The sequence below is a fragment of the Streptomyces kaniharaensis genome, assembly GCF_009569385.1.
Taxonomy (GTDB): domain Bacteria; phylum Actinomycetota; class Actinomycetes; order Streptomycetales; family Streptomycetaceae; genus Kitasatospora; species Kitasatospora kaniharaensis.
Genome location: NZ_WBOF01000004.1, coordinates 164533 through 272972, shown reverse-complemented (window position 1 = coordinate 272972; position 108440 = coordinate 164533). Strand labels below are relative to the sequence as shown.

The 108440-nt window shown below is 72.0% G+C and carries 108 protein-coding genes, 1 tRNA gene and 1 pseudogene (1 of these 110 running past the window's edge); 47 read left to right on the top strand and 63 right to left on the bottom strand.

Features of this window, described 5'->3' with window-relative positions; genetic code table 11:
- The first annotated feature begins 180 nt into the window (after nt 1-180).
- Nucleotides 181-666 carry a hypothetical protein gene (locus tag F7Q99_RS36125; RefSeq protein ID WP_153469679.1) on the top strand — a complete coding sequence of 162 codons (486 nt, stop codon included), beginning with the start codon at nt 181-183 and terminating at the stop codon, nt 664-666.
- Nucleotides 667-724: 58 nt separating this feature from the next.
- Here F7Q99_RS36125 and F7Q99_RS36120 read toward each other — a convergent pair whose 3' ends face one another.
- From F7Q99_RS36120 to F7Q99_RS36110, 3 genes are all read right to left on the bottom strand, one after another.
- Entirely contained in the window at nt 725-1345 is a 621-nt protein-coding gene (locus tag F7Q99_RS36120) for a hypothetical protein (protein WP_153470341.1), read from the bottom strand.
- On the bottom strand, nt 1345-6858 hold the full coding sequence (locus F7Q99_RS42885; protein ID WP_153470338.1) for a DnaB-like helicase C-terminal domain-containing protein: 5514 nt from the start codon (nt 6856-6858) through the stop codon (nt 1345-1347). Before F7Q99_RS42885 ends, F7Q99_RS36120 begins: the two co-directional genes overlap by 1 nt.
- Before the next feature lie 1307 nt (nt 6859-8165).
- Nucleotides 8166-8387: a hypothetical protein gene (locus F7Q99_RS36110; protein ID WP_153470335.1), complete on the bottom strand. Its 222-nt coding sequence runs from the start codon at nt 8385-8387 to the stop codon at nt 8166-8168.
- Between the two features lie 241 nt (nt 8388-8628).
- Here F7Q99_RS36110 and F7Q99_RS36105 point away from each other — a divergent pair, with 241 nt between their 5' ends.
- Nucleotides 8629-9183 (top strand): hypothetical protein, encoded by a 555-nt coding sequence (locus F7Q99_RS36105; RefSeq protein WP_153470332.1) that lies wholly within the window; start codon nt 8629-8631, stop codon nt 9181-9183.
- A gap of 75 nt (nt 9184-9258) precedes the next feature.
- Complete coding sequence (locus F7Q99_RS36100) at nt 9259-9810, top strand: hypothetical protein (protein WP_326847516.1); 552 nt, start codon at nt 9259-9261, stop codon at nt 9808-9810.
- 82 nt (nt 9811-9892) lie between these two features.
- On the opposite strand, the gene F7Q99_RS36095 is transcribed toward F7Q99_RS36100, so the two are convergent.
- The 8 genes from F7Q99_RS36095 to F7Q99_RS36060 form a co-directional block, all read right to left on the bottom strand.
- Entirely contained in the window at nt 9893-10069 is a 177-nt protein-coding gene (locus F7Q99_RS36095; RefSeq protein ID WP_153470329.1) for a hypothetical protein, read from the bottom strand.
- A gap of 73 nt (nt 10070-10142) precedes the next feature.
- Entirely contained in the window at nt 10143-10886 is a 744-nt protein-coding gene (locus tag F7Q99_RS42185) for a ComF family protein (protein WP_326847515.1), read from the bottom strand.
- Nucleotides 10883-11851 carry a DNA-processing protein DprA gene (locus tag F7Q99_RS36085; protein WP_153470326.1) on the bottom strand — a complete coding sequence of 323 codons (969 nt, stop codon included), beginning with the start codon at nt 11849-11851 and terminating at the stop codon, nt 10883-10885. Before F7Q99_RS36085 ends, F7Q99_RS42185 begins: the two co-directional genes overlap by 4 nt.
- 177 nt (nt 11852-12028) lie before the next feature.
- Nucleotides 12029-13261, bottom strand: coding sequence for a hypothetical protein (locus F7Q99_RS36080; protein WP_153470323.1), 1233 nt, complete (start codon nt 13259-13261; stop codon nt 12029-12031).
- Nucleotides 13262-13509: 248 nt separating this feature from the next.
- Nucleotides 13510-14640, bottom strand: coding sequence for a hypothetical protein (locus F7Q99_RS36075; RefSeq protein ID WP_153470320.1), 1131 nt, complete (start codon nt 14638-14640; stop codon nt 13510-13512).
- A complete protein-coding gene (locus tag F7Q99_RS36070; RefSeq protein WP_153470317.1) occupies nt 14637-15089 on the bottom strand; it encodes a hypothetical protein in 453 nt (150 codons plus the stop codon). The genes F7Q99_RS36075 and F7Q99_RS36070 overlap by 4 nt, the downstream gene beginning before the upstream one ends.
- Before the next feature lie 79 nt (nt 15090-15168).
- Nucleotides 15169-15804, bottom strand: a complete 636-nt coding sequence (locus F7Q99_RS36065) for a hypothetical protein (protein WP_153470315.1) — start codon at nt 15802-15804, stop codon at nt 15169-15171.
- 375 nt (nt 15805-16179) lie between these two features.
- Entirely contained in the window at nt 16180-17556 is a 1377-nt protein-coding gene (locus F7Q99_RS36060; protein WP_153470312.1) for an IS110 family RNA-guided transposase, read from the bottom strand.
- Nucleotides 17557-17681: 125 nt separating this feature from the next.
- Here F7Q99_RS36060 and F7Q99_RS36055 point away from each other — a divergent pair, with 125 nt between their 5' ends.
- Entirely contained in the window at nt 17682-18014 is a 333-nt protein-coding gene (locus tag F7Q99_RS36055; protein WP_153470309.1) for an XRE family transcriptional regulator, read from the top strand.
- Between the two features lie 219 nt (nt 18015-18233).
- On the top strand, nt 18234-18587 hold the full coding sequence (locus F7Q99_RS36050) for a hypothetical protein (RefSeq protein WP_153470306.1): 354 nt from the start codon (nt 18234-18236) through the stop codon (nt 18585-18587).
- Nucleotides 18588-18812: 225 nt separating this feature from the next.
- Here the strand turns inward: F7Q99_RS36050 and F7Q99_RS36045 are convergent, their stop codons facing one another.
- On the bottom strand, nt 18813-19064 hold the full coding sequence (locus F7Q99_RS36045; RefSeq protein WP_153470305.1) for a hypothetical protein: 252 nt from the start codon (nt 19062-19064) through the stop codon (nt 18813-18815).
- A 278-nt stretch (nt 19065-19342) separates the two neighbouring features.
- Between F7Q99_RS36045 and F7Q99_RS36040 the strand changes: the two genes are divergently transcribed.
- From F7Q99_RS36040 to F7Q99_RS35980, 14 genes are all read left to right on the top strand, one after another.
- Entirely contained in the window at nt 19343-19807 is a 465-nt protein-coding gene (locus F7Q99_RS36040) for a DUF4262 domain-containing protein (protein WP_153470303.1), read from the top strand.
- Nucleotides 19808-19906: 99 nt separating this feature from the next.
- The gene (locus F7Q99_RS36035; RefSeq protein WP_153470301.1) at nt 19907-20338 is read left to right on the top strand and encodes a hypothetical protein; all 432 of its coding nucleotides are present in this window, start codon (nt 19907-19909) and stop codon (nt 20336-20338) included.
- A gap of 70 nt (nt 20339-20408) precedes the next feature.
- Nucleotides 20409-20579, top strand: a complete 171-nt coding sequence (locus F7Q99_RS40650) for a hypothetical protein (protein ID WP_195911399.1) — start codon at nt 20409-20411, stop codon at nt 20577-20579.
- Nucleotides 20580-20659: 80 nt separating this feature from the next.
- Nucleotides 20660-20842, top strand: a complete 183-nt coding sequence (locus tag F7Q99_RS36030; protein ID WP_153470299.1) for a hypothetical protein — start codon at nt 20660-20662, stop codon at nt 20840-20842.
- 89 nt (nt 20843-20931) lie between these two features.
- Entirely contained in the window at nt 20932-21516 is a 585-nt protein-coding gene (locus F7Q99_RS36025; protein ID WP_153470297.1) for a hypothetical protein, read from the top strand.
- Between the two features lie 127 nt (nt 21517-21643).
- Nucleotides 21644-23716, top strand: coding sequence for a type I restriction-modification system subunit M (locus tag F7Q99_RS36020; RefSeq protein ID WP_153470295.1), 2073 nt, complete (start codon nt 21644-21646; stop codon nt 23714-23716).
- A gap of 85 nt (nt 23717-23801) precedes the next feature.
- On the top strand, nt 23802-24689 hold the full coding sequence (locus F7Q99_RS36015; protein ID WP_153470293.1) for a hypothetical protein: 888 nt from the start codon (nt 23802-23804) through the stop codon (nt 24687-24689).
- Between the two features lie 110 nt (nt 24690-24799).
- Entirely contained in the window at nt 24800-25300 is a 501-nt protein-coding gene (locus F7Q99_RS36010) for a hypothetical protein (protein ID WP_153470291.1), read from the top strand.
- 364 nt (nt 25301-25664) lie between these two features.
- Entirely contained in the window at nt 25665-26003 is a 339-nt protein-coding gene (locus F7Q99_RS36005) for a hypothetical protein (protein WP_153470289.1), read from the top strand.
- A 63-nt stretch (nt 26004-26066) separates the two neighbouring features.
- Entirely contained in the window at nt 26067-26429 is a 363-nt protein-coding gene (locus F7Q99_RS36000; RefSeq protein WP_153470287.1) for a hypothetical protein, read from the top strand.
- A gap of 45 nt (nt 26430-26474) precedes the next feature.
- Nucleotides 26475-27062, top strand: coding sequence for a hypothetical protein (locus F7Q99_RS35995; RefSeq protein ID WP_153470279.1), 588 nt, complete (start codon nt 26475-26477; stop codon nt 27060-27062).
- Between the two features lie 93 nt (nt 27063-27155).
- A complete protein-coding gene (locus tag F7Q99_RS35990; RefSeq protein ID WP_153470276.1) occupies nt 27156-27782 on the top strand; it encodes a hypothetical protein in 627 nt (208 codons plus the stop codon).
- A gap of 141 nt (nt 27783-27923) precedes the next feature.
- Nucleotides 27924-28304 carry a hypothetical protein gene (locus F7Q99_RS35985; RefSeq protein ID WP_153470273.1) on the top strand — a complete coding sequence of 127 codons (381 nt, stop codon included), beginning with the start codon at nt 27924-27926 and terminating at the stop codon, nt 28302-28304.
- Nucleotides 28305-28415: 111 nt separating this feature from the next.
- On the top strand, nt 28416-30260 hold the full coding sequence (locus tag F7Q99_RS35980) for a DNA cytosine methyltransferase (RefSeq protein ID WP_153470270.1): 1845 nt from the start codon (nt 28416-28418) through the stop codon (nt 30258-30260).
- Between the two features lie 152 nt (nt 30261-30412).
- Here F7Q99_RS35980 and F7Q99_RS35975 read toward each other — a convergent pair whose 3' ends face one another.
- The 6 genes from F7Q99_RS35975 to F7Q99_RS35950 form a co-directional block, all read right to left on the bottom strand.
- Nucleotides 30413-30808, bottom strand: coding sequence for a hypothetical protein (locus F7Q99_RS35975; protein ID WP_153470267.1), 396 nt, complete (start codon nt 30806-30808; stop codon nt 30413-30415).
- A gap of 186 nt (nt 30809-30994) precedes the next feature.
- A complete protein-coding gene (locus F7Q99_RS35970; RefSeq protein WP_153470264.1) occupies nt 30995-31759 on the bottom strand; it encodes a hypothetical protein in 765 nt (254 codons plus the stop codon).
- Between the two features lie 197 nt (nt 31760-31956).
- On the bottom strand, nt 31957-32577 hold the full coding sequence (locus F7Q99_RS35965) for a tetratricopeptide repeat protein (protein WP_153470261.1): 621 nt from the start codon (nt 32575-32577) through the stop codon (nt 31957-31959).
- Nucleotides 32574-33419, bottom strand: coding sequence for a GNAT family N-acetyltransferase (locus tag F7Q99_RS35960; RefSeq protein ID WP_153470258.1), 846 nt, complete (start codon nt 33417-33419; stop codon nt 32574-32576). Before F7Q99_RS35960 ends, F7Q99_RS35965 begins: the two co-directional genes overlap by 4 nt.
- A 186-nt stretch (nt 33420-33605) precedes the next feature.
- Nucleotides 33606-35270 (bottom strand): hypothetical protein, encoded by a 1665-nt coding sequence (locus F7Q99_RS35955; protein ID WP_153470255.1) that lies wholly within the window; start codon nt 35268-35270, stop codon nt 33606-33608.
- A gap of 334 nt (nt 35271-35604) precedes the next feature.
- A complete protein-coding gene (locus F7Q99_RS35950; protein ID WP_326847514.1) occupies nt 35605-35910 on the bottom strand; it encodes a WhiB family transcriptional regulator in 306 nt (101 codons plus the stop codon).
- Between the two features lie 206 nt (nt 35911-36116).
- Between F7Q99_RS35950 and F7Q99_RS35945 the strand changes: the two genes are divergently transcribed.
- Nucleotides 36117-36377: a hypothetical protein gene (locus tag F7Q99_RS35945; protein ID WP_153470249.1), complete on the top strand. Its 261-nt coding sequence runs from the start codon at nt 36117-36119 to the stop codon at nt 36375-36377.
- A gap of 216 nt (nt 36378-36593) precedes the next feature.
- Entirely contained in the window at nt 36594-37487 is an 894-nt protein-coding gene (locus F7Q99_RS35940; protein ID WP_153470246.1) for a carbon-nitrogen hydrolase family protein, read from the top strand.
- 76 nt (nt 37488-37563) lie between these two features.
- Here the strand turns inward: F7Q99_RS35940 and hemC are convergent, their stop codons facing one another.
- Nucleotides 37564-38505, bottom strand: coding sequence for a hydroxymethylbilane synthase (gene hemC / locus F7Q99_RS35935; RefSeq protein ID WP_326847513.1), 942 nt, complete (start codon nt 38503-38505; stop codon nt 37564-37566).
- Nucleotides 38506-38720: 215 nt separating this feature from the next.
- Between hemC and F7Q99_RS35930 the strand changes: the two genes are divergently transcribed.
- A complete protein-coding gene (locus F7Q99_RS35930) occupies nt 38721-39026 on the top strand; it encodes a DUF6087 family protein (protein WP_153470240.1) in 306 nt (101 codons plus the stop codon).
- A gap of 117 nt (nt 39027-39143) precedes the next feature.
- On the opposite strand, the gene F7Q99_RS35925 is transcribed toward F7Q99_RS35930, so the two are convergent.
- From F7Q99_RS35925 to F7Q99_RS35915, 3 genes are all read right to left on the bottom strand, one after another.
- Complete coding sequence (locus F7Q99_RS35925; RefSeq protein ID WP_153470237.1) at nt 39144-39950, bottom strand: SGNH/GDSL hydrolase family protein; 807 nt, start codon at nt 39948-39950, stop codon at nt 39144-39146.
- 147 nt (nt 39951-40097) lie between these two features.
- The gene (locus F7Q99_RS35920) at nt 40098-41177 is read right to left on the bottom strand and encodes a hypothetical protein (protein WP_153470234.1); all 1080 of its coding nucleotides are present in this window, start codon (nt 41175-41177) and stop codon (nt 40098-40100) included.
- A 119-nt stretch (nt 41178-41296) separates the two neighbouring features.
- Nucleotides 41297-42328, bottom strand: a complete 1032-nt coding sequence (locus F7Q99_RS35915; RefSeq protein ID WP_153470231.1) for a hypothetical protein — start codon at nt 42326-42328, stop codon at nt 41297-41299.
- A gap of 337 nt (nt 42329-42665) precedes the next feature.
- Between F7Q99_RS35915 and F7Q99_RS35910 the strand changes: the two genes are divergently transcribed.
- The 3 genes from F7Q99_RS35910 (at nt 42666) to F7Q99_RS35900 (ending at nt 45201) form a co-directional block, all read left to right on the top strand.
- Entirely contained in the window at nt 42666-43364 is a 699-nt protein-coding gene (locus F7Q99_RS35910) for a hypothetical protein (RefSeq protein WP_326847512.1), read from the top strand.
- A 126-nt stretch (nt 43365-43490) separates the two neighbouring features.
- On the top strand, nt 43491-45011 hold the full coding sequence (locus F7Q99_RS35905) for a serine/threonine-protein kinase (protein ID WP_153470228.1): 1521 nt from the start codon (nt 43491-43493) through the stop codon (nt 45009-45011).
- 43 nt (nt 45012-45054) lie between these two features.
- A complete protein-coding gene (locus tag F7Q99_RS35900; RefSeq protein WP_153470225.1) occupies nt 45055-45201 on the top strand; it encodes a hypothetical protein in 147 nt (48 codons plus the stop codon).
- Between the two features lie 129 nt (nt 45202-45330).
- Here F7Q99_RS35900 and F7Q99_RS35895 read toward each other — a convergent pair whose 3' ends face one another.
- Nucleotides 45331-45855: a hypothetical protein gene (locus tag F7Q99_RS35895; RefSeq protein ID WP_153470223.1), complete on the bottom strand. Its 525-nt coding sequence runs from the start codon at nt 45853-45855 to the stop codon at nt 45331-45333.
- A 412-nt stretch (nt 45856-46267) separates the two neighbouring features.
- Here F7Q99_RS35895 and F7Q99_RS35890 point away from each other — a divergent pair, with 412 nt between their 5' ends.
- On the top strand, nt 46268-46660 hold the full coding sequence (locus F7Q99_RS35890; protein ID WP_153470220.1) for a DUF3307 domain-containing protein: 393 nt from the start codon (nt 46268-46270) through the stop codon (nt 46658-46660).
- Nucleotides 46661-46718: 58 nt separating this feature from the next.
- Here F7Q99_RS35890 and F7Q99_RS35885 read toward each other — a convergent pair whose 3' ends face one another.
- Together F7Q99_RS35885 and F7Q99_RS35880 are read right to left on the bottom strand one after the other, a co-directional pair.
- On the bottom strand, nt 46719-47576 hold the full coding sequence (locus F7Q99_RS35885; RefSeq protein WP_153470217.1) for a hypothetical protein: 858 nt from the start codon (nt 47574-47576) through the stop codon (nt 46719-46721).
- 136 nt (nt 47577-47712) lie between these two features.
- Nucleotides 47713-47786: transfer RNA gene (locus tag F7Q99_RS35880), tRNA-Met, on the bottom strand.
- 180 nt (nt 47787-47966) lie between these two features.
- Between F7Q99_RS35880 and F7Q99_RS35875 the strand changes: the two genes are divergently transcribed.
- Nucleotides 47967-48122, top strand: coding sequence for a hypothetical protein (locus F7Q99_RS35875; protein ID WP_153470214.1), 156 nt, complete (start codon nt 47967-47969; stop codon nt 48120-48122).
- 128 nt (nt 48123-48250) lie between these two features.
- Nucleotides 48251-49408: a hypothetical protein gene (locus tag F7Q99_RS35870; protein ID WP_153470211.1), complete on the top strand. Its 1158-nt coding sequence runs from the start codon at nt 48251-48253 to the stop codon at nt 49406-49408.
- A 54-nt stretch (nt 49409-49462) separates the two neighbouring features.
- On the opposite strand, the gene F7Q99_RS35865 is transcribed toward F7Q99_RS35870, so the two are convergent.
- Nucleotides 49463-50413 carry a hypothetical protein gene (locus tag F7Q99_RS35865; protein ID WP_153470208.1) on the bottom strand — a complete coding sequence of 317 codons (951 nt, stop codon included), beginning with the start codon at nt 50411-50413 and terminating at the stop codon, nt 49463-49465.
- 237 nt (nt 50414-50650) lie between these two features.
- Nucleotides 50651-52342 carry a DUF2637 domain-containing protein gene (locus F7Q99_RS35860; protein ID WP_153470205.1) on the bottom strand — a complete coding sequence of 564 codons (1692 nt, stop codon included), beginning with the start codon at nt 52340-52342 and terminating at the stop codon, nt 50651-50653.
- 310 nt (nt 52343-52652) lie between these two features.
- On the opposite strand from F7Q99_RS35860, the gene F7Q99_RS35855 reads away from it, so the two are divergent.
- From F7Q99_RS35855 to F7Q99_RS35830, 6 genes are all read left to right on the top strand, one after another.
- The gene (locus F7Q99_RS35855; RefSeq protein ID WP_230211245.1) at nt 52653-53381 is read left to right on the top strand and encodes a prepilin peptidase; all 729 of its coding nucleotides are present in this window, start codon (nt 52653-52655) and stop codon (nt 53379-53381) included.
- 199 nt (nt 53382-53580) lie between these two features.
- On the top strand, nt 53581-53841 hold the full coding sequence (locus F7Q99_RS35850; RefSeq protein WP_030230236.1) for a toxin-antitoxin system HicB family antitoxin: 261 nt from the start codon (nt 53581-53583) through the stop codon (nt 53839-53841).
- Entirely contained in the window at nt 53838-54209 is a 372-nt protein-coding gene (locus F7Q99_RS35845) for a hypothetical protein (RefSeq protein WP_037898563.1), read from the top strand. The genes F7Q99_RS35850 and F7Q99_RS35845 overlap by 4 nt, the downstream gene beginning before the upstream one ends.
- Nucleotides 54210-54395: 186 nt before the next feature.
- Nucleotides 54396-55178 (top strand): ParA family protein, encoded by a 783-nt coding sequence (locus F7Q99_RS35840; RefSeq protein ID WP_153470202.1) that lies wholly within the window; start codon nt 54396-54398, stop codon nt 55176-55178.
- Nucleotides 55179-55800: 622 nt separating this feature from the next.
- The gene (locus F7Q99_RS35835) at nt 55801-56241 is read left to right on the top strand and encodes a hypothetical protein (protein WP_153470199.1); all 441 of its coding nucleotides are present in this window, start codon (nt 55801-55803) and stop codon (nt 56239-56241) included.
- 140 nt (nt 56242-56381) lie between these two features.
- A complete protein-coding gene (locus tag F7Q99_RS35830) occupies nt 56382-56711 on the top strand; it encodes a hypothetical protein (protein ID WP_078891035.1) in 330 nt (109 codons plus the stop codon).
- A 938-nt stretch (nt 56712-57649) separates the two neighbouring features.
- Here F7Q99_RS35830 and F7Q99_RS42180 read toward each other — a convergent pair.
- Together F7Q99_RS42180 and F7Q99_RS43845 are read right to left on the bottom strand one after the other, a co-directional pair.
- A complete protein-coding gene (locus F7Q99_RS42180) occupies nt 57650-58189 on the bottom strand; it encodes a Fic family protein (protein WP_230211244.1) in 540 nt (179 codons plus the stop codon).
- A 30-nt stretch (nt 58190-58219) separates the two neighbouring features.
- A pseudogene (locus F7Q99_RS43845) lies at nt 58220-58798 on the bottom strand (Fic family protein); the annotation flags it as partial.
- 2052 nt (nt 58799-60850) lie between these two features.
- On the opposite strand from F7Q99_RS43845, the gene F7Q99_RS35820 reads away from it, so the two are divergent.
- From F7Q99_RS35820 to F7Q99_RS35800, 5 genes are all read left to right on the top strand, one after another.
- Nucleotides 60851-62188: a hypothetical protein gene (locus F7Q99_RS35820; RefSeq protein WP_153470193.1), complete on the top strand. Its 1338-nt coding sequence runs from the start codon at nt 60851-60853 to the stop codon at nt 62186-62188.
- The gene (locus F7Q99_RS35815; protein WP_326847511.1) at nt 62185-63249 is read left to right on the top strand and encodes a bifunctional DNA primase/polymerase; all 1065 of its coding nucleotides are present in this window, start codon (nt 62185-62187) and stop codon (nt 63247-63249) included. The genes F7Q99_RS35820 and F7Q99_RS35815 overlap by 4 nt, the downstream gene beginning before the upstream one ends.
- On the top strand, nt 63246-64850 hold the full coding sequence (locus tag F7Q99_RS35810; protein ID WP_153470190.1) for a hypothetical protein: 1605 nt from the start codon (nt 63246-63248) through the stop codon (nt 64848-64850). The genes F7Q99_RS35815 and F7Q99_RS35810 overlap by 4 nt, the downstream gene beginning before the upstream one ends.
- A 773-nt stretch (nt 64851-65623) precedes the next feature.
- The gene (locus F7Q99_RS35805) at nt 65624-66127 is read left to right on the top strand and encodes a GNAT family N-acetyltransferase (RefSeq protein ID WP_153470186.1); all 504 of its coding nucleotides are present in this window, start codon (nt 65624-65626) and stop codon (nt 66125-66127) included.
- Between the two features lie 84 nt (nt 66128-66211).
- On the top strand, nt 66212-66457 hold the full coding sequence (locus F7Q99_RS35800) for a hypothetical protein (RefSeq protein ID WP_030230247.1): 246 nt from the start codon (nt 66212-66214) through the stop codon (nt 66455-66457).
- A 152-nt stretch (nt 66458-66609) separates the two neighbouring features.
- On the opposite strand, the gene F7Q99_RS35795 is transcribed toward F7Q99_RS35800, so the two are convergent.
- The 4 genes from F7Q99_RS35795 to F7Q99_RS35780 all read right to left on the bottom strand — a co-directional run bounded on the left by F7Q99_RS35795 (nt 66610) and on the right by F7Q99_RS35780 (nt 69936).
- Nucleotides 66610-67164, bottom strand: coding sequence for a GNAT family N-acetyltransferase (locus tag F7Q99_RS35795; protein WP_153470183.1), 555 nt, complete (start codon nt 67162-67164; stop codon nt 66610-66612).
- 13 nt (nt 67165-67177) lie between these two features.
- Nucleotides 67178-67906, bottom strand: a complete 729-nt coding sequence (locus F7Q99_RS35790) for a lasso peptide biosynthesis B2 protein (RefSeq protein WP_326847510.1) — start codon at nt 67904-67906, stop codon at nt 67178-67180.
- Entirely contained in the window at nt 67899-69704 is a 1806-nt protein-coding gene (locus F7Q99_RS35785) for an albusnodin/ikarugamycin family macrolactam cyclase (RefSeq protein WP_326847509.1), read from the bottom strand. Before F7Q99_RS35785 ends, F7Q99_RS35790 begins: the two co-directional genes overlap by 8 nt.
- An 85-nt stretch (nt 69705-69789) precedes the next feature.
- The gene (locus tag F7Q99_RS35780) at nt 69790-69936 is read right to left on the bottom strand and encodes an albusnodin family lasso peptide (protein ID WP_153470180.1); all 147 of its coding nucleotides are present in this window, start codon (nt 69934-69936) and stop codon (nt 69790-69792) included.
- 210 nt (nt 69937-70146) lie between these two features.
- Here F7Q99_RS35780 and F7Q99_RS35775 point away from each other — a divergent pair, with 210 nt between their 5' ends.
- From F7Q99_RS35775 to F7Q99_RS43840, 3 genes are all read left to right on the top strand, one after another.
- Nucleotides 70147-71448: a helix-turn-helix domain-containing protein gene (locus F7Q99_RS35775; protein ID WP_153470177.1), complete on the top strand. Its 1302-nt coding sequence runs from the start codon at nt 70147-70149 to the stop codon at nt 71446-71448.
- 319 nt (nt 71449-71767) lie between these two features.
- Nucleotides 71768-75469, top strand: a complete 3702-nt coding sequence (locus F7Q99_RS35770; protein WP_153470174.1) for a hypothetical protein — start codon at nt 71768-71770, stop codon at nt 75467-75469.
- The gene (locus tag F7Q99_RS43840; protein ID WP_153470171.1) at nt 75469-75786 is read left to right on the top strand and encodes an NUDIX domain-containing protein; all 318 of its coding nucleotides are present in this window, start codon (nt 75469-75471) and stop codon (nt 75784-75786) included. The genes F7Q99_RS35770 and F7Q99_RS43840 overlap by 1 nt, the downstream gene beginning before the upstream one ends.
- On the opposite strand, the gene F7Q99_RS35760 is transcribed toward F7Q99_RS43840, so the two are convergent.
- Together F7Q99_RS35760 and F7Q99_RS43510 are read right to left on the bottom strand one after the other, a co-directional pair.
- Nucleotides 75677-76546 carry a hypothetical protein gene (locus F7Q99_RS35760; RefSeq protein ID WP_153470168.1) on the bottom strand — a complete coding sequence of 290 codons (870 nt, stop codon included), beginning with the start codon at nt 76544-76546 and terminating at the stop codon, nt 75677-75679. The genes F7Q99_RS43840 and F7Q99_RS35760 overlap by 110 nt on opposite strands.
- Nucleotides 76547-76641: 95 nt before the next feature.
- Nucleotides 76642-77805, bottom strand: a complete 1164-nt coding sequence (locus F7Q99_RS43510; protein ID WP_326847508.1) for an NUDIX domain-containing protein — start codon at nt 77803-77805, stop codon at nt 76642-76644.
- A 393-nt stretch (nt 77806-78198) separates the two neighbouring features.
- On the opposite strand from F7Q99_RS43510, the gene F7Q99_RS35750 reads away from it, so the two are divergent.
- Nucleotides 78199-78807 (top strand): HhH-GDP family DNA glycosylase, encoded by a 609-nt coding sequence (locus F7Q99_RS35750; protein ID WP_230211243.1) that lies wholly within the window; start codon nt 78199-78201, stop codon nt 78805-78807.
- A gap of 102 nt (nt 78808-78909) precedes the next feature.
- On the opposite strand, the gene F7Q99_RS35745 is transcribed toward F7Q99_RS35750, so the two are convergent.
- Nucleotides 78910-80025, bottom strand: coding sequence for an AbrB family transcriptional regulator (locus F7Q99_RS35745; protein WP_326847507.1), 1116 nt, complete (start codon nt 80023-80025; stop codon nt 78910-78912).
- Between the two features lie 83 nt (nt 80026-80108).
- Here F7Q99_RS35745 and F7Q99_RS43505 point away from each other — a divergent pair, with 83 nt between their 5' ends.
- Nucleotides 80109-80906 (top strand): GNAT family N-acetyltransferase, encoded by a 798-nt coding sequence (locus F7Q99_RS43505; RefSeq protein ID WP_195911397.1) that lies wholly within the window; start codon nt 80109-80111, stop codon nt 80904-80906.
- On the opposite strand, the gene F7Q99_RS35735 is transcribed toward F7Q99_RS43505, so the two are convergent.
- The gene (locus tag F7Q99_RS35735) at nt 80818-81270 is read right to left on the bottom strand and encodes a YkvA family protein (RefSeq protein WP_153470162.1); all 453 of its coding nucleotides are present in this window, start codon (nt 81268-81270) and stop codon (nt 80818-80820) included. The genes F7Q99_RS43505 and F7Q99_RS35735 overlap by 89 nt on opposite strands.
- Nucleotides 81271-81290: 20 nt before the next feature.
- Nucleotides 81291-81905: a Chromate resistance protein ChrB gene (locus F7Q99_RS35730; RefSeq protein ID WP_230211242.1), complete on the bottom strand. Its 615-nt coding sequence runs from the start codon at nt 81903-81905 to the stop codon at nt 81291-81293.
- 130 nt (nt 81906-82035) lie between these two features.
- Here F7Q99_RS35730 and F7Q99_RS35725 point away from each other — a divergent pair, with 130 nt between their 5' ends.
- Nucleotides 82036-82731 (top strand): phosphatase PAP2 family protein, encoded by a 696-nt coding sequence (locus F7Q99_RS35725; protein WP_153470159.1) that lies wholly within the window; start codon nt 82036-82038, stop codon nt 82729-82731.
- A 90-nt stretch (nt 82732-82821) separates the two neighbouring features.
- Nucleotides 82822-83451 (top strand): 2'-5' RNA ligase family protein, encoded by a 630-nt coding sequence (locus tag F7Q99_RS35720; protein WP_153470156.1) that lies wholly within the window; start codon nt 82822-82824, stop codon nt 83449-83451.
- A gap of 23 nt (nt 83452-83474) precedes the next feature.
- Here F7Q99_RS35720 and F7Q99_RS35715 read toward each other — a convergent pair whose 3' ends face one another.
- From F7Q99_RS35715 to F7Q99_RS35695, 5 genes are all read right to left on the bottom strand, one after another.
- Complete coding sequence (locus F7Q99_RS35715; protein WP_153470153.1) at nt 83475-85892, bottom strand: site-specific integrase; 2418 nt, start codon at nt 85890-85892, stop codon at nt 83475-83477.
- Entirely contained in the window at nt 85892-86239 is a 348-nt protein-coding gene (locus F7Q99_RS35710; RefSeq protein ID WP_153470150.1) for a helix-turn-helix domain-containing protein, read from the bottom strand. The genes F7Q99_RS35715 and F7Q99_RS35710 overlap by 1 nt, the downstream gene beginning before the upstream one ends.
- 26 nt (nt 86240-86265) lie before the next feature.
- Nucleotides 86266-87348: a tyrosine-type recombinase/integrase gene (locus F7Q99_RS35705; protein WP_153470420.1), complete on the bottom strand. Its 1083-nt coding sequence runs from the start codon at nt 87346-87348 to the stop codon at nt 86266-86268.
- A gap of 79 nt (nt 87349-87427) precedes the next feature.
- A complete protein-coding gene (locus tag F7Q99_RS35700) occupies nt 87428-87982 on the bottom strand; it encodes a 2'-5' RNA ligase family protein (protein WP_153470147.1) in 555 nt (184 codons plus the stop codon).
- 88 nt (nt 87983-88070) lie between these two features.
- The gene (locus F7Q99_RS35695; protein WP_153470144.1) at nt 88071-89195 is read right to left on the bottom strand and encodes a hypothetical protein; all 1125 of its coding nucleotides are present in this window, start codon (nt 89193-89195) and stop codon (nt 88071-88073) included.
- 126 nt (nt 89196-89321) lie between these two features.
- Here F7Q99_RS35695 and F7Q99_RS35690 point away from each other — a divergent pair, with 126 nt between their 5' ends.
- Entirely contained in the window at nt 89322-89822 is a 501-nt protein-coding gene (locus tag F7Q99_RS35690) for a hypothetical protein (RefSeq protein WP_153470141.1), read from the top strand.
- 6 nt (nt 89823-89828) lie between these two features.
- Here the strand turns inward: F7Q99_RS35690 and F7Q99_RS35685 are convergent, their stop codons facing one another.
- The 20 genes from F7Q99_RS35685 to F7Q99_RS35595 all read right to left on the bottom strand — a co-directional run.
- Nucleotides 89829-90674 (bottom strand): hypothetical protein, encoded by an 846-nt coding sequence (locus F7Q99_RS35685; RefSeq protein ID WP_153470138.1) that lies wholly within the window; start codon nt 90672-90674, stop codon nt 89829-89831.
- A gap of 239 nt (nt 90675-90913) precedes the next feature.
- A complete protein-coding gene (locus F7Q99_RS35680) occupies nt 90914-92059 on the bottom strand; it encodes a hypothetical protein (protein WP_153470135.1) in 1146 nt (381 codons plus the stop codon).
- 41 nt (nt 92060-92100) lie between these two features.
- Nucleotides 92101-92826 carry a hypothetical protein gene (locus F7Q99_RS35675; RefSeq protein WP_153470133.1) on the bottom strand — a complete coding sequence of 242 codons (726 nt, stop codon included), beginning with the start codon at nt 92824-92826 and terminating at the stop codon, nt 92101-92103.
- Between the two features lie 15 nt (nt 92827-92841).
- Nucleotides 92842-93750 carry a PhzF family phenazine biosynthesis protein gene (locus tag F7Q99_RS35670; RefSeq protein WP_195911396.1) on the bottom strand — a complete coding sequence of 303 codons (909 nt, stop codon included), beginning with the start codon at nt 93748-93750 and terminating at the stop codon, nt 92842-92844.
- 308 nt (nt 93751-94058) lie between these two features.
- On the bottom strand, nt 94059-94733 hold the full coding sequence (locus F7Q99_RS35665; protein ID WP_153470127.1) for a 2'-5' RNA ligase family protein: 675 nt from the start codon (nt 94731-94733) through the stop codon (nt 94059-94061).
- Nucleotides 94733-95692, bottom strand: coding sequence for an endonuclease/exonuclease/phosphatase family protein (locus F7Q99_RS35660; protein WP_153470124.1), 960 nt, complete (start codon nt 95690-95692; stop codon nt 94733-94735). The genes F7Q99_RS35665 and F7Q99_RS35660 overlap by 1 nt, the downstream gene beginning before the upstream one ends.
- A 223-nt stretch (nt 95693-95915) precedes the next feature.
- Nucleotides 95916-96704, bottom strand: coding sequence for a PIG-L deacetylase family protein (locus F7Q99_RS35655; protein WP_326847506.1), 789 nt, complete (start codon nt 96702-96704; stop codon nt 95916-95918).
- A gap of 46 nt (nt 96705-96750) precedes the next feature.
- Nucleotides 96751-97911 carry a bifunctional class I SAM-dependent methyltransferase/NUDIX hydrolase gene (locus tag F7Q99_RS43500; RefSeq protein WP_326847505.1) on the bottom strand — a complete coding sequence of 387 codons (1161 nt, stop codon included), beginning with the start codon at nt 97909-97911 and terminating at the stop codon, nt 96751-96753.
- 30 nt (nt 97912-97941) lie between these two features.
- Nucleotides 97942-98514 (bottom strand): class I SAM-dependent methyltransferase, encoded by a 573-nt coding sequence (locus F7Q99_RS35645; protein ID WP_326847504.1) that lies wholly within the window; start codon nt 98512-98514, stop codon nt 97942-97944.
- Nucleotides 98511-99806, bottom strand: coding sequence for an MFS transporter (locus F7Q99_RS35640; RefSeq protein ID WP_326847503.1), 1296 nt, complete (start codon nt 99804-99806; stop codon nt 98511-98513). Before F7Q99_RS35640 ends, F7Q99_RS35645 begins: the two co-directional genes overlap by 4 nt.
- A complete protein-coding gene (locus F7Q99_RS35635; protein ID WP_326847502.1) occupies nt 99803-100273 on the bottom strand; it encodes an NUDIX domain-containing protein in 471 nt (156 codons plus the stop codon). The genes F7Q99_RS35640 and F7Q99_RS35635 overlap by 4 nt, the downstream gene beginning before the upstream one ends.
- The gene (locus F7Q99_RS35630) at nt 100270-101154 is read right to left on the bottom strand and encodes a phosphotransferase (protein ID WP_153470119.1); all 885 of its coding nucleotides are present in this window, start codon (nt 101152-101154) and stop codon (nt 100270-100272) included. The genes F7Q99_RS35635 and F7Q99_RS35630 overlap by 4 nt, the downstream gene beginning before the upstream one ends.
- Before the next feature lie 204 nt (nt 101155-101358).
- On the bottom strand, nt 101359-103299 hold the full coding sequence (locus F7Q99_RS35625; RefSeq protein WP_230211257.1) for an ATP-binding cassette domain-containing protein: 1941 nt from the start codon (nt 103297-103299) through the stop codon (nt 101359-101361).
- Between the two features lie 513 nt (nt 103300-103812).
- Nucleotides 103813-104667: a PP2C family serine/threonine-protein phosphatase gene (locus tag F7Q99_RS35620; RefSeq protein ID WP_195911395.1), complete on the bottom strand. Its 855-nt coding sequence runs from the start codon at nt 104665-104667 to the stop codon at nt 103813-103815.
- A gap of 34 nt (nt 104668-104701) precedes the next feature.
- Nucleotides 104702-104941, bottom strand: a complete 240-nt coding sequence (locus F7Q99_RS40645) for a hypothetical protein (RefSeq protein WP_195911394.1) — start codon at nt 104939-104941, stop codon at nt 104702-104704.
- Between the two features lie 28 nt (nt 104942-104969).
- Nucleotides 104970-105962 carry an NUDIX domain-containing protein gene (locus tag F7Q99_RS35615; protein WP_153470113.1) on the bottom strand — a complete coding sequence of 331 codons (993 nt, stop codon included), beginning with the start codon at nt 105960-105962 and terminating at the stop codon, nt 104970-104972.
- Between the two features lie 8 nt (nt 105963-105970).
- Nucleotides 105971-106540: an NUDIX domain-containing protein gene (locus F7Q99_RS35610; protein ID WP_153470110.1), complete on the bottom strand. Its 570-nt coding sequence runs from the start codon at nt 106538-106540 to the stop codon at nt 105971-105973.
- The gene (locus F7Q99_RS35605; RefSeq protein WP_195911393.1) at nt 106537-107157 is read right to left on the bottom strand and encodes an NUDIX domain-containing protein; all 621 of its coding nucleotides are present in this window, start codon (nt 107155-107157) and stop codon (nt 106537-106539) included. Before F7Q99_RS35605 ends, F7Q99_RS35610 begins: the two co-directional genes overlap by 4 nt.
- 137 nt (nt 107158-107294) lie before the next feature.
- On the bottom strand, nt 107295-107879 hold the full coding sequence (locus F7Q99_RS35600; protein ID WP_326847500.1) for an NUDIX domain-containing protein: 585 nt from the start codon (nt 107877-107879) through the stop codon (nt 107295-107297).
- Nucleotides 107880-107988: 109 nt separating this feature from the next.
- Nucleotides 107989-108440, bottom strand: partial view of a DNA alkylation repair protein gene (locus F7Q99_RS35595; protein ID WP_230211241.1) — the 3' portion only. It continues 649 nt past the right edge of the window; 452 of the gene's 1101 nt are visible here — the last part of the coding sequence; its start codon lies beyond the right edge, outside the window — the gene reads right to left on this strand; its stop codon occupies nt 107989-107991.

The window sequence follows — 108440 nt, the reverse complement described above, 5'->3', positions numbered from 1 at the left end:
GCCCGCTCGGCCAGGTGGTGGAGCTCCGACCGGGACCCGGCGGTGCGCAGCGGGGGGGCCGGCCGCTGGTGGGTTACCTCTGGGCAGGGCGGGGAGCTCCGACCGGGACCCGGCGGTGCGCAGCGGGGCGGGGCCGGCCGCTGGTGGGTTACCTCTGGGGGGCCGGTTCGTTGGCCTGGTGTGAGCGACGAGGCGGCCCCGGTGGACGGCGGCACGATGTACGCCGTCGACGTCGGCAGCGAGCCGTTACGGCCGTTGGGCATGCAGGCGTGGGCCGTCGACGCGCAGCGGGCGCAGGTGGTCTTCGCGGCCTCGCACCGGGTCGAGACGTTCGCGTCGGCCGGCGGCCGCGGGCCGGATCCGCACCTGGCCGGGCTGGCGTCCGGCGGGTGGGCGCGGTTCGACGACTTCGAGGGCTGGGCGGAGCCGGCGGCCGGCTGGTCGGCCGTCCTGGACGTGGCCGGCGACGTCCTCATGGTGACCGGCCGGTCCGGCGTCTGTTTCTACGAGGGCGGCCTGAACAGCTCGCGCGCCTGGCGCCGCACCGCGCGCCGTCACGGTGTCTTCGTCGCCCTGGCCGGCAGCATCACCGGCCCCTGGGACATCGCGGAGGCGCAGCTGCGGGGGGAGATGTACGCGCTGCTGTGCCCGGTGGTGCTGGTCTGAGCTGGGGTGGGGCGCAGCTGCGGCCCGGTGGGGCGGGCGCGCGGCTGGGTGGGGGTGGTCAGGCGCCGAGGCCGATGTGGCGGACGTAGGTGTAGGCGCCCCAGTCGGAGTCGAGGTCGGCGATGACGTCGTCCCAGATCTCCTCGAGCTTGCCGACGTCGCCGGCGACCATGGCGTCGACCGCGTCGTCCCAGAGGTAGCGGACCTGCAGGGTGCGGATGCGTAGGTTGTCGCGGCGGCGGGGTTCGTCGACGACGTCCTGGTTGATGGGGTGGATCTCGACCTTGGTGCCCTTGCCGTTGTTGTTGAGGTGCTGCTTGAACGCGCCGGGGTTGTTGAGGATGTTGGCGGCCCGGAGGTTCCAGTAGGCGGTGTCGATGGCGTCGAGGTTGGCGGGGAGGGGGTGCTGCTTGCCCTTGGTCCAGGCGCTGATGGTCTTGGGGACGGCGGTGATGCCGGCGTCGGCCATGGCCTGGGCGCCGCCTTGGGTGGTGGTGAGGTACTTCATGCGGGCGATGAGGCCGCGGCGGGTGGTGACGGGGGACTTGATGCCGCCCTCGACGATCATCCGTTCCAGGGCGTCTTCGAGGGCGCGGGCGAGGACGATTTTCCCGTGGCGGTTTTCGGGGTCGAGGTCGGCGCCGTATTTGCCGAAGTTCTTCCAGCCGTCGGTCGACATTAGGCGGCCTTCGCGTAAAGGGTGTACTGGGTCTTGAGCTTCAGCTGGGTGGTGAGGCGGCCTTCGTTGAATACCGTTCGCCATGCAGTGTCGCCGGTGATGTGGAGTTCGTCGGTGCCGCGGAGTCGGACGATGGTGAGGCCGTGTTCGTGGGCGCGGTGTGCCTTGTACCAGAGGTTGGCGAATGCCTGGCTGCGGATGATGTGCATCCAGTCGGGTCGGCGGAGGTCTCGGTTGAATGATGATTCGCCGATGGTGGAGACGAACTTGGAGTAGATCGCCTTGACGTATTTCTCGGTGACGTCGTCGCCGTCGAGGATGGCCTTTTCGCGGGCGATGGTGAGGACGCGGCGGAACTTCTCCGCGATGTTTTCGGAGGCGCCGGAGGTCCATGCCTGGGTGATGTGCGGGGCCTCGGCGAGGCCGAGCTTGTGGCAGCGGATCAGGAGGCGGATGGTGGCGTCGTCCAGGAGGACCGGGCCGAGCTCGCGGCGGTTGCCGATCGGGTCGGGCAGGTGCGGGTGTTCCCAGGTGGGGCGCTTGGGAAGGAGGTAGATGCCGGAGCGCTTGGGGTTGAAGCCGCCGTCCGGCTGGTGCTGCAGGGCGCCGATGGGCAGCCAGGTCTTCAGGGAGCTGCAGAAGGCGGCGTTGGTGTCCAGGACGTCGACGTCGATGTCCGGGTGGGTGCCGGCCTTGAGCTGGTCCATGAGCGGGCCGTTCTCCCACTTGTGGCGGCCCTCCCAGATGTCGTCGGCTCCGTCGCGGGATTTCTTACTGAGGAATTCGAGGCGTTCCGGGTAGACGGTGTGCTCGTAATTTCCGCCGACTCGGGTTGCCTCGAAGAGGGCCATTCCGTTCGGAATTGCTTTCAGCTCCAGCGCGGTGATCGCGGCCTTGGTGTCGCCGCCGTGCTCCTGGAGGGTCTGCTCGACGACCGAGTTGATCATGTCGAGGAAGTGGCCGTAGTCCCGGCCCGCGTAGTCCCCGCCGCCAGTGCGGGCGGGCCTGGGGGCGGCCGTACGCGCCGCGCGGTCCCGGGTCGGGCGCAGCGGGGGGGCGGGGGGCTGGTCGGGCGTCAGGTTGGCCAGGGTGTCCAGGGCTGCCGCGGTGGCCGGGGTGACCTCGGAGTCGAAGTCGGGGTCGGGCGCAGCGGCGGTGTCCTGGGCGGGGTGGCCGGGGACGGCGATGGTGGGCCAGTCGGAGGCCGCAGAAGCCTGGGTGGGCGCCTCCGGCGCTGTGGTGGGGGGGTTGGTGGGCGCCTCCGGCGCTGGGGCCGCGGGGGTGTTGGGCGCCTCCGGCGCCGGGTTGGGGCGGGCGTAGGGGTTGAAGGGGGTGGGGTCGGTGAGGCGGGCGTGGGCGCGGTCGGCGGTGAGGGTGAGGGTGGCTTGGGTGCCGAGGTCGCGTTCGGCGATGGTGAGGAGGAGTTGGGTGGTGGGGGCGTCGGGGTGGGGGTGGAGGGTGAGGGTGGTGTCGAGGCCGAGGGCGGTGACCAGGTCGGGCTGGTCGGTGTCGAGGATGGCCAGGACCGGGACGTGGTGGGTGCGGGCGAGGTGGGCCAGGGCCTGGGCGGCGTCGGTGAGGCGGGGGCCGGACAGGGGCAGGCGGGGGTCGTCGAGGGCCTGGAGGCGGTCGACGACGACCAGGGCCAGGCCGGGCTGGCCGGTGGTGTGGGTGAGGTCGGCGGCGAGGTCGGCGGCGGTCTCGGCGATGGCGTCGGGGGTGAGGTCGGTGCCGTCGTCGATGTAGAGGCGGGCGGCGGCGAGCTCGGTGTGGAGGGTGGTGGCGTCGGCCTGTTCGGCGGGGGTGAGGTGGCCGGTGCGCAGGCGGCGGTAGTCGACGGGCAGGTGGGCGGCGACGATCCGGGCGGCGACGTCGGCGCGGGTGAGGCCGGAGGCGGCGTAGAGGACGGGGAGGTGGTGGTCGAGGGCGGTGGTGCGGGCGGTGGTGGTGGCGAGGAGGCTGCCGCCGGTGCCGGGGGCGGCTGCGGCGAGGTAGAAGCGGCCGGGCTGGAGGCCGCCGAGGGCGTCGTCGAGGGTGCGGATGCCGGTGGACAGGGCGCGCGGGCCGGCCGGGGTGGTGTCCGGGTCGGGGGCTTGGGGGGTGAGGACGGTGGTGAGGGCGTCGGCGAGCGGGGCGAGGCGGCGCGGGGGCCGCGGTGTGGCGGGCGCCGCGGCCGGCTGGCCGGCCGGCGGGGCCGCGGCCGCGGGGTCCTGCAGGGCGGGCTCGCCGGCCGCCGGTGCCGGGGCGGGTGCGTTCGGGGTGGCCGGCTCGGCATCGGCGGCCTGGCCGGGCACAGCCGCGGCGGGGTTGGCGGCCGGGACGGGCTCGACCACGGCGGGGGCCGGGACGGTGGCCGGCTGGGCGCCGGAAGTGGCCGGGGTGGAGAACAGGGTGTCGTCCGGCTCGACTTCGCTGCTGCGGTCCGGTGCGGCCGGGGCGGGCGCTGCTGCGGCGGGGACGGTGGCCGGGGTGGGCGTTACAACTCCGGTGCTGGGTCCGGTCGTTGCTGCTGCGGCGGGTGTACCGGGGGCGGGTCGGCCGGGGTGGCCGGGGGGCGGGAGCGGGGTGCCGTCGGGGGCGGCGGGGAGCAGCACGGCGAGGGGGGTGACGTGGCGGCGCAGGACCTGGGGGTGGCCGGTGGCGGCGGCCTGGATGAGGTCGCCGAGCTTCTTGCGGGCGTCGGCGGTGCCGTGCGCGGTGGCGGTGGTCAGGTCCCAGCCCAGGGTGGTGGCGGTGGTGGGGGCGGTGAGCAGGGCGTGGTGGGTGCCGCGGGCCAGTGGGGTGGAGGTGCCCTGGCCGGCGGCGCTGATCAGCTGCGGGAGGGTGCTGCGGGCCTGGTGGAGTGTCTGCGGGCTCGGGGCCAGGACCAGGTCGAGGCCCGGCGGGAGCGGTGCGGGCGCCGGGTCGAGGGTCGAGGGGACGGTGGGGGCTTCGCCGGCCGGGGCGGTGGCCGGCCGCAGGGCGGCGCCGGCGGCCGGGGTGGCCGGGTCTTCACCGGTCGGTGCGGCCGGGGCGGCCGGGACGGGGTGGGGCGCGGCGGGGACTTCACCGGTCGGGGCCGGGGCGGTGGGCGCCGTGGTGGTACCGGTCTCCGGGGCGGGTACGGCGGCGTCCGGCTGCGGTCCGGCCGGAACCGGGGCGGCCGGGGCGGCCGGGGCGGGGGTGTTCTCGCGCGCCTCCGGCGCGGGGGCGGCGGTGGCCAGGCGGTGGTGGTCGGCTGCGGCTTTCAGGCTCGCCAGCTTGGGGCGGTCGAGGACGGTGTGGAGGTGGTCGTCTGCGACCAGGACCAGGGGGAAGCGCTCCGGCCCGCCGGGCGCCCAGAGGCCGTAGAGCGTCTGCAGCGCGGCGGTGGCCAGCCGGTGGGCGTCGGGCACGACCAGGAGGCGGGCGGAGCGGTCGAGTTCGGCGGCGACGAGTTCCAGCGCGGCGCTGTGTTCGCGGGGCTGCGGCTGGCGGTGGTGAAGGCCGAGGGCGGTGTACAGGGCGCGGATGAGGGCCGGTTCGTCGGTGCCGGGGTGGGGGCGGATCCAGACGGCGGGCAGGGGCTGGTGCTGGGTGGCGGCGGTGACCGCCGTGATCGCGGTGTCGGCGGGGGCGGGGCCGGTGACGCACAGCAGGGCGTGGTGCTCGACCGTGGAGTGCAGGTCCTGGAGCAGGCCGTCGGCCGCGGCGGCGGGTGCGGTGGCCGGGTCGGCGGCCGGGACGGTGGCGCCGGCGGCTGTGGGGTGCGGCCCGGCGGCGGAAGCCGGGGCCGGGACGGTGGCGGGGGTCGCGGGCTGCGGCGCGGCGGGGGCGGTGTCGGCGGCCGGGGCCGGGGCGGCGGCAGACTGCGGCACGGGGGGCTCCTGGACGCGGTGGTGGGTGATGTGGGGGTGGAGTTCCGCGAGGTCGTGGCGCCTCAGGAGGCCGTCGAGGGTGGTGTCGCCGACGAGCACCAGCGGGAACGGCTTCGGCGCCCACAGGCGGTGCAGCAGCTGGAGCGCGGCCGGGCGCAGCCCGAGGGTGGTGGTGGCGATGACCAGGCGGGGGGTGTGCTGCAGCTCGGCGGTGATCAGGTCTTCGGCTTCGTCGAGACCGGGAAGCCGGCGGTGTTGGCCGAGGCCGAGCCGGGTGTACAGGGCGCGGATCAGGGACGCGCGGTCGTGGCCGCTCACCTGCACGGTCGGCAGGTGAGCGGGCTCGAGGTCCTGGGCCTGGGCGAGAGCGGTCTGCGCGGTGGTCGTGTGCGTGCTGGTGACCGCCAGGATCGTCCCCGGGGTCTGGGTGGTGACGCTCAGGAGCTCGGCCAGGTCGCCCAGCGGCACCGGCGCCGGTGCCGGGGTTCCGGCCGGCGGCCCGGGCTGGGCCGGGGCAGTGCTGTCCGGGTCCGGGTCCGGTCCGGCGGGGGTGGGGAGGGTGACAGCAGCCGGGGCCGGGCCGGGCACGGCGGCGGCCGGGTCGGCGACGGCCGGGTCGGCGACGGCCGGGTCGGCGACGGCCGGGTCGGCGACGGCCGGGTCGGCGACGGCCGGGTCGGCGACGGCCGGGTCGGCGACGGCCGGGTCGGCGACGGCCGGGTCGGCGACGGCCGGGTCGGCGTCAACGGCGTTGGATGGAGGGGTAGTTACGGCGGCCGGGGTGGCCGGGTGGGGGACGTCGCCGCCCGGAGCCGAGGCGGGGCGCAGCGAGGCCGGGGCCGGGACGTCGGTGGCGTCGGTGGCGTCGGCCTCCGGGGCGGCGGCCGTGGCCTGGCCGGTGCCGGACGGGGTGCCCGGCACCGGGGCGGCGGCGGGGCCGGTCTCCGGGGCGGCGGGTACGGCGGCGGCCGGGTCGGCGGGCGCGGCCTGGGCCAGTTCCACCCCGGCGGCGAACTCGGCCGCGGCGACCGCGCCCAGCGCGGGCCGCAGGTGGTCGGCCACCAGCTGCTCCAGGGCCTTGTACACCTGGCCCGCCCTCTGGCTGGTCGGGCCGCCGAACGCGGCACGAGGAGCGGTGAGCAGCGCGAGCCAGTGCGTCCCGGTGAGCTTGCCCCGGGCGGCGGCCCCGAGCGCGGACTTCAGCTTGCGGCCCGCCGGGGTGGCCAGGTGACCGCGCGCCGGATTCACCAACTGGTAGGCGGGCATGGCCAGGTTCTGGCGCAGCCCCAGCGGGATCGACACCCACAGCGGGTCTTCCGGGCCGGGAAGGTTCAGGTACCCGGCCGCCCCCGGCTCCGGGGCGGAGGCGGCCGGTGTGGCGGGGGTCCGGCCGGACCGCCGCGAGGAACCGGCCCCGCGTACGGCTCCGCGCGGGGCGCTGCCGGAGCGGGCCGGAGCGGGCGCAGCACCGGCGATCGCGCCCCCGGCACCGGCCGTCGTGTCCGGGGTGCTGGTGGTCGTGTCCGGGGTGCCGGCGCCCCCTGCGGCCGGGACGAGCGGGTCCTGGCCGGCCGGGCCCGCGACCGGCGGGGCCCCGTCCGCACCGCGCGCCGCACCGGCATCACCGCGACGGCCACCGGCAGCGGCGCGGGAGGAACCCGAACGAGAAGAGGACACCAGGCACTCCAGACACAGAAGAGACGCACAGCAGACAACGACCGGGAGACAACCGGGGGACGACCGGCACGGCCCGGGGGCGACGGCGCACCGGCCCGAAGCGGGCGGGCGCCACCACCGACGGGGCAGCGGAGCCGACCGGACGGCGGCGTAGACCGGCGGACCCGGCGGACCGGGCGACGGCGGACCGGCGGGCGGCAGGAGGCCGTCCCGGTCCCGGGCAGGGCGCAGCACGGCCCCAGGCCGCAGGCCATCCGCACCCACACACAAGGTGTAACGCTGGCTGTCAGTCTAGCCACACGGGTACACACCCGGCACGGAATGTTGTAACGAGAACGAGTGAAGGCGTGTCACCCCGGGGGCTCGGCGGCGCGGGCCCGGGCGGCAGCCGGGCAGCCCCGGCGGACAGCGCGGGCGGGGCGCAGCGGCCGGACCGGCGGGACGGCGGAGGCCCGGAGGCGGGAGCGGCGGACAGCGGGCGGCAGACGACGGACGGACGGCAGACGACGGACGGACGGCAGACCGGGGCAGGGCGCAGCAGCCGGACCGGGGCGCGGGCCCGACGGACGGAGGTACAGCGCCCGGGCGGCAGCCGGCGGACCCGGCGGCCGGGCGTGGCACAGCGAACGGCTGACCGGCGGGAGAAGCGGGCGGACCGGGCGGGCCCGGCAGCCCGGGGCGGGACAGACGCGCGCCCGGCGGGCGCCGCCCGGACCGGGCGGACCGGGCGGGAGAAGCTGGCGGCAGCCGGCGTACAGGCGAACCCCGCAGGGACCCGACGGCCGGGCGGGCCCCGGCGCGGCGGAGGTACGGCGGGACGGACAGGCGGCGGGACGCCCGAAACGGGCGGCCCGGAACCCCGGCCGGGACAGGACGGGACCGAACGGAAGCGGACGGCGGCGGACGGGACCGGACGGCGCCGAACGGCCGGGGGCCGGAGAGGTCACTCCCCAGCGCGGCGGCGGACGACGGCGCGGGCGGGCAGGCGGCGCAGCGGACGGGGGCGGCCGGAGGGCGGGGGCGGCGGACGGCGGGCGGCGGGCGGCGGTCGGAGGCGAACGGCGGGGCCACACGAACGGGTGACCTCGGAGTGTCGCGCCCACCAGTCGCACCCCGGGGCCCGGTACAACGGTGCACGGTGGGATCCGCTGTCCCTACGGCGCCGGCGAACAGCAGCGGCGGCGAAGCGGGCAGCACAGCACGGCAGGCGGGACGGCCGGAGGACGGCGCCCGGCGGACGGGACGGAGCTGGGGCGAGGCGGCCCGGCGCCCGGAGGACGGCGAGGCGGGTGCGGACGGCGACGGGTCTACGGCTCCCAGTCATGGCGGTAGTCAGGGTGGTCCTTGCACTGCTCAGCAAGCTTGAGCATCAGGTTGCCAAGCGCGGTAGCCGTAGGCCATCGCCGGTTGTTGACCGCTTCGCAGTACTCGTTGACGATCAGCTCGACCACGGCAGCGCCCTCGAAGGGATGCCCAGGATCGGCGATGCGAGCGCGGAGAAATTCATGCACGAAGGTCTCGCTCTGCATCTGCTGTTCCCCGAAGTCGTGGTGTGGTGTTGCGTCATTCTGGCAGCTTCGCCGCACCGGCAGGAGCGGCCGGGTACCCGGTAGGCCCCCGGCGGGCCGGTGGCGGAGGCCGGACGCGACGGGACCGGCCGGGGGCGGCGGAGGCGGAGGCGGAGGCGGAGGCGGACCGGGCGCGGGCGGCAGCGGGGCGGGCGGCAGCGGGGCGGGTAATCCAATACGTGCAGCTTGTACCGTATGCACTATGTATGCCGATATTCGTACGGTGCTCCGGAAGCACGAGGAAGAGCTCCGGCTCTTTCGCCGGAGCCTGTTCTCTACGGAGCCGGCCGATAGCGGTCTGGCTTCCGTGCTGCCCGAAGCCGTGCTGGAGCAGCTGCGGTCGGAGGGGCGAGTGATGCCGCGCCGCTTCGGGCCGGTGCGCTCGGTGACCGACCAGCATGCTGTTCTCAGCGTTGTGGGGGACGTCACCGATCAGGCCATGCTCCTTGAGGGGTCCGGCCGGGAGGGGGCTGTACTGACGCTCTCGTTCGCCTCGCATCACAAGAAACTCCGTACTCGCCTGCCCGTTGATCTGGAGGAGGCGAAGGCATGGGTCGAGGCGATCGTGGGCCCTGGCTGGCTGCCGCACTTCTACTCTGCAGGGGCCCTGAGTGGCACCGCCAAGGGCGGGGCCTCGACCCCGAGGCCGCTGACGACGCAGTACTTCTACCTGTTCCTGGGCGCTGACGGTGTCCCGCATGCCGAGCCGGAAGCACATCGGCTCGGCGTCTTGACCCCGCTCGTTCAGACGCCCTGACGATCGTCGAAACCCAGAGCGGGCACCGGCGGCGGCACGGATCGCGGCCGGGGATACACGTCCTACGGTAGAGCCGTGAAGCTGACCGACCTCCGCGAACTGATGCGCCGCCGCCGAGCCGACTACAGCCTCGGCCTGAGCTTTGACACCTTCCGTGCCGATCCCATGATCGCCTCGCTCCAGTGGCCGGCCGACGTCGTTGAGCAGTTCCTCTACGACCACGGTGATCACGGTCCCTTCGAGCGCGACTACGGGAACGTCGACCTCGCCACAATCGTGTGGACGCTCGAAGCGGTCACGGCCGAGGAGCTGAGCACAATGCCGACCGGTCCGTCCGAGGCGGGCTGCATCGAGCAGTTCGCCCTCCACCCGGGCCACTACGTCAGCGTGCGCAACTCAGGCATCCACGTCGGCGTCGGCATCCACGTCGGCGTCGCGGAGATGTGGCGGGACCACGGGACCTGGAAGCGCCCGCCGCTGCTGCTCGACCGGAGGCTGCTGGACTCGTCGGCAAGCGGTCTGCAGGTGCTGGAGGGACGGACCCGCGTCGGGATTCTGCGGGGCCGCCTTCGAGAGAACGACTTCGTCGCGGCGACGCACGAGGCGTGGATCGGCCGGCCAGCCTGACGGACTGCCGAGGGCAGGTGCCGGCGGCCGGACCGCGGACCGAACAGGAGGCAGGGTGGGTCCCCGCCAGGTGCGGGGTGCTCTAGCCGGTGACGGGGCGGGACGGCATTCCCTTGCGCGTCTGGCGGAGGAGGCCCTTCAAGATCTCCTCCTTGCCGATGCCGTGGTGAGCAGCGTCGGCTTCCGGCGTGGTCCTGTTCTTGCTGGCCTCCATCAGTTCCCAGCACTCGTCTCGGACGATGACGAGGGGCTTCTCCATGGGGTTCCTCTCAGCAGGACGAGCTGGCCCTGGTGTGGCCGGGGCACCAGCGTAGCCAGCAGCATGGCGGCGATCAGTTGCCCCAGGGCACGCGGGCGAGCACTAGGCCGCGGACCTCGGCGGCGCCGGAGGCGACCAGGCGCAGCGAGACGTGCTGGAGCTGGGATCCGGAGGTGAGGACGTCGTCGACGAGGAGGATGGTGGCGCCCTCGATCGCGGCGCGGTCTCCAGTCCAGGTAAGGGCGGCAGCGTGAGCGACGCCGGCCTGGCGCTTGTCCTCCAGTGTGCCGCGCGCGGACCGGGGGGTCTCCGCCGTCTTGACTAGGAGCGGGGATCCCGGCGCGCTGAGGGGGAAGGCGTGGGTGAGGTCCTCGTTGTATGCCGCGTCCATGATCCGCTCGATGTGCTGGATCGGGACGCGGCCAGCGTGGGTGGGGTTGCCGATGACGAAGTCGACGCCGTCCATCCGGTCGCGGTGTGTCTCCATCCAGCCGACCAGGAGCCGGCCGAAGATCAGAGCCCAGCCGTGCGCCCCGTCGTACTTCAGCTTGTGGATCTTGTCGCGCAGCGCCCCTGAGTAGACAGCGACCGCGTCCACGCGGGAGAAGCCGCGCTCGGCGAGCGGCAGCTGGCACAAGCGGTTGGAGCACGGCTGCCCGGGAGCGACGGCCTGGGAGCAGACCGGGCAGTGCGGCTCGGCGATCGGCTGGAGGGTCTTCTGGGCGCAGGCTGAGCAGAGGTGGGCGGCGCCGGTAAGGCTGTAGGCGCAGATGCCGCAGTTGGGGAAGCCTGCCGGTTGGGGAAGGGGCGTGGTCACAGGCCCGCCAGCGCGAGCTGCTGCCGCTGCTCGCTGGCGCGCTGGACGCTCTCGGCGGTGCCGAGGCGGTCCAGGATGTCGCTGGTGTGGGAGACCTGGATGGCCCGCCCTTCCTTGATCATTTTCTCGGCCCAGGGTTCGCTGGTGGCCAGGGAACGGATCAGGAATACCTTCTTGCCGTGTTCGGCGGCGATGCGGGCCTGCATCTTGGCGCCGGAGGTGCTGGAGGCTTCGATGACGACGCTGCCGAGCGTGGTTCCGGAGGTGACGACGTTGCGCTTGGGGAAGGTCCACCGGGCCGGGGGCGAGGTCGGCCAGAACTGGCTCAGCAGCGCTCCCCCGTGCTTGAGGATCGCGTCGGCCAGGGGGCGGTTCTCGGCCGGGTAGATGGGCGCGGCGATGCCGGTGCCCATGACGGCGACGGTGCGGCCGCCGGCGCGCAGGGTGGCGTCGTGGGCGGCGCGGTCGATGCCCTTGGCGAGGCCGCTGATGATGACGACGTCGTGCTCGACGAGCTCGCGGGCCATGCGGGCGGCACGGCGCAGTCCGTCTTCGGAGGCCTGGCGGGTGCCGACGACGGCGATGGAGCGGGCATCGCGGTCACTGAGCTGGCCGCGGTAGAAGAGGAACGGCGGAAGGTTGGGGACCAGGCGCAGGTTGGCCGGGTAGTCGGGGTCCAGGACCGTGACCAGCTGCGCCCCGGCCTTCCGGGCGGCCTCGGTCTCCTTGTCGACCCAATCGCGGAAGGGGTCGAGGTCCTTGATGGCCTCCTGGAGCAGGGGCCGGTTGCGCTGGACGGTGGTGGTGCCGTCCTCGCGCAGTCGCCCGTCGAGGAGGGCCGCGAGGTCGTCGGGCGTCTGGGCGTTGCGCGCGATCAGGTTCCAGTCGATCAGGTGCTCGCCGACGCGGGCGGCGCACAGGGCGAGCAGATCGCGGTGCTGATCGGTGAGGGTGAGGTCGGTCATGAAGATGAGTCCTTCTACTCGCGGCCCGAGGATGTTCGAAGGATGGTGCGGTGTGCTTGGGCCACCTCCATCATGGCGCACGGATGTGACAGCCGACCCGCAGGGGCGCCGACCAGTGCGTCGAGCCGGCCGCCCGGGCCTGAGGGGTTTCTCGGGCCCCGGCTGCTATTGATCTTGCTACTGGGCGGTGTCGAGGTACTCCAGCATGGCTCGCCGCAGCGACTGGGACGGTCCGTCGTCCACGCCGCCGGGGCAGCTGGTGGCCGCGAAGTCCGCGAGGTCGAGATCGTTGGTGTCGAACGGGTCGATCTTCACGCCGCGGCGCAGTTCGTAGGCGGTGTGGGCCTTGGGGTACTTCCCGACGGTCAGGGCGATCACCTCGGCCGCCCCGGCCTCCTCCAGGAGGATGCGTGCCCATTCGATCGACTTGCCCTCGGTGGTGAAGTCGTCGAAGACGATCACCGTCTTGCCGCGCACCTTGCGCCGGTAGTCGGGGTTGATCCGTACGGTGCGCGCCTGGGCGGCGATCGAGATGTCCACCCCCGTCCCTTCTCCCCTGCTGGCCCGGTAGCGCTCCAGGCTGGTGTCGGGGGCCGCGACGACGCGTTCGAGGAGGTCTTCCCGGTAGTACGAGCCGACCACGACCTTCGCCCTCTCCAGAAACCCTTCGAGCTGGGCGCTGACCCGGCCGGGCCTGCTGCTGGGGTAGACGCAGAACAGGCTGCGCCCGGGGAGGTTGCCCTCCAGGTATGCGGACAGGAGCAGGCTCAGCATGAGGACGTCGCGCGCGTCCTGCTCGCCGAGGGCGATGCTGTGGGAGCGGGTGAAGACGTCCTGGAGGGTGAAGGTGCGGCCGCCGCCCTTGGGGAAGGAGACGTTCGGGGGGAGCAGGGAGCGGAGGCGGAAGCGGCCGTCCTCGTCGTCGAGGGCGTAGGCCCAGGTGGGCTCGTGCAGGAGGTAGTGCTCGAGCAGCTCGCGCACCTCGTCCGGGGAGTCGGCCAGCAGCGAGGTGATCCGCTTCTTGTTGGCCTTGGCCCAGCGGGCGTGGACGTACACGACGCCGGCCTGGATGCCGGTGTACCAGTCCCACTCGGTGGTGCCGACCAGCAGGAGCTGGGTGGGGTACAGCTTCAGGGCCTCGGCGACGCTGGTGAGCCAGGCTCCGCTGCCGCGCGCGGGCCGGCCGGGGATGTCGTCTCGACACAGGTGCAGGGCGGGCTGCGGCAGGCCGGCGGCCGCGCAGGCGCCAACGGCGTCCATCGGATCGCTGGACAGCAGCACCCAGACGACGTCGCGCTCGCCCAGCCAGTGCAGCAGTTCGGCGACGCCGTCGTGCGCGCGAGTGGAGGTGCGCAGCACCGCCTTGTAGTCGAACACCACCGCGCGCACCGTGACACTGCCGTCGTCCACCGAACCCCCTCTTCCCGCCGCCCGTCGGGGCGGCTGAAGCGAACCGGTCTCCATGATCTCAGCTGCGGTCGCACCGCGGGTCGTTGGACGGGATAGCCACGGGTCGGCCTCTTCTCAGGTCTCCGGTGTTCCTTGGGTGATGGGTGACGACGGTGCGGTTCTCGGGGCGCCGGTGAAGTCTTCGGCGAGGACGGCAGAGCGGCGTTGGGGCTGGACGCCTTGGTGAGGGCCGACGGAGGAAGCCACGGTCACCCTTCGGTCTCCCCCTTCGGTCGCCGCCGAGCACCGGCGGCCCGAACCCGCTGGGAGCGGTTGTACAGCGGTGCGCCGTCGGGGCCGCGGGTGTAGCCCTTCACGTCGCGGTGCTCGCAACCGGGGCCGTGCTCGGCCCGGTTGGGGCAGCGGGTGTACTTCTGTACCGGCACGCGCACCTCGAGTGGGCCGCGCGGCACCACCTCTCGGTCCGGGCGGCGCTGCACCGGGCCGGGCAGCGGGGCGTCCTCGTGGATCACCGACACCCGGCGGGGCCCGGTGATGCCGGCCCGCCGGTCGGCCCGCTGCCGGGCAGCGCTTTCCTCGATGTGCTCGACGCGTTGGGAGAGCTCGCCGACGGTCCGTTCGCGGGGCAGTTCGCGCAGCAGGCGCAGCGCGGCCAGCACCGGACGGGCGTAGTGCCACGGGGTGGCGTCCCCTTCCAGTCGGCCCTTGGCCGGCAGCTCCCAGCCGTCCGGGATGACGAGTTCGGCCAGGGGCAGCAGCGGGCCGATGTTGCCGCGCGGGCGCCCGTCCGGCCGGGCGGACAGCGAGTAGAAGGTGAGCCACCAGCCGCCGTCCCACGTGCCGCCGTCCCGTGTGGCAGTGCGCAGCAGCTCGGTCTGAGCGGTGTCCCGCCCGTGCTGGTCCCACGACAGCCACCTAGATTCCCAGTCCCGATCGCCGGGGGTCCAGCGCGACCACGAGGCGGCGACCAGCTTGCCGCCGTCCCCGGTCTCCGCGTACGCCTCGGCGAACAGCGCGAAGCCGTCTCGGTTCTGCGGGGCGTCCTCCTCGTCGCCGGGCGGGACGGGGAAGCCGTGGTCGATGCAGACGTGGCCGAGGTCGGCCAGCGCGTGCTCGCGGGCGGTGGCGGTCAGGCCTGGTCCGATCCAGCGCAGTTCGGCGGCCGAGAGCCGGGCGGCTTCTTCGGCGACCATGACCTCGGCGGCCTGTCGGCGTTCGGTGAGGGATGCCCACGACGGCTCGACCCCGACCATGCCCTGTTCCAGCTTGGCCGTCTCGATCAGCGCCCGGGCGGTTTGGGTGCGGTAGAAGCGCAGTGTCTTGCGCTGCCAGTCCGGCAGTCGGATCGGGGACGGTGCGGCGTAGGCATACCGATTCACGCGGTCAGCACCCCCAGCGTCTGGGCGTAGCTGCGGCCGCGCGCGGACCAGGCCATGGCGTGCAGTACCCGCCGGGTGTCGTGCTCAGTCAGGCCGGGCAGCTGGTGCGCCAGCACCGCCGGGCAGCCGTTGAAGTCGAGCGCCCCGGCGATCCGGAGGACCATCAGCTGCGAGGTGGTGGTGCCCTCGCGCAGCGTATCCGGGTCGTCCGGGTCCGGCATCTCGTCCAGGACCTCCCAGACCTTCGGCCAGTCCACGTAGGCCATGGCCTGGTCGTCCCCGATCCACTTCACGAAGTCGCCATCTTCCAGGCGCGGCAGCCACATCCCGCCGTCGCCGGTCAGCAGCCACAGCGCGGCCTCCTGTGACCACGCCCCTTCCGCCCGGGCTGCCAGCGCGGTCTCCAGGTCCACTGGTAGGGGCCCCGGGTCGCTCACCTCGATCACCATCCAGCACCCCTTCCCGATTCGGTTCGGCCGCGGCGCCCCGTCCGGTCGCCCCGTCGCGCCCGCATGGGCCGCGCCAACATCAGCAGGTCGGCTCGCCGTCGGCCGGCGAGCTCGGTCGGGGGGTGAACAGCCGGGCCTGGTGGATACCCGCGTTCTGCAGTTCTTGCCGCACGATGCGAAGTACGGTGCGGGCCATGTAGGGCATGACCGCCCCCTTGCAGTCCATCCAGACCAGCGGTACGGACGGGTCGAGGCCGACGTAGTTCGGGCTGTAGAGGTCGCTGTCGGCGATGAAGTCCTCATCGGGGATCTCTTGGCCGTCCTCCAGGACCGCCCACAGCCGGTTGTCGGCAGCAGCCGTGAGTGCCTCGACCGCCTTGTCGTGGTCGCCCGACTCCACAGCGATTCGAAAGTGCTGGCTGAGCGCATCACCGTTCTCCCCGCCGGTGATGCACAACGTGCTCGGGTCCACCTCGATGCCGTTGGCCTCGTTCTCGGAGAGCACCGCGCGGCTCATCCAGTGGGCAGCCAGGGACGGCACCCACTGGCAGGCGTCGGCGATGCGCCACAGCATCTCGGAGTCGGATCGGCTCGCGGCCTGTTCGAACTGAGTCCGGGCCGCTCCCCAGCCGCTGGGGCCGTCCTCGTTCAGGATGCGGCAGCCGGCCTGGAAGTACGCCTCGGCGCTGGTCGGTGCGCCCGCTGGATTTCCCATAGCGGCCATGTGTAGCACTGGGGTCTGACGGTGCGCCGACGAAGTGGTGCTGCCTGCCGCCTCCGGGGGCGGCTCCGCGCCGGTCGCCTTCGGCTGCTGTCAGGGCCCCGGCCGGATGCCGGCACGGGGTGGAACTGGGTCCCGCTGGGGGGATGAGGTCCAAGGAGCTTCCCTTCCACTTCAGCTTCAACGTGCCATGTACATCGGGTTGTTGAGGTGGGTGGGCGGTGCGGTCGCCATTCCCACGTGGGGGCTCGCGGCCCGGAGATTATCGGGCGTACCGCGGCCCACCCACCTCGTCCGTCCTCGGCCGAGGACGGGGGTCTCCACCGTGGTGCGGCGGACACCGCCGTCCTCGGACGGGCGGGGTGCCGGTCAGCGGGAGCGTGGTTCGCCCAGTACGTACCGGCGGATCGTCTGGGCACTGACCCCCAGGGCCCGGCCCACTTCGGCAAGGCTGCTTCCCGGAAGCAGGAGGAGTTCCCGGGCGTGTGCGATCTCGGCGTCGCCGAGTGGGGGCTTGCGGCCCAGGACGGGTGCCTCGCCGGGGGCGTAGCCGAAGGCGGCGGCGTCGTCGTAGGGGATCTGGGTGGTCATGCAGTGGTAGAGGCACAGGACGAGTCGGCGGCCGAGCTTGCGCAGGGCGGTGGCGTGGGCGTCGCCGGCATCACGTCGCTTGCGGTAGTAGGCGGACGCGCCGGGGGAATGCATGGCCCAGGAGAACGCGGCGAGGTGCAAGGTGGAACGCAACAGGGTGGACGAGGCGCGGCGCAGCGATACGCGTGCGGTGGTTCCGGAGGCCCAGGTGACCGGCGCGACGCCGGCGTAGGCGGCCAGGGCGCGGCCGCTGCCGAAGCGCTCGTGCGGCCGGTCTCCGATCTCGGAGAGGAGCTGGGCGCCGAGGATTGTGCCGATGCCGGAGATGCAGGCGGTGATGTGGTGGTGCTGCTGGCGGGCGTAGTGGTCGGCGGTCTGAGCTTCGAGGCGGGCTGCCCGGTCGGCCGCGGCGGCCAGGGTGGCGGTCAGGTCCGCGATCCGCACAGCTTCGGCTTCCTCGACCAGGGGGTGGAGGAGCATGGCGGGCCGGTGGAAGTGGAGGTGCAGGCGTTCGGCCTCGCGGTCCGTGCCGCGGGTGCGTCCCGCGCCGCGTAGCAGGTCGGCCAGTTGAGTGCGGGTGAGGCGGCTGGCTGCTCGGGGGCCGGGCGCCGCAAGGAGGATGGCGAGGGCTTGCGGGTTGCCCAGGCCGCCGCGGGTCGCGGGCCAGGCGGTGATCGCGTTCGGCCAGGCCCGGGAGAGGGTGGCGCGCAGTGCGTGAGCGGCCGCCATGCGGTCGCGGACGGCCGCCCGGTAGGCGTGGGTGATCACTCGGAGTGCCTGCGACGGCGGGCTGCTCTCGACGACGGGCCGGGCGATGCCCTGGCGGGCCAGGTCGGCGATCATCCGGGCGTCGGCCCGGTCGTTCTTGGGGATGCCCAGGGCGGTGCGGTGCCGGGCCGCCCTGGTCGGGTCGACGTGGACCACCTTCATGTCCGCGGCGGAGAGGGAGCGCGCGAAGGGCAGGCCGATTTCCTCGATCCCGGTGACCGTGGATCTCCAGCGGCGGGCCAGCGGCTGGAGCAGCGCCAGGTAGGCGGCGACAGGATCGGGTGTGGTGGCGTAGACGATGCGCTGCTCGAGTAGTGGCTGGCCGGCCTTGTCGAGCACGGCGATGTCGAGCCAGCGGTCCGCCCAGTCGATGCCCGCGAACAGCACGGTCGAACATTCCTTCCCTTGGTGGTATTAAAAAATACCACCAAGATCGGCGCGGTCCACGCGCCGGAGCACGGAAGAATGGGGCAGGTCAGTTGAGTCCGAAGATCACAGCGGGGTGCGAGTCGATGCCATGGGCAGTGGTCCCTCGGGCGCACCTCGCGCCCGGCGGCGTCTGGCCGGACGGGCCGCTTGCTCCTGACGCGCCTCCGGGAGCCCGCCTGGGGCAGGCTGTCGCGCTGGCCCTCGCAGCAGCCATGGAGCGCCGCGAGCTGGGCGCCCGCGCGCTCGCCCAGCAGGCCGGCCAGGGCATGACGCACCCCACGATCTTGGCCATCCTGGACGGCGACCGGCTGCCGGCCGCCCACACTCTGCTGCTGCTGGAGATGGTGCTGCAGACCCCGCTGTACCCGACGGACCTGTACTCCGAGCTCGCGGACGGGCAACACCCCGCCCCCTGACGGCGGCAGCCGGACCAGCGAACGACCGCGCCGCCTGGCTAAGATGGCACCTCCGCCGGTGTTCACGGCTGGCGGGTGGCGGTCTTTACGGGCCGAGGATCTCAACGAACCCGGCACGGCCATGGGCGCAGCACGGACTTGACAGTTCCCGTTGCCGCCCTGCCCGGATCCGGCAGCTCGTGCTGCCCTCGACCGCCCCTCTGACAGGAAGACCCCTTGATGGCCCTCACCGCGCTTCACCTCGACACCGAACCGGACAGCGCCGACTGGCTGGAACTCAGCGACTACGCCCCGGCCGACGACGGATCCCTCTGGGAAGACCTGCTTGTCGAGGGCGATCTCGCCGCCTCTCACCAGTACACCGCCGACGTCCGCCGGATGCTCCACACCGTCCCCGGCGCCCGCGCCCGCCTGGAGGAGCTCGGCGGCCTGCTGCTCATCACCATCGTCCGCGAGGCCATGCGCCTGGCTGTGTGTGTTCTGCGCCTGGAGGAGATCGGCGAGCTGCGCCGCTCGGATGCCGACCGGTTCGCCTTCACCAGCACCAAGGCCGGGGCGTCGGCCGGAGGCTGACGCTGGCGGACGCCCGGGGTAGTCACCGGGGGCGGCCTGAACGCAGAGCAAACGCCCGGCCGTCAGTTGGGGACTGACGGCCGGGCGGGCGAACAGCTTTCCGCGCGGGGGCTCATGTCCCGGAGTCGGCCCTCGAAGAGGGCGGCGCCTGTGGCAACGTCGCCTTCGAGGGCCCGCTGAGCCTCCCGCAGATGGCCTGTCACGCCCGACTCGCCGCGGACTGGTTCAGCGGTCGGCCAGCCGGTTGTGCAGCGCTCGGGCGGTGGGGTCGGTGCGCTCGCCGAGGTAGGCGTTCAGCGCCTCGTACTCGCCGCGGGTCAGCGCGACCGGCGCGCCTTCGGTGTCCAGCAGGTCGAGCGCGGAGGACGGCTTGCCGTCACCGGACTGCGTGCCGTCGACGAAGCCGATATTGCCCGCCTGGATGGTGAGGCCGCGAAGGACTGCGCCGTCGCCAATGCTGTTGTAAACGCTGCCCATGTGCTGCTCCCTGCGGGTTGACGGAATCTTGAGGTCGACCGTAGCTGCTGTGGATCTTGGGCGGAACTGCCGAGTGATCTTCGCCCTCCCTCCCATTGCCACGGAGCCAGGCAGAAGAGCGCCATCCCAAGATCCTTGCTTAAGGATACGAGTAAGCATAATGTGTGCGCAGCCCCGTCGACCCCGACCCCCTCCGGGCGCGCCAACCCAGGCCCGAGACACACCCCGCCGGCCCGGCGCAAGGCCCCGGCGCCCCGACCCTCCCGATTGGATGGACAGTGCCCTCGATCCCCGCGGACACCCGCAAGCAGATGGCCGCCTACCTACAGCAGCTGGCGGCCCGCATCAACGAGAAGGGGTACGCCATCCCCTTTATCCCGGCCGACCCCCGGACCGGCGAGCCCTCGCTCGCCTACACAGTGGGACTGCACGTCCACCGGGGCTACGAACTGGCGGTCAGCGGACTCGACTACGAGATGTCCTGCTCCGCGCTCAACTCCCTGGCCGTGCGGCTGCTTGAGCAGCAGACTCCCCCGACGCCGGACATGGAGGTCAGGGGCGCCGTCGGGGGCGGCTACCCACTGCGACTGAGGCAGGCGGGCAGTGCATTGCCGTTCGTCCTGGTTCGCACCATCTACCGCCGCAACCCGCCCGTCTGGCAAGCGGTCTGGCCGGACCGGGAGGGCCGATTCCCCGGCGATGCGGCGTGCACCCTCTCGACCGGGGCACAGCTCCCCCTCTAGGGAATTGCTTAATTCCATGACTTCGCCTATGGTTTGACTATCGGCCGCGCAGCGAGCCGGTCTTCACAACGTCGGTCTCCTCGCCAGAAGGGCACAGCGATGCGAATTTCGGAACTTCTCAACCGACTTGAGGAGCAGCAGCAGCGCGTAGGGAACGTCGAAGTCGCCTCGATCCTCTCCAGCAAGTGGGAAGGCGCCGAGGGCCCCGTCATCGGCGTGAAGACCGACCGGGGTCACCGCGGCACCGGCTCCGTCACGGTCCTGCTCGAAGGGCGCAACGACGACGAGGACGCCCCGCAGACGCACTCCGAGCACCCGCTGACGGTCCGCGATCTCATCGACCGGCTCACCGAGGTGCAGGAGAGCACGGGAGACGTCGACGTCAAGCTCCTGATCACCGGGGAAGACCCCTACGGAGGCGAACTCGGTCCGATCACCGAGGTCAGCGCACTGCGCTGGGCCAGCACGACCCTCGACGGGGCCACCGACGCCTCGACCACCATCACGATCTCGGGGCCGATCGAGAGGTGACCGGCCCTCGGAACCTCCATCGCCCCCGCGCTGACCCGCCTACCCGGGGAGCCCGAACCTCGGAGCAGCCATGTCCGTACCCCAGCCCGCCCTCGATGCCACGAAGCGCCGACCGTTCCTGCCCCAGGACTTCGACGAGCCTTGCGAGGGCTGCCTCGCCCCGGCCGGCTCGTACTGCCGCGCGGGATGCGACTGCGGCTACACCGCCGAAGACGCCCAGGCGGAGGCCGCTCGCGGGTAGTCAGCCCCGCCCGGCCCGGCCAAGCCCGGTCCAGCGTCCCGCCGTCCCCCACAACCGCCACAACCCCGCACGGAGCCCCCATGCGCATGCTGCTCCCCGCCACCCGGCCGGGGCACCGGGGCGGGTGCGTCCGGGCCCGCCAAGGATGCACCTGCTTCTACTTCGCCTTCGCCCGGGGCCGGGCCAAGGCGGCCGAGCGACGGATCGCCCGTCGTATCGAGTCGCGCCGCTGGCGGCGGGACGAAGCCGCGCTGGACACCTGACCGCTGCACGGCTCAGCCCGCCCCGCCCCGCCCCGGGGTTCCCCTCCTCACGCCGGACTGCCCCGGCGCGCACCGAGATCGGACTTCCCATGACGCACGACCCCATGCCCGCGAGCCCCCTCCACCGGCCCACTGTCACGGGCGCCGCCGCACTGCGTGACGCGGCCGCCGAGATGGAGTGCCGCCTGGAACTGACCGCCGACGACCCGAGGGTGACCAAGTCCTCCGTCCTGAGCTTCCTCCACCGCCGCGCCGACGACCTGGACAAGGGCCTGCCCGCGGGGTGGGCGGCAGTTGACCTGGGCGTACTCGAAGCGGTGCTGCTCGAGTCCCTGGGTCCCCACGGACGCGACGAGATCTTCGGAGCGTGGAGCAGGGCAGCAGCCCAGCCGCCGACGCGGGCGCAGGCCGCTGGGCCGCCTGTCGGCCTCCGGATCGACGTGGTGGTCGACCGCGCCCCCGACGACGGCACCGAGGTCCACGTCTACATGGACGGCACCCCCGCCCAGGCCATCGTGCACACCATCGACCCGGGGCGCAGCGGGGCCGACCACGAGTGGTGGGACTCGGTGACGACGCTGGGGCCCGAGGTGCCGCAGGCGGTACGCGACAAGGTCGGCGAGTACGCGGACGGCTACCACGATCCCGAGAAGTGCGGGCGGTCGTGCGCGTGAGGTTCCGCCGGTCCGGCGGGTGCGGGGCATGCCGCGCATCCGCCGGGCCTGTCCCGATGTTCCCTTCGTTCCTGTCGGCCGCGCCGGGCCCTGCCCGGCGGTGCCGTTCCTGTTGGAGAGGTGTCCTTTGAACAGCGGCAAGCACGCCGAGTTGTCGTCGCGGGTCTGGGCGGTGAGCGAGCTCCTGCGTGGAGATTTCAAGCAGTCGGAGTACGGCCGGGTGATCCTGCCTTTCCTGGTGCTGCGCCGCCTGGAGTGTGTCCTGGAGCCGACCAAGGACGCCGTCCTGGCCGCGGTCGCCGAGGGCACGCCGGACGGCGGGTTGCGGGCGATCACGAGGGCCGGCTTCTACAACACCAGCCCGCTCGCGCTGCGCACCATCGCGGGCGCAGGCTCGGACTGCGCCGAGCAGTTGCTCGCGTACTGCGGCGCGTTCTCGCCCGAGGCGCGCGAGGTGCTGGAGCAGTACGGCTTCGGCCCGCAGGTGGAGCGGCTGGCCACGGCCGGGCTGCTGCACCATGTCGTGGGGCGTTTCGCCGAGCTGGACCTCCGGCCGGCCGAGGAGGCCGCCAGGCTTGCGGCGACGGCGGGCGAGGACGGGGGGCCGCGTGAGGTCGTGTCGAACCACCAGATGGGTTACCTCTTCGAGGAGTTGATCCGGCGGTTCGCCGAGCAGTCCCACGAGACGGCCGGGGAGCACTTCACGCCCCCGGAGGTCGTCCGGCTGATGGTGAACCTCCTCGCTCCGGCCGAAGGGCAGGCCCCGGGCGCGCCGGGGGCGCCCCGGACGGTCCTGGACCCGGCGTGCGGCACCGGCGGCATGCTCAGCGCCGCGCAGGAACAGCTGCTGCGTCTTGACCCCGACAGCCCGGTGGAGGTGTTCGGACAGGAGCTGAACCCCGAGTCCTGGGCGATCTGCCGGTCCGACATGATGGTCAGAGGCCAGGCCCCGGAGGCCATCGTGCTGGGCAACTCCCTGACGCAGGACGGCCATGCGGGCGCGACGTTCGACTACCTTCTGGCCAACCCGCCGTTCGGCGTCGACTGGCGCAAGGCCCAGGGCGCCGTCGAGCGCGAGTACCGGGAGCTGGGCGAGCGCGGCCGGTTCGGCGCCGGCCTGCCCCGGGTCAACGACGGCGCGCTGCTCTTCCTCCAGCACATGATCGCGAAGATGAAGCCGGTCGAGGCATCGGGGAGCGGCGGCAGCCGGATCGCGATCCTCTTCAGTGGCTCGCCGCTGTTCTCGGGCCAGGCCGGGTCCGGGGAGTCCCGCATCCGGCAGTGGATTCTGGAGAGCGACCTGCTGGAGGGCATCGTCGCGCTGCCCGACCAGCTCTTCTACAACACCGGCATCTCCACCTACGTGTGGGTGCTGACCAACCGCAAGGCCGCGGATCGGAAGGGCGGTGTCGTCCTGCTGGACGCCCGGGACCACTGGCGCAAGATGCGCAGGGCGCTGGGCGACAAGCGCAAGGAGCTCGGTGAGGAGCACATCGCCGAGCTGACCCGCCTGTACGCCGGGGCGCCGCCGGTCCCGCCGGCTCACGCGCCCGGTGGTGCCGGCGGTTCGGGAGACGGGAAGGTGAAGGTCTTCCGCAACGAGGACTTCGGCTACCGGCGGATCATGGTCGAGCGTCCGCTGCGGCTGCGCTTCGAGGCCAGCGAGGCGTCGATCGCGCAGCTGGCGTCGGCGAAGCCGGTCCAGCGGACGACTGACGCGGTCGCGTTCGCCGAGGCGCTGCGCCCGCTGGCCGGCTCGGTGTGGGCGACGGCGGCGGATGCCCTCGACGCGCTCACCGCCGCGGTGGCCGCGGCCGGCCTGGTGTGTCCGTCGGGCGCCGCGTTCCTCCGGGCGCTGCGGGAGGCATGGGGCGTGGCCGATCCCGGGGGCGAGGTGCAGGGCTCGCCGGGCGGGCCGCTGCCGGACCCGGCGCTGAGGGACTTCGAGAACGTCCCGCTCGGGCAGGACCCGGAGGAGTACCTGCGGCGGGAGGTGCTGCCGTTCGTCCCCGACGCCTGGATCGACCACGCCAGGACGAAGGTCGGCTACGAGATCCCCTTCACCCGCCACTTCTACGTCTACAAGCCGCCGCGGCCGCTGGAGGAGATCGACGCGGACCTGAAGGCCGTCCAGGCCGAGATCCAGGCGCTCTGGGCCGGTCAGCCCTGGGCGACTCCGGACGTCCACCAAGTTTCTTAAGGTTACGAATTCGCATATGGCCGAGGGTGGGCGGCCCCACGCCCCGCCCTCGGCCTGCCCTCCGGCCTCTTTTCTGGAGTACGACATGACCCTGTACGGCATCCCTCCCGCCGGCTTCCGGCGCTTCATGGTCCCCGAGGACGGCCGCGAGCACGGCCGGTCCATCGTCGACGCCGCCCACGGGTGGTGGCTGGAGAACCGTGGCGGTACGGGCGAGGTGGCCATCGCCGTCGGCACGCTGGCCGGGCTGGCCCTGTGCTCCCCGAGCCAGGCGGACGGGCCGGACTACGGCCCGCTGCTGATCCCCCTGGACGACGGGGAACTGGCCGACGCCCTGCGGGCCAGCTGGAACAGCCTGTGGGCGTCCGACCCGGTCCTCGCCGACGCCGCCGGACCGCTGCACGCATGGCTCGCCGATCCGAGCGAGACCGACATCCGCGGCCTGGCCGACTACGCGCGCATCCTCGTGCGGGCCGGACTGCTGGAGTACTGCAGCGACCTCGCCCGCTGCGAGTCGGAAGACCTGCTCGGCCTCCTGGTCCAGCGGATGCGCGGCCACGGCCAGAAGCAGGCCACCGGTGAGTTCTTCACCCCCTCGATCGCCGCCGACCCCGCCGGCGAGATCATGCTGACCGACCGTCCGGCGTCCGGCGCCGTCCTCCTCGAACCGTGCGCCGGCACCGGCTCCATGGTCCGGGCCGCCGCCGCGGCACTGCGCTTCCAGGGCCTCGATCCGGGCCGCTACCACTGGTGGCTGAACGACCTCGACACCATCAACTCGGCCTGCTGCGCGGTCAACTCACGGCTGTGGCGGCTGGGCAGCAACGTGACGGTGTCCTGCGGCGACGCCTTCGGCGACCCGCGCGACCTCGAAGAGCCCACGTACCGGCGCGCCGAGCGGGCGATCGCCGAGCACAAACACCGAACGCTGCTCTACCCCACCCGCACCCGGCCACCGCACTGGCATCTGTGAAGCACCCCGCGACGGAGCCGCAGCCCGCGCCGGCCGGACGGGCACATCGGCCCGGCCGGCCGCAGGGCGGCAGCCCTCGCCCTACCCGCACCCCACCTCAGGAGAGAGCCATGCCCAACCGACTCGCCGTGATCAAGACCCTCCGGCAGGACGTACTGGGGAACCACCGCTGGGACGAGCGCACCCGCAGCTACACCACCATGCCCACCGAGGACGTCTGGGTGGTCGAGGACGCCATGGCGGCCATCCTGGAGCGAGTGGCGCGCGCCGTCGACTGGCCGCGCCTGATCCTGGAGGCCACCCAGCGCCACGCGGTACTGCACCCGCAGACGCCCGCGACCTTCCGGGACTGGACGCCCGAGATCGGCCTGTGCCGGGAGTGCCTGGTCGAGGCACTGCTGAGCGACGAGACCGGGGCAACCAACTGGATCACGCACCCGACCACCCCGAGGGAACACGACCAGACGGACTGGCCGAGCATCGTCGCCACCCACCTTCCCCACCGCGCGGCGGCGTCGTGGCATCCGTACGAGGGCGCACCGGACACCCGGAGCGACCGGCGGCAAGCCGGCCCGGCGGAGCCCGACGGGGAGACCGCCGAGCCCCGCTGACGACCACGAAGGCAGACCAACACAACGGGAGTTGCTTAACACTCTGAGTCTGTGTAATGTATGCGCCGTGGGGAGGGTGCACCGCCCGATCCCGCTCCTGTAGCTCAGCGGAAGAGCGGCCGTAAAACGGAACGGCGTCATGACGAGACGGTTGCGGATGCACCGGGACCGGGCCCTGGCCAGCCAAAAGCCCCAGGGTTGGGGAACCTCAACGAGGGGCTGACACCCCCGAACCCCCGGCAGGGAAGCGCGTTTTCCAAGCTCGTCTGCTCGGCGCGGGTTCGACTCCCGCCAGGAGCACGACCACCCGGCCGTGCGGCGCAGCGCGCCGCGGCCACAACAACGACGGAGATGGAGAACAGCCATGCGTGCAGAGGTCAGCTTCGACCTGGGCATCAACGACGGCGAGGTCGACTACGAGGCGGGCTTCACCTGGGAGACCGGCAGCCTGCCGCTGCCCCGCAAGGGCGACCGGGTCGCCTTGGGCGAACTGATGACGATCGTCCAGTCGGTGACGTTCTCGTGCCTGGACACCGGATACATCGCCACCCGGGAGCACGACATCGACGACGTGGAGGTGCACCTGGTGCTCCGGCTCGGCAAGAAGGAGCGCAAGGCCCGATACCGGCCGGCGGAGTTCTACACGATCCTCTCGCAGCTGCCCAGCGTCTCGGGGCTGCACGTGACCGGCGCCGACCAGTAGCCAGCCCGTTCCGGCGCCGCCCGCGCGGCGCCGGAACGGACCCGATCCCAAGGAACTGCCCGGATGACCACGCACCGCCCCTCCGACGCCGCCCTGACCGGCCTCATGCTCGACCCCCACGCACGCCACGTCCCTTCCTGGTTGTACGTCCAGGATTCCGGGCCCGGACTGGTCACCTTCGTCGGCTCCAGCCGCATCCCCGGCACCGGCGACGCCCACCCTCTGCGGTACGGCAGCCGGCGCAGCCACCAGCTGGTCGTCGGCGAGATCATCGTCCGCCCCCACTACGCCGTCGGCACCGACGCCGTCCGCGGCCACGGGCTCGGAGGGCTTGTCACCCACGGCCACGACTTCCGCGCCTTCCTGGAGCGCGGCGAGGTCCTCCTGGACCCGTACGGCCGCTTCCCCGGCGTCCCCACCACCTGAACCGCCGTCCGCGCCGACCGCGCGACGCCCACCCTGAGGAATCCGATGACCGCCACCGCCCTGACCGCACTCCCCGGCGATGCCGACTCCACCGCCGTCGACGCAGCGCTCGCCGAGCTCGCCGCCGTCGCCGCGCAGCCCTTCGACCAGTGGGACCGCGTGCGCAGCGAGCGCGTCCAGGAAATCACCGGCTGGCTCCAGTGCGCGGCGATGTGCCACAGCCACGGCCTGGACGGGGCCCCGGGCCCGGCCGGAGGGTCGTCCCGCGACGTGGTCCACGGCTTGATCACGGCGCACGCCTCGCTGCTGGCCCGCCAGCGGGCCGAGATCACCCCCTTCGTCGGGCCGGACGGGGCGCTGCTGGGCAACGACTACGACGACCACGACGAGGCCGCCGACCGGCACGTCGAGGAACGCGTCCAGATGCTCGGCACGGTCATGGCCGTCCTCGCCGGTGAGTTCGGCCGCCCCGCCGTCAGCGCTCCGGAGCCCGACCCGCAGGCCGGGATGGACGCTGTCCTGGACGCGATGACGGACCCCGACCTGGAGGGCGGCGACATCGTCGAGGCCATCAAGGAGCGCCTCCACGCCCTCGGGTTCGATCTCAGCATCGCCGAGGACGACGACGCCTGAACCACCGCACTGTCCGCCGTCGCCAGAGCGGCCCCGGCATCCGCGCCGGGCCGCAGACCGTCGGCGCTCCCGCACCCCAGGAAAGCGATCCCGATGCCCGACCCCACCGACTTGTGGCAGGCCCACCGCGCTGCCGACAACCTGAGCAACACCCTCGCCTCGTCCTACGAGGAGGCCATGGCCACCGGGTTCCCGGGATCCGCCGACGGCCAACGGCTTACCCAGCAGCTCACCGAGCAGCTCGCCACGTTGCGAGAGCGGCTCGCCGATCTGGGCGTACCGACAGATCCGACCAGGTCGCCGCAGCCGTCCGCCGGTCTGCCGGCATCGGACGGCCGCCCGGCACCGGCCCACTACGCCGACGAGGCGCTCGCCCCGGTCGTCGCCGACGGCCGGCTGACGGGCCGGTTCCGCGACGGGTACACCGAGCAGGAGGTGAACACCGCCTTCGCCGTCCTGGGCGCGGCCACCGGGCTGCGCCTGGTGTGCGTCTGGGAGTACCGCGACAGATTCGGCTGCGGCGGGAACTCCCAGTGGTTCGCCGAGGATTCGTCCGGCGGGCTCTGGGACCTGGCCGGGGATCTGGACGCCTGGCTCACCGGCGAGCGGTCCCATCCCGGTCCGGCCGGTTCCTGGGTCGGCCGGACGGTCGCCCACCGCGTCCAGGCGCTCGCCTGGACCGACGGGGAGCACAACTACACCCAGCTGTCCCGGCTGTAGCAGCACCCCCGCGCGGCCGAGGCCGCGCTCGGCCGGTCGACCCGGTCGCGGCGGCCTCGGCCGTGCCGTCGAGCACACCCCAGACCGTTCAGTTCACCGCTTCGCCGATACCGGCAGAAGACCTCGCCCCTGGAGGCCCGCATGACCACCTCGCGCCAGCACGCCGACCGCGGCGAGTCCGGCACGCCGCCGCGTCCGGATCAGGAAGTGCAGGGCGCCGCAGCGCTGGCCCGCCTGGCCGGGGAGCTGGGGCTGGCGGAGACGGACGTCGGCGAGCTCGTGTACGAGATGGTGCACCGCGGCTCGTCGGACGCCTACAACAACGGGGCCCATCCCGAGCTGGGTGACCTCGACGCCTTCGACGCCGTGCACGACGACGCCGACGAGCAGGCGAGCGCGATCAACAACCGCGGCCTGGAAGCCCAGGTCGCCGCACTGGTCGGAGCCTTCGGGGAGCAGCAGGTCGAGCGGATGCTGCGGGACGAAGCCCCTGGCCACACCCATCCGGGTTCAGTTTCTTAACTCTACGATTTCACGCATTGTCTTAACTGTCGGGCCGCGGTCCGACCGCCCCGGAAGCGGGGCCGTTCCCGCCGCCCGGCCCCGGGCCGGCCGAAAGCACAGAGGCACACGATGAACGTCCCCTCCCCCGGCGCCCGACCGGCGCCCGACACGATCAGCGATCCCGGCGGCCCGGCGGCCATGGACAACGAGGGCGGCGCGGCGGTGGCCCCGCCGTGCCCCCTCGCGGAGGCGAAGCGGCTGCACGAGCGCGCCGCCGCGAGGCGCGCCGCCCTGTTGGCCCTGGCCGACGCGCACTCCGACGAGATCACCGCCGCGTATGAGGCCATCGACCAGGCCCGGCGGTGGCGGCTGCCCGAGTCGGTGCAGGACGAGGGCTGGGAGTACCGCGGCGGGTTGGAGGAGGAGAGCACCGACATCTGGGCCCGGGCGCACATGGCGTACTGGGTCCTTGAAGCGGCCCGGGTGACGGTGGCGAAGGTGAGCTCGACCCTCGGCCTGCCGGTGGACGACGTCGACCTCCTCGACGACGCGGAACGCGATGCCTACATCGCGTCGCTGAGTGACCAGGAGCGCGAAGAACTCGCCGGGCCGTGGCCGGTGGAATGGCTCTACGCGCCGAAGCCGGGCGCGCCCATCCGGGTCGTCAATCTCTTTGCCGGGCCCGGCGGTTGGTGCGAGGGCATCGTCCACGTGCTCGGCGAGCCCGTCGACATGGTCGGGGTGGACCTTTCCGAAGCCGCGTGCGCCACGGCGCAGGCCGCCGGGTTCCGGCGGATCTGCGCCTCGGTCACGGACCTGGACCCGGCGAACCCGGCGCTGCGCTACGTGGTCGCGGTGATCCTGTCCCCTCCGTGCCAGACGCTTTCGCCCGGCGGGAAGCTGGCCGGGCTCGCGGAGGAGGCTCTGTGGCTGGTCGAGGAAGTGATCAGCCAGGCCGGGGCCGCGGCCGGGTTCGTCATGGTCGACGACGCCGGGGACGGCATGGAGGGCTACGCCCCGCCCACCGGAGCCACTTGGGACGAAGTCCGTGCCCCGCTGGCGGCGCTGAAGGACGCGCGCACGGGTCTCATGGCCGAAGCCGTGATCTGGCCGCTGGCGCTGCAGGCCAAGTACAACAACATCCGCTGGGTGGCCATGGAGCAGTCCTCGAACCTCTTGAAGTCGAAGGCCGCCGAGTACGTGGTCGAGGCGATCGCCTCGGAGTTCTACGGGGCCGGCTGGGAGTACGCGAAGTTCAGCCTGGTCGAGGCCGCCGACTACGGGGCCGCCTCGAAGAAGAACCGCGCGTTCATGGTGTGCATGCGCTACACCCGGCCGTTCACCAGCTACCGGCCCAGCAAGCCGGTGCCGAGGACCACCTGGGCCGCGTGCATGGGCTGGGAGAAGGGGCACAAGGTCAACACCCGCGGCGTACGCGGGATCAATCCGCTGACCGGTCGGCCCAAGGGCGGCGGGACTTTCACCGCCGACGAGCCGGGCACGACGGTGACCGGCACCGCGTACGGGTGGAAGCGCGAGGCCGACGGCCTCACCCACACCCACGCCGACCTGGGCCGAGCCGTCGGCTTCCGCGCCGACTTCCCCTGGACCCATGTCGGCCGCGGTGAAGGCATCCGCAACAAGACCCAGCTCATCGCCGACACCGTCAGTCCCATGGTCGCCGCCGCCTGGATCGGCCACATCCTCGGCCGCGCCTGGGAGGCCCGGACCCGCGCCTACGTGCGCAGCCTTTACGCCGCCCTCCACCGGTCCGGCAGCCGCACCCTTCTCCGGGCCGCCGACGAGCACGACGGCACCCGGCCGGCCGTCCTGGGCAGGGTGGTGCCTGCGAAGAAGCGCGCCATCAAGGCCCGCACCGAGCGGGCCGCGGTCCGGACGGCCCAGACCGCAGCCGCCCGTACCGCCCCCGGCACAACGGCGCCGTCCCGCAAGCGCCGTCCCGTCCGCCGCTGACCACGTCCAGGACCGGCCAGGGCACCGGCGTTACAACCCCGTGTGCAGGTCGAACATCCGGGGCAGCCACCCGCCGAGCGATCGGCCGGCGTCACCCAGCGCGCGGCCGTCCCCCCGGGGGGGCACCGACCGGCCAGTCCGTCGACCCGGGGTCAGGACACCGTCACGGGCAGCGTCTTCGCGTCCGCGTGCGGAATCGCCGCATGCGGGAGGCCGAGGCGCGCCTGTTGCTCCTTGGCCACGGCAGTGCGCAAGTGCCACAACGAGACAACGGGCAGAAGGCCGCGGAGCCGCGCCACGGCCCCGAGCGCTTCGGTGGCCTCGGCCAGATACTTGGCGGCGCCGCGCAGCTGCTCGTCCGTCTGGCGGTCACGCAGCCGGACGGCCACCTCGTCCAGGAACTCGGCGAGTTCGCCGACCCCCGGATCGTCCGGCACCTCGCAGCCCCACCACTGAGCGGCCTCACCGAGTGCGGCTACCGCGCCTTCTCTGCTGAGCGGCACTCCGGGGCCTTCCACGTCACCGTTCTTCACGACCACATCCTGCACTGCGCCAGTTCCTCGCCGGGGAGGTTCAGGGGAATTCACACGATCACGCCGACGGCCAGGCCGACCAGGGCCGGACGGACGGCGTCGGTGCCGACGAGCGGAGGGCTCACCGGCGGATCGGCAGAAGTCGCCCACCTCGACGGGCTGGGGCAACGGTCCGGCCCGGTGAGGTCGAGCCGGTGAAGGTCAGAGCCGGGCCAGCGCCAGTGCGTGGGCACCCGCGCTGTCGGCCCGCTTCACAGCCTCGGCCAAGGCCGGGGAACGGGTACCGGCCGGCGGGCGGGTACGGGCCTCCAGCTCGGCCATGTTGATCTTGTTGGCCTCGTCGATCCGCTGACTGTACACCTCGATGGCAACGGCGAAGGTCTCCCCGGATGCCGCACTCCCGTCCTTCGCCATCGTCCGGGCCATCGCCCAGATCCCCTGGATGAAGGCGTCGCGGTCCACCGTCCCCACCGGTGAAACCAGCCACGTTGAGGCCAGCACCAGGTTCATCGCCCGCTGCGCCCGTACGACGGCGGCCCAGGCGTCGTCGCTCAGGTCGGTGCCGCGCAGCAAGTACCGGCCCCGGGCCTCGGCGAGTTCCCGAGCGACGGTCGTCCGCCCTCCGGGGGTGTGTACCTGGTGCCACTCCCGCAGCACGTTGATGACTAGCGCCACGCCGACCACCGCGATCATGACGGTCAGAAGGGTGCCGGACGACATGATGTCGCCGCCGAGGTTCCGCTGCATCTCGCGCTGCACCCACACCAGGAGCGGGACCACGACGGCCGCGCCTGCGACGACGATCGCTTGCTTCCTGGCCCCACGGGCCAACTCGGCGAGGTCCACAGCGGCCCACCGGGGCAGCGGGGCATCCGGGTTCCGCAGCACTTCGGGGTGCTGACGGGCGAGGCGGTGAACGGTGGCAGCGACCGACGCGGGAAGGCCCGGGTCCACCACCGCAGCCACGCGCTCACGGGAACGCCTCGGGATGCTCATGGACCTGCTCGCTCTCTGCTCCGGACCACGGTCGGCCTGCGACCACTATGCACGCGGGCACCGACACCGTCCGAGGGCCCCTCGACCCGCTGCGCACGTCCGGGCGCTGTCTGCCCCGGCTCCGGCCCGGCAACGGGCGCGCGGAGGCCGCGGCCGGGATGACCGGGCTACGGGCCCTTCGTCGCGGGGGTGCACAGCCCGGCCTGCCGGACACCGGCGGTGTCGAACTCGTCCGCCAGGACCCGGATCACGGCGAGGGCCATCGCCGGCAGCACCGCGTCCTTGCAGTCCAGCCACACCTTCGGGACGGAGGTGTCCACCGCGGCGTAGTTCGGGCTGTAGAAGTCGACGCCGGAGGCCAGGGCCGCGTCCATGTCGCCGTCCGTCAGCTCCCGGCCGTCGTGTGTGATCCGCATCAGCCGAGGCACCGCAGCCTCCAGCGCGGTGACCACCGCAGGGCGGTCCTCGTCGGACGACCTGACCGTGACCGACCACACCTGCTGCTCGGGCACACCGTGCTGCGCGATGATCCGCAGAGTCCCCGGGTGAACCGTGATCCCGCCCGGCACGCTCATCGCGGCGACGGCGCGGCTCATCCAGTCCGCTGCCCGCCCGTCGAACATCTCCGCGTACGCCTCGGCGATCTTCCCCAGGACGCCGGGTGTGCCGGCACGGGCGGCCTGCTCGAACAGTTCGGCGGCGCCGTCGTGGTCCCCGTCGGCCAGGGCCGTACGGGCCAGCTGGAGGATCGGGTCCAGGTCCTCGGGCGGTGCAGCGGAGTCGGTCATGAACGAGTGGTACCACGCTCGACCGACACCGCGGGCCCGGCCGGGGGCGCCGGCTCGGCACGGTCCAGCCAGGCGATCCAGGCCCCGTCCGCGGCTCTGCCGAGATGAAGGTCGGGGGTGTGGTCCTTCTCGTGCGCGCAGATGCGTCCGTAGGCGCCGTGCCGGGCGGGACAGAGCCGGGCCATCCGTTCGGGGGTGAGGGCGGACAGGTCGTCCGGCAGCGTGCGGCCGACGGCGGTCGCCCGCGCTTCGGCTCCCCGCCGACGTTCGACGTCCTCGCGGCGTTCGTCCAGCACCCGGGCCCAGCGCAGCGCGGTGTCCTCGTCGCCCGGGGTGTAGAGGCACTGCGGTTCGCCGAACTCGAGGAGCGTGTCGAGCACGGTCATGCCCAGCGACTCCAGCAGGCGGCGCGAGGCGGTGTTGCGCTCCTGGGTGACCGCGATGAGCGGGCCTCCGTCGGGCACCGCCGCGCTCCACCACTCGACGGCGGCGCCCACGGCCTCGCGCCCGAGGCCCTGGCCCCAGGCCGATGGCAGCAGCCGGTAGGAGACCTCGGCCCTGTCCGCGCACCGGCTGTCCGCGGTGATGCTGACCAGGCCGATCGCCTCGCCCCCGGCGGCGGGAGCGACCGCCCACACGCCGGGGGTGGTCGGGTACTTGCGTTGCCGGGTCGCCACCCGCTCCTCGCTGGCCGGGCCGCCCAGGAAGGCGCGGACCCGGGCGTCGGTCAGCAAGGCCCGCACGACCGGCGCGTCCTGGGCCGTGACCGGGCGCAGGACGACGCGGTCGGCACGAACGACGGCCGGCCAGAGGCGGGCGAGGGCGGATTCAACGGACTCCATCGGTCCAGGATGGCAGCGCCAGGTGGTCACGGGTGACGAGATCGCGGCACATCCGGGTACCGGCGTATCGGGGGCGGGGCCGGTCGGGCAGCACGGCGTTCTGCTTCGTCTGGCGGTGAGCGGCTGCCCGGTTCGGCGGCTGCCGTTCGTCCCGGCCCGGGTGTCGTGCCGGGCCGGGGCGGGTGGTCACGTCCGGGCGCCGGGCTGTGCCGGGAGGACGTCGAGCGCGTGGTCGATCAACGAGGCCAGGTCGGTGCCGTACCGGGTGTCGCCGTGGATGAAGGTGGTGGTGAAGGCGGTCCGGTCGCGCCGCGGGAGGTCGGCGGCGCGGTAGGGGGCTAGCTGGTCGGCGCGCAGGAGTTGGGCGACCGCGATGTAGCCGCGGTCGGCGACCAGGGTGAACAGGACGGGGCCGTCCATGTCGCTGCCGGCGTTGTGCGCGTCCCACCAGTACTCGTCCGGGGTGAGGCTGTGGCCGCGCTGGTGCCGGGCCACGATCGTCACCTTGATTCCGGCGTCCGGGTGGCCGACGACGACGTGGGAGGACCGTCCGTCCCAGGTGGCGCCCAGGGCTTGGGCGGCGGCGCGGCGGACGATGTCGGCGACGGCGTCGGGCGTGGGCTGCTCGGCGCCGGTGAGCAGGGTGCGCAGGCTGCCGGGGCGGGTGTGGACCGGTCGGCGGGCGACGACCAGGACGTCGTTGCGGATGCGCTGGTCGTCGGCCTCGGTGATGCCGGGGTGCCAGCGGCGGTGGGCGCGGACGTCGGGCAGGAGCTCGCGCGCACCCTGGTTGTCGGTGGGGTTGAGGTAGAGGAGGGTGACCAGGACGAGTTCGGCGGAGTTGAAGCGGCCCAGGCGCCACAGGGTCAGGGCCAGGCCGCGGACGGCGCGCAGGAAGGGCCGGTTGTCCATCTGGGACCAGGGCAGCCGGCCGTGGAAGATCATCGGGAGGGACGCCTCGCCGACGGCGACGGCGGCCTCGTACCAGGCCAGCGCTTCCTTCAGGTGGCGGCGGCGGTCGGCGGCGGTGGGGCCGACGTAGGAGATGAGATCGCCGAACTCGCCGTCGTGGCGTTGCAGGGCCAGGCTGCCGAGGTGGGCGTAGGCGTCGACGTCGCGGGGCTCGGCGGCCACGATGCGGTGCAGCTCGTCCTCGTAGCCTTCCACGTCCGCGGTGGCCCGCAGGGTGTCCAGCGCGGCGTCGAGGGGCACTTCGGCGCGGCCGGGGTAGGGGTCCGGCATCCGGTAGCGGGGCAGGACGCCGTCCTCAGCGAGCCGGTCCAGCCACCAACGAGCGGCGATCTCGGCGTCCTTCTGCGGGCCCGGGGCGATCCCGAGGTCCTCCGTGTCCGGCGCTGCCGGATCTTCGCCGTCGTCGGAGGCGTCGGCGCTGTCCGGCTCCGCGTCCTCGAGACCGTCCTCCTCCTCGTCGTCGTCTTCATCGTCCTCGTCGTAGGCGTCGAGGACTTCGCCGGGGTGGAAGTCGCCGTCCTCGGTCGCTTCGCGGGCGCCGGCGAGGTGTGCCCTCTCCAGGGCGGCCAGGGCCCGCTTGGCCCTGGTGCCGGGCAGCGTCTGCGTCAGCGGCTGATAGACGTCCGGCCAGAGGTGGCCGGCGGCGAGGGGGCTCCACATCATGTAGTCCTGCTGCATCAGGATCCGCAGGGCCAGGTCGAGGCCGTAGTGGTCGAGGCGGCTGGGGAGCCGGCCGGCCTCGCTGGCGCTGGCGACCTCCTGAAGTGCCTTCTGGTAGCCGATCTGCGTCTCGGCATCCAGGAGGCGGGCGAGCCGGGTCGGCTGGGTGCGCTGGACGCGCCGCTGCTTGTCGGCGGAGGGCCGCGTGGTGGTGGACATGGGGGCTCCTTGAACCGGGCTTCGCGTGACGCACCGCCCCACCTCAGTGCGACGCCAAGCCAACAGGTCAGGACGCCGTCTTCATGTCGATCATGCTCATCGTGCCGGTTCGAGCGTTTGCTCAGTTCACCCGGGACGGTCAACGGTGGGGATGACCGGCGGGCCCGCGCACCGTGGGCGCAGCCAGGGCACCATCCTGACGAATCCCCATCGGGCGGCGCAAGGTTATCCCCCGAATGAGCGAACAGCCGCCTGTTTCCGCACAAACCAGGCTGGAAGATGCACCGTCACCGAGGCCTCGTCCGGGCGCGGAGGCACGCCGCAAGGACCGCCCTCAGCCAGCCAGCCGCTCCCCGCCGCCGCGCTGCGCGTGTTCGGCCCTGGCGGCCTCCAGCAGGCGCCGCCACGACACCACCGTCGGTCGGCGCTTGAGCAGGGCGCGCCGCTCCCGCTCGGTCATTCCGCCCCAGATGCCGAACTCGACGCGCCGGTCGAGCGCGTCCGCCAGGCACTCGGTGCGGATGGGGCACCCGACGCACACGCTCTTGGCCCTGTTCTGCGCGGCGCCGTCGACGAACAGCTCATCCGGGTCCACGCCCCGGCAGGCAGCCCGCCCCCAGTCGATGTCCGTCTCCCCCACGGCCGCGCCCCCTCTTCGTCTTCCCGCTCCTGCCGGTTCCCCTCGGCGACCGACCAGCGTAGGCGATGCACCGCCCGCGGAACCTACGGAGAAGGAGCGCGAGGCCGCTACTGTCGCTCTGCCGATGTCACGCTTTCGAGTGATTCCGCAGCGGCCGCCCCGCGCCGTAGATTCGGGGTGTTGTCGCCCGTCCGAAGGAGACAGCTGTGCCCGATCCGTCCGAGAACACCTCTGCCGCTCAAGGGCGTTCGCAGGCGGCGAGGTGGCGGCGCTGGGCGCTCGTCTTCGGACTGCCCAGCGCCGCCGTCGCCTTGATCGCGGCGTGGGTGATCCGCCCGCACGGCACCGCGTCCACCGTGCTGGTCGTCCTGATCGCGCTCGCGGCCCTCGCGGTGTTCGTCACCACGATGCCGCGGCGGCAGCCGGCCGCGGCTGAGCACGCCGACGCCGGGTCCAGCACCAGATGACCGTGCGGGTGCCGGGTCTCACGGCCTGAGCCCCGGCCCGCGCGGGCCGCGACCAGGCGCACGCCGCATCGGCCTCCTCGCTCTGCCGCGACGGCTGGGGCCGGCGCGCGCCGGTGCGCCGCGCGCGGTCGGCGAACCGGACACAGCCCGCGCGGATCCGGCCGGTTCGACCGGAGCTTCGGACCGTGGCGGTGGGGATCCCGTAGCTTCCACGCCATGGCGAGGACATTGCGGCTGGCCGTCGCGCAGAGCACCGTTCCGGAGGACCCCACAGACCGCGGCGCGCTGCGGGCGGCGGGGCAGGAGATCCGGGCCCTGATGGCCGAGGCCGCCGGGGCGGGTGCGCGGCTGGTGCAGTTCCCCGAGGGGGCGATCACCTATCCGAGCAAGCACGTCATGGCGGCCGGCCCGGACGGGAAGCTGGTCCCGGCCGACTGGAGCCGGGCCGCCTGGGACGTCATGCGCGAGGAGGCCGAGTCGATCGCCGCGCTGGCGGGGGAGTTGCGGTTGTGGACGGCGTTCGGGTCGCTCCACCCCCTCACGCCGCCGAACCGGCCCCACAACAGCCTCTTCGTCGTCTCCGACCGCGGCGAGCTGGTCGCGCGGTACGACAAGCGGTTCCTGTCGAACACCGAGGTCTCCTACCTGTACACCCCGGGGCGCGAGCCTGTGGTCTTCGAGGTGGACGGCATCCGGATCGGCTGCGCGCTGTGCGTCGAGGCGAACTTCCCGCCGCTCTTCGCCGAGTACGAACGCCTGGACGTCGACTGCGTCCTGCTCTCCGTGATGGTCGACGATGCCCCGAGGGCGCGCGTCGCCCAGGCCTACGGGACGCTGTACAGCTACTGGTTGGGTTATGCCGTGCCGGCGCAGTTCAGCGCCACGGTGCCGTCCGGGATCGTGGCGCCCGGCGGCCGGTGGCTGGCGCGGTGCCCCGCCGATGGGCAGCCCGCTCTGGCGATCGCTGACATCGACCTCGACTCGGCCGACCCGGACATCGACGTGGCGCTTCGGTACGCCCGGCCCTGGCGCCGCCTGGCGCAGGACGGGCTGTACAAGGACCGGCTGGTGACCGGGGATCCGCGCAGCGACATCCGCACGGCCTTCTGAGACCGCCCCGCACGCCTGACCTACCAGAGCTTCCCGGCGGAGTGCCGGATCGCGGTGCTCTGCCCCGGGGGGCGGCCTACCGTACGCCGGCGGCCGCAGGGCGGATCTCCGCGAGGATGTCCCGTGCCCCCTGGTCGAGGAGCTCCTGTGCGACCGCCGCGCCGAGCTTCTCCGGATCGTCGGCACGGCTGGTGGAGGCGGCGGTGAGCCGGACGGCTCCATCCAGGGACACGACCTGCCCGGTGAGGAGCAGCCGGCCTTCCGGCTCCTGTGTCACGTAGGCGCCCACCGGGACGCTGCACCCGCCGTGGAGTTCGGCGAGCATGCTCCGCTCGGCCCGCACCGCCGCGTGGACCGTATGGTCGCCCGCCCGTTCCAGCAGCGTCCGCAACTCCTGCTGGTCGCTGCGGATCTGGATGCCCAGAGCGCCCTGGCCGGGCGAGGCGGGGAACCGGTCCAGTGGCAGCACCTCGGTGATGTGGTCCTCCAGGCCCAGCCGTCGCAGGCCCGCGACCGCGAGGACCACGGCGTGCACCCGGTTCCTGCCCTTCAGCGCCGCCAGCCGGCCGGGGACGTTGCCCCGGATCGGTACCAGCTCCAGGTCCGGTCGCGCCGCCCGCAGCAGCGCGGCCCGGCGGGGGGCTCCGGTGCCGACCCGGGCCCCGTGCGGCAGCTGGGCCAGCGTCGAGCCGCACAGGGCGTCTTCCACCGCCTCCCGTCCTGGCGGGGCCAGTAGCACGAGGCCGTCCGGCATGCTGGTCGGCAGGTCCTTCAGGGAGTGGACCGCGACGTCGATCTCACCGGCGGCCAGGGCCGCCTCCAGGCGGCTGGAGAATGCACTTCCCGCGCTGCGCCCGGCGACGTCGGCCAGCAGCGAAACGCGGTCGCGGTCGCCCGCCTCCGTGATGACCCGGCGCTTGAACTCGACGCCGGGGCAGAGCGGGGCGAGCAGCTCCAGGTACTGGCGGACCTGGGTACGGGCGAGGTCGCTGCCCCGCGAACCGACAAGGATGGGCACATCGGCTCCCGGAATCTGACGAGATGTGAGCTCCACGGTACCCGGCCGGAGCGGTGGTGCTTTCCGACAGCGCGTCGGGGACAACGCGCTTCGGTGCGGCGGGTGTTGGCGCTTCGGGCTGGCCGGGGAACAGGTGCTCGATGGCCGGCTGGCGTGGGCCTTGGGTAGGGTCCGTGGCGCGGTTTCGGGTGAAGCGAGCGACGTTGGGAGCAGGGATGCCAGACGACGAGGAGTCCTTGAGCGCCTGGTACGCGCGCCGGGAGGCGAGGCGCCGTCCGATCGGCGAGCGCCGCGTCGTCAGTCTGCAAGCGGGTCCGAGCCGGGGCTCGCACGTCGATCCGCAGGCTCCGCGGATCGTCCAGGAGTGGGACGGGTACACCTGGCAGCCCGTCTCCGTGGCCGACGACTACCCCGCTGCTTGCCGCGCCGTCTCCGCGCTCGACGCGGCCGTCGCGGTGCCGGTGCCCGGGTTCAACCCGCTGGGGCCGGGGACCGGGCGGCACCGCAAGATCCCTACCTGAGCCGACGGCGGCCCCGGCCCCCGAGCGAGGCGAAGCCGTGGTCACCTTCCGGTCCACGGCGTGCTGCCCGGGCCGGCGGCCGCTGGCTGGCCGGGCAGCTCCGGATGACCGGCGGGCCTACGCGGTGCCTCGGTCCGGGGGCTGGGAGCCGAGGAGCTTGTCGATGATCCGGTGCTCGGCGAGGAGCCGTTCGACCTGCTGGAGCAGCAGGGTGTCGCCCAGCTCGGTCAGGTGTACCCCGTCGCTCCACAGGCCGGCCGGGTCGTCGCCGTCGGCGGGTGTGAGGTGCCGGGCGGCGGAGGTGAAGGGGGCCCACACGTCCAGGAACAGCGCGCCGTGCGCGGCGGCGGCCGTGCGGGCGGCCTCGTTGTAGCGGGCGAGTTCGGCGTTCATGGCGGCCACGGTGCCGGGGTTCTCGAGGGGACCGAACGGCGTCTCGGACATGACGATAGTCGTGCGGGTGTAGGCGCCGAGGCTGTCGAGCATCGCTTCGAGGTGCTGGGTGTACTCGTCGAGGTCGACCGCCTCCGACAGCCTGCCCTGGAAGCGCCGCCACACGTCGTTGATGCCACAGCTGAGGATGACGAGGTCGTAGTCGGTGCCGGTGGTGGCCCGGTCGTGTTCGACGATGCCGGCGATGTCGCGGCTCGTGGCGCCGCCCTGCCCGTAGTTGCGGATGTCGAAGCCGAGGTGCGGCCAGGCGGCTCGCAGGGACAGGGCAAGGCGGTGGGCCCAGCCGCGCCGGTGCCAACCTTCGACGGTGACCGTGGAGCCGACCGCGGGCAGGTCGGCCTGGTTGGTCATCTGCGCGTTGAAGGCCTCCAGGTGCTCCGTGATCGAGGTGCCGAAGAGGCCGACGGTCAGGGTGTGGTGGCGCTGACCGGCACCGGTCGGCGGTGCCTGGTGTGGCCGCTGGTCGTTCATGATCGCCCACCCCCGAAGTCCAGATGATCACCAGGCTAGGACAGGTCGGCCCGGCGCACGCGGGCATTGCCCGAACGTGGAGGTGTCACCTCCCCGCGACGGTGCCCGCTGTCCGGGCGGTCGGCCGGTGCCGTCCTGGCGGCGGGCTCACCCGGTTCCGGCTCGGAGGTGGTGCAGAGCGGTCGCCGCCGCCTCTGCCGCCGGGTGGCCCGCGTCTGCGGCCCGGGTGGCCTGGGCGAGGGCGGTGGTCGCCGTGTCGCTGCGGCCGTGCAGGTGGGCGGCGATGCCGAGGTTGAACTGGTCACCGGATTCCGGCAGGTGCTGCGCGACCTCGTTCCACTCCCGGGCGCCGAGCGGACGGGGCTTGTGTCCGTGGTTTCCGTCGTCGGCGCCTGCCGCGTACGCGAGTACCCGCCAGTCCGGTGACGTGCCGCCGGCGGCGCGGTAGAGCAGTCCGGTCGAGGTGCCGTCGGGGAGGGCGGCGGCCCAGTGGAGTGCCCGCTCGAACAGGGGCCGGGAGTTGTCGTGGTCTGTCCGCGAGCACCAGAGGCGGTACAGCTCGTCCTCGGTGAGGGGGCGGTGGATGCCGCAGCGCCGTACGTCGATGGCCGCCTGTACGAGGAGATGCCCTTCGGGGGCGCTGCGGGCAGCCCGGCGGTAGTGCCTGACCAGGTTCTCGCCGCCGACAAGGGACTCGGCGAGGCCCTTGCTGACGGGGTAGCCCTTCTCCCGGAGGTAGTTGCGCTCGCGGGCGGTCAGGGTGAAGGGCACCTGGATGCGGTGCGCGTACTCCAGCAGCACCGTCCGCGCGGGGGCGGTGGCGGGCGAGGGGTCCGCAAGGAGGCGGTCGTGCCAGACGGTGTCCACGCTGGCCAGCACCACGGCGTGCGGGAGCGTCTTGTCCAGCACTCCGCTTCCCAGCAGCACGAGATCGGCCGGGGTGAGGCCGTCGAGCCACAGGACGTACCGGCCGCCGCCGCCGAACCGGCTGGTGAAGTCGGGCTGCGCGGCGACCTGGGCGAGGCCGAGGGCGGTGAACTGCGCGAGCCGGGCCTGCGGGAGGCTGCGCTGCAGGCCCTCGTACATGGCCCGCGAGATGCCGGACAGCGGCGGGCCCTCCAGGAGGATCATGGGGTTCATCGGCTCGGAAGCCGACGCCAGGAGGCGCGAGACCTCGTCGGTCGGGTCTCCCGGACCCTCCGGGTGGGGGTGGGGTCGCTGGGGCACGGTGAGTCCTTACGTCCGGTGCGGCACGGTGACCGCGGTGGTGGCCTTCGGCGAGGGGCTGGTCTTCGGCGTTACGGCGCGGTCCCGGCCCGCTGCGGCCGGTTGGGCGCCTGGATCTGTCAGGATCCGCCGGCTGTGCGGAGGTTCAGAGGTCGGGCCCAGGCTCCGTGGGCGGCGAAGGCGCGCAGCACGGGCTCGATCACGGTGACCGCTTCGCGGGTGATGCCGTCGGGGGTGAGGGTGGCGCGGTGGCAGATCGGGCGGCCGGCTTCGGTGCCGTAGTCGGCGTACTTGCCGTCGTCGTAGCGGCCGATGGCGGCCTCGACGTCGATGAGTCCGAACGCCTCGAGCTGGCGGTGGGTCTCATACGCGTCGCGGCCGAGCCCAAAGTGGCCGGCCCGCTCGGCGCCGGTGACGTACGGCTCGTCGTGGACGGGGTTCTGGTTGACGTCGAGCCACATGAGGTAGGCGACGATCTCGCTGGGGGTCAGCAGGTTGACCCAGCCGCGGGTGAAGAACTCGATCGGCACGTTGACGCCGGGCAGCGCGGGGCGCGGGACCTTGTACGGGATGGGGGCGGCGGCGGTGCTGTCGCCGCTCTCGGACAGCAGCCGGAAGTCGCGGAAGGGCCGGGAGGTCCCGGCGTTGGGGAGTTCGAGCAGCTGGTGCTCGTGCAGCTTCTTGATGGCCTCGGTGATCTGCCGGGCCTTGTTGACACGAGGGCTGGCGATCCGCCGGCCGCCGGGGGTGTGCCGGGCGTGCGCGCCGATCAGGGCCATCCAGGAGAAGGGCTGGGTGCTGTCGGGCTCGATGGGGATGTGGTTGGCCCACTGGTGTCCGGGGGCGGCCTGGCAGTGGGCGGCGAACAGCAGGACCAGGTGGAAGCGGCCGGCGATGCCGCGCGGGGCGATCAGGCGGGCCGCGGGGGGCTGGTCGGCGCGGGGCAGGCCGTTGCGCTCCCGGTCGACGAAGCGCGGGGTGTCGTGCCTCAGGTAGGTGCGGCGGAGCCGGACGGCGGCGGGGGTGCGGCCGCGGGCGGCCAGCTCTTCGCCGGAGGCGGCGACGGCGGCCAGGGCTCCGCTGGTGCGCAGCGTGGTGAGCGCGTCGAGGCGGGCCTGGACCTTGGCGGTAGCAGCTGCGGAGCGGTTCACCAACGAGTTCTCACCTTTTGATCGCCACGTTTTGATCCGTATGTTGTGCTCATCGTCATCCATCTATCTAGTCATGGTGTCGACACATGAGGATCAATCCGTGGTGCCAGTGTAGCGGGAGGGGCCTCCCGGCGGAGTCTCATGGTGTGTACGAGCTCCGCTTCCGCACCCGCGGGCCCCGTCTCGCGGGGGCCGGTGTCCTTGGCGGCGGCTCGTGCGGCAGAGGCGGTCCGGGCCCGGAAAACGTCTTAGCCCCGGCGACATGATCACGAGGATCAGCGGTCCACCGGGGCTTCTCACCCATGACTATACCCGAATCCGAAGAAGGAGGAACAACGTGACGCACGCTTCCCCGGCGCCCGGCACCGGCCCGTGGGTGGAGACCTGGCTGAGCCCGGCCCGCTTCGGGGTGTACCTGAACGAGGCCGGCGGCGACCGCACCCGGGCGCTGGAGCTCTACCGGTGGAACAGCGAGCTGTCGTGCGCGGTCCTGCACGACCTCGGCCACCTGGAGGTCGCGCTGCGCAACGCCTACGCCGCGGCGCTGGACGCGACCTGGTCGGGGGCGGGCCACTGGCTCGACGATCCGGCCAGTCCGCTGCGGGCCCCGCTGATGCGCACCAAGCGGGGCGGCCCCCGCGGCCCGCGCCAGGTCGACATCAACGACAAGCCCCGCAAGGCGATCGACGCGGCCCGCAGCCGGTACGGGATGCAGGCCCCGCCGGGGAAGATCATCGCCGACCTGTCGCTGGGGCTGTGGCGGTACCTGTCGTCCTCCGCGCACGAGAAGACCCTGTGGGTGCCGCACCTGCACCACGCCTTCCCGCCGGGGACCAACCGCGGTCAGGTCGACCGGAAGATCGGCGATCTCCACGGGCTGCGCAACCGGGCCGCGCACTGGGAGCCGCTGCTGACCGCGCCGCTCACCCGCCGGATGGGCGACCTGGCGTGGGTCGCCGGGCTGCTGGGCCCCGAGCTGGCGTCGTTCATCCAGCACCACAGCGAGGTGTCGGCGCTGCTGGCCAAGCGCCCGTGACGACGGTGCCGACCGCCCTTGGTCCGGGCGGGCCCGCCGGAGCTGTTTTCGTAGGCTCGCCCGGACGCCGGCACAGGGCCGGCGCAGTGCGGACCGCCCTGCGGGGCCGGCCGGGAGGAGGGCGTCATGCGCGGCACCACGGTGGCGGGCCGGTACCGGGTGGTCGACCTCCTCGGCGCCGGCGGGATGGGCGAGGTCTGGCGGGCCGTGGACGAGCGGCTCGGCCGCCCGGTGGCGCTCAAGGTCCTCCTGCATCCCGAGGACGAGGAGCTGCTCCGGCGCCTGGAGGGCGAGGCCCGGGCCGCGGCCGCCCTGTGCGATCCGCACGTCGTGGCCGTCCACGACGTCGGCGAGGCCCCGGTGGCCGGGCGCCGGGTCGTCTACCTGGTGATGGAACTGGTCGACGGGCAGCCGCTCAGCCGGCTCCTGGCCGACCGCGTGCCGGCGGTCGGCGACGTCGTGGCCTGGGGGGAGCAGATCTGCCGCGGCCTGCAGGCCGCCCACGCCGCCGGCCTGGTGCACCGCGACATCAAGCCCGCGAACATCCTGGTCACCGCCGACGGGCGGGTGAAGGTCTGCGACTTCGGGATCGCGCGCCGGAGCGACGCGGTCGGCCATCCCCTCACCGGGACCGGCGCGGTGATCGGCACCCCGTCGTACATGTCGCCGGAGCAGGCCCGCGCCGATGCGGTGATCGACGCCCGCAGCGACCTGTACTCGCTGGGGTGCCTGCTGTACGAGCTGCTGACCGGCGCGCCGCCGTTCCCCGGCGGCGGGTGGCAGGTGCTGGCCCAGCACCTGCACCAGGCCCCGGCCCCCGTGCGCTCGCACCGGCCCGAGGTGCCCGCCGAGCTCGAGCACCTGGTGGCGGAGCTGCTGCACAAGGATCCGCAGCAGCGGCCCGCGGACGCGGCGGAGGTCGCCCGGCGCCTTCGGGCAACCGTCGTACGCGCCGCCACCGCACCGGCCGCCGTTCCGGTCAAGACCGTCGTGGTGCCCGTGGACCGGCTGCCCACGGTGCGCGCGGCCCAAGCCCGTCCGCCCGTCGTCAAGGCGGCGTCCACGGACTCCGGCCGCGCGGCCGCCGCGCCCAGGAGGTCGGCACCGTGGCGGGCCGGAGCCCTGACCGGTGTCCTGGTCGGCGGCCAGCTGGCCATGTTCACCGCCCTCCCCGGCCCGGTGAGCACCGTGCTGGGACTGGTGGCCGGCGGCTGCGTCGCGGCCGGCTCGCACCTGGAGGAGCGCCACGACGCCGTCCACGGCCAGCAAGGCGAGCAGGGCAGCGTCGTCGGGGTCTTCGCCGCGATGCTGATCGCCACGGTCACGATGGTGGTGCTGCTGGGGTGGAGCACGCTGACCTGGTGGGTGGCGGTACTGGTCGCAACGGTGACCGGGCCGGTGCTCGTAGCGGGCGCGGCCGGCGTCCGGGCCCTGGTCGAGCAGCTGCTGCGCCGAGGCGGACCGGAGGCCGAACTCGCCTCCACCGCCGGGCTGCTCAGCGGCGCCGTCGGCTGCGCGCTGACCGCCTCCGCGATCCACGGGCCGGTCGCGGGCGCCGTCGCGGCCGGGGCCGGTGCCTGGGTGGTGAGCAGCCTGGCCGTCGGGGCTCTGCTGCCCTCGCCGCGCCCGCGCCCGCGGCACCTGTGACCTGGCGCAGGTCGGGGCGCTGGCCGCGTTCGGTCCTGGCGATGTGCCCCGCCGTCAGGACCTCATCCTCACCAGCCCGGCGCTGGCCCCGGTGGTGACCGGCTACCAGGTCCACCGGCAGCCGGTCGACGACGAGACGTCCGACCACTGCGCAGTCAGCGTCGACCTCGACCTGACGGTGCTGGCCTGACGCGCGCGAGGACGGCGGCCGCGGTGCGGCACCGAATGTCGGTGCCGCACCGCGGCCTCGGCCCATGGCCGGTCGGCTGGTCTTCGTGCGCCGGGTTGCCGGCACGGCGCACAGGCGGCGGTCACCAGTTCAGGCGCCTTTACTCGCTGCCCCGTCGGTCTTGAAGTCCGCGAACAGCCAGAGCGTCTGGTCGGGGTCCATCTCGACTCCCCCAGTGGCCAGGTCCACGGTGACGCCGGGCCCGGTGATCACGGGCAGGGCGCCTTGGGTCAGCGCTTCGGCCCGCCACCGGACCCCTTCGTCCCCTGCCAGGAGGGGAATCGTCACGGAGGAGAAGAGCTCGCCGTCGGCTGTACGTACGTCGGTCTGCCCCGTCCGGGGGTCGCACGTCACGGTCCAGCCCTGTCCTGCTGCGAGTGCTGCGTCCAGGTCGGCGTCCAGGATCACGAAGCCTGTCAGCTGGAGCAGTTCGAGCGATCCCATGTGGGCTCCGTCGCGGCCCATGACCTCCAGCGGCGGGCTCTGTACCGCCAGGCCGACGAGCGGCGTGGTCCCGTCCAGGGAGAACGTCATCGCGGACGCCTTGGCGGGCATCGGCGGGGCCTCTTCGACCCGGCCGTGGAAGTAGCCGTCCCGCATCGCATCGGTGCTCATGCCGGCCAGCTTCTCAGCGTTCGGGTGGCCTTGAGGCCGCTATCGGGCAGAACACCGCGATCGAGGTCGGACACAGTGCGGCGACCACGCTCCTGCTCCGGTTCCCCGACAACTCACGAAGATTTCTCGGCCGACCTCTGCCTGACGAACACCCATATCTGCGCGCGATACCACAGATGAGCCCGCAGGCGTGAGCGGAAACGGCAGACGCCGCGAACGTCTTCTTTGCCACGCTGATGTGCAGTCAACAACACCTTCTGGAGCCACAGTTGAGCCATGCCCGGATTCCCCTCATGCCCGCGGGCGGCCGCGCCGCCACGCCCACCGGCGTGCACCGGGGCCCCACGCCGCCGGCGTACCCGCCTCGTCCGTCCCGCCGGCACCTCGGGCAGGTCATGGCGGTGGCCGGCTGATGCTGCTCGACGCCTTGCTGGCTCACCTGATCGGGGACTTCGTCCTGCAGTCGGATTGGATGGCGGTGGAGAAGACCAGGCGCTGGTGGCCGGCGGTCGCGCACGGTGCCACCTACGGCCTGCCGTTCCTGCTCCTCACCCAGTCGCCGATGGCGCTCGCGGTGATCGTGGTGACGCATGTCGTCCTCGATCGCTACCGGGCGGCGAAGTACCTCGTGTGGGCCCGGAACCTGATCGCTCCCGCCGGCCGCCGGGTGGCGTGGGCGGATGTACAGAGGAACCACGGCTCATCCGTCACCACCCCGGCCGGTCTGGCGAACGCCCTGGTGATCGTGGCCGACAACACCGTGCACCTGGTCATCAACGGGTGTGCGCTGGCCTGGTGGGGGTGATGCCCGGTCCGGTGCCGGTCGCTGCGCGCGGCCTGCCGGTCGCGGTGGTGCTTGCCGGTCAGGCCGCGCGCAGGCCGGGGTGCGGTGCAGGCGGCGTCTCCCGGCGGCGTGCCGCCCAGGTGCGGACCCGGGCGGCGTCGCCGGGGCGCACTCCGGCGGCGACGGGGTCGAGGGGCAGCAGCGCGGCGTGCAGGGCGCGGATGCGCTGGTCGACGGAGATGCTGATGCGGGCGTAGTTGCCGTCGCGGATGGCGGCGACGGTATGCGGGTTGACGCACAGCCCTTGGGCAAGACGGCGGGCCGGCCAGCCTCGTTCGGCGAGCTCGGTGAGCAGGACGGAGGCGGGGGCCGCGTCGACCTGGCCGCGGCCGGCCAGCGGAGTTGGGCGCCCGCTCGGGGGGAGGGGCACGCCCAGCACTGCGTCGGCGGTGACCTGGGAGACCTGAGGAGGGTGGAGTGGCGGCGGCTTGAGGAGGCGGCGGATCAAGGTCACGGAGACGCCGGAGACGCCGGCGATGTCCTGCGCGGACATGCCGTGCTCGCGCAGGACGGCGGCGTGCTGGGCAGCGGGGCCGGCGTCCACTCGGCCGCGGCGGCCGGCCGCGCGTTCTTGGTCGCGCTCACGGCGCGCCTTGCGTGCGGCGGCCAGGCAGCCGGGTCGGGTGCAGCCGTAGTCGGCGCAGGACGGCTGCCCGTGTCGGACCCTGCTGCGCGGCGGACGGCGGGCGGACGGCCGAGCCGAGCCGCCGGTGTCGGCGGAAGCGCGCGTGCTGGCCGGAGCAGTTGGAGCGGCGGAGGCCGGAGGTTGCCGCCGCTGCCGGGGGCTGGGGGCTGGGACGGGAGGAACGAGCAGCGCCACGGCACCTGGGGCCAGGGCTGTCGCCCTGTTCTGGTACTCGCCCGCGCCGTCGTCCACGCCCACCATTGTGAAGGCCCGCGGGCTGCGGCCCGTGACACCTCGGCCGCTTGCCGCCCGGGCGGAGGTCCCGCCCGTCCCGCCGGGCAACGGCAGTGGCCCCGGCGCGGGGGGATGCGCCGGGGCCACTGGAAAGTAGCGGGGACAGGATTTGAACCTGCGACCTCTGGGTTATGAGCCCAGCGAGCTACCGAGCTGCTCCACCCCGCGTCGGTGTGTCATCACTCTACGGCATCGCGCCTGGCGCTCCGCACTGCTTTTCCAGCGGTGGGCGGCCCCTCACCTTCAAGCGAGTTTCTTAACTCTGTGAGTTCATGTATTGTTTAAACCTCTCTCCCGATTGGGCCCGCCAGCCCTCACCCACCCCAATGAGGCGTGACCATGGCCGTCATGATGACCCGTCGGGGCAAGCGCCGGGACTACTGCTGCCCCGGACACAACCCCAAGGAACTGCACCACGGGACCGAACGCGCACGCGAGAAGCGCGAATGGCTCCGCGAAGCCGCCCAGGACCTCGCCGACGGCGAACACCGCCTCGGCCCCTGAGCCTCACCCCGATCCGGGCCCAGGCCGCTTCCGGCCACGGCCCCGACCCCTCCCGGAGATCACCTGTGCCTCCCCCGGCCGAGCCCGAAGAGATTACGCTCCCCCTCCCCCGCGGCGGTGTCCTGTCCGTGTCGGCCACCGCCTCCCCGCAGACCGGAACCGCGCGCTACGCCGTCCACACCCGCCACCTTCGCGGAGTCCTCCTGGTCCGCCCGCACACCGTCGCCGACGAACTCCTTCCCGCCGGCGTACGGGTCAGCTTCGGCGACGGCGAACCACCGGTGCGCCCGTACCGGCCGCGCCCGGACGAGCCGGTCGTCCACCGCGTGCGCGTGCACGGAACCGCGACCTGCCTCGCCCCCGACCGCCTCCCGGACCCCCGCGCCGTCCTCGCGGAGGCCGTCGTCCTCGGCGAGCACCACGCGACCAGGCGGGTACCCGACCGCGCGGCAGACCTCCTGGAGGAAGCCGTCGTGGCCGTCCTCCAGCACTGGCAGGCCCGTGACGACCGCAGCGACCTGGTGCTGACCGCCGCACGCCGCGCAGCCCCCACCGCCGTCCGCGCGGCCCGCACCGCCCTGGCCGCAGCCGAAGCCGACCTCCACGCCGTCCGAGAACAGTTGCGCCTGAGCCAGGACCGCCTGTTGCGCCTGGACGAGCTGGCCGCCGCTCCCCCGCCGCCACCCGATCCGCCGGCCGGCGTCACGCGGCTCGTCTACACCGACGAGCACGGCCAGGCGCTCGGCGCGGCGCTGGTGCGGGAGACCGCGGTCGACCAGCCGCCCGGCACCGTCACCTACCGGGTCGACGGGCCTCGGCTGGCCGGCAGCGTCGTCGTCGGCCCGTACCTGTACAGCACCGACCCCGTCCCCACCGGCGTCAGCGTGCAGTACGGCACCGGCGCCGACGACGACCGCGGCGACGAGCCGGTTGTCAACGGCATCCGGCTGCGCGGGGGCTGGAGCCACTCCAGCACGACGCCCATCACCCCGTCCTTCCCACCCACGCTCCCCCGTGCCTCCCGGGCCGACCCCACCACCGCCCTGCCCGTCCCGGTGGCCACCAACCACCTCTGGTGGGCCGTGGTCCGCGCCCTGGCCGTCTGCTACACCCGGCGGCCCGACATCGCTCTCCTGCGCCGTGCCGCCGCGTACGCCCGGGCCGCGGACCGCAGCCACGCCGAGTGGCAGGCCCTCGCCAGGCTCCGGGCCGAGCAGGACAAGCTGACGAACAGCGCGGCGGCGCTGCAAAAGCGCCTGGACGAGGCCACCGCCCTGATGAGCTGACCCGTCCGCGGCTCAGGCCGCCCGGGCTCCCGTCGGGCTACCGCCCCTCGGGGGCTACTCGTCTCGGTCGTCTTCGACGGCCGGCTCCCCTCGGACGATCCTCCTCGCCACCCCTTGCAGGGCTCGCAGCAGCTCCCGGTCGGCTTCCTCGGCCCTGGACTCGATATTCCACCGGCGGGTGTCGTCCACCAGGCCCTCGATCTCCTCGGAGAGCCGCTCCCGCAGCAACCCGGGGCGCAGGGCCTCGACCTCGACCGAGATGGTCGGGTCGAGGCCCTCGCGCAGGCACTCCTCGCGGTAGCGGGCGTAGTTGACGTCGCGGGTGTTGACGTCGTGGGTGGCGAGGCGGCCGGAGCGGACGTCGTCCGCGGTGATGGCGATCTGCCGGAAGTCGAGGTCGAGTTCGCCGTTGCCGTAGCGCTGCATCCGCTCGGCCACGGAACGAGGTACACACCTGCCCGTGGGGTCCCAGTCACCACAGAAGATCACGGTCACCGGTTTGCCCTGCCGTGCGTACTGCTGCGCGGCCTCCCAGACGAAAGTCTTGCTGGACTGGCCCCGGCAGGAGTACAGGCCCACGCCCCACGCCGAGGTGACCGGCTCGACCACGCCGCCGACCGAGTCGCTCTCGACCCATACCTCGACGCGGCGGCGCTGGGAGGCCCACAGATTGCGCCGGTAGCTCTCCGCGTGGCGCTGGAGGGCGTCGTCGAGGGTGTCGTACTGCGTCTCCTGCCGGGCCATGCGGGTCCCGTCGGTGATCCACTCCCAGGGCATCCGGCCGGTCTCGCGAAGGTGGCCCAGCTCGCGGACGACCAGCGAGTAGTTCTTGCGGGAGTGGCCGGTGTCCTTGTCCCAGAGGAGTCCGACGCCGAGGTAGTACACGTGGCGGACGCTGCACGGCCGCGCCTCTTCCGTGATCGCGCAGATCGCCAGCCGCAGGGCCTCGACCTGGGCTTTCGTCCGGCGGCCCCGTTTTGCGGGGCTAGCGCTGTAATCCGCCATGCCTCCAGTGAACCGCGGCGTCCGAGCCTGCGTTGCCGCCCGGCCGCCGGTGCCCCGGCGGGAGGAGATGGGCGGTGGTCCGGGCCTTGATGGCCACTCTCCAGGCGGGCGGGCCGTCGAGACCAGCCCGCCTCTCCGCTCGTCGGGGATGCATCATGATCCGCGACCGCTGTCCGCTCCGGACGCGCGGTTCGCGGCCCGGAGAGGGGCGGGCTCGGGCGCCAGCCTCCCGCGAGCTCAGCTCACCGGCGCGGCCGACCGCAGGCCCTCGCCGGACGCCGCGGGGTCCCGCCAGTCCAGGTCCAGCTGGTCTGCTCCCTCGCGGACCACGATGGGCCCGTGCTTCTTCTCCAGCTTGTTGTACTGGGTGCGGCCCGAGCCCTCCTGCTGGTAGCCAGCCCACCGGGCGAGGTTGGGCTTGGTCAGCTCCACTCCCGCCTCCTGATGTGCCAGGTAGATCCGCTCGGCCCGCTGGACCTTCGTCTCACCGGGCGGGGCGACGCCGAGGTTGACCTTGGGCTCCTCCGCTCCGGTGTCGGCCGCCTCGTCATCCTCCTCGTCGCCGTCCTCGTCCTTCGCCTCACCCGGCTCCGGGGCCGGTTCACCCTCCGGCTCCGGAGCGTGCGGGGCCTCGCCGCGCTGCTGCCCGTCTTCCGGCTCGGGATCCGGCACCTGCTCCTGGCCTGCACCGGGCTCCTCGGGCGCTCCCGCCGGGGCGTGTCCCTCGGCCCCCTGCGGGTCGCCCACCGTCCGGGCGGGCGCCGGGACCGCGGGAGCGGCGGCCGACGAAGCGGCCGGGACGGGAGCCGGCGCGGGAGGGACGGCAACAGGCACGTTCACCGGCAGCGCGGGAGGGACGGCAGCAGGCACGTTCATCGCCGGGGCCGTCGCGGCCGGGACGGCAACGGCCGGGACGGCAACGGCCGGGACGGCAGCGGCCGGGACGGCAGCGGGCACGTTCACCGGCGGAACCGCGGCAGGCGGGGCGGCCGCGGGCACATTCACCGGCGGAACCGCGGCAGGCGGGGCGGCCGCGGGCACATTCACCGGCGGAACCGCGGCAGGCGGGGCGGCCGCGGGCACATTCACCGGCGGAACCGCGGCAGGCGCCTGCACAATGGGCGCGGGCGGGGCCGGTGGTGCCGCTTCGACCGCCGCCGGGCCGGGCACCTCATCAAGCTGCGGCTCAGCCTGTGCCGTGATGTCGACCGTGCTCCGGTCGATCGCGATGCCGAGCCGGGCCTGGCGCAGCGGCCGCAGTTCGGCGGAGGTCGCCTTCCGCCGCCAGCCCCGCCCGTACTTCGCCCGCAAGTCCTGCCGCAGCAGCATCTTCTCCTGGTAGCGCTCCAGAGCCAGGGCGTACGACCGGATCTCCCAGAGCTTCATGTCCCGCCAGATGGAGAAGGTCGCCACCGGCTGCAGGAACCAGCGGGACAGCCGGATGGAGTCCATGTGCTGGTCGAGCTCGAGATCCGTCGCCTTCGCGATCGCGTTGCGCATCGCTTCGGTGACGGCGATGAACAGGACCGGGATCGTCGCGTGCATCGCGGAGCCGAGGACGTCGGGCCAGGAGGACGCCGCGTTGAAGAAGATGGTCGCCGCGGTGAGCAGCCAGGCTATGTATCGCAGCAGGGGGTACTTCAGGTTGACCGAGGTGAGGGCCAGGTCCAGGGCGAGCAGGACCGCGATCCCCAGGTCGACCGCGAGGGGGAACGCCGGGGCGAACGAGCCGAAACCTTTCTCCTCGGCCAGGGCCCGCACCGCCGTGTAGGAGCCGACGAAGCCGGCCGTCGCGATCGCGATCGACCCCGCCCCTATCGCGCCGAACAGCGCCTTGCGTCCCCGCGTCCACTTCACTCGGGCACGCGCCGGGGCGGGGGCGGGCGGTATGGACGGCAGGAGGACGGTGCTGCTCGACCCAGCGGTCATTGGTCGTACTTCCCTCTCGTCGAGTCCGTGCGCAGGCGCGCATCGCACATAGAGGTGCGATCAACGCCTCGGGTGTGACACGGATCGACCTCCCATCGCATTCAGGCCACCCCGGTGGCTTTGAACGGTACGAGGGATGAGGTCGACGAACCACCCCCTTTTTCTCACGTTACCCCGTTCCACCTGCCGATTTGTACTGAAGATCACGATCTTGCCCGCCTGCAGGCCCGCTCGGCGCCTTCGTTACGCTTCAGTAGACCTGCCTACCAGCTGGCTGGATTCACCGTCCCCGATCGCCTGGAGAGCCTCGATGCCGCCCATGGTCACCGTCGTCGTCGCGCTCCTCGCCGGCCTCGCAGCGGGCGCAGCGGCCCGGCCGCTGATCTTCGCCCGCGCCGTACCTCGGGGCGAGCCGAACCGGACCGCGTGCCCCTCCTGCGCCACCGGCTACCCCTCCCCCGGACTCCGCGGCCGACTGCAGGCGACCAAGGGGCGCTGCCCCACCTGCGGCTCGAAGACCGGCCCGGCCGCCGGCCTGCCCGAACTGCTCACCGGGGCGTCCTTCGCGGCCGTCGCCGCCGCCGGAGCAAGCGGCTGGGCCGGCGCCGCGCAGTACTGGCTCCTCGCCTGCGGAGCCGCGCTGACGGTCATCGACCTCAAGGTCCACCGCCTCCCCGACATCCTCACCCTGCCCGCGTCCGCCGGCACCTTCCTGCTGCTCGGCGGAGCCGCACTGGCTGGAGAGCCCGGCAGCATCTGGCGCGCCCTCACCGCGGCGGCGGTGGTCACCGCCGCCTACTCGGCCCTCATCGTCGCCGGGATGGGCATGGGCGACGTCAAACTCGCCCCCGCCGTCGGCGCACTCCTCGGCTGGTCAAGTTGGACCTCCGTACTCTGGGGCACCTTCGCCGGGTTCGCCCTGGCCGCGGTCGCCGGGCTCGCACTGATCCTGACCGGGCGCGCATCAGCGAAGAGCCGTTTGGCCTTCGGCCCGTACATGGTGGCCGGCGCCGTCGTCGTCTTCTCAGTGGGCATGTAGATCTGGCTTCCGCCTGTCTATCCAGCCTCGGGTCCGGTCAGCCCTCAGCACTCCCGCTTCCAACCGGCTGCCTCGCACACTGATCGCTCCCGCACCATGCGTGCCATGTCCTGATGCCTGCCTCGCTGGCATGTCGTGACACGCCGACGAGGCAGGCCAGTGTGAGGTCAAGAGTGACTGCATTGATAGCATTGCAGTCATGAAGAGCATGACCTTGCGCGTCCCGGAAGAGGATGCGGCGCGCATCTCCAGGCGTGCAGCAGACCTTGGACTGTCAGTGAACGCGTACCTTCACCGGACAGTGATGGCGGAGGTGAATCATGATGCTGATCGCTTCGCAGCACCAACCAGGGCGGTGCTGGAGTGGCTAGAGGCCGACCCCAAGGCGTCCGAGATCCTCGGCCCGTTGAGCGCGAAGATCGACCGCCCCCCGAAGCCCGAGCGAGAAGCGGCCGCGTGAGCGAACGGTTGACCGTCGGGCATCTCTCCGCGGTGGCGCAGCAGATCCCCGGAAACCCTGCCATTGCCGACTGGGGAGTAGCGGCGGCTTCAATCGCTCGCTGCGAGGCAAACATCGCCGAATCCCCCGTCTACGTGGGCCCGGTGGGGCAGGCTGCCTCACTGTTCCATACGCTCCTGCGACTGCCGATGCTGGAGTTCTCCAACGCTCTCTTTGCCATCGCGGCCTCGCTGGATCTGTTGCAGTACCACGGCGTTGAGTGCAGGGCCCGGCCTTCGGACTGGGCTGAATTGGCAGTACGGGTGGCAGAAGGCGACGCGAGCGTCGACGATGTCCACTCCGCTATCAAGGCGTGGACCGCGACCTGAACTCCCGCCCCCACGCCTCCCGAGCCAGCAGCAACCGAGCGTTCACGCTCTAGCTCAGCCCCGAGATCCAGTGATCCGCCGGGGGGAGGCCCCGGCGGATCCCGGCAAACAAACGACCCCCTACAAGACCGAGGAATGCAGAGAAGCCGTGAAGTCCCAGAATACCGATCGTTCGGAGGCTCGCACGTGAGCAGCGAAGTACTGGTTCAGTCGGCCTCCGAAGTGATCGGCCGTCAGCTGAAGCCGTTCCCTGAGCAGGAGCCGTACGTCGTCGCGTCCCTCGGGTACAAGGGGGGTATCGGCAAGACCACGCTCGCCGAGGAAGTGGCACAAGAACTCGACGCAGTCGCCGTTGACTTGGACTGGTCCAAGGGCGGCCTCACTGCCGGGTGGGGCTATCGGGAGGAGGAGCGCCAGGGCGCCCCGCTCCTCGAAGCCTTCGAGTCCGGCAAGGTGCCTGTCCCCCTTCGCGGTGGTGACCGCAAGCCTGACTTGATTCCGGGGCACACGACCTTCGGCGAGAACGAGCCGTCGGCTGAGAAGGTGGCTGATGACCTCCTGCGCTGGTCGAAGGAGCTGAAGCGACGGCTGGTCGTGGACACGCATCCTGATGCATGCCCTTCCACCTATGGTGCGATGGCAGCTGCCAACGTCGTCCTTACCCCCGTGGTGCTCAAGGTCCGCGAGATGCGATCCCTCGAGCAGCTGCTTGAGGAGGCAAGTGACTACCCGCTTCTCCTGGTCCCTTACATGGTCGATGGCGCTCCGTCGGAGCAGCTGATCAACGAGCTTGAGAGCATGGCCAAGAAGTACCAGGTCGCAGTGGGGCCGATGGTGAGCTACTACAAGTGGATCGGGGTGCGCAGGAAGCGCGTGGCCATTTGCTCCGAGCCCATCTTCAAGAAGGAGGAGCCCTTCGTGGAGCAGATCCGCGAGGTAGCGAAGGCGGCGTTGAACTATGCCCGATGAGACGTCGAACGGAATGGCGCAGCTCCGGGGAGTGAAGGCCGCTCGCAAGCGCACAGGGCCGCCCCCGCCGCGTAACCCCAAGAGCACTCCGCCTGCCGAGGCGCAAGACGGTCAGTCTGGGACTTCTGACGAAGGCGCAGCACAACTGCCCAGCGCAGACGCGGCCGCCCCGGCTGCTGATGCTGTGGTGGATTCGCCGGCCTCCGCTCCCGCAGGACTCCCCGTAGCAGCTGACAAGCCCGCGGGCAGCGGCGACAAAGAGGACACAACCCTCCCTGTCGTCGAGGCCGTGGGGTCGAGCACGTCGGCCGAATCTGCTGAGGCTGTGGCGGATTCTCCCGTCTCCGCGCCCGCAGTCGCTCCCGCAGAACTCCCCGTAGCAGCTGACACGGCCCCTGAGCCTGCGGTTCAGCGGCCGAAGGCTGTTGCCGAGCCTCACGGAGCAGCCGAGGCCAGCGGTGAGGGCGCTGTCGCTGACGCTCCGGCCTCTCGGATCGACGCCTCACCGGCTCGCGGCCTAGAGCGACGAGTTCAGAGCGGGAACGGCGTGGTTCACCGCGGGGCCGCCCAGTTGGCCTCGGAGTGGGACTCCTACACCATTCCGGCTGACTCAGGGGATCTCGTGCGCGCAGAAGAGGTTCTGTCTCAGCGGTACTTCGACCGGGAGCCCCTGAACGCTTCCGTCCCCGAGGCGCTCGAGATCGGGCTCCGCCTCGAGAAGCTCAGGGTGGTGTCGCGCATAAGGAGTATTCCGCCGGCCGACCTCGTCGCCCTTGGTCTCGACTGGTTCCTTCGCGGAGCGGTGAACGATCTCAGCGACATCGAGGCGCCTTGGGATCAGTACCGCGGATCGGGCACCTCCCCCGAGATCCCGCGCGCCGAGGTCGTACTTCAGCAGCGCTTCATCACGAGGGAGCAGCTTAAGGCTTCCGTGCCCCTGGAGCTGCAGCTTCCTCACCGCCTGGCCATGTACAAGGTCAGCAACAGGGCTCTGCGGAAGGTCCCCGTCGCAGACATCGTGGCCGTGGCCATGGACCGATGGCTTCGACTGATGGGCTTCTGAGCTCACAGATTCACCCAGTAGGGGCCCAGCATCCAAGGATGCTGGGCCCCTACTTTCGTCATGGCAATAGTTCGACGTACGTTGCTACGACTATTGGCCTAGGTGTTACACTACCCGTAACAACGTTGAAAGGGAGAAGCATGGCATCGAAGGTGAAGGTGGCAGACCGCCTCCGCGAGTTGGCGCGCGCCGTGGAAGCCATGGATGAGTACGCCCAGGACAGTGATGCATGGCTGTCTCCGCATCCAGCTACGCGCCACCTCATCGAGCGGAGGGGAGTGAGCCGAGAGCAGCTCAACTACTCCGTCCCCTCCGACCTTGACCTGAAGACGCGTGTCAATACCTACAACGCCGAGCATGGCAACCCGGGCGCTGGCAACGTAGTCGCCGCAGCGCTCGACGCATGGCTTCGAGCGCACGGATACCCGCCTGTCCTTGAAGAGGCAGACTCACCTGATCAGGATCTCTGACAACTTGCGCCGCAGGCGGTCTAGCACCTCCCCTTACGACGGGAGGCAACCTTCGGCTCTCGGCGACTTAGAGGCCCGCACGCGATTTCGGCGAAACCGATTGGCCGTCCGACGTGGCCAACCAGCCCTCTTTGCGTACAGGCCACTCTCGCTCCGACTACCCGGGGCGCATCCTGAGGCTCAGCCAGTCGGCGCTTCCAACGCTCGCAGCGAGCCAGGATCGGCCTCCTCTACCCCTTGGGCAATCTGATTGCCGTCAACTCACCAGCGGGGGGCCGATCCTCGAGATTCACGTCGCACACGCCCATGGCATGGCGCATCCACAGCTACGGCATCCCTGTCAGGTTTGCCTTCCTCGCGGTGCGGGCGGGCCGGCGCACCCGGCGCGCAGCAGCTCGTCGCCAGGACGCCCGAGGGCGCTGTGGTGCCATCACGCCAGTTCTAGCGACTGAACTGGCTCCTCTATCGACCACCGGCCACTCGCGATCCAGCCACGTCCAGATGGCTGCGCACTTCCTCGTAGGCGCATCCTCCAGGTTGCCCCTCGCTCTGCAGGAGGGCTGACGCCTGCCGCCATGCTCCCGCGCCTCACTAGCGAGTACCCAACGGGTCAGCCTTGGCCACCCACAACGGCTGACATCCAAGTCGACACCGAGAGTGACATTAACCTTTAACGGCGCGGCTTCGGCGTTAAAGGAAACGGTGGGCCGGCGTCGCGCGGATGTAGCCGGCCTGCCATCCGGAGGGACAGCAGCGCTCGCTACGTCGCTCTACCGGTGCCAGGCCTCCGCCTGTGGCAGGCCCAGCCACTGGGGCCTCCGCATCAAGCTCTTCCCGGACCCGCTCACTTCGAGGTGAAGACCTTGATGCGGAGGCCCCAGTGGCCTGCCGAACGATCCCTGCCGGCCACAGCCCCGCAAAGTTAAGTGCGTTGGAGCTTACGCGGACGGGTCGAGAGCCGAAAAATCCCAACGCTGATAAGTAAGCCGCCGTTCCGAGCTGTTGATGAGGTCGAGCACATCTGTGGCCATGAATGCCCGCGTTCCCCGCTCAACTTCCTTTACCTGAACGATCCCGGCTCCAGCCAACTCCTCAAGCGCGGACTTCGCCGCAACAAAGGAAACGCTGAGAAGTGATTGAGCCGCACGTGCCGTCACCACTGGAACGCCAGGCAACTGCTCCATGAGTCGCACGACAGCCGAGTCCTTCCTCGGCAGCCCGCGGCGCTTTTGCTTCTCCCGGAAGCTGGCCAGGCGCGCGTCCCAGGTGGTACGCATGGCAGCGAGTTCCACGGTGAAGCGACGTGACTCCGCAACTGCATCTCGAGTTGCGGCCAAGAAGACACGGATCCATCCGTCGACACCTACGAGAGCCGCGGGATCGCTCGCATCGCCCTCATATCGGTATGCATTGAGCCCAGCGATATATTCGCGGGCATGGGCAAGTAGCGACATAGAAATCGGAAGCACATGCCCCACCGCTAGTCCTTGCCGAGCAAGGACAGTGTGAATAAGGGCTCGCCCTGTTCTCCCATTTCCATCTGTGTATGGATGAATGGTTTCGAATTGGGCATGCGTCAGTGCGGCCTGGACAAGCGGCAGAGGGTGCGGCTCAGAGATGAACCTCGCCAAGTCGTCCATGAGGGCGGGCACCTCGCTCGGGGGTGGGGGAACGAATTCCGCACCGTGAGGACTTAGCCCACTGCCGCCAACCCAGTTCTGCACCCGCCGAACAGAGCCGGCCCCCTCAGCCTGGTCCGTGCCGACCATCAGAGCCCTCTGAAGCGAGTCGATATCTTCTGGGGTGACGGCGGGGGAATCGTGCAGGACGGTGACGGCCTGCCGGAGGGCCAGGACGTTGTTGACCACCTCCCGCGCACTGGCATCGACACCGCGCGGGGCCCGCGGCTCCTCGCCGGCCCGCATGCCAAGCATCAGCTCGAGCTCGGCTACCGCGCGGGCTGACGCCACGACTCCTTCGATGCGCGACGACGCCACGGCCTCGGAGCGGAGCAGGAACCGGGCCAGAGATTCAAGGTGCGGACTAGTCGGGCTCGAGTCACCCAACGACCGAACCAAGGCATCCACTGCCGCGACCTCAGCTGCCACCTCCGTCGAGAGCCGGACAGACCGCCCGCATAGCGCATCAGGCACATAGGCACGGAAGGTTCCAGGCAGTCCAGCCGCCCACGACGCCTCGGCATCAGGCTGCGACTGCCACCGCTGCTCGGAAAACCTTGCCACCAGACACGCTCCAATGCTTCAACCACAAGAGGATGCGTTTAAGGATAGTCTTCATCGCGTGAGGTTTGGTGTGATGCTCGCAGACGTCGCGACCCACTGGGTCGTGGCGCCTTTTGGCGTGTCATCGCCCGAGAGAGCAGCGACCTCACGTCTGTCCTTGCCGAGCTGGGGGAGTCAGCCAACTCTTTCCGGCACCAAGGCCGTCCGCACAGGGACGGTCACTGTGCGCGCTCGAGGCCAGGAAGACAAAAAGGCGACCGTCTTGGTCGCCTGTCGGGCGGCACAGCCATGCCGCCCGTTCCTTGCCCGGGGAGCCACCCCGAGCAATTTCATGTCTCTGCTTAGCCAGCCGACTCTGTCGGCACGGTCTGCCGCGACCCATGGGGCCAACCACGGTCACGGCTTGGGAGGGGGCTCAACTCTCAGCTGACCTAACCCAAACCACACTCACACCTCCGCTGACCAGGCAATATCCGCCGATGGGTCAAGCGGCCAGTTGAGTTTTGCCCTCATCCCTATGTTGTTCTGGAGCAGATCATAGCCGCCAGCCATGGGGCTAGTCCGTCTTTGCCAAAAACAGGGTCACTCGCGTCGCCCTCGGACTATGCCCACATCACCACAAGCAAGACAAAGTCACTCGATCGAGTGAAGCGCTCTCGCACGTCAACCTTGCGACTCTCCGGCCCGCCGACGGGACCAGGGGCAGGGCTTGACCAGCCGCTCGCGCTGAACCGGAGTGTTCGCGAGCGGCTGACGGCCGCCCTTGACGCTCTACTCGCAGATCGGTCGCTTCGCGGTCGACCGCTGGTCGAGGTCCTAGCAGCCACTGTGCTCTTCGCGAAGTCGCCTGCGGGGGAGTCGCAACTGGAGCTCACAGCTGGCGAGTTGGCGCGATGGGCGGGGGTATCGGAGTCCTACGTCGACCATCGGGTGCTGCCGGCCCTTCGGGTCTCGGGTGCGGTCTCGACCGAGGTGATGACGGCGTCGGTCGAGGGCGTGCGTCGGGTGACGGGCTTGCGGTGGGAGCTGCTGCCGCTCTCGGCCGCCCTGGCGCGGTGCTCTGCTCCGTTGGTCCTGGAGAAGCGCGAGTTGGCGGTTCTCCTGGCGTTGTGCGAGAAGCTGTTCGGCCCTGGGTGGGCTCCGGTGGGTAAGCCGGAGACGCCACCTGGGCTGCTGGGTGAGCGGCGGGGTCGCGGGGCGGCGGCCGAGCGTCTCGCGCTGCTCCGTCTGGTGCTGGCGGCGCGGCCGGATGGCCGGGTGCCCTTGGTGGGCGGGGCGGTGGCGGCCGGGTTCGATCGGGCGGATGCGACGGTCGCGCGGCTGATCGGCCGCCCGTTGGTGGAGGCGGCCCAGGTGGTGGACGGGCTGCTCCGGCGAGGGTTGCTGAAGGTGCCGGGCCGCGGTGTACCCGACGCACGGCTGAGGATCCTGGTGCCGGCGGTCGCCGCGGCACACGGGCGTTCCCAGGCGGACCTGGAGGTCGTCCCCGAGCAGATCCCGCCGGGCGTCGACGAGGACGTCGAACCTGCAGGAGCTCCGTCGGAGGGCCGGGGCTCTGTGTGCACGCAGTGCTCGGGCTCGTTGGAAGACGAGGACCCGTCGGGACCGGGGGAGGGCTGGCTCCAGGTCGGCTTCTTCGACGTCGTGGACGGTGATCTCGTCGATGCGGATGGTGCACTCAGGGGTCAGGACGTTCCCGACGCAGCGAAGGCAGGGGATGAAGATGGCTCTGACCTGGGCGAACAGGCTGCTGAGGTGTCGGGGAGCGGCGCGGAGGCTGGTGCACCACTCCACGCCCACCACGCGCCTCAGGTGGTTGCTCTAGGTGGTTCTGGTGCTGCTGAGTTTCGCTTTTCCGGCGAAGCCGCGTTGGGGTTCCCACCGCTGCCGGAGCGCGTGAGCGGGCGCGAGGACCGGCCCGAGCCCGGCACCGTCGAGGCCGCCGAGCAGGTCGGTGGTTGCGGTGGCCCGCTTCGCGGGGAACAGCACCAGGACCTCGTCGTCGAACGGCAGGATCAGAAGTCGCCTGTCGGTGCTGCGCGGGTGCTGCTGCGGTGGTCCCTGCCCCGAGGGCTGGAGCGGGTCCTGACGCCGGTGCAGGGGGAGTGGGCCCGGATCGGGCATACCGGTGGCCGACGTCGAGTACGGGCCGCAGCACGGGCCGAGCTGGTGCGCCTGGCCGGGATCGTCGGCGCTGAGCAGGCCCCGGCGCTGCTGGCGGAGCGCCTGGAGCGCCGGTTGGCCGCGCAGTTCGGGCAGCCGGTACGGGATCCGATCGGCTGGCTGCTCGGCCGCGGATTGCCGCAGCGGGCCGAGTGCTACGCCCAGGCGTGCGATGACCGGGTGCGGATGGACACCGGCCGGGTCTGCCCGTCCTGCGAGCTGCTGGTCGAGGACCGCCGGGCGCTGCGGCACCAGGTCGCACGGTCCGTCACCGAGCAGCTGCTTGTCCTCGCACCGGAGGAGTTCCGGGCGGAGGTGGAACGGCGGCTGAGCCGGGAAGTTGCCCGGCTGGCGGCCGAGGAAGCCGTCCGCCGGGAGCGCGCGACGATCGAGCGCGCCCGGCGTGAGAAGGCGTGGGCCCGACAGCGGGACGAACAGGCCGCTGCTCAGGCTGAGTTGGCGGCCCGGCCGTGCCTGGAGTGCGGGGTGCCGGAGGCCGGTGGGCTGTGCCTGATCTGCTCGGAGACCCGGACGACGCGCCAGGCCTTGGAGTCGGCTGCGGAGTTCGCGGCCGTGGCGGCCGGCCTGGTGGACGTCCCGGCCGCCAGGGGCGGACTTCTGGGCGTGTGCCGGGCGCGGCTGGAGGCCGAGGCCGAGCAGGCGGGGGAGCGGTGGCGCGGCCAGGGACTGCCGGAGGCGGCGGTGGTCTGGCAGCTGCGGGAGCTCGTCGAGCAGCTGGTGGCCCGGGAGCGCGCGCTCGCGCTGGAGGCCCTGCTTCACGGCCCGCAAGCGAGGGCGGAGGCCGACCGGGTGGCCGGGATCGAGCGGGCCCGGCGTCGCGGCGAGCCGGAGGTCCTGGCCGCAGCCGACGAGGCGGCCCGCCGGTGCGCGCAGGCCTTGCTGGCGCAGCAGCTCGACCAGGTCCGCGCCGAGGTCCAGGACCCGGTTCAGCCCCCGGCCAGTGGCTGGCGGGAGCGGATGTCCCAGTACGCGTCCCAGCCGCTGGAGGACGAGAGCCTTCCGGCGCCGGTGCGGCCGGCGCGGGCCCGGACGGCGGTGAGCGCGGCGTGAGCAGCGGACTTGAGCTCGCCATGCGGTGCGCGGGCAGGGGTTGGTGGGTCCATCCCCTGCTGCCCGGATCGAAGCGCCCGGCCGGCAACTGCCGCCGGTGCCGCCCACCCACGCCCGGGGGCCAGTCGCCCTGCGGGTTCCCTGACCTGGGCGCCGGCGGCTGCGGCTGCCTGGCGGCGGGACGGTACTGCCACGGGGTACGGGCGGCGACGACCGATCCGGAGCTGATCCGCCGCTGGTGGCGCGGCCGCGACTTCGCCGTCGGCGTGGCCACCGGCCCGTCCGGTCTCGTGGTCGTCGACCTGGACGACCACCACCACCCTCTGCCGGAGCGCGAGTTGGTGCTGCCCGGCATCGACCTGGCCGCCGTCCTGGAGGCCGAGCGGGTGCGCACCGGGGTGGACGTGCTGGAGCTGCTGTGCCGGGTGCGGCGGGCCGAGAGCCTGCTGCACGCCCCGCCGACGCTGACGGTGCGCACCCCGGGCGGCGGAGTCCACCTCTGGTACCGCGCCGGTGGGGCCCGGTTCACGCAGGGCTCCGGCCGGCTGGGCTGGCAGATCGACGTGCGGGCCGGCTGGTCCACCGCGGTCGCGCCCACGACCAGGACCCCGGCCGGCTGCTACCAGGTCACCGGGCCGGAATCTGAACCTGCCCGGCTGCCGCGTTGGCTCGCCCTCGAGCTCGCACGCGTCGGCCTGCGCTCCCGCGACCCCGCCGTCGACCCGCCGCCGGCCCGGATCCGGCTTCCCCGCCCCGCAGCGCGGCACCGGCCGCACGACGCGGCCGCGTACGCCGCCGCGGCACTGCGCCGGGAGGCCGAGGCCATCGCCTGCGCCCGCTCCGGCCGCAACGACCAGCTCAACCGGGCCGGGTTCCGGCTCGGCCAGCTGGTCGGCGGCGGGCTGCTGGAGCTCGACGACGTCCACCAGGTCCTCACCGAGGCCGCGGCGCTCGTCGGGGTCGACCCCGACGAAGCCAAGGCCCAGTCCACCCTCCGCCGCGCACTCCAGGCGGGCATGCGCTCGCCGCGCACCATCCCAAGCCCCGGAGCACGGCCATGACCGACCTGACCACCCGCGTGACGCTCCCGGTCCCGGCCGGCGAACCCCGGCCCACCCGTCCGGCGCCGACCGCCGAAGTGGGGGAGTCGGCGGCCGCGGCACCGACCGAGCAGCAGAACACCGAGCGCGGGCCGAAACTGTCGCAGGCGGACGTCCTGCTCCACCTGGGCATGGACGAGTACGTCCTGGTGCGCTGCGACCAGACCGCGTACGCCGTCCCGGCCGAAGGACCGCCGATCGCCCGCCCGCTGCGCGCCGCCGGCGGCTTCGGCGGAACCGGCAGCCTGCGCCAACTCCTCAATCGCTCCTACGTCCTGCGCACCGGCCGGGCCCCCTCCCAGGGGTGTCTGACGGACGCGATCGCCTCCATGGATGCCCTCGCCCTGGACGCCCCGGATCAACCGGTCCACCTGCGGATCGCCCCCGACCCGGCCGACGAACAGGTCACCTGGCTCGACCTAGGGCGGGCGGACGGGAAGAGCGTGTGCATCGAGCCGGGCACCTGGTCGGTGACCACCCCGCCCGTCGGCGAGGGCCCGCTGTGGCGGCGCACCCGGCTTACCGGCGAACTCCCGCTGCCCGAACGCGATCCGGGCGGCTGGCGGGGTGGGCTCGGGCTGCTGCGCGAGCTGTCCGCGCTCGCCGAACCATCTTGGCGTATGGCCGTCGCCTGGCTGCTGGCCGGGCTGCGACCCGACATGCCCCGCCCCGTCGCGTACTTCAACGGCGAACGCGGCACCGCGAAGACAACCTCCGCCCGGCAGCTGCTGCGGGTACTCGACGGGATCCGCGCCGAGGTCCGCAACGTGCCGCGCTCCGAGGACGACGGCGCGGTCGCCGCCTCGGCCGGCTGGACCATGGGCCTGGACAACATCCACGGCATCCCCCAGTGGCTCTCGGACTTCCTGTGCCGGACCGTCACCGGGGCCTCCGTCGCCAAAAGAGAAATGTATACGGATGATGACGTCACCTCCTGGGCCTACCAGCGCCCGGTCGTGCTGACCGGCATCGACGTCGGCGCCCTCCAGCCCGACCTCGCCGAACGACTGCTCCCCTTCACCCTCGAAATGATCGACCCCAAGGCGCGGCGCAGCGAGCACGACCTGTGGCGCAGCTACCGGGTCGCGCACGGCCGCATCCTCGGCGGCCTCCTCGACCTGGCGGCCGCGGTGTGGGCGCGCCTACCCGACGCGGCCGCCCAGCTCGGCCAACGGCCACGGATGGCCGACTGGGCCGAACTGCTGTGGGCGCTGGACGCGGTCACCGGCTGGGACACCCTGGCCACCTACACCGGCGCCCAGGAGGAGATCACCGACGACGTCATCGAAGCCGACCCGGTCGCCACCGCCCTCACCCGCTGGGCCAGCACCGCCGACACCACCGAATGGCAGGCCACCACCGGCCAGATCGACAACACCCTCCGCCCGCCCGGCCCCATCCCCGACACCTGGCCCAAGACCACCGCACTGCTCTCCGCCCGCCTCACCTCCCTCGCCCCCGCACTGCGCGCCCGCGGCATCGACATCCGCAAACTGCCCCGCACCGGCAGCGGGCGAGGCTTCCTGATCACCCTCAACCCCGCCCCGGACCCGCGCACCTGACCCGACACCCGCCCGCCTGACGCACCCAGGACCCCACACCGCTCACCTCCCACCTGCCGTCGCCACCCGGACGCGCGGGCCCTCCGCATGCCCGGACACCGTCAGAACACCGCCCCAGGACGGCACGAGCCCCTCCTCCACCGGTCGGCACCGCGGAGCCCCGCCAAGGAGACGGGAACCCACCGCCAGGACCCTCCAGCCGGCTCAGGCCGGCTGCCGCATCCGCCAGACGGTGACGCACAGGCGACGCTGCCCGTGACGCACCCGGCGCCCGGCCTACAAGTGGCTCTGACCTGCAAGTTCTCGCGGTCTGCTAAGCGGCCATGACGCTGATGACGCTCTCGTACCCCATCTCACTGAGAGGAAGGAAGAAGAGGGGTAGGCGAGCCGGAGACATGGTGCGTCAGAGCGTCATCAGCGTCTGCCGCCCGCCTGTCCGGAAGAAAAACCACAGGTCAACGCGGCATCCGGGCGAACACTCCAGCGTCACCCGGCAGCGTCACCGGGAGTGTCTGCGTCATCAAGCGGCGCCGGAGTGCCGGGGGATCGGCAGCGGCGACTCCAGACTCCGACCTCTCGGCGGCCGGATCCGGTTCACGACGCGGGATGCGGAAGAGCGCCGGCCCTACGCCTTCGACCCGAGGGTGCGCGAGGGCCGGGCCCGGTGGTCGGGGTGCTCGGGCCGGCGTGCGGACGCTGTGGTGGCGGCTGCGGCGGGCGACCGCAGAGCTGCTGATCCTCCTGGGCGCCCTCCACCCGGCACTATCGACACCATGACCTCGCCGCTTCAGGCCGCCTCTCACTGGACGCTCACCGCCGTCCCGTACGGCACCGCCGATGCCCGCGCCCTCACTCAAGCCCTCCACCAGGAGCAGCTCGCCATCTACAACACCGCCGACGACCCCGAGACAACCGACAGCGCAGAATTCGACGCCCCGCACGGCCGATTCCTCGTTGCCCGCCTCGGAGACGGACCGGCCCTAGCCTGCGGGGGCTGGCGCACCCTCGGCCCCTCGACAGCCGAGATCAAGCGGATGTACGTGGCCCCGGCCGCTCGCGGGCAAGGGCTCGGCCGCCGGATCCTCGCCACTCTCGAACAAGACCTACTCGGCCGCGGCCACACCGAGGTCCTGCTGGAGACCGGCGTCCACAACATCGCGGCACTCGCCCTGTACGCCGCCTCCGGCTACACGCCGGTCCACTCCTACGTCCCCGGCCGCAACCCCGACATCAACCGGGCGCTGAAGAAGGCCGTCCTACAACCGGCCTGGTACTGACCTCCGACCCCGACGGCCACGCACGCTCCGGCGCTCGGCTGCTCAATGGCCAGCGGCCGGGAAGTGCTCTGCCAGGATGGCCGCATGAAGTGGAACGTCGAGGTGGACATCCCCGGGATCGGCCCGCGCATGCTGACCGTCGATCAACCCAGTGCGTCCGACGCCCTGGAACACACCAAGTCACGCGTCAACGACATGTTCCTGCAACTGCCTTCCGGGATCACCAGTTACACCGTCGCGGTGTTCGAACCGGGGCACCGCACGGGAGACGCATCCGTCTGCGCCGAGAGCATCACCCTGGTGACGGCGACCGAGCCCGCTCGCGGCTGACGAACCTCGTGGCGGCGCAAGCGCCGCCATACTGGCCAGGAACCAAGGAGGTCCCGCCGACGGGGGATGCGGCGGGACCTCATCCCTGACGCTACGCCGCAGGCTCCTTGGGGTCCACTGATTCCCCGAGGCCACACCACGCACGAAGGCGCTCAAGCGGGCGTGGCAACCGCGGGGGTGATGGCTGACGGGGCGCTGAACTCTGAAGCCAGAGCGTCCATCACGACCTCATCGCACACCTGGCCGAGCCAGTACCCAGCCTGGCGGATCGCGCCGACCTTCTGGAAGCCGGCCTTCTCGTACGCGCGGATCGCGCCTGCGTTCGGTGCGAGAACCTTCAGCCAGACCATCCGAAGGTTCGTGATGTGGAAGGCGTAGTCGAGGGTGAGCTGGGTCGCGGCGGTGCCCAGACCCCGGCTGCGAGCCTCGGGACCCAGCATGATCACAAACTCGGCGGTGCGGACACTGTGGTCGGGCAGCAGGGTCGCGACTCCGGTCGGCGTCGGCTCGCCGCTGGTGAGGTCGTAGATGGTGAAGCGGATGTTCTCGCCGCGCTGCTGGTGCGCCATGCCCTCGGTGCGGGCTTCCAGGGACTCGGGGGCCTGGCGTCCGTAGCCGACCAGCAGGGCGGGGTCCTGCTCCCAGCGCCAGTAGGTCTCGACGAGGTCGGTGCGGTACGGGCCTAGCCCGCAGGTCTCGGTGCGCAGCCAGATGATCGGGTCAGCGGGGCTGGTGATGGCGGTCTCCGATGGTGAGCACGGGGGTGTAGGCGTGGGTCGAGGACGGCTCGGCGACGTCGTCGCCGTTCATAGTCTGCACCCAGGCGTGGAGCCGGATCGGGTCGGACGCAATTCCGTGGCACCAGCGGACGCCGAGGCGCCGGGAGGCGAGCAGCAGGACGGCGGCGACGGACTCCTCCAGGCACGCGGTGCGACCAGGGGAGTACCAGCCAGCGCGACGCACCGTGGTGACGGCGCGGGTCGCCTCCCGGAGGGTCGCAGGCCGGATGTTCCGGGCATTGGCGGCGGCCAGGAGCGAGAGGGCGTGCCGCATGCCGGTGCGGTGCTGGCGGGTGGCGGTGAAGACGACGGTGAGCGCGGCCGCAGCCGTGAGTGTCCCGGCGAGCGGGCCACGCGGCGGTCGGATGACCCCCGCGGGATGCTCGGTGCTGCCCCAACTGGCCAGGGCCGAGGAGACAATCAGCGCAGGCGCCCACGATCCCGGCCCGCTGACGGGGGCGAGCAGACCCAGGGCAAGGAGCCGGCGAGCGAGGGCGGGGGCCATGCGGTCGAGGACCCCGGTACGGGAGAGCGCGTCCCACTGGGCTGCGGCCGGGGGCTGGAGGGCCTGGACGCTGCCGGCTCGGTAGTCGATGAGGACCAGGGCGTGGCCGAAATCGACCGCGCGGACGACCTTCGGGCAAGTGACGAACAGGGGCAAGTCATCCACGGCGGTCTCCTTCGCGGGAGCGCGACCAGGTAGTGGCCGTGCGGTCGAGGGTGCGGAGCCACGCTTCGGCGGCCAGAGCCTGTTCCAGGGGCGCGAGGGACATCGGGATGCCAGCGGCGGCCTGGGCGAGGTGCGCTCTCAGCAGGACCGGGTCGACGAGGCCGAGAGCGGCGAGGCGTCCGTCGGCCAGACGTTGGAGCTCCGGCAGAGCCGCGCGCAGTCCGGTGTAGTGGTCGGCGTTGAAACTGCCCTTGGTCGTCCGGGAGGCCAGCGCATCCGGCAGGACGCTGGCCATGGCTCGGGCGAGCACGGGCTTGTAGCTGTGGACCGGGGGCCGGGCCCGGACCTCAGTGCGTAGTACGGCGTCGACGACGGACGCGTCAAGGAACGGGTTGTGCAGCTCGATGCCGGACGCGGCGGCCAACTGGGCATCGGCGGCTGCGGTCCGGGCGACTTCGCGGACCTCGTCCACCAGGATCCGTACCACGAGGTCCAGGTCGGGCAGCGGATCGGTCGCCGCAGCGGCCTCGTGGACGGCGTCGGCCAGCATCCCGGCTGCGGCGCCCGTGGCCCATTGGGGCAGCGGCAGCGCCGGAAACCAGCGCACGTCTCCCCGCCCGGTCTGCGAGGCACCGTCCTCCAGTGCGGTGGCCAGGTCGGCCAGGGCCTGGGCGCGGTCGGTGCGGGTCAGGGCGCGGGCCTCGCGCAGCAGCGGCAGGACGGGGCGGTGGCGGAGCCGGGCCCAGCCCGCGGCTTCGGCGGCGGCCCGCCGGTAGAGGCGGTGGCGCAGCAGGTCGGCCAGGTGCGCGGCCGGCACGAACAGCACGCTGTCGCCGCCGTCGCCGGTCAGGTGGGTGCGGCTGCCGAGCCGGTCGCGCATCCAGCGCAGCTGCCCTTCGAGCCGGGCCCGGGTCAGGGTCGACGGCGCGGGCTCGTCGGTGACCGGGACCGCGGTGATGTCCGTGTAGGGCAGGTGCTCGGCGCTCAAGGGGAGAAGGTGGTGGACGAGGCGCGGCTGGTGGGCGGCGGCCAGCCGCGCGTACGAGAGGTCGGCGCCGTCCGTCTGGCCGGCCGGATGGACGGTGACCGCGTGCAGCGTCCCGCTGTCGGGTCGGGCGGTCGCGGCGAGCAGGGCGAGCGAGGAGGAGTCCAGGCCGCCGGACAGATCGCACGTCAGATCGGGATCGCCCGCCACCCGCAGCCGGACAGCCTCCTCCAGCGCGGAGCGGAGCCGGTGGTGGGCCAACCCCGGGAGGGGATCGGGGCGCCACACCATCGCACACCGCAGATCCCGTCCTGCGGCGAGCTCGGTCCGGGTGCCGGGCAGGAGCTGCTTCACGCCGGTGAAGAACGTCCGGGTCCCGACCGCGGCGGGGACGTGTGGCAGGAACACCGCGACCGCGACCCGCACCGGGTCCACCCCGGCGCTGGTGAGGTCGGCTAGGGCGCGCGCCGAGCTCGACCAGGCCCAACCGCCCTCGTAGCGGGTGGCGTACAGCGGCAGTGCTCCGGCCGGATCGGTGTGCACCACTGTGCGCTGTCCGCGCTGCTCGACCACCGCGTACGCGCCCGACCATCGCCAGGAGACGTCCTCGGGTAGCGGGCGACGGGCCAGGCTGCGCAGCTCAGCGTCGGTGGCGCCGCACGGCCCCAGTATCGCTACCTGGCCTCCGTCCGGTGTACTGAACGACCGGGCACCGGGCGTTCCGGTCTGCCAGAGCAGTGCATTCGGGCCGAGACATGTGGCTCCGGCCGGCCGGAGCACGCCGGATCCGCGCGTGAACCCTCCGAAGATCACGATGAACCCCTTCCTGGTCCGGTACGGCCGGTCGTGTGGTGCGGCACCCCGGGGTCCGGGGTGCCGCACCACACGGGGTGGTCGGTCAGGCGCAGTTGTAGGCGCGGCGCTTGTCCTCGCTCTGGCCGCCGCCCTGGCCCTGGGTCAGGGCCACGAGGCCGCCGAGCTCGACGAGCTCCTCCTCGGGCTGCGGGGACACGGTGGTGGTGGGGTGTGCGGTCTGGCCGTCCATGACGACTCCTCCATGCGGAAGTGCAGATGGTTGCCGCCGAGCGGTGCCCGGCGGGTGGTGCCTCATCAGGACACCGCCTGCCAGGCCGGCTGCCGAGCGAACTCCCGTCGTGCGCACGTCGTTTGCGCGCTGCGCACACGGCCTCGACCGGGTGTCACCGTCCGGCTACCGTGAGCAGGCTGATGTCCGGTGTTCCCGGAGGGAGCGGCCATGCGCAGTCAGGTACCGGACTGGAACTCGCCGCGCGCCCAGAAGCTCATCGCCAGCGGCGACGTCGGCGGCCTGATCCGCTGGGCCCGCATGCAGCACGGTTGGCGTCAGATCGACCTCGGCAAGGCGACCGGCTACTCCGCCTCGGCCGTCAGCCGCCTTGAGACCGCCGACCGGCCCGCGACTGACCTGGACATGCTCAAACGGTTCGCCGACGCCCTCGTCATCCCTCCGGGGGTACTTGCCGCACTTATCGGCGTAACCCCGCCTCGGGCCACTACAGTTGCTAGCGCTCAGCGCACGGTCACATCCGAGGAGGATCCGATGAAACGCCGGTCCCTCCTCGCCGTCGGCCTGGCTGTCCCCGCGCTTGCCCTCGACCCCCTCGACGAGGCCCTCGCACTGCTTCCCGCCCCTGCCTCTGCTCCGACCCCGAACCGCCTGATGGCCCAGTACCGTCAGGCCCGCGCGCAGTTCAACCGCGGAACCCATGCCGAACTGATTGAGGCGCTCCCCGACCTCCTGGCCACCGCCGAGGCCTGTGCGGACCACGGCGAAGCTGCCGACTACGCCCGGCTCGCCGCCTGCTACGACCTGGCCACGGAAACCCTGTCCAAGGTCGGCCGCTACGACGCCAGCAGAATCACCGCCGACCGGTCCAACACCTACGCGCGCCTCTCCGGAGACCCCCTAGCCGGCGCCGCGTCCGCCCGCGCCTTCAGCATCGTCCTGCGCCACGCCGGCCGTGCCGCCACCGCACAGCGCATCACCCTCCACGCCGCCGCCCAGGTCGAGACCACCGGACTCACCACCGCCGCCCAGGCCCGGACCTTCGCGCAGATGCTCTGCACCGTCGCCTACGCCGCCGCAGAGGCCGGCGACCGCGACCGTGCCCTGGAGATGATCCGGGACGCCGAGCGCGCCGCCGCGCTCCTCCCCGAACAGCCCGGCACGCCGACCTTCTCAGTCACCCCGGCCTCCGTGACCCTCTACAAGGTCGGCGTCCTGTGGTCCCTCGGCGATGCCGGCGCAGCCGTCCACGCGGGTCAGAACCTTCGTCCGGAGCAATTCGCGACGGCCGAACGACGCGGCCGACTCCACACAGACATGGCCCGCGCCTGGTGGCGGTGGGGTAAAGCCGAGCAGACCGCGCAGGCTCTCCTCGCGGCCCACCGCACCGCCCCCGCCGAGGTGCGCGACCGCCCCAGCATCCGCGCCATCGTCACCGACCTCGCCCTGCATCATCCCCACACCAGCGGAGTCCGTGAACTGGCCGCCGCCGTACGGTCGGCACAGCCATAACCGGCGAGGGCGACTGCCGAAGGACAGTCGGTGTTTCTAGTCCGTCATGGGGATGAGCGCGGTCGGGTGGGTGTTCGGGATCCAGCGGCGGTCCCAGGGCCGCTGAACGCGTCGCGGGGCAGCGGGACCGCCTCGGTGCTGACTGTCTCGAAGACCTCCAGGAACAGGTTGTCCCCCTCCGGCGCGCTCTGGCTCGCCTCGGCGAACGCGGCGACCAGGGACTGGACTTCGTCTCCGAACTGACGAGATTCCCCGACGCCATGGGGTGCCCTCCTGCCAGGCTAGCTTCACTACGATCGGCACAGGAGACGGAACCACGATGGCCACGGCGCAGCAGCCCACGTCCGCGCAGCACCGGAGGGTACGGTGGAAGCACATCGACCAGGCGCTGGCCCGCTACTCGACCGAATCGCTGGTGGTGCTGCTGGAGACCGCGCTCGGCTCCCCGGGCTGCTCCCGCTTCCACGATCACCTGCTGCTCCTGTGGACCCGAGTCCTGCGAAGCCCTGCCCGGTCCGGGGAGCGGGCGTGCGCCGAGGATCTGCCGGGACTGGTCGAGACCCTCGTCCGTGCTGCTCCCGGGCGCGGCACGCTGACAGAGGCGGAGCCGAACGACCCGCGGGCGCTGGTGCGATACGAGGTGGCGGGGGAGCGGCTGCTGGTTCACCCCGGGCAGCTCGACCATCCGATGATGTTCCTTCGCTGCGCGGAGCTGACGGCGCGGGCGGTCGACGAGTCCGTGCTGGCCGTGCACGGTTTCACCCTCACCGACGTCCTGGAACTCGTACTGCGCTGCACTGACCGGCTCGTGTCGGGTCTCGCGCCGGCGTGGCCCGAGGTGTACGACGACCGGTCAGCGCAGGACATCGCCTGTGGAATCAGCCCCGGCGAGTACGACGCCGCCCAGGAGCTGGCCGACCTGGACCCCGCCGAGATTGCCGCCGCCTGCCGGGAGCCGGATCGCGCCGCACACGCGCTCGCGTGGCTGACCTCGGACATCACCGCCATGCCGCTGCGCTACCACCCCAGAGCACCGCTCCTGGGGCCGGTGCTCGCCGTCGTCGCGCACGGCCGCCGCCAGCTGGTCCCGGCCTCCGCCATGCTGAACAGCTTCGCCGCGGCCCTGGAGCGCCTGACCACCCAGGTCCCGAACGGGCCGGCCACCGAGGAGCGCCTCCAGGCGCTGACCGTGGACCGCGTCGCCCAGCTGCTGGGCCTGGACGGGGCACCCACCCGGCCCGGGCCGGTGTGCGTGATCTCCTCACCCACCCACCGCTACGACATCGCCGTCGTCAGCGCACTCGCGGACGGCCTCCTGTCGGCCCGGGTTGAGGAGGGCCGAGCCAAGCTCGCCGAACAGCCGACCGGTCGGGGCCGGCTCGTGGTCTACGGCGGGCCCCGGGTACTCGGGCCGGAGCTGATCCGTGACACCTGCTACCTGCACGTCGAAGAGCTCGCCGAGATCCTCGCCGACGCGGAAGGCAACCCGGCCCTGCTGGCCCTGTTCGTCCTGGAGCTCACCGAGCACCCCGGCGTCGACGCCGTCTTCCACCATGAGCCGCTCGACGCGTGGAGCGCCTGGTCGCGCGCGGGCACGCTGCTGCTCCCCGGCCCGCCCCGCAACGAAGTCGCCGTCGTTCCGGCGGCCAGGGTCGACCTCACCTGGCAACGGGCCGCAGCCTGGGCCCGCCCGGACGACGTCCTCGCCACTGTCGGACTGCAGCCGGCGCTGCACTGGCGCTTCGCCCACCTCGTTGATCCCGACCCCGGCGTGCCCGGCACCCACGCCGACCTTCTCCAACCGGGCCCCGGTGAAGTGCTGGTGCGGGTCAGCACCGATCCACCGATGGCCATCATCGCCCGGCCCGGCCGCGGCCACGACGCCGTGCTCGACCTGGCCGCGATGACCGGGCTCGCCGACAGCATCCGCACCACCGTCACCGGATGCCCCCTGGTCGCCGAGCACTTCACCCTGCCCGACGGCGCTCCCGTCGTGATGCAGCTGACCGGGACCGCCCGCTCCTACCGGCCCCCGGCCACCGGCCCCGGTGGGGACGAGCCGGACGCAGGGGAGTGGCTGCCACTGCACACCGGCGCGGACCCCGACCGGGCCTGGATCGGCATCGACTTCGACCTGACCCTGCTGGCCGCCTTCACCGGCGACGCCCACCAGGGCCACCGGGTGCTCGGCCGGCTCCTGCACCACCTGATCGAGCAGCTCCGCCGCGGCCGCAGCGCCGGAGACGGCACCGACTCGGAGGCATTCGCCGAAGCCTGGAACACCGCACACCCGGTACTCCGCCTCACCGGCACCACCACCTTCTGGCCCGCGACCGCCCCCCACTACACCCTGCCGCGCTCGCGCCACCTCCACGCCCGGGCCCTGCGCAGCGCGGCCGCCGCCGTCCGCCGTGCAGACGTGCCGGTCGGAGCCTGGCACGGTGCCGACGCCTACGCCCGGGGCGGCCCCGCCGAGCAACTACTGCGCGCCCTTGAAGACGAGCTCACCCGGCAGATCCGATCCCACCAGCCCGATCTGGTCGACGAGCTGGCCCGGCAGCTGAACGCGGCCTGGAGCACCCGCACCCGCGGCCACCACGAGGTGACCGTGAACCTCGCCGCACCCTGGGCGCAGAACTGGGCCCCGGAAGCCGGCCGCCGCCAGGCGGATGCCGCCACCGCCACCTCCGCCCTGCAACTGCTCCTCCAGCAGGCGGTCACCGCCCCGCCCACCGGCCGCCGGCCCGTCGACGTCCTGGCCGTCGCCGAACTGGTCGCCCTGGCAGAGCTCGTACTGCACTGCGGCACCACCGCGGTCGCCGCCGCCCGCCGACTGCACGACCTCCACCTCGAGATCCACGCCAGCGGCGTGTTCACCCTCACCGACACCGACCAGGCCCGCACGGCCGACCCAGACGCTGAACTGCTCCACCTCAGCTTCGACGCACAGGCGTACCAGCACGCCCGGCAGCAGCACTTCATCACCCAAGCCGCCACCGCCGCACCCGAACACCTGGACCCGGCCGCCGTGTTCGCCACCCTAGGGACCCGGGTCCGCGTCGACTTCACCGCGCCGCGTCTACCCGCCGGCAGCCAGCTCGCGGCGGCCGACCAGCTCCTCCAGCAGCACTGGGGCTTCGGATTCGCGGCGCTGGGGGCCGTGCTGGCAACCGCCGCCGACTGGCCGACCGCAACGGACGGCATCGCCGCCGTCACCGCCGAGGACCTGGTCCATGAGACCGCCACTTGGGCGGCGCTGCCCGAACGCGAGCTGGCAGCCGCTGTTGACCGGCTGCGCCTGCACTCGGCCAATGCCGCACCTGCCGGAGCGCACGCCTACACCGAGGTCGAGCGCCGCATCCGGCCCGCCACCCATCCGCTGATCGAACACGGCGGCCGCCTGCTCCTGCTGCCCTGGCTCCTCCATACCTCCCAAGAGCTCTACGCCGCATACCTCCACGAGGGCCGACTCCCCCACCCCGACCTGCCCCGGCCTGTCGGGGACGCCCTTCGTCGCCACCGGCAGCAGCTCGACGAACGCCTGGAAGCCGACATCAAGGCCGTCGCCCGCGCAGCCGGCCTGCCCCACCGCTTCCGCCTCCTGGAGAAGACCGCCGCTCAACTCGGCATCCCCGGCCTCATCGGCGAGATCGACCTGCTCGTCGCCGACCCGGCCACCCGGCGCCTGTGGGTGATCGAGGCGAAGAACCCCGAAGGTGCGGTTGCCCCGCACGCCCTGCTCCAGCACGTCCAACGCTTCACCGCCCGCTACCGCGACAAGCTCCTCGCCAAGGCCGCCACCATCACCGCCCACGCGGACGCGGCCGCCCGCGCCTGCCAGGCCCCCGGCGACCTGAACTGGGACGTCATCCCGCTGATGGTCACCCGCACCATCGAACCGGCCGGCTTTGTCGCCGACCCGAAGGTCGCCTTCACCATCGCCGACCACCTCGCCCAGGTCCTGACCTCCCCGGCGCGCCCACGCCCGGGGTGGAACAGCCCGGACGAAGGGAAGAGCTGATGCCAACCGCACTGGAGCGTGTCGACGTGGCCTACGCCCTGGTCACCGACCCCACGGCCCAGCGGGTGCTCCTTGTCAGAGACCGTCGAAGCGGAAAGTGGGGACTGCCCGGCGGCCGGCGGGAGGATGGTGAGACCCTCCCCGAAGCTGCTGCCCGCAAGGCCTTGGAGGAAGCCGGTGCGCCCGTACCTGTCCCTGCCGGGCTGATCAGCGCTTTCGCTTCGGTCGCCGCTTGGGCTGGACTCGCTTGCCCACGGGCCGGACCGTGGGCTTCGGCCGCTTGGTCTGCGTGGCCGCGGCGGCCTGGAGGATGGTGAGGAGCTTGGCCTTCAGCTCTTGGCACTGTTCGGGGGTGGTCGCGTCGGCCGGGGTCTCCAGGAGGTGGGTCTTGAGGACGGCGAGCATGTCCCACTCCCATGGGCCGCGCTCACGTGGGCTGGGAATGAGGAGGGCGTAGTCCTCGTCGTACAGGTCGCCGAGCAGGGCGAGGGCGTCGGCGTCGCTGATCTTGTTGACCTGTTCGCGTTCCGGGGCACCGGTGGCTACGCTCTCAGCCTGACGTGCCTGTTGCAGAAGCATCAGCCGGATGTTCTCCAGCGTCGCCATGCGTCCGCCAGCCCCGCCGCACAGCCATGCGGCTGCTGCCGTTGTGATGACGAAGGACACGGCACCGCCGTCCTCACCGCCGGAGAGGTCCATCGGCTCCCTGCCCGAGGGGAACTCGGAGAGCTTGGCCAGCGCCTCCGCTCGGTACTCCTCGGGCGTGAGGCGCTCGACGATGCCACGAGCACCTTCCGTCACCACCTCGTTGGGCAGGGGCCTGCGCTCTTCGATGGCGGTGAAGGCGTCGTTGACGATCCGCGCGGCTTCCTTGGTGGCGAACTCGTAGCGGGGCATCGGGTAGGCGGCCCGGCCGGGATCGTCGTCCCAGCTGCCGACGCGCTCGACCAGGGCGGCGAACGTGTCCGGCTCTTCGTCGATCAGCGCGATGATGGCGCGCATGGCCATGCCGCTCATGCGGCCCATCCGCTCCGCGATCGGTCGTGGAAGCTGGCCCATCACGTCGTTCATGTTCACGTATCCCGCCCCCTGTTGGCTTCAGCTGACACGGGGTCGACGCTATCAGTGGCCGGCCCGGTACATCCCGTGGACGACCGGACTGGTGATCTTGGCTAGCGCATGGGTTGTACGGCCTGGAGGATGACGGCCAGCGTCGTCCAGTCCACGGCATGGGGGCCGTCCGGGCGCAGGATGTCGGCGAGGCTGACGACTTCCACGTGGGTGTGCTCGGTCTCCTCGGCGTTGCCGTGGCTGGTCGTGTCGGCGCGCAGCTGCTGGAGCTCGTGGGCGCTGAGTTCGACGGCGTATGCGGTCTGGGTGTGCGCGGACAGGGTGCCGACCGCCTGGCGGGTGCCAACGAGGTGGAGTCGGGCCGGGGAGAGGGGCAGGCCGGTTTCCTCGGTGAACTCGGTCGCGGCCGTGACCCGGGGGTCGCCCGGTTTGGCGCTGGATCCGCCGGGGACTTCGCGGATGTAGGCGTCCGGGGTGCGGGCGGGGGAGCGGAACTCGCGGACGAGCACGATCTCGGTGTCGCCCCAGCGGGGCGCGGGCCGGTAGGCGACGACGCTGGTGAGGTCGGGCCTTCCCAGGACGACTTCGTTGTCCTTCACGCGGCCCTCTGCCGCGAGGTGGATGCGGGCGGCGTACGCCCACAGCAGGACGTGGGAGCGGTGGGGGCCGACGCGGAAGGTCCAGGAGGTCCGGCCGCCGAGCAGCGTGTTGCCGGCGTCTTCCTGGGCGGCAAGCCAGGCCCGGAAGGAGGGGGTTCGCCACAGCAGGAGCGGGACGTCACGCTGTCCGGCGGCGCGCAGGGCGCCGGGGCCGATGCGGTCCAGGGCCAGGGCGATGGCCTGGGGCAGGGTCTCGGCGACGGGCACCTGGAGGTCTTCGGCGAGCAGACGGAGACGCCGGTCGACGCCGGCCGTGCCGTCGGGGCAGCCGAGGACGGACCGGCCGTCGTCCAGGTCATCGCCCGGCCCGGTCTCGGCGGCCGGGCCGGGCTGGGGGTACCAGTGGATGACCTCGTCGGCACGGGCGCGCTGAACCCGTTCCCAGGCGAGCCGGCTCGCGCCGTCCGGGCTTTCGGTGTTGCCGCAGGGCTGGGGGAGCAGCACCACCAGGGTGCCGGGCTGGCGCCATTGGAGGGTCGCCTCGCGGAGGACTTCCCTGGAGGATTCCGGATCCAGGGGAGCGCCGGCCAGGTAGAGGCTCGCGGTGTAGATCTCGGGCGGCTCCTCCCCGGCGTAGACGGGCCGCACGTGGCTGGGGGCGGTCACGGTCTCTCGGTGCTTCCTTCAGGAGCTCAGGTGCGGCCTGTGAGCGGGATCGGCGGGGCGACGGTTTCCCAGGTGATGGTCTTTTTCGCCGGGTCAGCGGTGACGTCGACGAGCTCGACGGCCTCGACCCGCAGGGGTGCGTGACTGGGGCGGACGCGGCGCAGACGGCGGTGGATCTGGTGGAAGTGCTCCAGGGTGACCTCGTCGGTTAACGGTAGCGTCGGATATCAGAACTCTCCGAATACCTTGCCTCACAGCGCCGTTGGGCGCGGGCGCCGGACGTCCCTTAGTAGGTCCATCGGAGGTAGCCGCGGAAGTGCATGAACCGCTCAAGGTGTCGGAGGTCCGTAATTTCCCACTGGCAGCGCCACTTTCCTCGCCCATCATTGGCCCATGACCGCATTCGACCCCGTACAGCGACTCGCCACCTACGTTCGGACCGTCCTTGGCGACGGCCCGTTCCCCCCTCCCGGCGGCTGGACGCACATGGGCGCCGTGATCTGCGATACCAGCTTCCAGGCGCGCAGCAAGTACGAGTCAACGGTCCGGCCGCGAATGCTCCGTCTCCAATCTGCATGGCCTGACGCTGCCACGGTCCGCGGCTTCCAGGCACGACTCGCTACGGAAGACCTTGCCGTCGCCTTGAACTTCAACAGTCCCCGCAAGGTGGCGACAGCTCATGGCATTACCGCTCTGCTGGCTGCGCGGGGGGTCGATACCCGTGGAGACCTCCACTCATGGCTCGGCCGCCAGGCCAACCGTGCCGCCCTGCGCGCGGTGAAGGGTGTCGGGCCGAAGAGCGTGGACTACATCGGGAACCTCGTCGGGCGATCGCAGGTCGCCGTGGACGTACATCTGCGCGCCTTTGCCGCGGATGCCGGTATCCCGGACTTGGGGTACGAGCAGCTGCGCGCTGTATACGAGTCGACCGCTGCCGTTCTCGGGCATGAACCTGGCGGATTGGAGCACGCCGTCTGGCGGTTCAAGTCGCAGGCCTTGTAGTCCGTCAAGCCGGCGAGCAGTTACCCGGTCCCCGGTCCTGCGCGACCAGGTGAAGGGACGGATCCGACGCATGTCCGGCCGGGGCGGGGGCGTGGGTGGTTACTACGCCCGGCGCCGGGTGCGGGGAGTGGCGAGGCGGATGAGGAGGGGGGCGAGGAGGACCATAACGAACAGGCGCAGGCTCTGGACGCTGGAGATGAGGGGGACGTCGGCGTGGGTGGCCACGGCGGTCGCGAGGACGGCGTTGATGCCGCCGGGCGTGGTGGCGAGGTAGGCGTCGGAGAGCGGGATGCGGGTGGTGGCGGCCAGCAGCCAGGCAAGCGCCGCGCAAGCGGTGCTGACCCCGAGGGTCAGGGCCAGGGCGAGGGGCAGCAGGCGGCGCATCCGCAGGACGGCGGGGCGGGTGAAGCGCAGTCCGATGTCGAGGCCGACAACGGTGAACAGGGCGGTGCGCAGCGGGCCGGTGGGGGCGAAGCCGGTGGCCGTGCCGCTCATGGTCACGGCGGCGGTCAGCAGCATGGGGCCGAGCAGGCCGGGGCTGGGCAGCCGCATGAGGCGTCCGAGGTGGATGCCGGTGAAGGCGATGATCACCAGCAGCAGGAGACCGAGGTCCTGGTCGGGGCTGGCCACCACGTTCCATACTTCCGGATCGGTTGTCGCGGAGGAGGTGGCGGCGGGTGTGAGCAGCCAGTGCACGATGACGGGGGCGGTGGCTGCGACCAGGGCGACGCGCAGGTACTGCATGAAGGCGACCAGGCGGGGGTCGGCGCCCTGCTCTTCGGCGACCGAGACGACGGCGGCGGAGCCGCCGGCGATCATCCCGAGCGTGGCGCTGGCCCGGTCGACACCGCCGATGCGTGCCAGCACGTGGGCGGCTCCCAGGCTGAGGACGACGGTGGCGGCGGTGACGGCGGTCAGCGGGAGGATCTGGCCGGACGCCTCGTGGAGGGTGTGGGGGCTCAGGTAGCTGCCCATGAGCACGCCGAGGATGGCCTGGGAGGCGCGGTTCACTCGTGCGGGTAGTTTTCCGGCGGAGAAACCGGCGACCGCGACAGCGAGTCCGGCCAGCAGCGGGGCCAGCAGGTGCGGTGCGGGCAGGACCGGCTCGGCGATCTCGCCTGCCGCGCAGGCGGCCAGGGCCACGGCCAGCCAGGCGGACCGGCGGCGTCGGCGGACGGGAGGGGCGGAACCGGCGGGGACGTCGAGCAGTCGGATCACACCTGAATGTTACGCACAGTGCTAGCGTCTGTGCTCTTCGTTACATTCCGGGTGGGGGGGGTGCAGTGGTTCTCCTGGCGGCGGTGCGCTACGTGCGGCGGGCGTGGTGGGTGGCGGGCCGGCCCGAGCGGCTGCCCCGAGCCCTCATTGATCTTCTGGCCGGGGCGGACATCGTCTGGCATCCCCACGGCCTCGGTCCGGACCCGGCAGCCGTTCCTGCCGGTCTGCGATGGCCGCATCCGGCCGGTGGCACCCTGACAGCCGCGCGCGCAGCCCGGGGCTTCGGTGTGGGCGAGGTCGTGGGAGCGCAGATTCTCGTGGCTCTTGCCCGTCTGCCCCGGCGTCTGCCCCAGGGGCGACGGGTGCTGCTGCCGGGCGGCCACGTGGTGACACTTCGCCCCGCCTGCCTGCGGGACCGTCGGGCGGTCACCGTGCTGGACGCCCTGTGCGGACGGCTCCAACAACCCTGGGGCTTGGAGTCGCAGTGGCTGCTGACGGGGTGGGAAGGGCAGGGCGTGCTCGCCATGGCGGCCGACGGGCGGCCGGTAGCCTTCGCCGGGCTGGTGCGGGACGAACCCGGGGCCGAGGCGGTACTGCTGATCGCTCCCGCATGGTGGGAGCGCGGCCTGGGCGAGCTGCTGGTGCGTGAACTCGTCACCGCGGCACGCCAGGAGGGACTGAAGGAGGTCTGGACGCACACGTTCAGCGGCGATGCGGTGACGGTGCGGGCCATGCGGAGCGCGGGTCTACCCGTCGCGGCCGATGACGACGGCATCTCGATGACCCTCAGCCTCAGCCTGGACCCTGCTCCCGGCCCCCCGCGTCAGAGCGCGGAGTCCTCTCGGCCTTCTGTAGTCCGGCAAGGCGGGACAGGGCCGTGAAGCCGTCGTCGGTGCCCGGCCAGTGGGCGCGTACCGCCTCGATGCCGGCCTTGCGTACGACGCTTCGCAGGACGAAGGCGACGATGATCGCGTCGTCCGCGTACCCGATGACGGGCAGGAAGTCGGGGATCAGATCGATGGGCATGGCCAGGTAGACCATCAGCAGCCCGAGGCGCACGCGTACGCCGCGCGGCAGTGTCTTGTCGGTGGCGAGGCGGCGCAGCAGCCGCAGGAGGTCGGGCAGCAGGCGGATCGCCTCGCCCAGAAGCGCGCCCTTGGGGCGTATCAGCAGCAGTGCGATCAGCAGGGCCAGCCAGGCAGCGGCCAGGCCCACACCGATCGCGATCAACAAGTCCCACCACATCAGGCGTTCAGCTTCCTTCGTCAGTCGACCGCGTGCAGCCGCGCGGAGGCGGGCAGGACGGTGTCGGGCGCGGGTGCCGGGTGCTCGCCGGCCTGGGCGGCGATCGCCGCGTCCTCGAACGCGGCGAGCGCGGTGCGGCAGCGGTCCACCGCGTCACGGGCGGCTGCTCCGCCGGGCGCATCGAAGTAGTCGCGCGAAGCGATCTTCGCCAGCCACTTCTCGAAGCGTTCCAGGTCCGCCTCGGACTCCTCGACCTCCGCGTAGGTGGCGTTGCCGCGCGCCGTCTCCATCTCCAGCTCCGCCAGCAGTCCCGGCGCCCGCTCGACGACCTCGCCGTACTCGATGTCCCGCTCAGCGTTGAACTGGCCAACCAGCTCGGAGTACTCGGCGGCGTCGACGATCTCCACCGTCAGCTGACGGGCCGTGCCGCCGTCACCGCGCACCGAGGCGAGCAGGCGCTGCACCTGCCGACGGACCGGGTCACGGTCGGGCAGAAGGCACACCGACTGCTGCACGTAGTGGGCGCCCAGGGAGCGCAGCTTGCGCCACACCCGCACCCGCGTGGCCGTCGGAGCGTCGGCCGTGCTCACCGACACCAGCAGGAACCGCTCGCGGCCCGTCGTCATCCCATCCATGTAACGACCGTAACATCCCCGATGAAACATTCAGCACGCACAGCCGTTAGGGTTTTGCCCGCCCCCAGAGATCGCTTCCACGTCCTGTCGGGCCGATCCACCCCTGCTTGCACCACGGAGGTACCCGTCGATGAACCGCGCACTGTCCCGGCCGCCCCGCCTGCCCAACGTCCGCGAGGCTGCAGCGGCAACGGCCGCCGCCCTCGCGCTGGCCGCGGTCCTCGCCCTGTTCGTCTCCGTTGCCGACCTCCTCGCCGACCGGCACGCGGGGTTGATCGACCACACCGTCCTCGGCGAGGCCGTTGAGCACCGCAGTCTGCCCATGACCGTTTTCATGGAAGCCGTCTCCACAGCGGCCGAGATTCCGCTGATGGCCGCCGCCGGCCTCCTCGCCCTGTTCTTCGCGCGCACGACTCGCAGCTGGCGTCCCCTGCTCATCGTGGGCGGAGCCGCTGTCCTGTCGGTGGGGCTGGCCACCCTCGTCAAGGACGTGGTGGCCCGCACCAGGCCCCCGCTGGCCTCTGCCGTCGTGGCGGAGACCGGGTTCTCCTTCCCCTCCCGCCACACCACGGTGGCCACCGCCCTCCTCTTGGCGATGGCCTACCTCCTCGCCCGCCGCACCAGCCGTCGCGCTCTCACCGCCGTCTGGTGGGCCACCGCCCTCGCCCTGGCCGCCCTGGTCGCGGCCAGCCGCGTCTACCTCGGCGTCCACTGGGCCACCGACGTCACCGCCGGCTTCGCCCTCGGCGGCGCCGCCGCCCTCACCCTCATCACCGCCGACCTCGGCCACCGCCTCCTGACCCGGCGCCGGCACGGCGCCTCCTGAGCGCCGCACCGTCGCCCCAGCCATGCGGGCAAGCCCGGCCTTTCGCATTCGCCCTGACCGGAGTCCCAGGTACGGCTAGGGTGGCGCGTCGTGAAGCCCTTCGCCTTCAAGCACGCTGGGGAACACTGGCCCGCGGGCAAGACCCTGCTGCACGTGTATGCCCTCGTCGACCTGGACCGCGACCGCGAGTTGGCTGCTCTCATCGCCGGCGGTCGCAAGGCCCTGGACGGGTGGCCGCTCACGTTCGTTGAGGACCGGTGGCTGCACATCACCCTCGACCAGGTCACCGACCACACTTCCGAGGACATCGGGGAAAGCGAGCGCGATGCGCTGTCCGCCGCCCTGACACAGAGGATGCGCGCGTTCGCCCCATTCACGGTGATGGTCGGCAGTCTCCTCTCCTATCACTCCGGTGTCATTGCCGACCTGCACCCGGACGAGCAGCTGACCGGCCTGCACCACGCCGTGCGCGACACCATCCGCTCGGTGCGTGGCAGGGACGCCGTGCGCTACCCGTGGTCGACCCAGCACCTCACCCTCGCCTACGCCTCGGGCGACGCCGATTCCGATCAGGCACAACGGCAGTTGCGGCGGGTGCGGCCCAGCCATGCCCCGCTGCACATCGACGCTGTGCACCTGGTCGACGTCACCGCCGACGCCACGGCCAAGACGATCACCTGGGACCATCTCGCCGCCATCCCGCTCGGCGCCAGCCGCTGACCACGCCGCCGTTCGTGCGGCGGTCAGCCGGCGGGAGGCGAGGTCCGTACGGGGCGGGCCGCGACGTCCGCCGCGTAGGCCGCCCAGTCACCGCCGCTGGCCCGCTGCCACTGCACGGCCACCGAGCGGTGAATGCCCAGCGTGCGCGCCAGGATCACGGCCGGGATTTCGGCGGCGAGGGTGAACAGGGCCGTGCCACGGTCTTGCCGCGGCTTGATGCCGAGGCCCCTGAGCCGTTTGACGACCTGGCTGCTGCTGAGCGGCTGGCCCGGAAGCCGTCCGGGGAAGAGCCAGGTCCCGGGCACGTCCAGCAGTGTGTGGCCGCGCCGATGAGTGATCAGCTCTTCCACGAGGGCGTCCAGTGGCGCGGGCAGCACGATCGGCCGGTCCCCGAACAGGATCGTCAGCCGCTCGCCGTCACGCTGGACATGGCCGACGGTCAGGTGGCGGATCGTGTTCACGGTCTGGGCATAGAGCAGGAGCAGCAGGCCGGCCACCCGGTCGGCGACCGGCGGTCCGTCGTCGTGCAGGAGCCGGCGTGCCACCTCCCATCGTCTGTCCTCGTCGTACGGGCCGCTGGGACCCGCCCACCGCGTGGCCGGGGCTTTCATATTGTGCGCGTGACGATGAGCGACGGCCCAGCGGACGAAGTGCGCCGCACGCGACGGGTAGGTCGCGTGGTGGGCGAGGAACTCGTCCAACTCACCCTGGGTGTAGGCGTTCAGGGAGCCGCAGCGGTTGGACGCGTGCTCGAGGAGTTGGATGGCGGCTGTGATGTGTACGCGGACATTCGAGCCCTGAGCGACTGTCATCGGCTGGCCGCGCAGCCGCCTCCGCAGCCGGCGCAGGTGATGCCAGATGGCGTATCCGTGCAGGATGCGGCGATCGTGAGGATCGGTACGGGTCGCGATCTGGTCGGCTGCCCAGCGTTCCAGCTGGGCGATCCGTTCGTCGCGGGCGGGCAGTACGCCGCTGGCCACCAGGACGGCGCGCAGATGGTTCAGGGGCTTTCCCGCGGGAAGCTCGTCGAGGACGTCGTGGGTCACCGAGCGCGGGTCGCCTCCCAGCGCCGTCAAGAGCGTGGCTACCTTCGGCTTCGCCAGCCAGCCCATGGCGTGGTCGGGGCGCTCCACCCCCGCCAGCGCCCGGCGAAACGGTTCGAGTTCGGCCGGCACCTCGTCGTCACGGTGACCCAGCAGCTCGCTCAGCCTTTGGCCGACCAGGCACCGCTGGCAGGGCTCGGTGCCGAACTGCCAGCTCGTCGCGCAGAGGGGGCAGCGGTCCCAGAAGTCCGGATCGGGATTCAGGCACGGCGCGCACAGTGGAGCCCTCAGGGTCCCGCCCCGTAGCGGAGCGACCGCACCGCACGATGAGCAGCGGATATGGCGGGACCGGCAGTTCCTGCACCACGGGCTGCCGGTCGCCCGGGAAGTCAGACACCGCCGTGTCTGCCCGCACACGCTGCACTCTCGATGCTCCCGCGGGCTGCACTGCTGACACCACGGGCCCTGTGCGGTACGGGCCTTGACCCGTCGGCGATGGCCGCACCCGGTGCACGGCTCGTGGCTGATCGGATCATTGGCGCGGCAATCCCTGCATACCGCTCGGCCGTCGTCATTCCGGTAGCCGGGCTTACGGAGCTTGCCGCAGGATGCGCAGGTCTCGGCCCGCGCCTCGTCGTCACAGCGCCAGCAGATGCGCTGCCCGTCCCGCTTCGCCCGGAGCCTGTCGGCCACGCCACAGAGCGCGCAGCCCGGCCGCACCACCGTGGTGGCACCCGCGTCGACCAGGGCGTTGATGAAGGCCAGGGCCGAAGGTGTGGGCGCCTGGGCACCCACGCCGGTGAGCAGCTCCGGCTGGTCCAGAACCGCCCAGGCCACCCGGCGCCGTACGGCGCGCCGGGTCGAGCAACCAGCGAGCGCCCTCTCCACCGTCTCCCGCTCAAGGCCCGGGTGCCGGCCGGTCACAGCCTCGATCAGCTCTTCTGTCGGATCCTCGTCATCAGGGCATCGCGGGCACCGCGGCCGGCCCAGGCGGTCCCGACTGATGACGTAGCCGATCGTCCCGCACGCACCGCACTCCTCCTTGGCCCGTGAACACCCGCCGCAGGCCCACAGACCGCCCTTGCGACTCAACAGGCTCCGGATCTCCCGGTCGCAGCCGCAGCAGCGCGGCACCGCAACCTGCACAGCGCCGGCCTTCGTCAGGGCCACCAGCAGCTTGCCCACCGCCCACACCGAGGGAGAACGCCCAGTGCGAAGCACTCCTGCGTTGTCCCGAAGCTCCTGGGCGACTCTCCGCTGCACGGTGCGACCGGGGAGCACAGTCTGCGTCACTTCCCGGATCCGGTCCGCCGAAAGTCCCCGCTCGACAGCGGCGATCTGATCGACGACGACGCTCAGCGGATCGTCGTCGATCGCCTGGTCGATGCTCGCTGCCATTACTCAACCCCGGTAATGCGGGCCCGTTTCGGCCGCAGCGTGCCGAGCCCGGACTCCGGCGCGCTCTCACCGGCCGCCGCGGCCTTCCTCGGTCGAGTAGCCGCCCCGGCGGTGGCGACCGGCTCGATCAGGTCCTCCATACGGCAGTCGAGAATGTCGAGCAGGGCCATGAAGACCTTCATGCTCAGCCGTTCCGGACGCTCCACCACGAGCCGGTAGACCTGGCTGGAGGACAGCGTGATGCCGCGCTGGGCCAGCAGCGGAATCAGGTCACTGGTGTTGAACATGCCCTGCTCGGCCATCACCTTGCGCAGGTGCCACCGGTAGTCGAGCTTCGCTGCGGGCATCGGGTGTCCTTCCCTGAGCAGCACCTTCACGCGAAGGCCGGAGCCAGGGCGCGCTGGAGTGCCGAGTTCATGAAATCGTCGCTGACGTGGGTGTAGATGGCGGTCGAGCTGTCATTCTCGTGGCCCACCTGCTGCTGGATGAACCGCCTGTCCACCCCGTCCTCGGTCAGATGCGTGATGTACGAGTGGCGTAGCGAGTGGGGGACCAGCTCCTCGGACAGACCCAGCGCATCCCGGTACGTCTCGAACCGGTCGTTGATCGACCCGGGCTGCAGCCGGCCGCCGCGCTCAGTGATCCACAACGCCGGGTGATCAGGAAACCCGAAGCGCGGGCGGACGTTCGCAACGTAGTCCTCGACCGCCTCCACAGCCCATTCCATAACGGACAGCACGTTCCGACGCCGCGGTGGCTGGCCCTTCTTCGCCTTGCCGTAGCGCACGTTCAACGAGCCGTACCGGCCGAACTGCGGCGCCTTGGGGTTGCGCCCGAAGTCGACGAGATCCAGCCGCGAGGACTCAGTTCGCCGAAGACCCCACCCGTAGATCACTTTGAACAAAGTGGCGTCCCGGTAGGCGGCCAGAGCCCCCTTACGTCCCGCGCGTACCGCCCGCTCGACCTGCTCATCGGCGTAGTCGAAGAAGAGCTGCAGCTCCTCGCGCGTGAACGGCCGGGCCTCCGGATCCCCCTCGTAGTCCTGGAGGTGCGGGATGGTGTTCCACTCATGACAGATAGCCACCGGGTACGTGCCGAACGCGTCTTCGCAGGCCGGCGCCCAGCCGTAGCGTTGGTCGATGAGGAACTCGCTGAACATCCGTACCGCGCCTTGGTAGTTGCGCACGGTGGATGGAGCGAAGTGCTTCTCGCCGGTCATCGTGGCCGACCACTCGTCCATGTGGACGGGGGTCCATGCCCAGGGGTACTGGTTCGCGAAGGCGAGGAACCGGCGGATCAGCTTCTCCCGGTCGCCGATCGTCTTCGCCTTGAGGTTCCGTGCGAGCTGCTGATTCCGCCATCCGCGCAGCATCGCGTCGAACATGGCGTCTTCGGGGCGCAGTTGCACCACGCCCGAGACCAGCTCCAGATGGGCCGCGCCGGCAAGATCGACCATGCGGTTGACCACGAGTCACCCCTTCCCGTCCGATGGGCAAATCTTGCATCAGACGGGAAGTGGGTGCAATGCTGCCTGGTCAGGAGGCCAGAGCGTAGACTCCTCGGAGTCGGCGAGGCATGCTTTGTGACGTGGCGACCTGGAGAGACTCGCCCGTCTGATGCAACTCCCGAGGGTTCGCGTATGACTCGGTCAGGTGCAGCACGCCGGTGTCGTAGACGGTGGTGCCTTCGCCGAGGACCGTCTCGAATGCCCGGGTGGCGGCGGTGCGCAGCGCGTTCAGCGGCTCGTCGGGTCCGAGGTCGAAGATGATGCCGGTGCCGTACGCCAGGGGGCTGCCGACGGTGATGGTGAAGGGCTCGACGGTGCGCATCTGCCGGGCCAGTTCGGCGGCCAGGGCCTGGCGTTCCTCGGCGGGGACGTCGACGGCCGGCTTCTGGGACAGTTGGTGGACCGTGATGTGTAGCCACTGGTCGCCGACATGGGCGAGGGGGTCGTCCGCGGTCGCGGCGCGAACGCCGTGCACGAGGTCGGCGAGGTCCGGGTTCCGGCCGAGGTCCACGGTCACGTACGCGTGGAGCAGAGACCCCTTGTCCCAGGAGTCTTGGCCCTGCTGGAAGACGAACGGCTTCATCCGGGCAACGTATCGCCTCTGCTCTGGACTCGGAGGCCGGTTGGAGAAGTCCGTGCCGCCTCCAGCTGCTGGCGGCCGCCGAAGGGCGTCAGCAGCTGGAGGCTTCTGCGTCCACTGCCATGTCCTGGCGGTAGGCGTGACGGACGTACTCGCGGGGGAAGTCGTACCAGCGGGCCTGCTGGCAGTCCGCCTGTGAAGCATCGGGCTGGGTGCGGTCCCATTCCAGCAGGCGCCTTGCGGACTGGTCGGCGAGGGTGGCGAGTTCACCCGGGGGTGGGCCCGGCCACAGCAGTGCGAAGCGGTCGTCGAGGGCGGCACGGTGCAGGCGGTAGGCCCGCTCCTGGCAGGCCGGTCCGGTGGAGCCGGCCTGCCGGTGGTGCAGGAGCGCGGCCGCGAGCAGGTCGACGTGCTCGCTCTGGTCCGCCAGGGGCCGGGCGTCGCGGTAGGGGCCGTGGGCGGGGCGGTGGTGCCACATCGTGCGGGTGGCCTCCCACTGGGCGAGGGCCGGGATGCGGTCGCCGAGCACGGCGCCCTCGTCAGCGTGGGCGGCCAGGCCCTGGCGGGCGATCCCGGCAGTGAACAACGCGGCAGCCTGCTGGTCGGCGTCCCCGGCGGCGAGGGCGCTGAGGTGCTGCGCGGTCTCGATGTACTGCGCTGGGGTGTCCGGGTGCCGGGTGAGCGTGGCCAGTGCGGTGCGCAGGTCGGCGAGGCGGGAGGCCGGCCGGTCCATCCCCAGGCCACGGAGGGCGCTGCCGTCGTCGGCGTCCAAGCTGTCCTCGCGTGCGGTGTCCACGATCGCCGCGGCGATCAGGTCGCCGGCCCAGGCTCCGTAAGCGGCGGCGTCGTGGGCGCGCGTGGTCCACGCGGACGGGTAGGCGGTGACGTGCCACAGCACCAGACCCCCGGCCCACGTCCGGGCGGCATCCCACAAAGTGGCGAAGCGGGCCTGCTCCATGCACGCGGTGATCTCCGCCGGGGTGGACGCATCCGCCAGGCCGGGTATGAGGTGGCTCCACCGATCCGGTGCAGCTGCGACACCGTCCGGTCTGGCGGCGGCCCGGCGCCGGGCGTGCCGGACGTTCGCCGCGGCCAACGTGGTCGTGGCCATGCCGCCGATAGCCAGGCCGGTCTTCACCGGGCCAACCGCCCAGAACAACACGGCGGCGACAACGGCCAGCGCACCCGTGGCGGCCCAGATGATGTTCTTCCGCATGGCGCGGAGTCTGCCAGGTCCGTCGCGGACACCCGGCCGGAAGCCGTCGGTCCCCTGGTACGGCACCGGCTGGGCTGGCAGAGTGGCCGCGGCGATCAACAGGCAGCGAAGGGGAGGGGCCCGCGGATGCGGTGGACCGTGAAGCAGCGCAGGACGAGGGTGCGCGAGGAGCAGATCCGCACCGCCGTGTGGCGGGCCCAGCTAATGCTTGCAACCCGCACCCCCTCCAGCTCCACCGCCGCCGAGCCGGACAGCGTTGTCGGCGCGACCGTCGAGCACAGCGGCCACATCGAGACGGCGCTCACCAGGCTGCTGAACGTCCTCGGCCCGAACCATGCGCTGACTTCACCGGTCTTCGAGGCGAACCTCGCCTGCGCGGACGTGTCCCTGCTCCACGAGAGCTGGGCTGCCCATTGCGCCGAACGGGCGCGGCCGGACGCCGACGACACCGTCCTTGCCCTGGACCGCGAGTTCCCCGACCCGGCCCACGTGCGGGCCTGGGTACGCTACGAGGCGGCCCGTCAGCGCGCCGGCGTGCTGGCTGAGCGGCTGGCCGCTCTGGAACCGCAACTGGCGGCGGTCACCGGACGGGACCTCTCTACTCGCCTTCTGCCCGCCACGGCCTGACCGCCGTCACACTGGAGCATCAGGAACCGTCGACACCGCGTGCTGGCTTTCTTGCAGGACCAGGCGGCGCAGTTCCGCAGCAGCGAACTCGACGGCGAGCAGCTCCCAGTACCCGCCGCTGCGCCCGGAATTGGTACGCCGGAGAAGGACGTCGAGGCTTACGGGGATCTCCTCGGACACCGAGGGTTCTTCCTGATCGGGCTGTCCGGCGTCCGGCTGCCGGCCGGAGCCCGGCCGCGCTCGCTCGTGAGCGATGCGAATCCGCGCGGTCCGCAGAAGGGTCTCCATCGCCTCGTAGGTGGCGGCCACGGTCTCGCGGTCGTCCTGGGCGTGGTGCAGGAGCAGCCGCAAGTCGAAGATCACCTGGATGGTCAAGTCGTTGATCGTGACGCTGGGGTCTTGGACGTACTCGGCCGAGGAGGGCTCTCCTTCCATGTCGCCCGCGTGCTCGGCCCAGGCAGCCAGCTGATACCACCGCCAGTGCTTCTGCTCGTTGGGTTCCACGCCGTAGGGCGCGGGCAGGTCTGGGAAGCGCGGGCCGGCGTGGGGGTTGACCCAGCCGCACCGGCATCCGGCCGTCAGGGCGCCGGGGCTGGCCTGCCACACCGCGTGGGCGGCGGCGTCGCCGTCGAGGACTTCCACCGTGCCGTCGGCGGCGGTGCGGTGAATCCGCAGCTCGTGCGCTTCGCCGGAGGAGTAGGCGGTTTCCCCGGCCGACGCGTCGGACGGCCGGGGGTCGTTGCGGTTCTTGGCCTGGAGCAGGAGGCTGTGCGCCTCAGTGACCCGGACGTCGCGTTCCTTGGCGATGCGGCGCGCTTTGGCCTTGCGGTCGTTGCTCCCGCGCTTGGTCATGACCGGTTCCTAGCGGGCGGGGTGCCCACGCCGTCCCGCCCTGAAGTCCGTGTCTGGTCAGAGCGAAGCTCATGGGCCCTCGCCGGACGCCGGTCCGGGTGCCGGACCGTATCCGGCGAGCCTTCGACCTCATGCCGGGCGGTGCGGCGTGGGCGCGGCGCACGGCGGTCTCGGCGCGTGCATGTCCTGCGCCGCGCCCAACGTAGCGCACAGGCGTACGGCCAGGAGGCCGGTCGGGCCTACTCCCCGGTAGTGCAGTGCGCGATCAGGCCAGGAAGGTCGTCCTCGCTCAGGGCGAGGTGGTGGGCGGGTTCGGCGTCGTGGAGGTGCCGGGTGACGACGACCTCGTACAGGTCAGCGCGCTGGTCGTCCGCGTAGTGCTCGGTCAGCTGGTACCAGTGGTGCAGGACGCGCCAGGTGAACCGCTCCGGGTCGGGGCTGGCCTGCCAGTCCAGCTCGAGGTGGTGATGGTGGTGGGCTGCGGTGATGGCGCGGCGCAGTTCTTCCGGCACGATGTCGGGGTTGCTGGCCCGGTCGAGGAGTTCTCGGAGGTTCTCCTCGCAGGTCTTGGCCGGCGGCAGCGGATCGTTCCATCCCCGGGGAGGGCCGTCCTTGAGGGTTCCTTCGGGACGTCGCGGCCAGCGAAGATCGGTGCCCGCCTCGACCTGGTCGGCGTCGATGTCCTCGGTTCCTTCGATGTCGTCGAGGTCGACCACGTACCCGGCCGGCCCGTCGGCCGTCTCGGTCGTGTCGTCGAAGTGCCAGCCGACGTTCCGTACATACCCGCGGTGCCCAGTGAACACCCCGGAAATGACCTTGACCCGGTCGTAGGTGTGGTGGCCCTGGCTATCGGTGATGATCTGCCGCTGGACGACACCCCCGGCCCAGTGGATGCAGACCTCCAGAGCGGGGTCGGGCAGACCACTTGCGATGCCACGGCTCATGCCGCCCCACCGGAGCTCCGGTGCGTCCGGCACCCAGCCCTCCTGGAAGCCACGCGAGAGGGCGGGCTGGAGGAAGGCGGACTTCACCGGGGCATTCGGGTCCCAGGTCCGGGTCAGCCACCGCCAGCACTCGGTCACCGGGTCGCCGGGCGCAGCGGTGCGCGACAGATCGTGGCCAGCGTGGGGGAGGACGGTGGTGACCAGCTTGGTCACCCGTACGTCGTCGTGCAGCTGCCACAGCACTGCCGGCCAGCCGATCGCGTCGACCGGCTGACGCTCACGCAGGTGCAGGGCGTAGAGGACCGTGGCGACGATGCTGCGCATCGCCACGTCGTCCCAGCACTGCTCGTTCATCCCGCCGGGCCGGTCGGCCGCGGTGGCGTCGGTGGCGCGCCGTACGGCCTCGTCCCACGGATCGGGGGCCGGTGAGCGAGGGGGCATGGGCTGGCTCCTGCTGGTCGGGGTCGGGTCGGTGCGCGGACCTAGAAGACGAACTTTCCGAACTTACCGGCTCGCTCGGCGAGTTCGAGGCGGGCTGCCGCCGGGTCGGCGATGATGTCCGGGCGCCCGTACAGCCAGGTGACGAGTGCGGCTGCCGCGTGCACGGTGGCGACCGGCTGGCCGGTCAGGCGTTCGGCGATGGCATCGGTGATCTTGAGACGGCTGGTGGCGAGCGCTTCGAGCTGGTCGAGCGCGGCCTCCCAGTGCTTGGGCGGGCACAGGATCCCGAGGAGGGGCCGGGCTCCGGCCTGCCACTGGCCGGGGTCCGGGATCGCGGTGTCCAGGTGCCGCAGGCCTTCGCCGGCGAGGTGGTCAACGACGCCGGGAACCAGAGAGCTTGGAACCCAGCTGGAGAGGACTTCGGCCACCTGCTCCGCCGGGCTGCCGGCCATGGCTCGGGTCTCCACCAGAAGGCGGTCGACCTTGATCCGCGCCGTGTAGTCCTCGTCGCTCTCGCCCGACTTCTGCGGGGCGAACAGGTTCTCCGGCAGGCCGTCCGCACCTTCCAGCGCGGCCTCCATATAGGACAGGAGGATCATCCACGCGTACACCTGCTTGCTGATCTCCTGGCGCGTGTACGAGGACAGCCGTCCGCCGCCCATGTCGTCCATCGACACCGGCCGGGACGGCTCCGGGGCCAGCTCCCGCCCCCGCCCTACGGTCCCTTCCTTCACTCGCTGCGCCCGCAGCCGCTTGCCCTTGCCCACGTCGTGGTCCCCTCGTTACGCAGTTTCGGTGCGATCACCCGGCCTCGCGGCGCTGCCGCCAAGGCCGGGAAGACGTAGACGCCCGGAGCCGATGAGACGGACTCCGCCGCCGACGTCGATCGACTGGATGTCATCTTGGTCTGCCACCACCTGCGCATACAAGGTGGATGGCCGGTTCACGGCCTCGCCCTGGCTGAGCGTGAGCTGAACGCCGGAGGCGAGAAATCCGTGGCGTACGAGGTGCGCGGCGAGCGGGCCAGCCGCCGACCCGCACGCGGGGTCCTCGGGAACGCGGTCGTAGGGGGAGAACATGCGGGTGACCGCGGTGTCGGGGCCGGTGAGAGCGAAGACGTTGATGCGGGCCCGGCCCGGGCCGGCAGCTCGGCCCAGGGCAGGGAAGTCGGGGACGACGGCGCGCACTGCCTCGGGGGAGTCGGCCATCACGTACAGGTGCGGGATCCCCGCGTCGTACAGGGTGACGGGCAGCAGGCTTTGCTGGAGCCCGAGCACGGCGAGCAGTCCGGCAGCCTGTTCGTCCGGGACGGGTGAGACCTTCGGGAGGGGCTGGCGCATCCATGCGGTGTACCGATCCTCGCCCAGGCGGCGGGTGGTGACCGGCACGACGCCGACGTTCGTCTCGATGTGCAGCGTGGTCTCGTCGGCGGCCTGGTGCTGGGCCAGGACAGCGGCCGTGCCGAGCAGCGGGTGGCCGGCGAAGTCCACCTCGGTCACGGTGGAGTACAGCTTCGCCCGGATGTCGCCGCCCGCCTCGGCGGGGCGCAGGAAGACGGTCTCGGAGAGGTTCATCTCCAGAGCGATGGCCTGCATCAGGCCGGGGTCGACCGCCACGGTGCCGGTGAACACGGCGAGCTGGTTGCCCCCGAGCGCGGTGTCGGTGAACACATCGGCGAGGTCGTACTGCACGAGCGCCCCCAGTTTCGGGTCGAGGAGAGCGGGCCGTCACGATCCCGCCTCTGGAGCGGGAACGAGCTCGAGCCCGCGACGGCACGGGGCGGCGCGAATGCTGGCGGGCCCGTGCCGTCTCATCCCGGCCGGGGGGCGGGCGTTTGCGCAGCGGCGGTCGTGATCCCGAGTGGCGGACTCCCCCACGGTAGCGAGCGGTTCATAGTGGCGGCGGGAATCGTCGCGAATCGCTGACGAGCCGGCCAGGAAGGTGCGGCTGCGACGCCGCCGCGCTCACCCGGGCAGGGGAGGGCGGCGGCGCACACCTGCTAGCCGCGCCGCCCCAGGTGGAGGCGGTGCTGGCGTTCGAAGGAGTAGGTGTTGCGGTCGGGCTCTTGCCGCTCCCACACCAGCCACAGGTCCGATACGGTGACCGAGGTGCGGACGCCGGGACGGATGCTCTTGCCGATCTCCGACGCGAACTGATCGGACCTCGCCGCCAGCTCGGGCGTATCGCTGTCCTGGGCGCCGTAGCCGCACGACATGTGGCACCAGAAGTGCTCCTCGGCCGGCGGCAGGACCATCCCGACAGCGAGCAGTCCCTCACGGACGCGGCGGTTGAGGTCCGCCAGTCCGTCCTCGGGCCAGATCTCCACGATGCCCGCGGAGCCGGAGGCCCGGGCCGGACCGATCTGGATCTCGAAGGGGTCCACGTCGACGAGCCGACTCCGCACCTCCTCGGCGGCCGCCGCGAGCTGTTCGTCGTCCACGCGGACACCGGCGGTGTTGACCTGCCGGACCGACTGGATCGTCATGTGCAGGTCCTCGTCCGCGATCGGCGTGATCACGTCCGGGAACCGTGCGACGACCTCCCGCAGCCGGCGGAAGTAGTCGAGGACCTGCGGGTCTTCCTGCGGCAGCCACAGCACGTGCGGCTTGATCCAGTCCTCGTCCGGACCGTCTTCGGTGCCCCACAGCCGCTTCGGTCCCATGAAGCGCCGCATCACCGCTCCTCGCTGATTCGCGAGGGGTCGAAGTCCACGTAGACCGGGAGGTGGTCGGACGCTTCCTCGGCGGCGGCACTGCGGTGAGCCCGGTAGGCGGTCAGTGCGGGTGCGACGGGGCGGCTGGCGAGGACCAGGTCGATGCGCCTGGCCCCCCACGGGTCGGGATCACCGCGGCCGTCCTCCCAGTGCCCGACCGTCGGGTCCCACGGAGCGCCCAGGTGAGCAGCGGCATCGACCATGTATCCCCTGCGTAGCAGCAACTCAGTCTGCCGCCGGTCCGCCAGCTGCGTCGTGCCGATCGTGCCGGCCTGCACCTGGAACTCCAGGTCGTCATGGCGCATGTCGGTGTAGGGCTCGGCGTCGTAGTACCGGCGGCCGCCCTGACCGTCGTCCACCTCGGCGGCCGAGATCGAGTTGAAGTCACCGACGCAGAAGGCGGGCTGGACACCACCTGTCGTACGGATGGAGCCCTTCAGCCGGAGCGCCTCGTTGTACCGGAAGTCCGGGCGGAAGGGGTCGCCGTGGTAGCTCATCACGAGGATCGGCTCCCGGGCGCCGACGTCGAAGCGGGCCGTGGTGCAGCCGTGCCAGTAGTCCGGTGCGCCGAAGGGCCGGTAGGAGTCCTGGACGAGCTGCACGGTGTCGGGGTTCCACATGAGCGCCGTCCACCACGGCCGGTGCCAGTTCGCGGCCATGGCAGTGCCGTGCGGGTGGCCATCGCTCACTCCCACGACGGCAGTTAGGCCGCACTGTTCGGCCAGATCCTGGATGAGCGCGGCGGCCTCGTCCTCCCACGCGCCGCGGACCGTAGTCCTCTCGTCGACGACGACCTCCTGCAGAGCGAGGATGTCGGGAGCGATCTCCCCGATGGCGGTGACCCGGGCGTTCCAGGAACTCGTGCCGCGGATGACGGGCTTGAGCTTGTAGGCATTGAGGTTCGCCAGACGTATCGTCATATCTTCATTTCTCCAAGGTGCCTGTTCCTGCTGAGTGTTCGGACAGTTCCGATCAGAGCGTCAGTTGGGCGTGTTGCGAGTCCCGATCGTCCGCAGCGGTGACCGGACGGTGCTGGCCGGTGCGGCCCGGGCGGGGGCCGGGCGGACGAGGGTGGCGCGTCGAAGGCGGGTGGCGTCGTACTCATGCGGGTCCTCGGTGCGATGGGGGTTGGGTGTGGGCCGGTCAGGCGGTGAGTCGGTGAGGGTCGCCCGGCGCGGGGGCGGGGGAGAGGCGGGTGAAGAACTCGGTTCGGATGATCTCGGTGCGTTCGTCTTCGGGTAGGCGGGCGAGGAGGCCGGGCAGGGGCCGTGCGCGGGCGACTTCGCTGCGGTGGGCGAGGATCGCCGCCCACTTCTGCGCGACCCACGGGGAGACGTCGACGGTCGTGGTCACGTACGCGTCCGGTGCCGCGAGGAGCGTCTTACCCACGTTCTGAAGGTGTGGGCCGAGCCGGCCCACACCGGATTCCGGGTGCGTGGCCGCGTACAGGGCGGTCGGCTGCCAGGGTTCGCCGGCCTCGGGATACAGGTGCGGCAGGCCGGCGGCCTCTACGGCGAGGAGGGTGATCTGGTGGGCACGCCGGTGGTCTGGGTGGCCGGTGAGCTGGCCAAGGGCGTCGTGGCCGACGACGATGTCGGGCTGGAGTTCGCGGATGTGTGCGACCAGGCGGCCGACGGCCTCGTCCAGCGGCGCGTCGACGAGGCGCACGGCGCCGCCGGGTGCCGAGTCGGGGTTGCGGGCATCGGCGTAGCCGAGCAGCCGCGGGGCTCCGGCGCCCAAGATGTCGAGAGCATCCGCGAGTTCTGAGATGCGGTGGGTGTCGGCCGTCCAGGTGGCGGTGACGACCGCGGTGCGGGCGCCCGCAGCGGCGTGTTGGGCGAGGACTCCGCCGGCGAGGAGGGATTCGTCGTCCGGGTGGGCGGCAACGGCCAGAAGCGACGGAGCAGGCGCATCCGGAGGGGATGAGGTCACGGTGGTGGAGCCTTTCGATCGAACGCGGGTGAGGGTGGCCGCCGGGCTACGCGCGGCCTGGGGTCTCGTACCGCTGGAAGTGGACGGACGGGTGGTCGAGCGGCAGCTCCGGCTTCCAGGCGGCCAGGCACTGGGCGCTGGGTACGAACAGCGGGCCGGGCAATGCGTTCAGGGGCCAGAACCGCCAGGATCCGATGGCCTCCTCGCGCTGCTGCGGGACGCCGGTCCACCGGGTGATGACGACGGGCACCGTCACCCGGACGACGTCGCCCACCCGGTCCAGGAGCGTGCCCAGCACCTGCGCGTCGCCGGGATCCGCCACGAGGCCGGCCTCCTCGCGGAGTTCGCGGACAGCCGCCTGGGCGAAGGTCTCGCCCGGCTCGACCGTGCCGCCCGCGAGCTCCCACGTACGGCGCCGGTGCTGGCCGAGTAGGACTCCGTCCGGGCCGTGGACGATGATGCCCACGCCCACAGCCGCGTGCGGTGGCGGCGATGCGCTGGTGCGGGGGCGGGACGGAACGCGGCTCGGGCGGCGAGCGGCGTACAGCCGGTAGGAGACGTGGCTGTCCGGCTGGTCGGAGTCGATCGCGGTGACCGCCTCCATGGTGAGGCCGTGCTGGACCAGGAGGCCCTCCCACAGCTGCGCGGTGAGGACCCACATGTCGACGGGGTGGTCGTCGGTGGTGCCGGGCAGCCGCAGGATCTCGGACCGCGGGGCGGCCTCATTCGACGGCCCAGTGCCGTCCGAGTTGGTATGCAGCGCGGAGAAGAGCAGCCGGCCGCCCGGCTTGAGGCCGTTGGCCAGGACGGGCAGCAGCCGGTCGGGGTCCAGGTACGGCATGGAACAGACGGAGTAGATCAGGTCGTACGGGTCGGCGGCGCGCAGGTGGGCCACGGCGTCGTCGCACACCAGGTGCAGGCCCGGGGTGTCGGGGTAGCGGCTCGCGGCGCGCTGGTGCTGGGCGGGGGAGGCGTCGACGGCGGTGACGTCGGCGCCCCGGGCGGCAAGGTGCGCGCCGTGCCGGCCGAGGCCGCTACCAAGGTCAAGGACGCGGAGCCCGGCCACGTCGCCGAAGACCTCGATGCCGGGGCCGGTGCCGGGGATGCCCCAGTCCCACCGGTCCAGCTCGGGCAAATCGAGCCCTCGCGCGAGTTGGTGGTTTCCGTAGGTGTTCCAGGTCGCGACGGTGTCCTGCTCGGTGGTCACCGGGTCCTCCATCAGATCGCGGGTCGGGGGTCAGGGGCGCAGGGCATAGCAGCACAGGACGTCAAGGTCGGAGGTGTGGACGGCGGACCAGCCCGCGGTGAGGAGTTCGGCCTGGGCCGGGGTGATGCCGAGGTCCTGCAAGGGGCCGGTGGCGGGGCGGCGGCCGGTGATCTCGGTGACGACCCAGAAGATCCCGCCAGGGGCGAGGAGGTGGCGGACACGGTTGAGGAAGGCTCTCTTGTCGTCCATCCACCGGTAGACGAGACGGCAGGTGATGACCGCGTACGCGGGCTCCGGCAGTGCCGTGAGGTCGCCGGTGGCGATGTCGGCGCACCGCCATGCGGGCCCGGGGCCTGAGTTGTGGCCGGCGGCGAGTGCGATGGCGCTGGGGGAAATGTCGATGCCGGTGGTGCGGTAGCCGAGCTCGTGGTGGAGGTGACGGGCCAAGGCGCCATCGCCGCAGCCGACGTCGAGGGCCGGGCGCCCGCGGCCGGGGCCGAGATGCTCGTCCATCAGCCGCATTTCGGGGACTTCGAGCTGCCGGTACCGGCGGCCCCCGGCCCACAGCGGTTCCCAGTACGCGGCGGTCGCGGTCGTCGTCACGAGGCTCCTTCACGGGCGGGCGGAACGGCGGCGCGCGTGGGCGGGGCGGGCATGTCCCGCAACGCACGGACAGGGGAGAAGAGCAGGAGGGCCACGGGGACGACCTGGAGGACCGCCCCGACGGTGAGGGTTCCGCGGACGCCGAGGAAGTGGACCAGGGCGCCGGCGGCCGCGGCGGCCAGCGGCCGGGCTCCGGCGGTCACCGTGGTACTCGCGGCCTGCATGCGGCCCTGGAAGCGGGGCTCGCACAGGATCTGCCGGAGAGACCTCTGGCTCGTCCCGGAGGCTGTGGCCCAGAACAGCTGAACGGCCAGAGTCCCCGCGAGCGCGATCTGCCAACGGAGTCCGGGGCCGGCAAGCAGGAGGGGGATCTGGGCCAGCGGGCTGAACGCGAATCCGATGATGATCGTCGGTCCGATGCCGATCCGAGAGGCGATGCGCGGGGCGAGGAGTGCCCCGGCCAGGCTGCCCACGCCGCCGACCCCCATGATCAGGCCGAACGCCGTCGGGGACACGTGCAGGCCAGCGAGGAGGTAGTACGCCCAGTACGTGTTCATGATCGCCAGTCCGAAGCTGAGCGTGGAGAGCGCCGCGATCACCGTTCGGATCGTGTGTTGCCCGGCCACGTACCGCAGGCCTTCCCCGATGTCCCGCGCGAGGCTGCGGCGGCCGCTGGATGGAGCGGCGACCGGCTCGGGGGTGCGGATGCGCCACACGAGCAGCGCGGAGACGAGGTAGGAGAGGACGTCGGCAAGGACGGAGCGGGCGGCGCCGATGGCGCCGACCAGCGCGGCGCCCGCGTTGCTGCCCGCGCTGTCGGCCACCGACGAGGCCGCGCCGAGCCGGGAGTTCGCGCGCTGCAGCAGGTGGGGTTCTACGAGGACGGGCAGGTAGCTGATGGCGGCCGCGTCGTGCACGATCTTGGTGATGCCCAGGATGACGGCGACCGCGTACAGATGGCCGATGCCGCGCACCCCGGCGAAGGCGGCGGCCGGGACGGTCGCGAGGCCCGCGGCGGCGGTGAGGTCCGCGGCGATCATCTGGGGGCGCTTGGCGTAGCGGTCCGAGAGGGCGCCGGCCGGGAGTGCCACGACGGCGTTGGGCAGTTGGCCGAGGAAGGCGAGCGCGGCGATCTGGGTGGTGGAGGCGTGGAGTTCCAGTACGGCCAGGGTGGGGAGGGCGACGGTGCTGACCGCGGATCCGGACAGGCTTGCGCACTCGCTGGCGACCAAGCGGCGCAGATCCGGGGTGGCGACCTTCGCGGCCTTGGCCGTCTTGGTGGAGGTCGTCACCCGGCCTCACCGCCCAGCAGTTCCAGGGCGGTCACGTTGGCATAGAGCCGACCGGTGGCGAAGTGGGTGAGGACCGTGTGGGTGAAGGGGTGGCAGTCGGGCGGAGGTGCGGCTGGGTCGACCCACACCAGCTCGGTGTGCGTGCCCGGCTCGCGGTTGTACGGGCTGCCCTCCCACTCCCGGACCGTGAAGGCGGCGCCGATCACCCGCTCACCGTCCGCCGCGTGGAAGTGGAGCAGCTGGCAGAACCGCAGGCGGTCCGGGGTGATGTGGATGCCGACTTCCTCGGCGAGCTCGCGCGCCGCTCCCTCGTTGAGGAACTCGCCGTCTTCGAGGCGTCCTCCGACGACCGTGAGCATTTCGGGGGAGTGCCACGACGTCGCCTGGTGCCGGACGGTCAGGATCCGGCCGTCGGCGCGCTGGAGCAGGACCATGACGTTCCCGATACTGCGGTGTACGGCGCTCACGGCTGGTCCTCCCTCATGAGCCGGTCCAGGGTCCGCCGTCCCCGGGCAGTGACCTCGGCGTCGCCGTTGTCCGGGCCCCAGGCCAGGCAGTTGACCGCGTCGAGCGCAGTCAGACAGCGCAGCGCCTGCCGCTCGGCGTCGGACAGCTCCCGCCCGTAGGAGAGGAGGAACGCCTTCTCTCGGTCCGGATGGTCTGCCCATTGAGTGGTGGCGAGGATGACGAAGTCCTGGACGCGGGCGGCCGGCCGGGTGCGCTCGAAGTCGACGAGGGCGAGCCCGTGCTTGGACCACAGCCAGTTCCTCGGCTGGTTGTCGCCGTGCACGTAGCCGACGGGCACCGGGCCGACGTGGCGAAGGCGCGCAGCGTGGTCCCGGATCAGCTGCTGCTCTTCCTGGTTGAGCCGGTCCCCGGCGCGAGCCAGGTACTTCTCCGCTCCGTCGGCGGCGGCGTTCAAGGAGGCTTCGGCCTCCACCCGGTCGCCGCGGTCGAGTGGCCCGGCCTCGTGGAGGCGGGCGCAGAGCGCTCCGGCCTGCTGGTGCACGTTCCGCCACTCGGCGGCGTCCAGGCCGAGCTGCTTTGCCGGGGTGCCAGGGACCGCGGTGAGCAGCAAGGCCAGGTCCTGGGCGCGGCTGTCGATGAGGTGGGGTGCACGGGTGTGTCCGAGGGCGGGGACGACGTGGCGGTATGCCCGGCTCTCACGGGTGAAGAACTTCACCGAGGGCGAGACCTTCAGGTAGTGGTGCACCCCGCTTTCGCCCTTCAGGTCCCACACCCGGGAGCGGTCCCAGTCGTGCGAGGCGTCGCGGACGGACACGACAGGGCCGATCCGCTGTTCCGCCCAGCGCTGCAGTGCCGCGGGCAGCGGCTTCGTCTGGCTCATCCGGCAGACCCCGCGCCCGGCTGCGGGATGGTGGAGCGGCAGGGCACACCGCCATCAGGTTCGGTGCGGTCGGGGAACACGGTTCCTCCCGGGGGATCGTCGGTCGCGTGGGTCTTCGGGGGTGCCGGATCGGCCGGCCCGGTCGGGGGTGACGGACCCCGGCCGGGCCGGCCGGCCGGGGTCGGCTCAGAACTGCGGCGGGTCTCAGGCGGGATCGGGCGCACCGCCGGTGCGCTGCTCCAATTCCCACAGGCTCCGAAAGAGCCCGGGCTCGCGGGTGAGCTGCGCGTACGTTCCCTCCTGGACCAGGCGTCCCTGGTCCAGAACGACGATCCGGTCGGCCACCGCGACGTTGGCAAGGCGGTGCGTGATCAGCAGGATGGCCCGGTCCTTGGCCAGGTCCCGCAGGCCGGTGAACACATGGTGCTCGGCTCGGGCATCGAGGGCGGCCGTGGGCTCATCCATCACCAGCAGGCTGGCCTTCCGGTGAAATGCCCTGGTCAGGATGACGCGTTGCCACTGCCCGCCGGACAGCTGGTGGCCGCCGAACCATTCGCTGGTCAGAAGGGTGTCGAGGCCGGAACGGAGGGCGGGCAGCATGTCCGCGGCTCCGGACGCCTCGCAGGCCGCCATGAGCGCAGCGTCGCTGGTGTCACCCTGCCCGAGGGTGACGTTGTCGCGGAGGGTCAGGGGCAGATAGGTGAACCGCTGCGGTGCCACCGCCACGTGCTTCCACGCCTCCCACGGCTCCAGCCGCGTGGTGGTCTTGTGGTCCCAGGCCACTTCCCCGGAGGTCGGCAGGAGCAGCCCGCAGATCAGCCGGGACAGCGTCGTCTTCCCCGACCCGTTCTCCCCGACCAACGCCACGATCTCCCCGCGCCGTACCGTCAGCGACACCCCGGCCAGGCTGTCCTTGTCCGCACCGTCGTACCGGTAGGTGACGTCGCGGACCTCGAACCGCTCCGGCGGCGCCGACAACAACTCGGAGCCACGCGAGGCCACCATCGCCTGCCCGTGCGCGTTGTCGATGAAGTTCTGCCAGTCCTGCACGTACCAGCCGGTGCGCACCAGCCGGGCCCCGCCGTTGATGATGCCCCGCACCGAGCCGGTCGCCGTCTGCAAGGCGAAGACCGCGCCACCGCCCGCCGCCAGGTCCATCCGGCCGGAGACCAGCAGCCACAGCAGGGTCGCCCAGACCGCTGCCGAGGCGACACCACCGGCCGCCGCCCCGGCCAGGCCCATCCATGCCCCGGTGTTCGCGGCCTCGCGCTCCGAGACGTTGACGGAGGCGGCCAGCCGCCGGTAGCGGCCCAGGAGGAACGGGCCGGCCAGGCAGGCCCGCATCTCCTCGCTGGACTCCATGTAGGACATGTGCCAGCGCAGCTTGTGCAGCATCCGGCGGCGCCCCGACGTCTCCAGGCCCGCGAGGTACACCACGCGGGCCGCGCGCACGTACGCGGCGGCCTGCGGCAGGCACGCAAGGAGAAGCAGAGGCAGGAGAATCGGGTGGATCACGGTGAGGACCGTGGCGCCGGCGGCGAGGGTCGCCGTGGCGGCCAGCACGTCCTGGGCTTCCTCCACGAGGTCGGGGGTGACCTGGGCGCCGCGGTCGGCGATGTCGTACTGGTCGTTGTATCCCGGCTTGTTATTCGCCGCGGCCTCGGCGCCGAGAGCCGCCTCGACCATGCTGACTTCCGCGGCCCGGGCGAGCACCGGCCGCAGCCGACCGGTCAGCCACGTCACCGTGACCCCCAGCAGGGCCCGCAGCCCCGCGGCCGCCGCGATGACGGCCAACTGCGGAGCCGCCTCCCGCAGTCGCTCGGTGATGTCGCCGGAGGAGATCAGCGCGGTGAGGGTCCCGGTGACAGCGAACAGGCCCAGCGCGGCCAGCACGCCCGTGCCGAGCTGGCACGCGAGCAGCCCGGCCGTCGCGCCCCGGTCCACCTGCCACGCCATCCGCAGCGACCGGCGCACCAGCACGGGCAGGCGCCGCGCCATCGTGGTCGTCGTCATCTGCGCGCCGGCTTGGAGCCGGGACTCGTCCCGGTACTGGAACTCCTCCTCCTGCGCCGCGCCCCCGCCGTCCGGTGGAGTCCCCTCCGCTTCGTCCGTGCTCGGCTGTGCGGCTGTGCTGCCCGAGGTCAAGTCGATCCCCCTGTCGGTCGTCACGGCTGGTTCGCGAGGCTCAACGACACAGCCGGGATATCGAACACACGTTTTTCGGTCGGTCCTGAAGTCCCGGGATAGAGCGTTCGAGGAACCGTGGAAACTGCACCGACCCAGCTCCCGCAACGGCACCGCCACAAGAGGCGGTTGGCCGAATCGCCGAGGTTCCCAAGCGCCGCACGGCAGTGGGGCGAGAGTGCTGGACTTCCGGTACGCCACGACCCTTGTGGAGCTGACTGAGCACGTGCCTAGTGGCCGCCTTCGAGCGGCCTTCTCGGCGGGGCTCCTCCGTGGGCCGAGGACCTGTGGCGATCACTGGTTCCGATATTGAGGGAGTGCTCACCGCCCACCTTGAGCGCTACCCGCAAGAGGCTGGACAGCTGGCGGGCGGGGCGGTGGAGATGGACGCTGCGGCCCGGTGAGAAGCTCACCGGGCCGCAGCGGTGACGGATCCGGTATCCGGCCGTGGCGCGGCTGGGTGTCCACGTCCCGTCACGGAGCTACCAGCACGTGGACGAGCGTCTTGTCGTCGCCGGGCTTGGCCCGCGGCCAGCGGTGGCCGAACGGGTCGCTCGCATCGGCCTCGTCGACGAGGTCGAGGACAGCGTCGGGGCCCTCGGTCCGGCACAGGTCCGCGATCTGGGGCCACGTCAGGAGCCCGTACTTGTCGACAGCCACCGAGGTGCCGTCGGTGGCGATGAGGATGTCGGAGAGTTCTTCGAGCGGCCAGCTGGCGACGACGGCGTTCAGCCCGGCCTGGGGGTCGGCTCCCGCGATCCAGTAGCCGCCGGGGACGTTGACCGCGTCGGACAGCCCGCGCATGATCTCCTGCATCAGCTCCCGGTGGCGCTGGTCCCCGATCCGCCCGACCCCCGAGCGCAGCCGCTCCCACTGCTCCAGGCGCGCGGGACGGTTGCCGACGAGGGCTGCCAGGCGGTCGTCGGTGAGGACGCGCACCGAGCTGTCGTGGCTGATCGCCGCGACCGGGCTGTCTCCGATGGCGGCGGCTTCGAACGAGGTGCCGCGCACCCTGGCGACCGTCACGGTCGCCTGCGCCGAACTGCCCGGCACCGTCGGCAGGGCCAGGTTCAGAGCTTTGGCGGTGCGGCCGATCGCCTCCGCGAGCGCGGTGCGCAGGTCGGTGTCCGGGTCGCCGGCGAGCGCGATGACCTCCTCGCCGAGGGCATCGGCGTAGGTGCCGCCGAGTGCCTCGGCGCCGTCGGCGACCGTGGTGACGCCGTCGACGACGACGATCAGGCCTGGGGCGGTACGCACCCGGTCCTCCGACGCCACGCGGGGACTGCCGGCCCGGGTGGCTGCCGTGATCTTCAACCTGCTGCTGTGCATCGGCTCCTCCAGGAACACTCGATGGTGCGCGGGGTCAGGGGCGGTCGGGCGGGGGGAAGGGCAGACCGGCGGTGTCCAGACGGACCATGACTGTGCGGACTCGGCCGTCGGGCAGGAACTCGCGCCGGTAGAGGAACGCGGCGTCGCCGCCGTCCGGAATGGCAACGCCCTCCTCCGTGACCGGCTGGCCGCCCGACACGGCCCGCAGCTGCTGGTCGGCATCGGCCGGGCGCTGTGCTGCCGGATCGGGCAGGCGGCTGTGGCGGCCGGCCACGCTCACACTCCGCCGGGGGAGCGGGGGCTCACGCTGCCTCCGGTCTGCTTCGCTCGATCACCTCGACGGTGCCGGCCTCCAGAGCCCGAAGCGCCGCAGCCACCCGTTCCGCCAGCAGTGGAGGCAGCGCATTCTGGGCGTCCTTCGGCTCCAGCCACTGGGCCGCGCGGATCTCCCCGTCCACGAAGCGCAGCTCCCGTGTCTGAGCGGGCGTCAGCGGCTCGGCGTCGTAGATGTGGCAGGTCAGAGCCCTCCCGTACTTGGACAGGGCGGCGGAGTTGCTGTCCACGACCAGCAGCCGGCCGACCGGCACCCGCAGACCGAGCTCCTCCGCCAGCTCACGGCCGGCGGCCTGCGCCGGGGTCTCGTGCGCCTCGACCATCCCGCCTGGCAGTTCGAGGTGCGCCTTGTAACTCGGTTCCAGGACCAGGACCCGACCGGCGGTGTCCCGTACGAGGACGGTGGCCGCCATCATCGGCGCCGGCAGCAGCCGGTAGTGGTCGCGCCGCGCCACCGGCGCAGGGCGGCCGTCGCGCAGCACCGCGGTATGGGATCCGCGCTCCGCGGCCAGCGCCGCGGCCAGGCGGGCGGCCACCGGCTCGGCCAGCAGGGCGAGCGCCTCCTGGTCGCCGACGAACCGGGCCTCTCGGATCTCGCTGCTCTGCAGCACCAGGTCGGCCGCCTCGGCGGCCTTCGCGGGGTGGGCCGCATAGAGGAAGCAGACGATCGTGCGTCCCCAGCGGCGGGCGGACACCGTGTCCACCGCCAGCAGGCGGCCGACCTCGGCGTGCAGCCCCAGTTCCTCCCGCAGCTCCCGCACGAGCGCCTCGGCCGGCTCCTCGTCGTCCAGCATGCCGCCGGGCAGGTCCCAGCCCGGCTTGTACACCGGATCGACGATCAGGACCTGGCCCTGGGCGTTGCGGATCAGCGCGTCCGCGCACGCGGCGGGGGCAGCGTGCGCGGCCAGGTAACGCACTAGGTCAGGATCCTGCTCGGCGCCTGCCATGTCGGTGTCGGTCACCAGTCTCCTCAGCTCGGGCGGTCAGCGGACGGCGTGGCCCGGATGTCTGCGCGCTGCGCGGTCAGCAGGACCGCCGCGAGGGTGCCGGCCTCGACGATCCGGCCCGCGGTGCACATCGCCACCGCCTTCTCCAGGGGGAACCAGTGCAGTTCCATGTCGGCCTCGCTCGGGTCCCGGTGGTGTTCTCCGACGCTCAGGCCCCGGGCGAGGTAGAGGTGTTCGCGGGTACGCGCGCCGGCAGGCATCCGCCACATCGTCGTCAGCAGTTCGATCTCGGCGGCGTGGATTCCGGCCTCCTCGGCCAGCTCCCGGCGCGCGGCCGCCAGCGGGTCCTCGCCGGGCTCGCACCCGCCACCGGGGCACATCAGCAGCCGCTGGCCGCAGACGTAGACGGCCTCCTCCACCAGGGCGATCCGGCCCCGGTCGTCGAGGGCCACGACCCGCACGCCGTCGACGGACTCGGTGTACTCGTACGTGCCCAGGCTCTGGTCGGCGCGCCGGACCGAGTCGCGGCGCACGGTCACCCGGACGCCCGTGTACTGGACGGTCGAGGAGACCGTGCTCCAGCCGTTGATCATGCCGGTCCCTCCTGCTGCCTCTGCTGCGCCGGCAGGACGAGACCCAAGGCCGCTCGGTGGGCGAGGTGGGCGCTGAGCTGCTCCGGGTCGTCCTCGGCGCCGGCAGGGGCGCCGTCCAGCCAGCTCATCAGCTGCAGCGCGAGGAGTCGACTGTCCTCGGATACGGTCGGGTCGGTAGTGAGGCGGCTGCGGGTGAACCAGGTGAGCTGGTGGTCGGCCTGCTGCTCGGCTGCCGCGGACGCGGTTTCGGCGAGGGCCAGGTAGATGTGGTCGACGTGGGTGTGCGGGGTGCTGGTGTGTCCGTCAGGGCTTGCCCCGCCCTCGCAGATCCACCACGGAGCGGGAACGGGACGGTGAGGGAACCCGGTGGGGGTGGGCACCGTGGGTCCGGGGACCAGGCGGGCCCTGTGGCCGGTCTCCTCCAGGACCTCGCGGACCGCGGCGTCGTGCACTCCCTCCCCGACCTCGCCGTGACCGCCGGCCGGCATGTGGCTGCCCAGCCGGTCGTGCCAGATCAGACCCACGAACCATTGGCCCGCGTCGCGGCGCAGCAGGAAAGTGCTCGCGGTCACCTCCCGCACTGAGCGCGTCGGCGTCGTCGTCTGCTGGTCGGTCACTGCATCGCCTCGTTCTCTCGGACGTTGAGCGCCTGGTGGGGCGCTCCGGTTACTCGTCGTCGCGGGGACCTCGAGGGCATCGACTGCGGTCCGCCGATCTCGCTGCGCAGGGTCCCGCTGCCGGGTGCCTTCGCGGGTCAGTCGGCCGTCACCGCGGCCAGGAGCTTGTGTGTGAACCGGTGCATGTTCGGGTCGAGTTGATGGATGGGTTCTTCGAGAACCCGCTGCCAGGGCAGCCACTCGACGGCCGTGTACTCGCCGGGGTCGAACCAGCTGACCTCTTGCCGGTGAGCGCGTAGAACGAACCAGCACGACACGTCGGTGTGACTGCGCGGACCCACTGTCGGCGTGCGGGTGAGGAAGAACGGGCTCTGGCCGAGGAGGGGAACAGCCGGGAGCCGCAGTTCTTCCGCCGCCTCACGTTCGACCGTCTGCCAGAGCGCTTCTCCGGGCTCCGCGTGCCCACCGGCCGGAAGGCGCAGGCCGCTCTTGACGTGGTGGCCCAGCAGGAGCTCTTCGCGGTCAGGGTCGGCGACGACGAAGTAGGCGACCAGGTGCGGGTCGGGCGCGTCGTAGGCGGTCCGGTCCAGCGGCGCCCCGCTGGAGATCCATGCCGCGGTCTCCTCCAGGTGCTGGGCCTCCACCGAGTCCCAGGGGCTGATGGCGGCAAGGTCCTGGAGCAGCCGCCGACGGCGGTCGTGGTCGGGTTGAGCGGGGATCACTGCGGGCTGCTCCTCGGGATCGGCCGGTCGAACGGGCGGCGGTGTGGCGCTGCGATCGGTGCGCGGGGCCTGACGGCGCCAGGGGCTGCGTGCGGCGGGGCCGTCCTGGTCAGGCCGGGCGGTTGGTGATGCGGAGCAGCGCCGGAGGGTGGCGGCGGCCGTTGACCTGGAGTGCGAGGTGGTAGCTGCCCGGTGCGAGGGCGGTGGTGCCGGTGGACTTCAGGAGGTGGGTCTTGGACAGGCGCAGTGGTGTGCCTGCTTTGACGGTGGCCCGGGTGAGGTGAGCGACCTTCTCTCGGGCCTGGGTGCCGGGGTCGGTGCGAGTCAGCACGTACATGACGTGCACCGGGGTGTCGGTAGGGGCGGTGAGGTCGGCTTCGAAGGCGAGGCCGTCACCGAGCCGGTAGTGGGTGTTGGTCAGACGGAGGGGGCTGACGCTGACGGCCGCTTGCGGGTCGTAGCCGAGGATCGTGTAGGCGGGTGGCCAGCCGTCCTTGAGGCGGGCCTTGAGCGCCTCGCGGGTGATGAAGGCGAGCTCGGTGTTCGTGGCGCGTCCTTCGC

Bases quoted from the DNA above. Each gene is read 5' to 3' on its own strand.
- F7Q99_RS36120 (WP_153470341.1), bottom strand. From the start codon at position 1,345: ATGTCGACCGACGGCTGGAAGAACTTCGGCAAATACGGCGCCGACCTC.
- F7Q99_RS36110 (WP_153470335.1), bottom strand. From the start codon at position 8,387: ATGCAGAGCGAGACCTTCGTGCATGAATTTCTCCGCGCTCGCATCGCC.
- F7Q99_RS36105 (WP_153470332.1), top strand. From the start codon at position 8,629: ATGTATGCCGATATTCGTACGGTGCTCCGGAAGCACGAGGAAGAGCTC.
- F7Q99_RS36095 (WP_153470329.1), bottom strand. From the start codon at position 10,069: ATGGAGAAGCCCCTCGTCATCGTCCGAGACGAGTGCTGGGAACTGATG.
- F7Q99_RS36085 (WP_153470326.1), bottom strand. From the start codon at position 11,851: ATGACCGACCTCACCCTCACCGATCAGCACCGCGATCTGCTCGCCCTG.
- F7Q99_RS36070 (WP_153470317.1), bottom strand. From the start codon at position 15,089: ATGGTGATCGAGGTGAGCGACCCGGGGCCCCTACCAGTGGACCTGGAG.
- F7Q99_RS36065 (WP_153470315.1), bottom strand. From the start codon at position 15,804: ATGGGAAATCCAGCGGGCGCACCGACCAGCGCCGAGGCGTACTTCCAG.
- F7Q99_RS36055 (WP_153470309.1), top strand. From the start codon at position 17,682: ATGCCATGGGCAGTGGTCCCTCGGGCGCACCTCGCGCCCGGCGGCGTC.
- F7Q99_RS36050 (WP_153470306.1), top strand. From the start codon at position 18,234: ATGGCCCTCACCGCGCTTCACCTCGACACCGAACCGGACAGCGCCGAC.
- F7Q99_RS36045 (WP_153470305.1), bottom strand. From the start codon at position 19,064: ATGGGCAGCGTTTACAACAGCATTGGCGACGGCGCAGTCCTTCGCGGC.
- F7Q99_RS36035 (WP_153470301.1), top strand. From the start codon at position 19,907: ATGCGAATTTCGGAACTTCTCAACCGACTTGAGGAGCAGCAGCAGCGC.
- F7Q99_RS40650 (WP_195911399.1), top strand. From the start codon at position 20,409: ATGTCCGTACCCCAGCCCGCCCTCGATGCCACGAAGCGCCGACCGTTC.
- F7Q99_RS36030 (WP_153470299.1), top strand. From the start codon at position 20,660: ATGCGCATGCTGCTCCCCGCCACCCGGCCGGGGCACCGGGGCGGGTGC.
- F7Q99_RS36025 (WP_153470297.1), top strand. From the start codon at position 20,932: ATGACGCACGACCCCATGCCCGCGAGCCCCCTCCACCGGCCCACTGTC.
- F7Q99_RS36015 (WP_153470293.1), top strand. From the start codon at position 23,802: ATGACCCTGTACGGCATCCCTCCCGCCGGCTTCCGGCGCTTCATGGTC.
- F7Q99_RS36010 (WP_153470291.1), top strand. From the start codon at position 24,800: ATGCCCAACCGACTCGCCGTGATCAAGACCCTCCGGCAGGACGTACTG.
- F7Q99_RS36005 (WP_153470289.1), top strand. From the start codon at position 25,665: ATGCGTGCAGAGGTCAGCTTCGACCTGGGCATCAACGACGGCGAGGTC.
- F7Q99_RS36000 (WP_153470287.1), top strand. From the start codon at position 26,067: ATGACCACGCACCGCCCCTCCGACGCCGCCCTGACCGGCCTCATGCTC.
- F7Q99_RS35995 (WP_153470279.1), top strand. From the start codon at position 26,475: ATGACCGCCACCGCCCTGACCGCACTCCCCGGCGATGCCGACTCCACC.
- F7Q99_RS35990 (WP_153470276.1), top strand. From the start codon at position 27,156: ATGCCCGACCCCACCGACTTGTGGCAGGCCCACCGCGCTGCCGACAAC.
- F7Q99_RS35985 (WP_153470273.1), top strand. From the start codon at position 27,924: ATGACCACCTCGCGCCAGCACGCCGACCGCGGCGAGTCCGGCACGCCG.
- F7Q99_RS35980 (WP_153470270.1), top strand. From the start codon at position 28,416: ATGAACGTCCCCTCCCCCGGCGCCCGACCGGCGCCCGACACGATCAGC.
- F7Q99_RS35965 (WP_153470261.1), bottom strand. From the start codon at position 32,577: ATGACCGACTCCGCTGCACCGCCCGAGGACCTGGACCCGATCCTCCAG.
- F7Q99_RS35960 (WP_153470258.1), bottom strand. From the start codon at position 33,419: ATGGAGTCCGTTGAATCCGCCCTCGCCCGCCTCTGGCCGGCCGTCGTT.
- F7Q99_RS35955 (WP_153470255.1), bottom strand. From the start codon at position 35,270: ATGTCCACCACCACGCGGCCCTCCGCCGACAAGCAGCGGCGCGTCCAG.
- F7Q99_RS35940 (WP_153470246.1), top strand. From the start codon at position 36,594: ATGGCGAGGACATTGCGGCTGGCCGTCGCGCAGAGCACCGTTCCGGAG.
- F7Q99_RS35930 (WP_153470240.1), top strand. From the start codon at position 38,721: ATGCCAGACGACGAGGAGTCCTTGAGCGCCTGGTACGCGCGCCGGGAG.
- F7Q99_RS35925 (WP_153470237.1), bottom strand. From the start codon at position 39,950: ATGAACGACCAGCGGCCACACCAGGCACCGCCGACCGGTGCCGGTCAG.
- F7Q99_RS35905 (WP_153470228.1), top strand. From the start codon at position 43,491: ATGCGCGGCACCACGGTGGCGGGCCGGTACCGGGTGGTCGACCTCCTC.
- F7Q99_RS35895 (WP_153470223.1), bottom strand. From the start codon at position 45,855: ATGAGCACCGATGCGATGCGGGACGGCTACTTCCACGGCCGGGTCGAA.
- F7Q99_RS35890 (WP_153470220.1), top strand. From the start codon at position 46,268: ATGCTGCTCGACGCCTTGCTGGCTCACCTGATCGGGGACTTCGTCCTG.
- F7Q99_RS35875 (WP_153470214.1), top strand. From the start codon at position 47,967: ATGATGACCCGTCGGGGCAAGCGCCGGGACTACTGCTGCCCCGGACAC.
- F7Q99_RS35865 (WP_153470208.1), bottom strand. From the start codon at position 50,413: ATGGCGGATTACAGCGCTAGCCCCGCAAAACGGGGCCGCCGGACGAAA.
- F7Q99_RS35860 (WP_153470205.1), bottom strand. From the start codon at position 52,342: ATGACCGCTGGGTCGAGCAGCACCGTCCTCCTGCCGTCCATACCGCCC.
- F7Q99_RS35855 (WP_230211245.1), top strand. From the start codon at position 52,653: ATGCCGCCCATGGTCACCGTCGTCGTCGCGCTCCTCGCCGGCCTCGCA.
- F7Q99_RS35850 (WP_030230236.1), top strand. From the start codon at position 53,581: ATGAAGAGCATGACCTTGCGCGTCCCGGAAGAGGATGCGGCGCGCATC.
- F7Q99_RS35830 (WP_078891035.1), top strand. From the start codon at position 56,382: ATGGCATCGAAGGTGAAGGTGGCAGACCGCCTCCGCGAGTTGGCGCGC.
- F7Q99_RS35810 (WP_153470190.1), top strand. From the start codon at position 63,246: ATGACCGACCTGACCACCCGCGTGACGCTCCCGGTCCCGGCCGGCGAA.
- F7Q99_RS35805 (WP_153470186.1), top strand. From the start codon at position 65,624: ATGACCTCGCCGCTTCAGGCCGCCTCTCACTGGACGCTCACCGCCGTC.
- F7Q99_RS35800 (WP_030230247.1), top strand. From the start codon at position 66,212: ATGAAGTGGAACGTCGAGGTGGACATCCCCGGGATCGGCCCGCGCATG.
- F7Q99_RS35780 (WP_153470180.1), bottom strand. From the start codon at position 69,936: ATGGACGGCCAGACCGCACACCCCACCACCACCGTGTCCCCGCAGCCC.
- F7Q99_RS35775 (WP_153470177.1), top strand. From the start codon at position 70,147: ATGCGCAGTCAGGTACCGGACTGGAACTCGCCGCGCGCCCAGAAGCTC.
- F7Q99_RS35770 (WP_153470174.1), top strand. From the start codon at position 71,768: ATGGCCACGGCGCAGCAGCCCACGTCCGCGCAGCACCGGAGGGTACGG.
- F7Q99_RS43840 (WP_153470171.1), top strand. From the start codon at position 75,469: ATGCCAACCGCACTGGAGCGTGTCGACGTGGCCTACGCCCTGGTCACC.
- F7Q99_RS35750 (WP_230211243.1), top strand. From the start codon at position 78,199: ATGACCGCATTCGACCCCGTACAGCGACTCGCCACCTACGTTCGGACC.
- F7Q99_RS35735 (WP_153470162.1), bottom strand. From the start codon at position 81,270: ATGTGGTGGGACTTGTTGATCGCGATCGGTGTGGGCCTGGCCGCTGCC.
- F7Q99_RS35730 (WP_230211242.1), bottom strand. From the start codon at position 81,905: ATGGATGGGATGACGACGGGCCGCGAGCGGTTCCTGCTGGTGTCGGTG.
- F7Q99_RS35725 (WP_153470159.1), top strand. From the start codon at position 82,036: ATGAACCGCGCACTGTCCCGGCCGCCCCGCCTGCCCAACGTCCGCGAG.
- F7Q99_RS35715 (WP_153470153.1), bottom strand. From the start codon at position 85,892: ATGGCAGCGAGCATCGACCAGGCGATCGACGACGATCCGCTGAGCGTC.
- F7Q99_RS35710 (WP_153470150.1), bottom strand. From the start codon at position 86,239: ATGCCCGCAGCGAAGCTCGACTACCGGTGGCACCTGCGCAAGGTGATG.
- F7Q99_RS35705 (WP_153470420.1), bottom strand. From the start codon at position 87,348: ATGGTCGATCTTGCCGGCGCGGCCCATCTGGAGCTGGTCTCGGGCGTG.
- F7Q99_RS35700 (WP_153470147.1), bottom strand. From the start codon at position 87,982: ATGAAGCCGTTCGTCTTCCAGCAGGGCCAAGACTCCTGGGACAAGGGG.
- F7Q99_RS35695 (WP_153470144.1), bottom strand. From the start codon at position 89,195: ATGCGGAAGAACATCATCTGGGCCGCCACGGGTGCGCTGGCCGTTGTC.
- F7Q99_RS35690 (WP_153470141.1), top strand. From the start codon at position 89,322: ATGCGGTGGACCGTGAAGCAGCGCAGGACGAGGGTGCGCGAGGAGCAG.
- F7Q99_RS35685 (WP_153470138.1), bottom strand. From the start codon at position 90,674: ATGACCAAGCGCGGGAGCAACGACCGCAAGGCCAAAGCGCGCCGCATC.
- F7Q99_RS35680 (WP_153470135.1), bottom strand. From the start codon at position 92,059: ATGCCCCCTCGCTCACCGGCCCCCGATCCGTGGGACGAGGCCGTACGG.
- F7Q99_RS35665 (WP_153470127.1), bottom strand. From the start codon at position 94,733: ATGCGGCGCTTCATGGGACCGAAGCGGCTGTGGGGCACCGAAGACGGT.
- F7Q99_RS35660 (WP_153470124.1), bottom strand. From the start codon at position 95,692: ATGACGATACGTCTGGCGAACCTCAATGCCTACAAGCTCAAGCCCGTC.
- F7Q99_RS35630 (WP_153470119.1), bottom strand. From the start codon at position 101,154: ATGAGCCAGACGAAGCCGCTGCCCGCGGCACTGCAGCGCTGGGCGGAA.
- F7Q99_RS35620 (WP_195911395.1), bottom strand. From the start codon at position 104,667: ATGCACAGCAGCAGGTTGAAGATCACGGCAGCCACCCGGGCCGGCAGT.
- F7Q99_RS35610 (WP_153470110.1), bottom strand. From the start codon at position 106,540: ATGATCAACGGCTGGAGCACGGTCTCCTCGACCGTCCAGTACACGGGC.